Below are 111,982 nucleotides of genomic sequence, written 5' to 3'. Positions count from 1 at the left end.
GCAAACACCTGCTCCAGGGCCTGAGGTGGAATACCCGGGCCACGGTCCAACACCCGCACCCGCACCTGATCCGCGCTCTGCTCCAGCACGATGCTTGGCTGCGCTCCATATTTGAAGGCGTTATCCAGCAGGTTGGTCATCACCCGCTTGAGCCCCAGGGGCCGGCCGCAATACACCAGGCGCGGCGGGCCGGTGAACAGGATTTCCATGGACTGGTCGCGATAGTCGTCCACCAGGGTCTGCAACAGCTCGGCCAGGTCGAAGTGGGTTGCCTGCTCCAGCCTGGCATCGTCGCGAAAGAACTCCAGGGCGGAATTGATCATCGCCTGCATTTCATCCACATCGCGAAACAGGCGCTGCTGCTGATCGGCATCTTCGATGAACTCACCGCGCAGGCGCATGCGAGTCAGCGGTGTACGCAGGTCATGGGAAATGGCCGCGAGCATCTGCGTCCGGTCCTTGATGAAGTGCTGCAACTGCGCCTGCATGGCGTTGAAGGCGAGGATTGCCTGACGGATCTCATGCGGCCCCACCGGGTCGATGGGCGGTGCGCGAAAGTCCACGGCAAAGCGCCGCGCGCCCTGGGCGAACTGCTGCAGCGGCTTGGCCAGCCGGCGCGTGGCGATCAAGGCCACCAGACCGGTGGAGATCAGCACCAGCGCGATCACGATCAGGTTGCGCGTGCCCTCCTCCAGCCCCCAACTGCGCGACGCCGAGGAAAACATCAGCCAGGACTGGTCGGTCAACTGCACCAGCAGCGCGTAGCGCCCGTTGCCGTTCCTCCAGTCGCTGGGCTGGTAGGCCTCTATATGCCACTGCGGCGGCCCCAGCAAAGCGCGAAACGCCTCAGAGCCGTCGCGGTATTCAGAGTCTTCCAGCAGGGGCAGATCCAATCCCTGCCGCGTCGCCTGCCAGATAATGCTCAGATGCTCGTTGCTGACCGACGCTGCCAACCGCGAGCGCTGGTCCGGCTCCGAAGCTTCGATCATGCGCACGATGGCCGCGGATTTTTCCAGCAAGCCGGTTTCCGCCAGGGGTGGATAGGCCCAGACCCCGGCCAATTGCACGAACAGTGCATTGAAGGCCAGGGCCGTCAGCATCGCCATGATGATGGTCAGGGCGATCCAGCGCGCTACGGTATCGCGCAGGCGATAGCGCCACAGGGGTTTGACCAGCTTCACTGGCGGGTCACGCTGGGGGTGAACAAGTAACCGCCATTGCGCACGGTACGAATCATCGCCGGGCGCTTGGTGTCGAACTCCAGCTTGCGCCGCAGGCGGCTGACCTGCACATCGATGCTGCGATCGAAAGCGTCATGGGCCTGACCCCGGGCCAGGTCCAGCAGCTGCTCGCGGGTGAGGATGCGCTGCGGGTGCTCGACAAACACCAGCAGCAGGTCGAACTCCCCCGCCGACAACGGAATCATCACCTGGTCCGGCGAGCGCAGTTCGCGGCGGGTCAGGTCCAGTTGCCAGTCGGCGAACTTGATCAGGGGCCGCGGCACATCCCCGGTCACCGGCCGGTTCTCCCCGGCCCGGCGCAACACCGCACGCACCCTGGCCAGCAGCTCACGGGCATCGAAGGGCTTGCTCAGGTAATCGTCGGCGCCCATCTCCAGGCCCACCACCCGATCGCTCAACTCGCCCATGGCGGTGAGCATGATCACCGGCGTGGCATGCAACTGGCGCAGGCGCTGGCACAGGGTCAGACCGTTATCGCCGGGGAGCATCAGGTCGAGAATGATCAGGTCCGGCACCTCACGCTCCAGCGCCGCCCACAACGAAGCACCATCGGTGGCCACGGCCACCTGATAGCCCTGTTGGACAAAAAATTTCTTCAGCAGCGCGAGGACTTCAATGTCATCGTCCACGATCAACAGACGGCTCACCAGCGGGCATCACTTCAAGTCGGAAAGAGCCTTTATCTAAAACCATTCGCCGTCCTGCGTCATATATTTCAACGCAGTAACAAACCTTCACCCGCGCAATAAAGCAGACATCTTTGCGCAAGGTTCGCCTGCCAGCATCGGCTTCCCCTTGCTGGAGAACCCTGACCATGCACCTGATCAAGCCCGCCTCGGCCCCAGCCCCTCTCGTCGCGCAGGAGCTGCCCATGTCCACCTCCGAACAACACGCCCTGATGCTCCTGCAACGCGTGACCAAACTCGACGACGCCAGCCTGCATTGCCGCGAGGTCAGCCTGCGCATGTCTGAAGACCAGAATCATTTGATTCTTACCCGCTACAGCGAGCACTACAGCCCCGAAGGCATGGAGTGGGTGGAGCGCAAGCACCGGGTGTCGGTGACGGAGCTGCTGCGCTGGGTGATCGAACAAGGCCAGCCGCAGAGCATTGAACGCGGTGAAGAACACAAGGCCTCCGCCTGAGGCCTGTAGGAGCGAGCAAGCTCGCTCCTACAAAATCTCAGGTGGGGAGCGACTCACCTCCGGACTCCCCTGCGCCTGCACAGCCCTTTAAAGCCGCGAACCATAGCGCTGGCAGACACGGACTGTTCAGCCATGTCCAGCGGTGTACTCATGGGCGTGATCCTTCGTTTTGAAAGTCAGATGAACGGCACCTTCCACGCTCATTGCTGCAACCAAGATTCAGGAGACATGTCACCAGCCTTCAATACAGGCCTCTGAGAGTGTTTGCGATGCGGGCCAGCGCTAATAAATAATTGGATACAAAAGCCGTGCTCCAGCCTCCACAACCGACGTTTCTTCGACATCGGCTGCGCTAGTATTCCGCCCCCGTTGAAACCGACAGAGCCCCCGTTGCACATGCCCTCCACCACGCCCGCCACTGCCCTGCCCCCTGTTCTCGCCGGCCCGCTGCTGCGCCGCCTGGAGCCAACGCGGCTGGTGCTCTGGCTGGTGGGCTCTCGGGCGTTGCCGCTGACATTGCGCCTGCAACCGGCTGGCAGCACGTCCCTGGAGTTGACCCTCGACCCGCAGCAATGCCAGGTCATTCCCGTCGGGCGCCATGCCTTTATCCATCTGATCGATGTGCCCCTGGACACCGCCCTGCCCCAGGAAGTGACGATTGCCTATGACCTGCTGATCAACGACGCCGAGGACGATGCCAGGGCCATTGCCGACTGGGCGCCACACCTGCTGTATGGCGACGCCAGGACTCCGGAGTTCGTGCTCCACAGCCGCATCGACAACCTGCTCCACGGTTCCTGCCGCAAGCCCCATCATCCGTCCGATGACGGCTTGCTGTGTGTCGACCGCCTGCTGGCGCAACAGCCCGAGCCCGCACAGCGCCCGGCCTTGCTGATGATGAGCGGCGATCAGGTGTACGCCGACGATGTGGCCGGGCCCATGTTGCGGGCCATCCACGCCCTGATCGAGCGCCTCGGGCTGTTCGATGAACAACTGGACGGCGCCGTGGTGACCGACAGTCAGGCGCTGTACCGCCATGGCGCCAGCTACTACCGACGGGCCGAATTGCTCCCGGCGCTGAAAAACAATGAAACCCTGCGCGAGCGGTTTTTCGGCGGGGTGAAAAAGCCGATTTTCACCAGCAGCAACGCCGACAACCACCTCGTGACCTTCGCCGAGGTGCTGGCCATGTACCTGCTGGTGTGGTCGCCGCTGCCCTGGACCCTGATCGCGCCGCAGCCACCGCAATTGACGCCGGAACAGCAAACGCGCTACACCCGGGAACAGCTGCGCATTGATGATTTTGTCCAGGGACTGGAGGGTGCCGCGCGGGTCTTCGCCCACCTGTCGTGCCTGATGATCTTCGACGACCACGACATCACCGATGACTGGAACCTCAGCGCCCTGTGGGAAGAAACCGCCTACGGTCATCCCTTTTCCAAGCGCATCATCGGCAACGCGTTGCTGGCTTACCTGCTGTGCCAGGGCTGGGGCAACAACCCGGATGCCTTTGTGCCACTGCTGGAACAGACCCGCGCCTGGAGCGCCACGCCACAAGCGCCAGCACTCATGCTGGAGTGCCAGGCCCAGGACGATCTGATCGACCAGCTACTGCGCTTTGCGCAGTGGCAATACGTATTGCCCAGCACCCCGGCCCTGGTGGTACTGGACACCCGACGCTGGCGCAGCGAGTCCAACCTGGGGCAACCCTCGGGCCTGCTGGACTGGGAAGCCCTGAGTGAGTTGCAACACGAACTGCTGGATCACCCCTCGGCGATCATCGTCTCGCCGGCACCGGTGTTCGGCGTCAAGCTGATCGAGACGGTGCAGAAAATCTTCAGCTGGTGCGGCTACCCGTTGCTGGTGGACGCGGAAAACTGGATGGCCCATCGCGGTTCGGCGCAAGTGATCCTGAACATCTTCCGCCACTCGCGCACCCCGGGCAGCTACGTGATTCTCTCGGGTGATGTGCATTATTCCTTCGTCTACGAAGTGCTGATCCGCCACCGCCAGGGCGGCCCGCGGATCTGGCAGGTCACCAGCAGCGGCATCAAGAACGAATTCCCCGCCGCCCTGCTGGAATGGTTCGACCGCCTCAACCGCTGGCTCTACTCGCCGCGCTCACCATTGAACTGGTTCACCAAGCGCCGGCGGATGAAGGTGATACCCCATGTGCCCGAGCACGCCGAAGCCGGGGAGCGGCTGTGGAACTCGTCGGGGATCGGCCAGGTGTTTTTCAATGAGCAAGGGCAGCCCGTGGCGATCTATCAGCACAATGCCAATGGCACGGCGCCAACCCGGATGATTGCGCCGAGATAGGGTCCGATATTGCAACAGACTCATCCTCTATAGCCCAAGGAAGGAGCACCGCGTGTCATCAGGCATCACCCCGGAACAGCGGGACGATATTCGCTACGTGTTATCGGACGCCTTTGTCGATAACGAGGTGGACTACGCCTACATCGCCCGTGAGACCCAGGCTTATGACCGGGTCGAGGTGGAGCGCATTCTCTACGAAGAGGTGGCGCCGGTGTGCTACGTCAACCTGATGGCGGTGATCCCGGAAATCTGGATGGGCTTCGCTCGCGAGCCCTTGCTGGAGGAGATCGAGGAAAGCCTGGCGCTACGGCGCAGCAGCCGCTGGCAGGCGTTTCGCGGGCGCTTGTTCATCCGTTGGATCCGCTTTCGCGGCGCCTATATCTGGGAAGAGATCTGCAAGCACTACGCCCCATAGGCGCACGCCCTATTGCGCGTCGGCGCGGCAAAAACCGGTAGGGCGCAGAACCACCAGGTCTGGCAACGCCTCGCCACGCTCATCGATCTTGCGCAGCCTAGCGGTGCACGTCTGGTCCTGGAGAAATTCCATCTGATAGGTCGCGCCGGCCTCGGGAACAAAGGTGACGCTTTGTTCGCAGACGGCGCGGTAGTCCTTATCCATCCCCGGTTCAGTGTTGTAGAACATGAAGGCGAACGGGCGATTGGCCGGGATCTTCAGCTCGTTGGCGCCAAAGCCCTCCTGGCGCCGCATGCGGTCGGTGGCGGCGGTCATGGGAATGCCCAGGTTGCGGAAGTTGGGGTGGGCAATGCCGCGATGGGGCCGAACCATCAGCCCCGACGCGGGCTTGCTCCAGTCGATGCAATCGCTGTAGGGCACGCCACGCACCAGCCCTTGGGCTACGATGCGGATCAGTGCGGTTTCACCGGCATCGGCCGGCACCCGGTAGCTGACAGTGGTCGCTTTGAGCGCGGAAACAAAGGCACAACCACCGAGCCCCAGGGACAGGGTCAGCAACAGGATCGAGCGAAGCCGCATGATTCATCCTTGACGGAGCGACAGCGAAGGCTGGCGGGAAAGGATGGCAATCTTACATCAGCAAAACCGGGCTACTGGAGAAATTTCTTCGGCCCTTTCGTACACACCACAGGGAAGAATGATGAACACCGACTGGCAACAGATTCGCGACATGATGAACACCGTGATCGACAGCTGCGAGCAGATCGAAGCGGCCGGTTACCGCGAGGAACATCGCTCGGCCAAGGTGCAGATCGACGGGCGGGATTATTCGGTGCATGAGTTTCTGATCAGTGCCTGGACCCTGCCGGAAAACCTGCGTTATCGGATCATTCAGGAGCGTCACGCCCAGGGTACGTCGCTGCCCTACGTACCCGAATCCGCTCGGGCGCTGGTGGCCATGGCCCAGGCCTGCGCCGAGTTGATCGGCGCCAGGGACACGGCACCGGCCAAGCAAGCCATCAGCGGCATGCAGCACTGGTACACCCAGTACGCGGTGCCGCATATCAGGACCGCGCTCGAACAGGCCGGGCAAGACGAGGCCTGATCCCTGGATCGGCAGCCACAGGTTGCGACGGGCCTCGAAGAGGGGGGGCTCTTGAGGGCCCCGGAAGGCCCTGCGGGCCTTGTCGCAACCTGCGCCAGCGGCGACAGGGTTCAGTAGCGGGCGTCGGCCGGACGGCCGCCGTTCGGCCAGTCCTTGACCTTGTCCGGGAAATCCGGACGCGGTTGGTGGGAGAAGTACTCGGCCACGTCCAGCGCTTCCTGGTCCGACAAGCCGCCCTGGCCCAGAGGGAATTTCTCGTGGAAGCCAATCGGCATGTTGCGTTTGACGAAGGCCGCGGCGGTGTAGGTGCGGGCCATGCCGGCGCCGATGTTGAAGGATTGATCGCCCCACAGCGGCGGGAAGATCAGGCTGCCGTCGGCACGTTTCAGGCCTTCGCCATCCGCCCCGTGGCACACCGCACATTGCTTGGCGTACACCTGCTTGCCGTTGTCGGCGTTGGGCTTGAGGGCCGGGTCGATCTTGCCCACGCCGCGCCCGGCCACCTTGTCTTCAGGACGGGTGTTCATTTTCATCCACTCGAAGTAGGCCACCATGGCTTGCATGTCGGCGCCGTTCACCGGCAGCGGCTTGCCGTGCATGGAACGCCGGAAGCAGCCGTTGATGCGCTCCTCCAGGGTGATGGTCTTGCCCGCCCGCGGCGCGTAGCCGGGGAAGAACGCCGAGACGCCGACAAAGGGTGAACCGTCGGCCACGGTGCCGGCGTTGAGGTGGCAACTGGTGCAGTTCAGCGAGTTGCCGACGTTGTCCGGCAGCAGGGCCTTGGTTTCCAGGTGCAGGCGCATGCCGCGCACCACTTGCTCGGCATTCGGCGCCGCCAGCAGGTTGGCCAGGCGCGGGGTTTCGAACAGGGTGCTTTCCACCTGCGGGCTCAGTTGCGCACGCATCTTTTTCACTTGGTCGGCGCTGATGGCCGAGCCGTTGTTGCCCCAGCTGCTGCGGACAAAACTGAGGATCTCGGCAATCTCGCCGTCCGCCAGCTGGGCGAACCCGGGCATGGTGTAGACCCGTGGGTGAGCCGCGGTCTGCGCGGTCTGCCAACCGGTCAGGGTGATGTGCAGCAAGGAGGTCGGATTGGCCGAGGCGACGCTGGGGTTGCCCGCCAGGGACGGGAACATCTGCGGCACGCCGGCACCATCCTGGCGGTGGCAGTCGGAACAGAACTGCGCGTAGCCCAGGCCGCCACGGGAGGTGAACAGGTTGCTCGGCGGTGCCGCCGGAGTCAGGGCCACCGAAGGCATGGGCAGGTCATCTTTACCGGCCGGCAGGGACTTGAGGTAGGCGGCGATGGCCGTCAGGTCGGCGTCGGTGAAGTGCTGGGTGCTGTGGTGGATCACGTCGGCCATGTTGCCGGAGACCGTGGCGAAGCGGTTTTGCCCGGTTTTCAGCAGTTGCACCGTGTCTTCCACGGTCCACAGGTTGCGCAGGCTCAGGGCCCGCCACTCTTCCACCGTTTCGCCGGCCAGGTAGTGCTGGCCGCCGGACTCGGTGTCGCTCATGGCCTTCTCTTGGAAGGCAATGCCCCGTGGCGTATGGCAGGAACCGCAGTGGCCCAGGCCCTGGACCAGGTAGGCGCCGCGATTGAGTTGCTCGTCCTTGGCCGGATCGGGCTTGAACGGCTGCTTGTCGACGAAGGCCAGGTTCCAGAACCACAGGCCCCAGCGCTGGTTGAAGGGGAAGCCCATGTCGGCTTCCAGGTTGCCCTGGGCCACCGGCTCCACGCCGTGCATCAGGTAGGCGTAAAGGGCACGCATGTCCTCTTCGGTCATCTTGGCGTAGGACGGGTACGGCATGGCCGGGTACAAATGGCTGCCGTCAGGGGTTACGCCTTCGCGCATCGCGCGGTCGAATGCTTCGAAGCTGTAGCGGCCGATACCGGTGTTTTTATCCGGGGTGATGTTGCTGGAGTAGATGGTGCCCATGGGCGTCTTCAGCTCCAGGCCACCGGCCATGGTGGCCCCGCCCTTGGCGGTGTGGCAGGCGATGCAGTCGCCGAGCTGGGCCACATATTGGCCACGCTGGATCAGTTCGGAATCAGGGCTGGAGGGGGCCGCTGCCGGAGTCGGCTCGCTGCCTTGGACAGAGTGTACGCAGAGCAACGCAGCGCCTAGCAGGCACAGGCGTGACAGAGAAAAAGCCATCAGGTTATTCCTTTAAAATCCGCCTGGGGTGGTCCCCTCGGCCGATATCCACAAAGGTTTTTATTGGTGATCCCGGCCTTCACGGTGCAGGCCTGGGGGCTCGATACCTTGTGGGTTCGAGCCTGATTCCCTTTTAACGGATTTTTCTGAGAACCCTGTTGATATGGATCACGGCGCTGTAGGCAATGTCCTGTATGACCGATTCTGCGACGCTTTTACCGGGTGGTTTCCACCCCCAGCCCAGCGGCCTGCCAGTCGATGAAACCGTCGTCCAGACGCCGTACCCTGAAACCCTTGGCCCGCAACAGAGCCGCTGCGTTCTGTGACAGCACGCAGTATGGACCGCGGCAGTAGGCCACCACTTCCTGGCCAGCAGGCAACTCGGCCAGACGCTGTTCCAGGTCTTCCGCCGGAATGTTGATCGCCCCCGGCAAATGCCCTTGGTCGAACTCCAGCGACGGGCGCACGTCCAGCAGGGTCATGCCGCCTTCTTCCAGGCGCTGGCGCAGTTCCTCCCGGGAAATGCCTTCCAAGCGCGCCGGCTGCTGCTGGCTGTCGGCGAGCAATTCACGGATCTGCCCGTGGTTGTAGTCGACGTACTCGCGCAACGCCCCTAGCAAGCTGAGCAACGGCCCTTGGCTCAGGCTGTAGAGCACACGCTTGCCATCGCGCCGGGTCTGCACGAACCCACCACGGCGCAGTTGCTGCAAATGTTGCGAGGTGTTGGCCACCGAGAGCCCGGAGGCCTCCACCAGGCGTTCCACCGGCTGCTCGCCGCGAGCAATGTGCTCCAGCAGGATCAGACGATGATGGTGGCCCAGAACTCGCGCCAGCTCAGCCATATCGGCCAGAGGCTGCTGAAGGGTAATCGAATCAGTCATTGACAGTTCCTGCTGCTTTATTGATCATTCAATCACTTAATTGAATGAAATATTATCACACCCATGGGACAGGCTGAAGCACTGCCCACCCTCTCAAGGAGTCTCTATGCATGAATTCATGGCGTTGATCTTACAGGCGCTGTTGATCGGTGTCGGCGCGACCTTGATCCTCGATCTGTGGGCACTGTTTCTAGCGCGGGCATTGAACATTTCCGGCGCCAACTGGGCCATGGTCGGACGCTGGATCGGGCATTTCCCTCATGGGAAGTTTGTGCACCAGAGCATTGCCCAGGCCGATGCAGTGCCTGGGGAGCGGGCACTGGGCTGGCTGGCCCATTACCTGATCGGCGTAGTCTTTGCCGCCTTGCTGTTGCTGATCTGCGGCCCCGAATGGGCACGCCAGCCAACCCTGGCACCGGCCTTAATCATCGGTGTACTGACGGTGGCTGCGCCGTTCTTGCTGATGCAACCGGGCATGGGCGCCGGGTTCGCGGCGAGCAGGATGCCAAAGCCGAATGTGGCCCGGCTACGTAGCCTGATCACGCATTCGGTGTTCGGGCTGGGCTTGTATGGGGCGGGGATGTTCTGGGCGTGGCTGCTAGGGTAGACGGTGTGATCGGCAATTCGACCTGGGCCCGCTAGACCCAATCCTCAACTCGCAAGCCGGGAACCCGTTCAAACTCCCGCAAATTGTTGGTGATCAATGTCAGCCCCAGAGCGCGAGCATGCCCCGCTATCAGTTGATCGTATGGGCCTATCTGCTGGCCCTTTCGCGCCAGCTCGGCATGCAATTGACCGCTATGGACGGCGGCGGCATCGTCATAATCAAGCACCTGCAACCGCGCCACAAAACTCTCGACGCGGTTGAGGTTCTTCTCCGGAATGGCAGATTTTTCCGCACCATAAATCAGCTCCATCAAGGTGATGGAGCTGATGCACAAACGCCCCTGATGACGACTGAATGCCTCACGAACCTGCTCAGGTTTGTTCTTTATGGTGAAGATGCAGATATTGGTATCCAACATGTACTTGAGCATCAGAACTCCTCACGTACCTGCTCGGCGGGCTGGTCCCGCTCATTCATGAAGTCAGCGCTTACACGGTCGTCCTCATCGAACCAACTGTCCCAGGACTCCCCTGCCGGGGTAATGATTCGGGTGCGGCCAATCGCGACGATGTCTACCCGTGTGACATCATCCGGCAGCGCCACAGCCTTAGGCATGCGAATGGCCTGGCTGCGATTACTTTTGAACACAGAACCGGTTTCCATGGAGTCACCTCTTGAATAGGCCAAAGGTGCAACCAGTCTAGCGAGAGCAAGGGATATGTCAAAGGTATATCCCCTTCAGGGCTGGCGCGCTCAGCCATGCAAGAAAAATGGCACTCAAGCCAAGATGACCACTCGAAGTCATGGCGGACTTCATCGACAGAACAGGGATCACCATGCTCGAACACCTCGACCTCAACGCCCTGATCGCCGCCTACGGCTACTGGGTGATCTTCATCGGTTGCCTGCTGGAAGGCGAAACCGTGTTGATCCTCGGCGGCATGGCCGCGCACCAGGGCAGCCTGCAATGGCCGCAAGTGATCGGCTGGGCCACCCTCGGCGGAATCCTCGGCGATCAGTTGCTGTTCTGGACCGGCCGTTACTCCGGGGCGCGCCTGCTGCCCAGGCTCAGGCATCATCAGGCGGCCATCGAACGGGTCCAGGGGCTGATCCAGCGCTACCCCTCGACTGCGGTGTTCGCCGTGCGCTTTCTCTATGGCATGCGCCTGGTCGGCCCGATGGTGATCGGTGCCAGCGGCCTGGCACCCTGGCGCTTCGCCCTGCTCAACGTGCTGGGCGCGGCGGTCTGGGCCATCTTGTTCGTCAGCGCCGGCTACTGGGCCGGCGAAGCCCTGGAGCACTTCCTCGGTGACCTGAAGCCCTATCGCCTGCCGATCCTCCTCGGGGTCCTGGCGCTGATGGCCTTGGCGGCGCTGGTGCGGCACCTGCGCAACCGCCGCAAGGCGCAGCAGAAATGAGCTAAAGGCCGCAACACATCGGGAATTTTCATACTGACCCGGCGACTTTATTTCGTTTGTCCCAAGCCCCCGGCCCCGGCTTAGATAACGGCTCGTTTCCGGCATCCAGAGCCCGCATCCATGAGCCACGAGAACATCAGCCGTTCGATTTCCACCGTCCACCCGATCTGCCTCAGCCACGGGCGCAACGCCGAAGTCTGGGACACCGAGGGCAAACGCTACATCGACTTCGTCGGCGGTATCGGCGTGCTCAACCTTGGGCACTGCCATCCCCGTATCGTCGCGGCCATCCAACAGCAGGCCACCCAACTCACCCACTACGCCTTCAACGCCGCGCAGCACGAACCCTACATCGAGTTCATGCAGCGCCTGGCGGACTTTATCCCGGTGCGTTACCCGGTCAGCGGCATGCTCACCAACAGCGGCGCCGAGGCTGCGGAAAATGCCCTGAAGATCGTGCGCGGGGCCACTGGACGCAGCGCGGTCATCGCCTTCGACGGCGGCTTTCACGGGCGCACCCTGGCCACTCTCAACCTCAATGGCAAGGTGGCGCCCTACAAGCAGAAAGTCGGGGTGCTGCCGGGGCCTGTGTATCACCTGCCCTACCCCAGCGCCGACAACGGTGTCACCGGCGACGAAGCCCTGAAGGCCATGCAGCGTCTGTTCAGTGTGGAAATCGATGTCAGCGAAGTGGCCTGCTTCATCCTTGAACCGGTGCAGGGCGAAGGCGGCTTCCTGGCCCTGGACGCCAGCTTCGCCCGGGCGTTGCGCAGCTTCTGTGACGAACATGGCATTTTGCTGATCGCCGATGAAATCCAGTCCGGCTTCGGCCGCACCGGGCAGCGCTTTGCCTTCTCTGCCCTGGGCATCGAGCCGGACCTGATTCTGCTGGGCAAGAGCATTGGCGGCGGGGTTCCGCTGGGGGCCGTGGTGGGGCGCAAGGAGTTGCTCGACGTATTGCCCAAGGGCGGCCTGGGCGGCACCTATTCGGGCAACCCGATTGCCTGTGCGGCGGCGCTCGCGACCCTGGAGGAAATGACCGACGAACATCTGCAAACCTGGGGCGAGCGCCAGGAGCAGGCGATTGTGCAACGTTATGCAGACTGGCGAGCCCAAGGCTTGAGCCCGTATCTGGGACGCTTGACCGGTGTCGGCGCGATGCGTGGTATCGAGCTGGTCAACACCCATGGCGAACCGGCGCCGGAGCACCTGAGCACCCTGCTCGGCAGCGCCCGGGAGGCCGGCTTGCTGCTGATGCCCAGCGGCAAATCGCGGCACATCATTCGCCTGCTGGCGCCCTTGACCACCGAGCCTGAAATCTTCGAGGAGGGCCTGGATATTCTCCAGGAGTGCCTGGCGCGCCTGTGACTCCCGGCGCGCCTCAGGGCGAGGCTAGAACAGGTAGCCCATGTAGGTGGCAATGCCGCCACCGGCCTGTGGTCCGACGTTCATGCCCGCCATGACCACGGCGCCCTTGGCCGAACGCAGCAGCTGCTCGTTGACCTTGATCGAAGCCATCATGGTCGCCGGGTTGCTTCCCAAAACGACGGCCAGGGCCAGTAGCTTGGGGTCCAGGCCGAACAGCAGGGCCGTGGCCGAACCGCCCACCACCAGTCCGCCACCGACTTCGGTATAGAAGCAAGGCCCGGTGATGTCGTCCTCGGTCAAGTCCCGGCTGCGAAGGGCATCGCTGACAAAGACCTTGCCGGTGCTGGGAAAAGCCTCCGCCGCACCGGCACCACTGACGCTCTTGCCCTTGACCTGGATATTGACCTTGCCAAAACGCGGCAGGCGCCCACCAAAGCCGGCGCCCACCCCCAGACCGCCGTAGCGATAGCTGACGTCCTTGCCCTGGGGCGAACGCAGGGTGATCGATCCACCACCACCGGCCACGAGGGCGATGGTCAGGCCGCCGCCGCTGGCGGTCTGGTACAGCCATTTACTTTCGTTGACCGGAATCGGAATGCTGAGGTTCATGGGGTCAAAGTCCTTTTGCTCTTTGTGTGGCTCGTCCGCGCTGGCTGATGACACCCACCAGGCCGGCCAGGGTAAATACCAAACCGATCAGGCCCAGCACACCGGGAGTGCCCCAGAGTGCCGCGGGGTCATCGATGACCGCGCTATTGGCCGGCCGCTCGGGTTGGTAGTACACCCGCACCGGCTGATCCTTCTGGTAACCGAAGATAAAGCCGCCTTGGGGGTAGGAAATTTTCTCACCGCTGCCGGTGGTAAAAGCAATCTCGGGGTGCGAACCACCGGCATTCAAATCGCTGACGACACCGTCGGCGGTCTGGGCACTGGCGATGAATTCGCGACGTTCAAGGGTGAGGTTACCGGCGATGACCAACAGGCCGATGCCGATCAGAACAAACAGCAGCCCCTGCAGGATCTTGCCGAGGCGTGACGGGGTGGAGTTAGCCATGGGCTGTCTCGATATTCGTCCGTGAAAGAGGGAGGCCACGATAGCAAGAAACCTCCGACCAAAAAAACCGCTACCGCGCGGCAAGCGCAATCTGGCAGCGGCGTTCAGGCGCCCGGGCCAGGCGGGTGAGCGCCTATTGCCGACGCTTACAAACCGAATACCCGACGGGCATTGCCCTGGAGGAATTTGTCCGCAATGGCTGACGGAAGTTCCAGGGCATGTACCTGTTCCAGGCATTTTTTCAGTGATAGCTGGGGGAAGTTGCTGCCGAACAGCACCTTGTCCTGGCCGTAAGTGCGCATGAAATGCAGCAACTGCGGGGGGTAATAGGCCGGCAGGTAGGCGGAGGTATCGATGTGGATGTTGTCGTGCTTCCAGGCCAGGCCAATCATCTCGTCGGTCCAGGGATGCCCGATGTGCCCGCCAACGATCACCAGTTCGGGAAAATCCAGGGCCACCTCGTCCAGGTAAGGCACGGGCCGCCCGGTTTCCGACGGCATCAGCGGCCCGGTATGACCAACCTGGGTACAAAAGGGAATACCCAACTCGATGCACTTCACATACAGCGGGTAATAAAGGCGGTGATTGGGTGGCAGCTTCCACAACCAGGGCACGATGCGCAGAGCCTTGCAGCCCAGTTCCTTGACGGCCCGCTCCAACTCGGCCACCGCCGCCATGGGCCGGCTCAGGTCCACCGTGGCCACGCCGACGAAACGTTCGGGAAAGGCCCGGGTATAAGCCGCAATCTCATCGTTGCTGAACACCCAGCCCTCGGGCCGGCACCAGGCCGACAGCATGAGTTTCTCCACACCTGCCTGGTCCATCAGTTCCACGGTGTGTTCAATGCTCAGGGCCTGGTCCAGCCAATGCGCGGACCCGGACTTCTCGAACAACCGCGCGACTTCCGGTAACAGCGCCCGGGCACGGCCGTTGGCCGGTTGTGCCCAGGCATCGATGGCTCCCGATTTCAAGGTCATTGGGTGGTCCTCCCTTATGTCTTCAAGATCGAAAGCACAGGCTAGATCCGGACCTTGCCGCCAACAATGTCCGCAGCGCTCATCAGGCTTGACCCATGTGTTCAAGCCATGGATAAAGCTTTCCCCTTCCCGCCCCCTCGCAAGGACGCTCCATGACCGATCAAACCATCCCCGAACAATGGCCCCCCGTCGGCTGCCCGCCCCTGGCCTGGCCGGAGCTGCCCGATCAGGCCGCGCGGCTGAGCTGGTACCTGGTGGTCATCGGCGCCTACGGCGCGCTCTGGGAAGGCCACGTCAACGAGCCGCAACTGACGCCGGTTGGCGAGGACACCTTGCTGGCCCTGGAACAGCGCCTGGGCTGCCGCCTGCCCCCTTCACTGCGTGACTATCACCAGCAACTGGGGGTGCTGTCCCTGGCGGAAATCCTCTGCAGCGTAGAGCCCGGAAACATCTGCATTCAGCCACTGCTGGAGGCCTACCCCGGCATCATCGATATCCCCGAGAGCGATCTGGACCTGGCGCTGGCACACCAGTTGATCGCTTTCGGCGACTACCTGGGCAACGGCAACCTGTTCTGCTTCCACCGGGAAAGCGGCGCGGTCTACTACTTCGACCACGACACAGGCACAGCGCTGACGCGCTTCTTCGACTCGCCCGAGGAGTACCTGGATGCGCTGATGCTGCTGTGCCTGGCGGAAGTGCATGACGACGATGACGGCGCCGAAGCACTGATCAGCCAGCGCTACGGCGAGGACCTGGTGCGCAAGTGGCGCTATTGACCCCGGTGCTTCATTTGCCTGCCCCGGCGCGTTGGCGCGCGCAGTAGCCGTCGCCATCCGGTTGCGACTGAAAATCGGTGCAGCCGCCCCCCATGAACGCCGCCAGCGCGGCAAAGGGCAGCAGGAGCATCACCTGCGCGATGCCCCGGGCCTGGGCATGCGGGTCCTCGACCTTGCGCAGAAAGTCGTGCTCATGGGCCGCCGTTTCGGTTTGCAGGGTGGCCCAGAGGGTGTAGCGAAAGGCTTGTGCTCCAGGCCCCTGGCCACCGACACGCCGACAGGCGTCCAGCGCCTGGATGGCATAGACCTCCCCCACCTGACGCAACGCTCCCGCCGGGCGGGCCTGACGGGCATTGAAGTCATCGATCAGAGTGGTGAGCTGCATCTGGTCCGCCTGCTGGGCCGCCTGGCAATCGCCCTCGGCAGGGAACTCTCGGCTGGTGCGGGCCAGCGTATCCAGCCAGTTCCGGTAGTCGGTGTAGAAACCGAACTGGCTGCCGTCCGGCAATTCCTGCTGATACAGCTTGATGGCCCCGACAAAGTGCTTGCCGGTGTCGGTCAGCCGCTGCACCTGTTCGCGGCTCAAGGGCTGATTGAGGGTGTAGCCATACACCTGCGGGCCCTCGACCGCCGGCCTGACCGGCGCCGTAGTACAAGCTCCCAACGATGAGAGGATGATCGTCAGGCTTAAAACACTGCACAGCATCCGTTGCATGACAGGCCCCAGGGCAGGTGGACGGCTCGTTGGCCAGGCGCGAGATTACGCCATTTCCCAGCCGCTGTTTCGGCCTGGCTTGCCGAAGCCTTAACCCAATCAGCAACAGGCATGCTGCCGCGACGCTGACGAGTGCCTGGTGCAGTCTCGACGGCCCCTCTGCCCGACTTGACGCGCCCGAAGCAGCGCTCCATTGTCCCCGGCCCTGCCCCTCGAACAAGGATGCTCCATGCTTCAGCGCGCCATGCTCTGCACCCTTCTGAGCGTTTTCGCCCTGCCCGCGTTCGCGGCGCCGGCCAAGGTCGAACGCCGTTGCGGCTGGTTCGAGAACCCGACACCGGCCAACGCCACCCTGACCGACCGCGACGGCGTCTGGGTAATTGCCAGCCAGGGCGGTTATCAGGCCGAAGGCGACTGGCCCACCTTCAACGACCAGCAATGGGTGCGCACCAACAACCACTACGGCTACGGCTGTGCCTGCGTCAGCGCCAGTGCTGATCCACAGACCCATCGCCTCGACCAGTTGCACAAGGCCAAGGCCCGCCCGCTGTCCGCCTGTCGCAGCGATCCCAGCCTGTATGAACCCTTGCGGGAGGAAGGCGAGATTCCGGTATTGCCCAAGGATTCGCCACGCTTCAAGGGCCAGGGATTCAGCCTGCAGTACCCCAAAGGCTGGAAGCTCAGCCAGGCGCAGAACTGCCTCACCCTGGACCACCCGAAAAAACGCCCCCAGGAGGAATACACCCTGCACCTGTGCCTGCGGCAGGGCAGCCTGGAACAGGCCGCCGAAGAGCTGTTTTTCTATCAGGAAAAGGGTGCCTGGATGCGCAGTGCCGGAAGGGATGCACCCAGCCCGGTGCAGGACATTTCAGGCCCCGGCTGGAAAGGATTACGGGCCTATCAGACCTGCGGCATCAGCGATGAGGAAACCGGCTTTCACGCCTATGGTGGCACCTGCCTGATGGCGTTGCTCGACAGTGGTCGGCGTCAGGTGGTGGCTGACAGCGTGGGGTTCTTCCAGGACTTCGCGACCCTGGACGCGATCCTGCACTCGGTCCGCTTCGACCCGGTGCCAACAGCGCAATAGAACCCGCGCTAAGGCACCGCCCGATACAGGGTTTGCAGGTGGGACAGGCGCAAGCCGCAATGCTCCAGGTTGCGCCGGCTTTGCGAGTTCACCAGGGCGGTGGCCGCCACGCTCCGGGCGCCGAGGGCGGCGGCCTGCTGTAAGCGATGGGCAATCAGGGCCCGGTGATAGCCCTGGCCCCGGGCGGCCCGGGTGGTAAAGGCGGTGCCCAGGTAGGCCACGCCGTTGTCGGCGATGAACAGTGCCGCCCCGGCCACTGCAACGCCCTGCTCGCGCAACAGGTACAAATGCCCACGCCCCTCATTGAGCAGGCCGCCGAAGGCCGCCTGATTGACCGGTCGGGCCGCCGCAGGTGTTTTGAAACTTTCACCGTGCAGCGCGCAGAACCCTTCCAGGGTCGAGGCCGTCACCGGCTCGATGTCCAGCGTCGAAGGCGGCGGCGCCAACTCGCCCACCGCAGCGAACAGCTGCCCGTGGGTCCAGCCCTTGAGGCGCTGCAACGGCTGCCCCTCAAGTTCCAGGGTGCTCGCCACCTTGGCCGATTCAGCGATCAAGGCGATCGCCGGGGCGTAGGTCGCGCAGGTCTGCAGCAGCTCGACAAGGCAGCGGGCCTGCTGCGCCCAGTCACCATGTACCCGGTTCATCATCGGGCTGGGATTGCCACCGACGACGAAGGCGCCACACCCCGGCTCGCCCTGCAGGCTGGCCCGATAGGGATTGCCCGGCAAGCTCGCCAGGCCCTGAACCCGGGCACGCAGGTATTGGGTTTCCGCATATTCAAGCGCCAGCGCACGGCTGCGATCCATGTCAGCGGCCCCCCACCGGGGTTTCACTGACCCAGGGCACCCGCACCTGCTCGGCGATGCTCGCCGCCTGCTGCTGCAATACCGGCAGTTTCGTCCGCCGTCCGAACACCCCGGTGAAATGCAGCAGCAGGCGCCCGGCAAACCCAAGGGTATCGCCACGCTTGCGCGGGATCAGGTGCAGGTGGGCATGGGGAATGTGCTGGTTGCTGGCGCGGCCGTCGTTGACCAACAGGTGGCTGCCTTCAACGCCGTAGCCGGCACGCCGTTGCGCGGCCAGCAGGCCATCGAAGACCAGATACAAGTGATGGCGGACAAACCCGGGCAATTGTTCGAGCTTCTCTACGTGCTGCTGCGGAATCAGCAGCACATGGCCTTCACCCAGCGGGTGCACGTCCATGAAGGCCATGCAGTGTTCATCGCGGTACACCAAGGCGGCGGGCAAGGTGCCCGCGGCAATCTGGCAGAAAATGCAATTCATCCCTGAATCCTCAAGTGGCAAGGTGCGCCCTTGCGGGCGCCGCCAATGTAACCCACCTGGATCCTCAAAAGCGCGTCCTGGCGCAGGCTCAGGCTCGGTCCAGCGCCAGATAGGCGCCGGCATCGACCTCGATCATCAGTGGCTGGCGGGTGTCCTTCAGGGTCTGCAACAGGTCTTGCAACTGCGCCGGGGAGTCGGCGCGGTAGTGCGGCACATGGAAGCTCTGGGCCATGGCCTGGAAGTCCGGGGTGAGGATGTCCACTCCCAGCGGCTCAATGTCCCGGGCCTGCATGTAGTCGCGGATCTCGCCATAGCACTGGTTGTTCCACACCAGCAGGATCACGCCGATCTGCGCTTCCTTGGCCGCGATCAACTCGCCGCTGGTGAACTGCAAGCCACCGTCGCCCACCAGCGCCACCACCGGACGCTCCGGCCGCGCCAGCTTGGCGCCCATGGCCGCCGGCAAACCGTAACCCAGGGTGCCGTAGCCACTGCCGGCGTTGAACCAGCTGGCCGGCGCCGGGGCCTGATAGCCACTGGCGCCCTGATACACCGGCTGGGTCGAGTCGCCCACCAGAATCGGCGCATCAAGGTTGTCCCGCAGCAAGTCGAGCAAGCCTTGCAGGCCTTGTTGCTTGGGCGACCAGCCGGCGCGTTCGGCCTGGTTCACCCGTTGCACGCTGTCCAGTGCCCAGCGCCCGCGGGAGTTGCCTGGGGTGACCTTGCCCAGCAAGGCCTGCAAACCTTCCAAAGCATCGCCAACCAGACCGACATGGGCCCGTTGCACGCCCATGACCTGCATCGGGTCGATGTCCAGGCGAATCAGCGAACCCTTGAAACGCAGGGGCCCGAGGCCAAAGAAGTCGTAGTCGGTTTCCCCCAGCTCGGTGCCCACGGCGAGCACCACATCCGCCTCGTCGATCAGGGCCCGGCCATGGGTCGACGATTGCACGCCGTCGAGCAGCAACGGGTGACCACAAGGCAGCAAGCCACGGGCATTGGTGGTCAGGGCCACCGGCGCTTGCAGACGCTCGGCCAGTTGACGCAGCACCTCGGCGCACCCCCGGGCTCCACCGCCGGCAAGAATCAGCGGGCGGTGAGCGCTATTGAGCAAGGCCACCGCCGCTTCGATCGAAGCCCCGGCAGGCGCCGGCGCACCGGGCAGGCTGCGAGGCATGAGGTTGAGATCGGTGGCGGGCATGTCCAGCACATCCAGGGGAATCTCGATATGCACCGGTCGCGGCCGCGCGCACTTGAACACGGCAAAGGCCCGGGCCAGCAGCTCCGGCAGTTCCGCTGGCGATTGCAGGGTGTGGCTGAAGGCACAGACTCCGGCGACCATCGCGCGCTGATCCGGCAACTCATGCAGGTGGCCATGACCCAGGCGCAGGTGCTCGCGACGGTTGACCGTGGAAATCACCAGCATCGGCACCGAATCGGCGTAGGCCTGGCCCATGGCAGTGAGGATGTTGGTCATCCCCGGGCCGGTGATGATGAAGCACACCCCGGGCTTGCCGCTGGCCCGGGCATAACCGTCGGCCATGAACCCGGCGCCCTGTTCGTGCCGCGGGCTGACGTGGCGCAAGCGGCTGCCGTGCAGGCCGCGATAGAGCTCGACGGTGTGCACGCCGGGAATCCCGAACACCGTGTCCACGCCATAACCTTCCAGCAAACGAACCAGGGACTGCGCACAGGTGGTCATCGACTACTTCCTCTTGTTCTTATGTGCGGGCGACACCCTGCGCCCGGCTGATGTCGAGGGACATTAGTCGCTGTACCCAAGGGCCAACAATCGAAAAAAATCGCCGCGATTGCTCAATAAAATTCACGCTTTGCCATTGCGCCGGGGCTCCGGATGCAAGCGGGTGATGCCCTGCAACTGCGACTTGACCCACTCACTGAAGGCCAGCACCACCGGGCGCTCGGCCTTGAGCAGATCGGCCACCAGGTAGTAGCCGCGGTTGGACTCGATCTCGGTGCCGAAGGGCTGCACCAGTTGCCCCCTGGCCAGCGCCTCGCCGCTGATCAGGTTGTCGCCCATGGCAATACCCTGGCCGGCGATGCAGGCCGACTGCACGAAGTGCGCGTCGGCGAACACGATGCCCCGGCGCACATCGACATTCGGCGCGCCGGCCGCCGCCAACCAGACCCGCCAGTCGGAGTAGTCGATCATGTGCAGCAGCAGGGCGTGGTCCAGGCCATCCAGGGTCTTCAGGCCCCCCATGGCATTCACCAGGCTCGGGCTGCACACCGGGAAATAGCGCAGGGAGACGATCTTCTGCACATGCTGGTTGGGCCAGTCGCCCATGCCGTAGGCGACGAACAGGTCAACGCTGCTGTCGCTGGTATCGCCCGGGGTACGCGGTGATACCAGCTGCAATTCGACCTGGGGATACAGCGCCTGGAACTCGGCGATATGGGTGCACAGCCAATAGGTGGCGAACCCCGGCGGGCTGCTGATGCACAGCCGTCCGCTGACCTGCTGGCCGTCTGAGCGCTGGCCGGCCTCGAGGATATTGGCCAGCAGCAGGTGGATGTCACGGGCATAACGCTCGCCCTGGTAGGTGATGCGGATGCTGCGCCCCTGGCGTTCGGTCAGGGCAAAACCCAGGGTCTGTTCCAGGCTCTTGATCTGGTGACTGATGGCGCTGGGGGTCAGGTTCAGCTCATTGGCGGCTTCGGCGACGCTGCCCAGGCGGGCCACCGCGTCCAGCGCGCGCAGGGCGGTCATGGAGGGATAACGCATACCGATCAGGCCTCGACTGCAAGAAAACGAGTGCCAGCACCATAGCTGCAATCGCGGTCCGGCAATAGCCTTGTTCGTCGCTGAAAAAATCCCCGACTGCTGAAAAAAATTACCGCATCCGGCTAAAAATGCTCGATTGACCCCAGGCCATCGATGGCTAATTCTCCAGCCCTACCCTGTGCCGGGCACTGCCCGGCCATCGCACAATAACAAGAGGGTCGACCCTTGCAATCGCAGCCCAACTCCGTCAATCCCGTGGTGGCGATCGATGACCTGCACAAGAGCTACGCCGATCACCACGTGCTCAAGGGCATTGCCCTGCGCGCCAATGAAGGTGAAGTGGTGTCGCTGATCGGCTCCAGCGGCTCGGGCAAAAGCACCCTGCTGCGCTGCATCAACCTGCTGGAGATTCCCTGCAGCGGCAGCCTGCGCATCAACGGCGAAGAAGTGCGTATCAGGACCGACCGCGCCGGCAACCCGCAGGTCGCCGACCCGGCTCAGGTGGCACGCTTGCGCACGCAATTGAGCATGGTGTTCCAGAGCTTCAACCTGTGGCCCCATCGCAGCGTGCTGGAAAACGTCATCGAGGCACCGGTGTATGTCCTCGGTGAAGACCGCAAGGACGCCATCGCCCACGCCGAACACCTGCTGGAAAAGGTCGGCCTGGCCAACAAGCGCGACGCCTTCCCGTCCTTTCTCTCCGGCGGCCAGCAACAACGCGTGGCCATCGCCCGGGCCCTGGCCATGCGCCCCCAGGTACTGCTGATGGACGAACCGACCTCGGCCCTGGACCCGGAACTGGTGGGCGAAGTGCTCAAGGTCATCCAGGGCATCGCCGAGGAAGGCCGCACCATGATCCTGGTGACCCATGAAATGGCCTTCGCCCGGGATGTGTCGAGCAAGGTGATGTTCCTTCACCAGGGGCTGGTGGAAGAGGAAGGCCCGCCGCAGCAAGTGTTCCTCAACCCGGTCAGCGAACGCTGCCGGCAATTCGTCATGGCTCAGGAAAACCGCGTCTGACGTCCCGCTTCAATCCTTGAAAACAACAACTTCGATAAAGGGTAAAGCCATGAAAAACCTGCTCAAGGTGCTCGCCACCGGTTGCCTGTTCAGCGCAATGGCCAGCCACGCCGTGGCCGCCGACAAGATCGTCTTCGGCATCGCCCTGGAACCTTACCCGCCGTTCTCGATGAAAAGCGGCAACGGCGACTGGAGCGGCTTCGAACCGGAGCTGATCAAGGCCCTGTGCGAACGCATGCAGGCCCAGTGCCCGCTCAAGGAAGTGGCCTGGGACGGCTTGATTCCGGCCCTGCAATCGAGCCAGATCGACGCCATCCTCAACTCCCTGAGCATCACCGATGAACGCGAGAAGGTCATCGACTTCTCCGCGCCCTACTACCAGACCCCGGCCATGTGGGTCGCCGACCAGAGCCTGGAGCTGGTCACCACGCCCGAGGGCCTCAAGGGCAAGCTGATCGGTGTGCAGGGGTCGACCTCCAACGCCACCTTCGCCAAGACCTACTACGGCAAGACCTCGACCCTGCGCTACTACACCACCCAGGACGACATGATCGCCGACCTGCAGAGCGGGCGGATCGACGTGATGCTGGCCGACGCGCTGACCATCGAGCCGATCCTCAAGACCGCCGCCGGGGCCGGCCTGGCGGACAAGGGCCTGGCGCCGAAAGACCCGCTGTTCGGTTCCGGCATCGGCGTCGGCCTGCGCAAGGGTGACAGCGCCCTGCAACAGCGGATCAACGTCGCCCTGGCCTCGCTCAAGGCCGACGGCACCTACGACAAGATCCGCAGCCGCTACTTCAGCGTCGACATCTCTGCCAACTAAGCCGTCCGGCGCGCCCGTTCGCGCGGGCCGCCGGCGTTGACTGGATACGTCATGATTTCTCTGTCCGACCTTTCCCAACTGTTCGTCGCCGACGGCTGGCTCGGTGCCCTGGCCCAGGGCGCGCTGGTGTCCCTGCAGATTTCCGCCGGGGCCTTCGTCCTCGGCCTGGGCATCGGCCTGCTGGTGGCGATGATCAAGCTCAAGGGCCCGCGCTGGCTGGTAAAGCTGGCCAACGTCTACACCACCCTGTACCGGGCCATGCCCGAGCTGCTGCTGATCCTGCTGCTGTACTACGCCGGCACCGACCTGTTGAACATGGCCATGGCCGCCATGGACCGGCCGAGTGTCACGGTCAACGGCTTCATCGCCGCGGTACTGGTGCTGGGGATTGTCCAGGGCGCCTATTCGGCGGAGATCATCCGCGGCGCGATCCAGGCCATTCCCCACGGCCAGATCGAAGCGGCGCGGGCCTACGGCATCGAGCGCTGGCTGCTGGTGCGGCGCATCCTGCTGCCGAGCATGCTGCCCTACGCCATGGCCGGGCTGTCGAACCTGTGGCTGGTGCTGGTCAAGGACAGCGCGCTGATCAGCATCGTCGGCTACAGCGAACTGCTTTCAGTCGGCAAGCAGGCGGCCGGTTCCACCAAGCATTACCTGGTGTTCTACCTCGCGGTCGCGGCCTTCTACTTCGTCATCACCCTGGTGTCCGGCAGCCTGTTCCGCGTGCTCGAACGTCGCACCAACCGCTGGCTGCCCCAGCACTAGGAGGCTTGCATGGACTTTTCCTGGATCAACAGTTTTTCCGCCGAACTGCTGCGCGGCCTGGGCATTACCCTCAAGCTCCTGCTGCTGAGCGGGGTCTGCGGCTTTGCCCTGGCAGTGGTGGTGGGCCTGGGCCGGGTGTCGCGCAATCCGTTGCTGCGTGCGCCCATGCAGTTCTACATCAGCGTGTTCCGCGGTACGCCGCTGCTGGTGCAGATCTACATCCTCTATTACGGGGTCGGCAGCCTGTTCGCCGCCTACCCGCCGATCCGCGGCAGCTTTCTCTGGCCCTACCTGCGCGAAGGCTTCTGGTACGTGGCCCTGGCCCTGACCCTGAGTGTCGGCGCCTATGTCGGCGAAGTGCTGCGCGGTGGCCTGCGGGCCGTGCCCCGGGGCGAACTGGAAGCCGCCCGCGCCTATGGCATGGGCTACTGGCTGACCCTGCGCCGGGTCTGGCTGCCCCGGGCCCTGGAACTGGTGCGCCCGACCCTGGTGGGGGAATGCGTGCTGCTGCTCAAGGCCACCGCATTGGCCTCCACCGTGGCGGTCACTGATCTGCTCGGCGCGGCCAACCTGGTACGCGCCCAGACCCTGAAGGTCTACGAACCGCTGCTGGCGGTGGCGCTGATCTACATCGTCCTGGCCTTTGTCATCGAACACCTGTGCGCACGCCTGGGCACCGCCTCTTACAGTCAGCGGCCACAGCGTCAGGCCTGAACCCATTCATTGCGCGGGCAGCGAGGCCCGCGAGGAGCACAACATGCGTTATTCACCTTTCGTTCAGCGCATCAGCGGCGAATCCGTCAGCGCCTGGGACATCCACTACGCGGCCATCGAGGCCCGCGGGCGCGGCGAGGATGTCATCGTCCTCAGCGTCGGTGATCCGGACTTCGCCACCGATGCACGTATCAGCGCCGCCGCCAGCGCCGCCCTGGAACAAGGCGACACCCATTACACCCACGTCCTGGGTCGCCCGGCCCTGCGCGAGGCAATCGCCGCCAAGCAGCGGCGCCTGCTGGGGATCGAGGTCAGCGCCGACAACGTGGCCCTGGTGGCCGGGGCGCAGAACGGCCTGTTTGCCACCTCGCTGTGCCTGTTCAGCAGTGGCGACGAAGTGCTGGTGCCGGAACCCATGTACCTGACCTACGAGGCCTGCATCCACGCCTCGGGGGCCAAGATCGCCTGTGTCCAGCAGCCGGCGGCCAACGGTTTCCGCCTGACCGCCGCGGCCCTGGAAGCGGCGCTGACCGACAAGACCCGGGGCATCGCCCTGGCCACCCCGTGCAACCCCACCGGCAACGTCTACAGCCGCGAAGAACTGGAAGCCGTGGCCGAAGTGGCGCGCAAGCACGACCTGTGGGTGATCTCCGACGAGGTCTACGGGCAACTGACCTACGACCGCGACCACCTGAGCATCGCCTCGATGCCGGGCATGGCCGAGCGCACGGTGATCCTCAACAGCCTGTCGAAAACCCACGCCATGACCGGCTGGCGCGTGGGCTGGGTGATCGCCCCGCCCGCCCTGGTCGGGCACCTGGACAACCTGCTGCTGTGCATGCTCTACGGCCTGCCCGGGTTTATCCAGGAAGCGGCGCTCAAGGCCCTGGAGCTGGATGAAGAAGTGATCGGCAGTGCCCGCGAGGTCTATCGCCGGCGCCGCGACCTGGTGGTGGCCGGCCTCAAGCCGGTGCACCTGCTCGATTGCCGCGAGCCCGAGGCCGGCATGTTCATGCTGGTGGATGTGCGCCGCACCTGCTTGTCGAGCATGGATTTCGCCTGGCAGCTGTTCCGCGCCACCGGGGTTTCGGTGCTCGACGCCCAGGCCTTCGGGGCCAGCGCCGAGGGGTTCGTGCGGATCTCCTTCACCGTCGCCGACGAGGTGCTCAAGGACGCCTGCCAGCGCATCGCCGGCTTTGTCGAAACCCTGGGCGCACACCGCTGAACAACAGTCCGATAGTGGTGAGGGAGCTGGCTCCCGTTCGGCTGCGAAGCAGTCGTAAAGGCCTGGCCATCGCGGTCGCGGCCATTGGGGTGGCTACGCCACCCAGCGGGAGCAAGCTTCCTCGCCACAGTAGCCCGCACAACAAGAATGCATTTGAGCTTGTCGCCCATTTTTCCGCCCACCTTTGAAGGGCCCCCTGCTTGAGAGGTTGACCCCGTGACCGCTTCCGACCAATTCAACTCCACCCATAGCGCCATCGATCAATACGCCGAACTGGTGCTGCACAACGGCCGGATGTACACCCTCGACCCGGCCCAGCCCTGGGCCGATGCCGTGGCCATCCGCCAGGGCAAGCTGATCGCGGTGGGCTGCCTCGCCTCCCTGGCTTCGCTGATCGGGCCCAACACCCGTCAACACGACCTGGACGGGGCCTTCTGCATGCCCGGCCTGCACGACATGCACACCCACCCAGACCTGGCCCTGGCACCGCGCTACGCCGACGACCTGGACGTGGGCATCGAAGATCCGACCCCGGAGCAACTGGCGGCGGCGATCCACGCCTACGCCGACAGCCACCCCGGCGACGGCTGGATCTACGGCCAATACTGGGTGCGCTACACCTTCCGCGAAGCCGGTCTGACCCCGGGCCGCGAATGGCTCGACAGCGTCATGCCGGACCGCCCGGTGGCCTTGCTGGACCGCATGTGGGGCACCATGATGGTCAACTCCAAGGCCCTGGAACTGGCCGGCATCGACCGCCACACCAGCGACCCGCGCAACGGCTACCTGGAGCGTGACGAGCTGACCGGCGAACCCAACGGCCTGCTGATCGACGGCGCCTACGCCCTGATCCATGCGGCCATGCCGCCGACTCCTGTCTCGGTACTGCGCCGCGCCTACCGCGATGGCGTGCACTTCCAGACCTCTCGCGGGGTCACTGCCACCAAGTACGTGCACGTCTGCGAAAACCGCCTGCAAGCCCTCAAGGAACTGGACGACGCCGGCGAACTGACCCTGCGGGTGGAAGCCGCCATCAGTTGGCAGGACGATATCTTCCCGGTGCGCCGGCGCTGGGAGCTGCTCAGCGGCGAGCGGCATTTCTATCGCAGCGCGCGCCTGAGCGCCAACGCGGTGAAGTTCCACTTCGACGGCACCGTGGAGCCCAAGTCGTCCTACCTGCTGACCCCCTGGCCGGAAGAGTCGAGCTGGCGTGGCAAGCTCAACCTGACCCCGGAACACATCACCGACATGGTGGTGGACATGGACAAGCGCGGCCTGCGGGTGATCGCCCACTGCACCGGCGACGGCGCCTCCGACGTGTTCCTCGACGCCGTGGCCGAAGCTCGCCGGCGCAACGGCAACAGCGGCATCCGCCACCAATGCGCCCACAGCACCCTGCTGCACCCGGGCAACCTCAAGCGCTTCCAGAGCCTGGACGTGATTGCCGAGTTCTCCCCGGCGGCCTGGTACCCGACGCCCTTCGCCAGCGGTGCCCGCTCCGGTTACGGCCAGGAGCGCCTGAAGCGCATCTATGACTTCAAGGGCGTGCTGGCGGCCGGTGGCATCGCGGTGTTCGGCACCGACTGGCCGGTGGCGTCCATCGACCCGTGGCTGGCCCTGGAAACCATGGTCACCCGGCAGAACCCGTGGAACCAGGAACCCGACACCTTCGGCGACCCCATCAGCCTGGAACAGGCGCTGCAAGTAGCGACCCTCAACGGCGCCCACGCCATGGGCCTGGAACACCTGACCGGCAGCCTGGAGGCCGGCAAGTCGGCGGACCTGATCGTCCTCGACCGCAACCTGTTCGCCCAGGGCGCGCGCAACTACATCCACCACACCCAGGTGCAACTGACCTTCGTCGAGGGGCAACTGGTCTACGACCGCCAGGGCACCTTCAGCGATACCCCACTGCAGGCGGTGTGGGAAGGCCTGCCGCCGGTGATCGAGGGCAAGGAACAATGAACAGCACCCCGAGCATTCCGGTGACCGTGGTTGCAGGCTTTCTCGGCGCCGGCAAGACCACCCTGCTCAACCGCATGGTGCAGCGCGCCGACAGCGGCCGATTGGCGGTGATCGTCAACGACTTCGGTGAACTGAACATCGATGCGGCGATCATTGCCGAGGTCACCGACGCGGTGTACAGCCTGCAGAACGGCTGCATCTGCTGCACCGTGCAGGAGGATCTGCTGGCGCAACTGGTGAGCCTGTCCAAGCTGCGCCCGGCCCTGGAGCGGATCGTCATCGAGTGCAGCGGCGTCTCCGACCCGCAACGCATCGTGCAGACCATCGGCTACCCGCAACTGCGCAACCGCCTGCACCTGGACGCGGTGATCACCCTGGTGGACGCCAGCGGCTACCAGAGCCTGAAAGGGGAAATGGCCCGGCTGTCCCGGGCCCAGGTGGCCTGCGCCGACTGGGTGCTGCTGAACAAGGCCGACCTGGTGAGCCCCGAACAGGTGCAGAGCATCCGCGCCAGCCTCGGCGGCCGCGCCCCGGTATTCGAAACCGTGCAAGCCGAACTGCCGGCGGAACTGCTGCTGGAGCCTCCGGTGCGCTCCACCGAGGTGCTGTTCAAGGCCCTGCCCCAGCGCCATGACGAGCTGTTCGAAAGCTGGGTGTGGAAAAGCTCGCGGCCGCTGCAACCCAAGGCCCTGCGTGAGTGGCTGGCACAATTGCCCGCCGATCTGCTACGCCTCAAGGGCCTGGTGCGCCTGGAAGGCAATGAACAACCCTATTGGTTGCAGCATGTGGGCAACCGCAGCCAGTTCACCCTGGCCGCCGACCAGCCCACCGAGCATGCCGCGCAACTGGTGTTCATCGCCCGCCGGGGCAGCGATCTGCGCCAGGAACTGGAGGCAGGGGTCAGCGATACCCAAGTGCTCTAGCTTCACGCGGCAAGTTTTCAGCCACTCGCGGTAGCGGTGAGCCTGCGGCTTCACGTCGGCGGGTAGAAAGCGCACTATGAAACGCGCTTTTTCTGACCAGCAAGGATGCTACCGATGCTCGATATCCTCCAAGGCACGCCCCCGTGGGTGTACGCGGTCTTCGCCCTGATCTGCTACTACGGTCTGCGCGCCCTCGCCACCACTCGCGAAAGCCGTCGCTCGCTGCTGCTGACGCCAGTGATCCTGCTGGTCTGGTCACTGTGGTCGGTGAATCTCGGCGAGCATCCGTTGCTGGCGCTGGGCGCCTGGGCCGGTGGTGCCGCATTGGGCAGCCTGCTGGCCATGCTGCTATTTTCCAGCGTCGGGGTCTTGCTGGAGGCGGACGGCGAGGCCCTGCTGATTCCCGGCACCCTGAAGATCCTTGGCATCTCGCTGCTGTTTTTCGCCGTGAAATACTGGATCGGCTACCAAGGCGCCGTGCATCCCGAGCACGCCGCCAGCGTGCAGATGCTGGGCATCAGTGGCGCCGCTGCGGGCTTTACCGTTGGTCTGTTCTGCGGCCGGGCGCTCAAGCTGTATCGCCACTTGCTGCACCTTCAGCTCAACGCCTGAAAGCCCCATGGCCGCGCCCTTTGGGCAGCGGGGAATCTTCCTCGGGAATACCGCTCGGCGGCGGCGGCCCTCCCGTGCAGTCGCTTGGTCCGTGACAATAGCGTCCGGGTCCAATAGATTAGGCGCCCCCGAAAATCCCCCTGGGCCTTTCGCGCCTCAAACCTGTTAAACCAAGTAGTGGATGTTCAATGCCTGATTCCAACACCGAAGAATCCGTAATCGCCCTGTCCAACAAGGCCGAGTACGAAAACGCCATTCATCTTTCACAACACGTGTCCCAGGCCAAGACCATCAGCGAGATGGTGCTCGACGCCTTCCACACCTCGAAAGAAAGTGACCAGATTCGCGAACTGCGTGCTGCGATTCGCCAGGCCCACGACCGCTTTGACGACGACACCGCCTATGAACTCATGGGCCAGCTCAAGCAACTCAAAGACGCCGAGGCCGCCGACCTGGCTGCCCTGGAAGACCTGAGCAAGAAATTCCCCATCAGCCGGATTCTCTCCAGCTACAAGGACGACCCGGACTTCCAGGAGCTGGTCTACGGCCTGGCCCTGAAAGTGCTGAACCAGACGCACCAGGCCATCAGCAATCCCAGCGGCGGCAAGAGCAAGGCGCGGCCGAAGAAGGAAATGGAAGTGTTCGCCATCAGCAAGGACGGCATCAGCGTCACCCTGCCGATGCGCCCGCGCTCCAAGGCCAACGTCGACCGCGAAGCCTTCGAGTTCCTCGGCTTCAGCTTTATAGGCGAAGGCGATGAAGCCGAACTGGAAAGCGAGATGTTCCTCGACAAGGACGGCAACGAGCAGCAAGCGACCCGCAAGAACATCGTCACCGCGATCCAGCAACAGACCGCATTCGAAGGCTACAGCGCACAACAACAGCTGTAACCCGGCCCTGTAGGAGCGAGCTTGCTCGCGAAGGCACCAGCCCAACCTGAGCGCCAAAGAAAAAGCCCCGGACTTGCGCGTGAAGCCGGGGCTTTCTCTTTTTAGCGATCCCCATACTCACGGATCGGGTACATCGCGCACAACGCTTCGGTCTGTTGCCGGAACTGCTCCTGCAATGCGGGCTCCAGGGTGTATTTCTGCTCGCCATGGGGCTGCACCTGATCGAGTATCCGGCACACCAGATCGACAATCTGGCGACACCCTTGGGCGTCCACGTGGCGCTGGGCGATGGAGCCTGTGCCAATACACAAGCCATTGGCGGCAAATGACGATCGCGTTTCCCCCGGACCGCGCTTTTTGCTGACGATGATTCCACACTTCTCCAGCGCCGATTCGGCGATGGAGCCGCTGATGCCGCCACGCAGACGCAGCAGGATCGTGTGATTCTCCGTTGCGCCCCCCACAACCTCGTAGTCGCGCTCCATGAACGCGCCGGCCAGTTCATCTGCCGTGGCGCGAATCCTCCCCATGTAGGCATCGAACGGCGGGGACATGGCATAGCCCAGCGCGGCCGCCTTCGCAGCAATCATGTTGACGGCAGGCGCGCCTTGCATCCCGGGGGATACCGCTTGGTCGAGAACCCGACGGAAGCTCGACCTCAGACCGGGCACCTTGGTATCGGCGTCGCGCCCGGAAAGAATCAGGCCCCCACGCGGCCCGGCGAGCTGTTTGTGGGTGCAGGTGGTCGTGACATGCGCCACATCGATCGGGCTCGGATGGCGCCCCGTGGCCACCAGCCCGGCGATATGTGAAATATCGGCGAGGAGAATCGCCCCGGCTTCATCGGCTATGGCGCGAAAGCGTTGGAAGTCCACGACCCGCGAATAGGCCGTAGCGCCACACATGATGATGCGCGGACGGTGAGCCAGCGCCAGTTGGCGGACTTCCTGGTAATCGATAACCCCCTGGGAGGTGGTGCCGTAGCGAACCGCCTTGTAGTTGGCCTCGGTGAAGGCCAGTGCGCCGCCGTGAGTAAGCTGCCCACCATGATCAAGGGCCATGCCCAGGATCGTATCCCCCGGTTCGGCCAGGGCTGCCAGCACCTGATAATTGGCGTTCGAAGCCGAGTGCGATTGCACGCAGGCATATTGCGCAGCGAACAGCTCCCGGGCCCGGCGGATGGCCAGCGACTCGACCCGATCGACGTTCTCGCACCCGCTGTAGTGACGCCGGCCAGGCATGCCCTCGACCGTGACGTTGACCAGCGCCGAGGCCGACGCCGCCAAACTCCGCGGGCCAGCCGCGCAGGACGCTGCCACCAAGGACAATGTGCGGTGTTGACGCGTGACTTCCGCGTCCAGGATGCTTGCCAGCTCGGCGTCTTCGCTTCGCAGATCGGCCAACCCCCGCCGCAGCAGGTCGGCCTGGGTCCTGAGTGGTTCAGTGTCAGCTGCCATGCTTCCGTGCCCCTTCCTTGTGTATTGCGTGCCACGAACGACAGCACGCTTCCTGGTTTTTACGTTCGCTTGTGCAAATCGGGCCAAACCAACCCTGGCGCCGACTGTACGAGGTGCAACAAAATTAATCAAAAAATTAAACATCAACCAAATTAAATGATTCTTTTTTATCAAGGAAGGGAGAAGTCAGCCTAGCATCGCTGTGCAGGTTTGCCGGCAAGGGCCATGACGCCGAGCCTCCGGGGCTGTATTGTCACGGCCGGAGCATGCACCACGTTTGATCCTCAGGGCCTTTGAATCGGATCCCCCCAAGGGCTCGATTGCCCAAGATAGCAACCACGAAATATCCCGGGATGGATGCAGTCAGGCTAAAGGAGCACCAGCACGTGGGTACGGGTCACAAGAATGCCGACACACGCTTGCCGCTTGAGCCGGCCGAGCTCGCCTCGACGTCGGGCAACTGAATGCCGGGCATGGCGCGATCGTTATAAAAGACGCAATGGATTACGAGCAAAAGGAAGTGGTGAGCATCTGATGCACAAAAGAGAAAGAACAGAGCATTTAAAGAGCAACATCAAGTACCTGATAAAAAGTCGCGGTGAGACACAGCTGTCCTTATGCAACGCCAGTGGCCTGACCAGAACGACGATATACAACATCCTGGAAGGCAAGGTCAGCAACGTACAACAGTCCACCATTCGAAAAATCTCTGACTTCTTCGGTGTCTCCTACGAAGAAATAGAGACTGTCGACTTTGAAGAAAAGGAGATCATCGAGAGCAGCATCTCCCCTCAAGGAAACATGAACCCAGCAGCCGTTCCGATCATCAAGGAAAGCCTGCTGCTAGCCAACTTGGACAAACGAATTGGCGAGTTGGCCACGCTGTATCCATTGACTTACTACTTCGGCACCTCCCACAACTTGATAGCCGTGCTGTTGGAGAATGAAATCGATGGCATGAATGAGCCCGGTGATCTGTTGATCGTGCAAAAAGGTTCATCGACTGACGACAGGGAAAAACTGGCTTACGACAAACTGTCAGGAAAGCTGCTTATCTTGAACGATGTCTGTTGCGACTCAAATCACATGATTGTAGTGGGCGACATCATTGAGGAGCGGTTCAATGTCGACCCATGAAGCTGAAATCGAAAACAGCAAATACAAGCTACTGGGCTTCGACAACAACAAGAAACTTGCCGTCATCATGATCATCGCCACAGGCAAGGTGATCAGAGTCAAGTTAAGGGAGGTCCTGAACAGTGAAATAATGGACAACCTGAACAAAACAGAAATCAAGAACCTGTATCGAAAGCTCTACTCTCAGGGAGATACCACTACCGCATACGACCTGAATGACCGCCATGAAAACTCATGGATGATTTATATAATCCTGAACCTGCTACTCGTTACATTTTATATTTTCACCAGTATTGCCGCGACAAAGCCCATCTACCTGGAATCCTTGGGCATCGTTATCACTCCAGGGACCTTTCTTTACTCACTGACCTTTCTGATCGTTGACTTGCTAAACGAAAACTTCGGACTCCGGCTGGCACGAAAGGCCATTTTCTTCGCGTTCGCAAGCACCTCCACAGTGTTCATCCTACTTTATGGCTCGACCTTCCTCCCCGGAATGCCCGGCTGGAAACTCGACACGCCTTACAATGAAGTGGTGACTCAGGTTTCGTCTGTGCTGGTAGCCTCATCTATCTCATTCCTTGTTTCTGAAAACATAAACTCTTACTTGCTGTGCAAGATCAAGGAACTGACGAACTCCAGATTTCTGTTCCTGCGAATATTCCTGAGCACTTTCTTCGCGGTGATTATCGACAGTTTTCTGTTTTGCTACATCGCCTTTTATGGATTGATGAAAAACAGCGACATCCTGAACATGGTGCTCTTTCAGATCGCGATCAAAGTATTTTTTGCGCTCTTCAACATCCTGCCGGCCTATGGCGCCAGGTCATTATTCAAGAGATACATGAGCAGTCATCCGGAAAAATAATACGCCACAGGGGATCGCTCCCGCGGCCCTCTGAGGAGTGTTCAATAAAAAACCCCGCTCTTCTCTAGAAGGCGGGGTTTTCTTTAGCGGACGAGAAACTCAAGCCGAGGTCGTGCGACCCGCCATGCGCCGCAGAACATGCCCCTGACCTTTGACACAGTGCAGGATCAACGCCGCCACATGGCCGGCAATCAGCACCAGCAGGGTCCAGCCCAGAAGACTGTGGAAGCTGTTGCCCAACTCGGTCATCCACTGGACCTTCGGCCCCTCGAAGCCGCTCATCAGCGGCAGGCCAAAGGCGGAAAACGCCCGCCCCGAGCCGTACTGGCGCAACAGCCCGAGAAACGGAATGGCGAACATGGCGGCATACAACATCCCATGCCCCAGCGTTGCCGCAAGGTTCAGGCTGGGTGGCCGACGATGACGATTCAACAGGCTCCAGAGCACCCGCACCAGCAGCAGGACCATCAACAGCACCCCCACTTGCTTGTGGGTCGGCCAGAGGAACTTGTCCAGGGCCGAGTCGGCCAGCAGGTAGTGCGCACCGGTGCTGCTGTAGATCCAGGCAAAGGCCAGCGCCATGGCCCAGTGCAATAGACGACTGATGGCGCCGTAGCGCGCCTTCGAGTCAAGTAGTTCAATACGGCTTTCCATTACATCCACTCAAGTTCATCCACGAACGGCGCATTTTACCCGGCCAGGTGGAGCCTTCGGACCGAAAAGCTTTAAATGATGTGACCGTAACCGCAGCCGCATGAAAAAAGCCCCGCGCTTCTCTCGAAGGCGGGGCTTTTCTGTGGCCTGGACAGCTTAGTGTGCGTAGGTCAGCAACAGCTCGGTCGGGGCCTTGAAATCCACCGACATCATCACGCTCAGCGCGGTGATGGTGAAGATCGAGAACACGAACAGCTTGCGCGCCCACACGGTGTCATCCACTGCCTTGTAGCCGGTCCAGGCCATGTACAACCAGTACATGCCCATCGCCGCCGCTACCGCCAGGTAGCTCATGCCGGCGTAACCGCTGAAGGTCAGCATCAGCGTCGCCACCAGGAATGCCAGGATGTAGAGCAGGATGTGCTTCTTGGCCACGCGAATGCCACGCTTGACTGGCAGCACCGGAATCGATGCGGCCAGGTAATCGTTGAAGCGGAAGATCGCGATGGCGTAGGAATGCGGCATCTGCCACAGGCTGAACATCACCAGCAGGGTCAGCGCGGCCATGTCGAAGCTGTTGCTCACAGCCACATAGCCGATCACCGGTGGCATGGCCCCGGACAGACTGCCCACCAGCGTGCCGTGAACCGACTTGCGCTTGAGGTACAGGCTGTAGAGGCCGACGTAGATGACAAAGCCGATTACCGCGAACAACGCGGCCAACGGGTTGGCCACGTAGTACAGCAGGGCGACGCCGGCGACGCCGAGGATGGAAGCGTAGACCAGTGCCGCTTCCAGGGAGATCAGGCCCTGGACCAGCACGCGGTTCTTGGTGCGTTCCATCTTCAGGTCGATGTCACGGTCGATGCAGTTGTTGAACACGCAACCGGACGCTACCACCAGCGAGGTGCCGATCATGGCGGCCAGGAAAATGGCCAGATCGACATGCCCTTTCGAGGCCAGGAAGAACCCGCCTGCCACAGAAAGCACGTTACCGAAAATGATCCCCGGTTTGGTGATTTGGATAAAGTGCTTGAGCGACATCGGGTTTACCTCACTTCGCCATCATGACGGTGTGGATGCTGAACATGATCCACAACGACAGACCAACCAGCAGAACAATGACCAACGCGGCGAAGATGAACGCGACGACGTTGTTACGCTGCGCTTCGGAGCGGTCCAGATGGAGGAAGTACACCAGGTGAACGATCACCTGGATGACCGCGAACGCCAGGACGATCCACAGGGTCACGTCTTTGGGCAGCGATGGGTACATCACCAGGCCGAACGGGATCAGTGTCAGGATGACCGACAGGATGAAGCCGATGGCGTAGGACTTGACGCTGCCGTGACCGGCTTCGTCGTGGGAGTGTGTGTTGGCCATTTACATAGTCCCCATCAGGTAAACAACGGTGAATACGCAGATCCACACCACGTCCAGGAAGTGCCAGAACAGGCTCAGGCAGCTCAGACGGGTCTTGTTGGTCGCCGTCAGGCCGTTTTTCTGCACCTGGTACATCATGATCGCCATCCAGATCAGACCGCTGGTCACGTGCAGACCGTGGGTGCCGACCAGGGTGAAGAACCCGGACAGGAAGCCGGAACGGCTAGGGCCGTAGCCTTCGGAGATCAGCAGGTGGAACTCGTTGATCTCCATGCCGATGAAGCCCAGGCCGAACAGGAAGGTCATGGCCAGCCAGCCCAGTACCTGCTTCTTGTTGCCCCGGAAGAACGCCAGCATGGCGAAGCCGTAGGTGATCGAACTGAACAGCAGCAGAGCGGTTTCGCCCAGTACGTATGGCAGTTCGAAGATGTCGTGGCCCGACGGGCCACCCGCTACGTTGTTAACCAGTACCGCGTACACCGCGAAGATCGACGCAAACAGAATGCAGTCGGTCATCAGGTAGAGCCAGAAACCGAATACGGTCATCTCGCCCGAGTCGTGGTGATGGTCATCGTGCCCATGGTCATCGACATGGGCGTGTCCAGCATTGGTCACTAAGTTCGACATGGATTAAGCCTGTTCCAACGAGGTTTCAACACGGGTAGCCGGGATCTTGTTCTCCGATACCAGACGCTTGTGCTGTTCGGCTTCGATGCGCTCGATCGTCTCGACCGGCACCATGTAGCCTTGATCATCACGGGCAGCGTGGATCGCGAAATAGATCACGGTGCCGGCCAGGCTTGCGATGGCCAGCCACCAGATGTGCCAGATCATGGCGAAACCGAACACGGTCAGCAGGGCCCCCATGACCACACCGGTAGCGGTGTTGTTAGGCATGTGGATCGGCTGGTAGCGGCCAGGCTGCGCGTAGGCAGTGCCGTTTTCCTTGGCTTCGGTGAACGGGTCGATACCTTCGGCTTTCGGCAGCACCGCGAAGTTGTAGAACGGAGGTGGCGACGAGGTCGACCATTCCAGGGTGTGGGCGTTCCAAGGGTCGCCAGACACGCACATGTTCTGCTTGCGGTCACGCACGCTGACGTACAGCTGGATCAGCTGGCAGGCGATACCCACAGCGATCATCACCGCACCCACCATGGCGACGTACAGGTACGGCACCCACTCAGGGTTGGTGGTGGCGTTCAGACGACGGGTCATGCCCATGAAGCCCAGTGCATAGAGCGGCATGAACGCGACGAAGAAGCCGGAGATCCAGAACCAGAATGCAGCCTTGCCCCAACCTTCGTGCAGCTTGAAGCCGAACGCTTTCGGGAAGTAGAAGCTGAAGCCGGCGATGTAGCCGAATACCGCGCCACCGATGATCACGTTGTGGAAGTGCGCGATCACGAACAGGCTGTTGTGCAGGACGAAGTCAGCACCCGGGATGGCCAGCAGTACGCCGGTCATGCCGCCGATGGCGAAGGTCACCATGAAGCCCAGGGTCCACAGCACCTGGCTGGTGATGCGCAGACGGCCGTGGTAGATGGTGAACAGCCAGTTGAACAGCTTCACCCCGGTCGGAATCGAGATCAGCATCGTCGCCAGGCCGAAGAAGGCGTTGACGCTGGCCCCCGAACCCATGGTGAAGAAGTGGTGCAGCCAAACCATGAAGCCCAGTACCGAGATCGCGCCGGAAGCGTAGATCATCGAGTGGTGGCCGAACAGGCGCTTGCCGGAGAAGGTCGAGATCACTTCGGAGAAGATACCGAACGCCGGCAGGATCAGGATGTACACCTCGGGGTGACCCCAGGCCCAGAACAGGTTCACGTACATCATTGGATTGCCACCAAGTTCATTGGTGAAAATGTGGAAATCCATGTAACGGTCAAGCGTCAGCAGTGCCAGGGTAGCGGTGAGGATCGGGAACGAAGCCACGATCAGCACGTTGGCCCAGGTGCAGGTCCAGGTGAAGATCGGCATGTCCATCATCTTCATGCCCGGGGTACGCATTTTCAGCACGGTGGCCAGGAAGTTGACCCCCGTCAGCGTCGTCCCCAGCCCGGATAACTGTAGCGCCCAGATGTAGTAGTCCACACCCACGCCCGGACTGTATTGCAGGCCCGACAGCGGCGGATAGGCAACCCAGCCGGTCTTGGCGAATTCGCCAACGCCCAGGGACAGGTTGATCAGCACCACGCCCGATACCAGCAGCCAGAAGCTCAGGGAGTTGAGGAATGGATAGGCCACGTCACGCGCGCCGATCTGCAGCGGCACGACAAGGTTCATCAGGCCGGTGAAGAATGGCATCGCCATGAAGATGATCATGATCACACCGTGGGCGGTGAAGATCTGGTCATAGTGTTCAGGTGGCAGGTAGCCAGGCGAACCCTCGGTGGCCATGGCCAGCTGGGTACGCATCATGATGGCGTCGGCGAAGCCACGCAGCAGCATGACCATGGCGACGATGATGTACATCACACCGATTTTCTTGTGGTCGACGGACGTCAGCCACTCGGTCCACAGGTAGGTCCACTTCTTGAAGTAGGTGATTGCCGCGAACAGCGCCACACCACCGAGCAGAATCATGGCAACGGTCACCATGACGATCGGCTCGTGGAACGGTATCGCTTCCAGACTTAATTTACCAAACATCGTTTACTCCTCTGCCCCGGCAGCTGAATGCGAACTCACGTCCATCCCTTCCGTTGCGGCCACTTCCTTTTCTTTCTTCTCGTGCTTGAGCGGCTTGCCCGGTTTCATGCCTTCATACTTGTCGATGACGGTCTGGAACAGGTTGGGCGCGTAGGCGGAGTAGAGCTCGACAGGATTGTTCTGGCTCGGCTTGGAAAGGGCTTCGTATTCAGCGGTGTCCAGCTGTTTAGGTGCCTTTTTGACTTCGTTTACCCAGGCGTCGAAATCTTCCTGACTGGTAGCGATCGCTTTGAACTTCATGCCGGTGAAACCCGCGCCGCTGTAGTTGGCGGAGATACCTTCAAGTTCGGTGTTCTGGTTGGCGATCAGGTGCAGCTTGGTGGTCATGCCCGCCATTGCGTAGATCTGGCCGCCCAGGCCCGGGATGAAGAACGAGTTCATCACGGTGTCGGAGGTGACGCGGAAGTTCACCGGGGTATGCGCCGGGAACACGATCTTGTTGACGGTGGCGATCCCTTGGTCGGGATAGATGAACAGCCACTTCCAGTCCATGGCGACCACTTCGATGGTCACCGGCTTGACGTCGGATTCCAGCGGACGGTACGGGTCCAGGGCGTGGGTCGACTTGTAGGTGACATAACCCAGGGCAATGATGATCAGCACCGGAACCAGCCACACGGCGATTTCGATCTTGGTGGAGTGGGACCACTTCGGTGCGTAGGTCGCTTCCTTGTTGGAGGCGCGGTATTTCCAGGCGAAGGCGAAGGTCATGATGATGACCGGCACAACCACCAGCAGCATCAGGATGGTGGCCGTGATGATCAGGTTTCGTTCATCCAGACCAACCTGACCCTTGGGATCAAGCAAGGTCCATTTGCAGCCTCCCAGCATTAACATGCCGAGCAGCGGCAATAAGCCTAGTAATCTGGGGTACCTGTTTTTACTCATCTCACGACCTCTAAAGCAGCTTGCGCAATGCAGTTGGGTTTTGATCGCCAACACTTCACCCTGCCAAGGGTTGGCATTTTTCTTCAATTGAATAAGGGCCTGCCCGTTGCGTTAAACGCTCAACGACACATCCCGGGCTAGCAGTGGTTCTTATTCGATCTCGTGGTCAAAGGCCTTGTTACAGACCAATTCCATTTGGTGCGGAAGTTTGGAAGGCGCCGACACCCGCAGTCGCATGGAGCGCTCTATCCGCCCCTCGACCGTCCTCGTGTGCTCAGGGTTGAGCAGCGTCGGAAATTCAGTGCGGGCGATTGTAGATATGTCGCGTTTTATAAACCATGTCTTATCCCGAAATAATTTTTATCCCACGGCGCAACAATCTCTCACGATTGTTGCGAAGGATCGCAATCATATCGATTTTCATTTGCAACAAAAAGCCCCAAAAAAGACCTGGAATCCCCCCTTTCAGGAGCGCTTGATGGCCCCTGAAAGCCGCCTTTCACCCCGCCTCATCCCTTGTAAAACGGGGTCTGTGAAGATTTGTATAGATAGCAGGCTATGGTTTCCTACCCGCGAGCCTGCTTACACAAACTGACAGACTTGCAGTGAACCAGTACGCCCGAATGCAGTCTGTTACAGCCGCTCCACCGCCCTTCTGCGACGGCGACAGTGTGACAACATGTCGCACTTTTACCGCACCTGCGCTTGCTGCAAATCACGGACTTTTCAGACGCTGAATGAACGGCATGAAAAAGCCCCGGCCGCTGTTGGGCGGCCGGGGCTTTTCCGGGTAAATCAGTACGCTTTCTTGCGATTGCGCAGCACGCCCAAAGGCACCAGGATCACCGTCAGCACGAACGCCACCAGTGCCCACTGGGCCAGGGACAACCCGAGGATCGGCGGGTACGGCGTGGAGCAGAAGCCGTCGACCTGAAAGCCCAGGGGAAAGATTTTCGCCAACGGCAAGCTGTCGACAATCGGCTGCAGCACATCGATGCCGCAGCTCACCGACGGGTAGAACTGGGTGTACACATGATGCCCGGCGACCCCTGCACCGGCGATGGCGCAAATGACCACCAGGGTTTCCATGACGGTGATCCCGCGCCGCGAACTCATGGCCGCGCCGATGAAGGCAAACAGCGCAATCAGCAGCAAGGCATATCGCTGCAGAATGCACAGCGGGCAAGGCGCCTCGCCCAGCACCACCTGCATGTAGAGGGCTCCGCCAATCAGCGCCAGGCAGATAATCCCCAGCAGCACCAGGAAGCGCCGTTCACGTCCCAAACGCAGTCTGTCGTCACTCATCCCTATTCCTTTTTTCTGTTGTCTGTACAACCGCACAGCCGGCGCGGGTCATGCCTGAGCGCGGTTGCATCGCGAAGTTGATCTGATTGCCATCGGGTGCCCGGAAGTCTACACGCTGATCATGACCTTTGAATGCACTGCATCGCAGGCAATACCCAAGGTTCACGGGCCCGGGGACGCCGCTTGAAAGGACCGCGATGGCAGCGCCATCTCGGCATCGTGGGGAATTAACGCCAGACAGGTTAAGCAGGGATTAACAGCCCGGCCCCGTTGCGGGGCGGGCGGATGCAGGAGCTGGCTCGCCAGCGAAGGCATCGGTGCGGTATGGCACCTGGATTGCGGGTTGCTTCGCCGCCAAGCCGGCCCCTGCCGGCGGGAGCCGGGCGGGTTATTCCAAGGCGGCCGCCGGGCCGAAGAACTCATAGCGGCTCTGCTGCTCGGGAATGCCCAGGGCATGCAGGTGACGCTTGATGGCGGCCATGAACCCCTTGGGCCCGAGGAAGTAGGCGTCCAGGTCGCGCTGTTCCGGCAACCACTCGGCCAACTGCTCCCGGGTCAGCATGCCCAGCTTGTCCGCTGCCGGGCTGACGCCGTCATCCTCGGCGTAGCAGTAGAAGCGCTTGAGCTGTGGATAACGCTGGGCCAGCTCGTCGACCCAGTTGCGGAACGCATGCACCTGGCCGTTGCGCGCGCAGTGGATAAAGTGCACCGGGCGCTCGGTGGCCAGCGCGGCTTCCAGCATCGGCAGGGTCGGTGTGATGCCTACCCCGCCGCTGATCAGCACCAACGGCTTGTCGCTGGCGGCCAGGGTGAACTCGCCAGCGGGTGGAAACAGCATGACGCTGGCGCCTACCGGGCATTGGTCATGCAGGTAGTTGGACGCCACGCCGCCGGTTTCGCGCTTGACGCTGATGCGGTACTGGCCCTGGTTGGAAAGCGCCGAAAGCGAGTAGTTACGGCGGATTTCCTCACCGTTGATAAAGAGCTGCAAACCGATGTACTGCCCCGGCTCGGCGGCAAGGATCGGCCCCTGGTCCAGCGGCTCGAAATACAGGGAGGTGATTTCCGCGCTCTCTTCCACCTTCTGTACCAGGCGGAACTCTCGGGCACCCCGCCAACCACCGGGCGCCTGGGCCTTCTCGTCATAGATCGCCGCCTCGGCGCCAATCAGGATATCCGCCAGCTGGTTGTAGGCCGCGGCCCAGGCGTCGATCACTTCCTGGGTGGCAATCTCGCTGCCCAGTACTTCGGAAATGGCGCGCAGCAGGCAGCTACCAACGATCGGGTAATGCTCTGGAAGAATCTGCAACGCAACGTGCTTGTTGATGATCTTGGCCACCAGATCGCCCAACTGATCCAGTTGGTCGATGTGCCGGGCATACATGAGCACGCCATTGGCCAGGGCCCGGGGCTGATCGCCGCTGGCCTGGTGCGCCTGGTTGAACAGCGGACGCACTTCGGGGTACTCGGACAGCATCATCCGGTAGAAGTGGGTAATCAGGGCTTCGCCGCCGCTTTCCAGCAGGGGCACAGTGGCTTTGATAATTGCACGGTCTTGAACGCTTAGCATAAGGACAACTCCTGGACTTTATGACTGCTTGCAGGTTTCCTATGCCTAATCAGTTTTCATGCCAAAAATAAAAACCTTTAAAATCATATAGTTAAAATAAACATAGTCATAAAGACACCCTGTCTTTTATAGTCATTTAGACATCACGGAGTCATTATGACTGCAAAATCCCTGCTCACGACCCTGCTGCCACTGGTCACCGACCTGTCCCGCGAACTGCCCGAAAGCGAGCGCTATCGTCGCCTGCTGGAAGCCTTGCGCGCCCTGTTGCCCTGCGACGCCGCGGCGCTGTTGCGCCTGGAGGGCGAGTGGCTGGTGCCGCTGGCGGTCAATGGCCTGAGCACCGACACCCTGGGCCGGCGCTTCAAGGTCAGCGAGCATCCACGCTTTGCCGCCCTGCTCAGTGGCCCGGGCCCGACCCGCTTTGCCAGTGACAGCGACCTGCCCGATCCCTATGACGGGCTGGTGGAAGGCCTCGACGACCACCTTGAAGTGCATGACTGCATGGGCTGCCCGTTGTTCATCGACGAACGCCCCTGGGGCCTGCTGACCCTCGACGCCCTGGACCCGCAGCGCTTCGAACCCATTGAACTGGACGCCCTGCAAGCCTTCGCCAGCCTCGCCGCCGCCACCGTCAGCGCCGCCCAGCGCATCGAGCGCCTGGCCCAACGCGCCGAAAACGAGCATCAACGCGCCGAAGTCTACCGCCAGGCCAGCGGCCAGCACCGCGAGATGATCGGCCAGAGCAAGGCCCACAAACGCCTGCTGGAAGAGATCCACCTGGTGGGCGGCAGCGACCTGACGGTGCTGATCACCGGTGAAACCGGGGTCGGCAAGGAACTGGTGGCCCAGGCCATTCACGCCGCCTCGCCCCGGGCCGAGCAGCCGATCATCAGCCTCAATTGCGCGGCCCTACCCGAGACCCTAGTGGAGAGCGAGCTGTTCGGCCACGTACGTGGCGCCTTCACCGGGGCGACCCAGGATCGCCGCGGCAAATTCGAACTGGCCAACGGCGGCACGCTGTTTCTCGACGAAGTCGGCGAGCTGTCGCTGACCGTGCAGGCCAAGCTGTTGCGGGTATTGCAAAGCGGCCAGTTGCAACGCCTGGGTTCGGACCAGGAGCATCAGGTCGACGTGCGCCTGATCGCCGCCACCAACCGCGACCTGGCGGAAGAAGTGCGCAATGGCCGTTATCGTGCCGACTTCTACCACCGCCTCAGCGTCTACCCGCTGCGGGTGCCGGCCCTGCGTGAACGCGGCCGCGACGTGCTGCTGCTCAGCGGCTATTTCCTCGAGCAGAACCGCTCGCGCATGGGCCTGGGCAGCCTGCGCCTGAGCGCCGAGGCGCAACAGGCGCTGCTGGCCTACAACTGGCCAGGCAATGTGCGCGAACTGGAGCACTTGATTGGCCGCAGCGCCCTCAAGGCCCTGGGCAACTGTCACGAGCGTCCGAAGATCCTCAGCCTGGACGCGCACGACCTGGACCTGCCCCGGGTTACCGAAAGCGCCAGCGCTGCCGCCGAGCCCGCGGCGCCCGCCGAAACCATGCCCCCCCTGGAAGGCGACCTGCGCCAGGCCACCGAGCTCTACCAGCGCCAATTGATCAGCGCCTGCCTGGAACGCCACCAGCACAACTGGGCCGGTGCCGCCCGTGAACTAGGCTTGGACAGGGCCAACCTGAGTCGCCTGGCAAAACGCCTGGGCCTGCGCTAGGAACCGGCGACCGGTGCACGACGGGTAACCGCTTCAGCGGCTTCGCAAAGTCTGCCGCTGCGGGCTGCGGCCAACCCCGGCGCGCCGGCCCGGGCAGCGCCCCTGACGGAAAGCAGAGGCGCCGCTAAAGCCTGCCCTGAACACGTCGATAACCCGTTATCAATGGTTGTCCGTGGCCCGAGCCACGAGCCAATTTTTTCCAGAGAAGGTTTTTATGTCCTCCAACAAAGCCCGCGCAGATTCGCTTTCGCTTCTGCTGTTTACCTTGCGCAGCGGCAAGCTGATGGCAATCAACCTGCTTAAAGTCAGTGAAATCATTCCTTGCCCGCCGCTGACCAAGCTGCCGGAATCCCACCCTCATGTGAAAGGCATCGCCACCCTGCGCGGCAACTCGCTGTCGGTGATCGACCTCAGCCGGGCCATCGGCGAACGGCCGCTGGCGGACCCGGACAGCGGCTGCCTGATCGTCACCGATGTCAGCCGCTCCAAGCAGGGCCTGCATGTGCAGGCCGTGAGCAAGATCGTGCATTGCCTGACCACCGACATCCGCCCGCCGCCCTTTGGTTCCGGTGGCATCAAGTCCTACATCACCGGCGTGACCCAGGTCGATGGCACCCTGGTGCAGGTCCTGGATATCGAGAAGGTGATTCACGGTATCGCCCCGGCCCAGATCGAAATGGCCCCCACCGAGCTGAGCATGGAAGACGCCGAGGCCCTGGGCAACGCGCGGATCCTGGTGGTGGACGACAGCCAGGTGGCGCTGCAGCAATCGGTGCACACCTTGCGCAACCTCGGCCTGCAATGCCACACCGCCCGCAGCGCCAAGGAAGCCATCGACTGCCTGCTGGAACTGCAAGGTACGGCCCACGAGATCAACCTGATTGTCTCGGACATCGAGATGTCGGAAATGGACGGCTACGCCCTGACCCGTACCCTGCGCGAAACCCCGGACTTCGCCCACCTCTATGTGCTGCTGCACACCTCGCTGGACAGCGCCATGAACAGTGAAAAGGCCAGGCAAGCCGGAGCCAACGCGGTGCTCACCAAATTCTCCTCACCGGAACTGACCCGCTGCCTGATCGACGCGGCCAAGACCATTGCCAGCCAGGAGGCCGCAAGGTGAGCGAACTGCACTGCCTGCTGCTGCGTCGCGACCTCACTGCCGGGCTGAGCGCTCCACTGTGGCCGGCCGGTATCACATTGCAACACTACCAGCCGGAACTGGCCGAAGCCGTGCATCAGCTGATGCACCTGGGTTACCAGGATGGCGGCGGCCGCGTGCCGGCCCTCGACACCTGGCGCCAGGCATTTGAAACCGATGCCGAGTACGACCCCGAGCTGTGCCTGGTGGCGCTGGATGCCGAGGGCGTGGTGGGCGTCGCGCAATGCTGGACCAGCGCCTATATCAAGGACCTGGTCGTGCACCCTCGCGCCCGGGGCCAGGGCTTGGGCCGGGCCCTGTTGCAACAGGCGTTCCTGATGTTCGCCGAACGCCATGAAGCGTGCGTCGACCTGCGGGTACTGGAAGGCAATCTGCGCGCCAGAGGCCTGTACGAAAGTGCCGGCATGCAGTTGGTGCGCCGCGAGCTGGTGCCTTAGCCCACGACCGGCGCACACCAGGCGAGCTTCGGCCAATGGCGTGCAACTTGCTTGCAGGCCTGGTCTGACCGCGTCGATAAGCGTTTTTCCGACGCTACCCCTGTCGACCCAGAACGGTTCCTCGCGCCATGAACACTCATTTTTCCTGCGTAGGCTGCGGCAAGTGCTGCAATGACCACCATGTGCCCCTGACCCTCCCGGAGGCCCGGGCCTGGGCCGCTGACGGCGGCCAGGTGATAGTCCTGGTGGAGGCCTTCCTCGGCAACGGTCTGGGGCTGCCACAATTACAGCGCGAGCACGCCCTGCGCCGTTCCTGCCGGGTGTTGAGCGGCAGCGCCGAAGCCTATGTGGCAATCACCTTCGCCGCCTATAACGCCGGCCCCTGCCGGAATCTTGACGAAGACCTGCGGTGCCGCATCTACGAACGGCGGCCGCTGGTGTGCCGCATCTATCCCATGGAAATCAATCCGCATATCCCGCTCAATCCGCTGGCCAAGGACTGCCCGCCGGAATCCTGGGAACAGGGGCCGCAGTTGATTGCCGCGAACGAGCTGGTGGATGGCGAGCTGGCGGCGCTGATCCAGCGCTCGCGCCAGGCTGACCGCGACGATATTCAAGCCAAGGAAGCCATTTGCGGCCTGCTGGGGATTCGCACCGCGGCGCTCAAGGGTGACGGTTTCACCGCCTATCTACCGGACATGAGCGCCCTGGCGAAGGCCATCGATCAGGTGCAGAGCGCCGTATCGGCAGCCCCGCAGCAAGCCTGGCGCTTCCATCTGTCCGCCGAGGAGATTGCCGGGCAGGTCCTGGCCGCCGGGGCCCAGGTGGTCAGCGACACGCCCCTGGACTACGCCTTTATCCCCCTGCGCGCGGCCTGACCGGCTGGCTCTGCGACCCTAGCCGCGCTTGTGCCAGAACTCCTGGGCCAGTTGACGCAAGTCCCCCGCCAGCCCGGCCACGTCCCCTGAGTTGACATGGCTGAGCTGGCCGGCGCTGACCGTCACCTCGCAGGCATTGCGAATACCGATGATGTTGCGGTTGATGTCCTCACTGACCACGCTCTGCTCTTCCACCGCCGCGGCTATCTGCAGGCTCATCTCGGTGATCTGGTTGACCCGCTGGCTGATGCCGTCCAAGGCCACTGCCGCGCGCTGGGCCTGGTCGACGCTGCTCTCCACATGCTGGCTGCTGTGCTGCATGGCCTCCACGGCATTGCGCGCGGCATTTTGCAGGGTGCTGATCATGCGCTGGATCTCGTTGGTGGAATCCTGGGTGCGCTGGGCCAGCCCGCGCACTTCATCGGCCACCACGGCAAAGCCGCGCCCCTGCTCACCGGCCCGCGCCGCCTCGATGGCCGCATTCAGGGCCAGCAGGTTGGTCTGCTCGGCAATGCTGCGGATCACTTCCAGCACCCCGGAAATATCCGTGCTGTGGCTTTCCAGCTGATGAATCACTTCGGTGGCCCGCTCCAGCTCGCTGGCCAGGCGCAACACCGCGCTACGGCTCTCGCCCACCAGTTGATGCCCCTCGCGGGTTTCGCTTTCCGCCTGATCGGCCGCCACCGAGGCCTGCTGAGCATGGGTGGCGACCTCGGCCACGCTGGCGGCCATCTGATGAATGGCCGCCGCCACCTGATCGGTTTCCGCCTGCTGTTCCAGGGTGCTGTTATGGCTGCTGTGCAGGTGCTCCACCAACTCCGCGGCGTGCCCGGCCAGACGCTGGGAGGCATCGCCAATGCGCCCCACCACCGCACCGACCTGGGCTTCAAGCATCTGCAAGGCGAACTCGATACGCCCGAACTCGTCCGCACGCCCGGTGTAGATGCCCTGGCTCAAGGGGTTGTCGCCGATCTGCCGGGCGCGCTCGGCCAGGCGGTCCAACGGCCGCATTTGCGTACCGACCGCCACCAGGCTCAGGCACCAGCCCATGGCCATCACCGTGCCCTGAACCATCCAGGACTCGGGCAGCAGCCACACGGAAACGCCGTAGCTGCCAATGAAACCGGCGCTGATGGAGGCCCAGAGACGCAGCCGCAGGCTCATCACCGGCAACAGGCTCCACCAGGACGGGCCGGGGCCATTGAGTTGCGCGTAAGCCCGTTCCGCGGCCTCGATCTGCCGGGCGCTGGGCTTGGTGCGCACCGATTGGTATTCCACCGCCTGACCGTCCCGCGTCACCGGGGTGACGTAGGCACTGACCCAATAGTGATCGCCGTTCTTGCAACGGTTTTTCACCATGCCCATCCACGAGCGGCCGCGCTTGAGGGTGCGCCACATATGGCCGAAAGCCGCGGAAGGCATGTCCGGGTGACGCAGCAGGTTATGCGGCGAACCCAGCAACTCCTCACGGGTGTAGCCGCTGATCTTGATGAAATCAGGGTTGGCGTAGGTGATCGCGCTGGTCAGATCGGTGGTCGAAAGGATGTTCGCATCAGGGGCAAAGTCCACGTTTCGCCCAGTAACCGGAAGGTTGATCTTCATGGGAAGCGCGCTCGTATTTGTTAGGAGGAGTCGGCAGGGCTGCTGACTCTAAGCGCACTGATGCCACAAATACTGATCCAGCTCAGGTTTAAAGCAATTAGCCATCATTGCGATTAAAAAGCGCAAATCAAGGCAATGTCTGCGATTGTCGGCGATCTCAGCGTTTACCCATGGAGCGACGGGTGCCGGGAGGCGCTGCGCCGGGGGTCTTGGTGTGGCCGTTGCTGGCGCCGTTCTTGTACCAGGGCTGCTGGGCATTCTTGGCCGGGGCAAACTCGGAAGGCTTGAAGGGAAACTTGAACGCAGGGATCGCCGCCTTGGCCTCGGTTTCAAGGGGGGTCGGATCGACCGCCGGATCGGCGTTCAGGGCGTCATCCGCAGCAGGTTGTGCAGGGGAAGTCATGGAAGCTCCAGGGGAGAAAGATAATCCGCGCCAGGGGACCGGCCGCAGTGGCCGGCAGTATACCTGTGCGCCAGCCATCTTTGACCTGGGACGCACGGGCCTGGCAGGACTTTTCTGACAGCGCTGACAGCTGGCGGTCACGCTGCTGACCGGGTTGCCGGACTATAACTGTCAACAGATCATGGCCATCTTTCCGACACTATTGCCCCCGGCGCTCTCCACCTATGCCCATTGCCAAGAAAACCGTCGTGACCGCAGCACTGCTGGTGGGCCTCATCGCTGGCGCGGCCTGGTTCCTGAACAGACCGGCGACCACCAGACTGGCCGCGCCCACGGCGATTCCGGTGCGGGTGGCGCAGGTTGTGCAGCAGGACGTGGCGCGCTACGCCAGCGGCATCGGCTCGGTGCTGTCGCTGCACAGCGTGGTCATTCGCCCGCAGGTGGACGGCATCCTGACCCGGCTGCTGGTCAAGGAAGGGCAACAGGTCAAGGCGGGCGACCTGCTGGCGACCCTCGACGATCGCTCGATCCGTGCCAACCTCGACCAGGCCCGGGCCCAACTGGCGCAGAATCAGGCCCAGTTGCAGGTGGCGCAGATCAACCTCAAGCGCTACAAGCTGCTGACGGTGGATGACGGCATCTCGAAACAGACCTACGACCAGCAAGTGGCCCTGGTCAATCAGCTCAACGCCACCGCCCAGGGCAACCAGGCCGCCATCGATGCGGCCCAGGTGCAACTTTCCTATACCCAGATCCGCTCGCCCGTCACCGGCCGGGTGGGGATTCGTACCGTCGATGAAGGCAACTTCCTGCGCACGAGCGATACCCAGGGCCTGTTCTCGGTGACCCAGATCGACCCGATTGCCGTGGAGTTCTCCCTGCCCCAGCAAATGCTGCCGACCTTGCAGCAATTGATTCGCGCCCAGGATCCGGCAGCGGTCATGGCCTTCCTCGGTGCTGACAGCAACAGCACCGCCGCCCTGCTGGGCAACGGCCACCTGACCCTGATCGACAATCAGATCAACGCCAGCACCGGCACTATCCGCGCCAAGGCGGAGTTCACCAACGCCCAGCAGAAGCTCTGGCCCGGGCAACTGGTGACGGTGAAGATCCAGACCGCATTGGACCGGGGCGCGCTCACCGTACCGCCCACCGTGGTCCAGCGCGGCCTCGACCAGCACTTCGTCTACCGGGTCAAAGCTGGGCAGGTCGAAGCCGTGCCGGTGCAGGTGGTGTATCAGGACAGCGAGCTGAACATCATTTCCGGGGTTCAGGCCGGTGATGTGCTGGTCAGCGATGGGCAGTCGCGGCTCAAGCCCGGCTCCCTGGTCCAGGTGCTCAGCGATCCGCCGCAGGTGGTGCAGGCGACGGAGCCGCAACCATGAAGGGCCGCGGTTCGATTTCCGCCTGGTGCATCGACCACCCGGTCGCCACGGTCCTGCTGACCTTCGCCCTGGTGCTGCTGGGCGCCATCGCCTTCCCGCGCCTGCCGGTGGCGCCCCTGCCGGAAGCCGAGTTCCCGACCATTCAGGTTTCCGCTGCCCTGCCCGGGGCCAGCCCGGACACCATGGCTTCTTCGGTGGCCACGCCCCTTGAGGTGCAGTTCAGCGCCATCCCCGGCATGACCCAGATGACCTCCAGCAGCGCCCTGGGTTCATCCTTGCTGACCCTGCAATTCACCCTGAACAAGAGCATCGATACCGCCGCCCAGGAGGTCCAGGCGGCGATCAACACCGCGGCCGGCAAGCTGCCCAAGGACATGCCCACGCTGCCCACCTGGAAGAAGGTCAACCCGGCAGACAGCCCGGTGCTGATCCTCAGCATCAGCTCGACCCAGATGCCCGGCACCGAACTCAGCGATTACGCGGAAACCCTGCTGGCCCGGCAGATCAGCCAGATCGACGGCGTCGGCCAGATCAACATCACCGGTCAGCAGCGCCCGGCGATCCGGGTCCAGGCGTCGGCGGACAAACTGGCGGCGATCGGCCTGACCCTGGCGGACATTCGCCAGGCGATCCAGCAGACCAGCCTCAACCTGGCCAAGGGGGCACTGTATGGCCCGTCGAGCATCTCCACCCTGTCCACCAACGACCAGCTGTTCCACCCCGAGGAATACGGCCAGTTGATCGTTTCCTACAAGGACGGCGCCCCCGTGCACCTGCAGGATGTGGCGCGGGTGGTCAACGGTTCGGAAGATGCCTACGTCCAGGCCTGGTCGGGCGACCAGCCGGGGGTCAACCTGGTGATTTCGCGTCAGCCCGGGGCCAACATCGTCGACACAGTGGACCGCATCCAGGCTGCCCTGCCGGGCCTTGAGGCCATGCTGCCGGCGTCGGTGCAGGTCAAGGTGCTGGTGGATCGGACCCAGACCATCCGCGCCTCGCTGCATGAAGTGGAGGTCACCCTGCTGATTGCCGTGCTGCTGGTGGTGGCGGTGATGGCGCTGTTCCTGCGCCAGTGGTCGGCGACCCTGATTGTTTCCGCGGTGCTCGGCGTATCGCTGACCGCCAGCTTCGCGCTGATGTACCTGATGGGCTTCAGCCTGAACAACCTGACCCTGGTGGCTATCGTGATTGCCGTGGGGTTTGTGGTCGACGACGCCATCGTCGTGGTGGAGAACATCCACCGCCATCTGGAAGCCGGCGATGGCATGCGCGAGGCCGCGATCAAGGGCGCCGGAGAAATCGGCTTCACCGTGGTCTCCATCAGCTTCTCCCTGGTGGCGGCGTTCATTCCCCTGCTGTTCATGGGCGGTGTGGTGGGCCGGCTGTTCAAGGAATTCGCCCTGACCGCCACGTCCACCATCATGATTTCGGTGCTGGTGTCGCTGACCCTGGCGCCTACCCTGGCCGCACTCTTCATGCGCGCCCCGGTGCACCCGGCCCACGCCAAACCGGGCTTCGGCGAGCGCCTGCTGGCGATCTACGAACGCGGCCTGCGCCGGGCCCTGGCCCACCAGAAACTGATGCTGGGGGTTTTCGGCCTGACCCTGAGCCTGGCCATTGCCGGCTACATCCTGATTCCGAAGGGCTTCTTCCCGGTGCAGGACACCGGCTTCGTGCTCGGTACTACCGAGGCTGCGGCGGACATTTCCTACCCGGACATGGTGAAGAAGCATCAGGCCCTGGCCGAGATCGTCGCCGCCGACCCGGCGGTGCAGGCCTTCTCCCATTCGGTGGGGGTTTCCGGCAGCAACCAGACCATTGCCAACGGCCGGTTCTGGATTTCCCTCAAAGGCCGTGGCGAACGGGATGTCTCCGCCAGCGCCTTTATCGACCGCATCCGCCCGCAACTGATGCAGGTACCCGGCATCGTCCTCTATCTGCGGGCGGGCCAGGACATCAACCTCAGCTCCGGCCCCAGCCGCGCCCAGTATCAATACGTGCTGAAAAGCAACGACGGCCCGACCCTGAGTACCTGGACCCAGCGCCTGACCGAAAAACTGCGCAGCAACCCGGCATTCCGTGACATCTCCAACGACCTGCAACTGGGCGGCAGCATCACCCACATCAATATCGACAGGACCGCCGCCGCACGCTTTGGCCTCACCGCCAGTGATGTCGACGAGGCGCTGTACGATGCCTTCGGCCAGCGCCAGATCAACGAGTTCCAGACCGAGATCAACCAGTACAACGTGATCCTCGAACTCGATACCCAGCAACGAGGCAAGGCCGAAAGCCTCAACTACTTCTACCTGCGCTCGCCGCTGACCGGGGAGATGGTCCCGCTCTCGGCCCTGGCACGTTTCGATGCCCCCACCATCGGCCCGCTGTCGATTGCCCACGACGGCATGTTCCCGGCGGCCAACCTGTCGTTCAACCTGGCCCCCGGCGTGGCCCTGGGCGATGCGGTGATACGGCTCAACCAGGCCAAGAGCGAGATCGGCATGCCGGCGGCCATCAGCGGCAACTTCCAGGGCGCGGCGCAGGCCTTCCAGAGCTCCCTGGCCAGCCAGCCGTACCTGATCCTCGCCGCGCTGGTGGCCGTGTACATCATTCTCGGGGTGCTGTACGAAAGTTTCGTGCACCCACTGACGATCATTTCCACCCTGCCCTCTGCGGGCCTGGGCGCCTTGCTGATGCTCTGGCTGTGTGGCCAGGACTTTTCCATCATGGCGCTGATCGGCCTGGTGCTGCTGATCGGCATCGTCAAGAAGAACGGCATCCTGATGATCGACTTCGCCCTGGAAGCCCAGCGCAACGGCGGCCTGCCTCCCGAGGAGGCGATCTACCAGGCCTGTATCACCCGGTTCCGCCCGATCATCATGACCACCCTCGCCGCCCTGCTCGGTGCATTGCCGCTGATGCTCGGCTACGGCGCCGGCGCCGAACTGCGCCAGCCCCTGGGCATCGCCGTGGTCGGCGGTTTGCTGGTCAGCCAGGCACTGACGCTGTTCACCACGCCGGTCATATACTTGTGGCTTGAGCGGCTGTTCCACCGGCCCCGGCCGGCGCTGTTGCCGGCCACCCATACCTGAGGCGGGTCATGCGCGTTCTGATTATCGAAGACGAAGAAAAAACAGCCGACTACCTGCACCGCGGGTTGACCGAACAAGGCTACAACGTGGACCTGGCCCGAGACGGCGTCGAAGGCCTGCACCTGGCCCTGGAAGGCGATTACGCGGTGATCGTGCTGGATGTGATGCTGCCCGGCCTGGATGGTTTTGGCGTATTGCGCGCCCTGCGCGCGCGCAAGCAGACCCCGGTGATCATGCTCACCGCCCGTGAACGCGTGGAAGACCGCATCAAGGGCCTGCGCGATGGCGCCGACGACTACCTGGGCAAACCCTTTTCCTTTCTCGAACTGGTGGCCCGCCTGCAGGCCCTGACCCGTCGTAGCGGCGGGCATGAGCCGGTGCAGATCAGCATCGCCGACCTGTGGATCGACCTGATCAGCCGCAAGGCCAGCCGTGCCGGCAGCCGCCTGGACCTGACCGCCAAGGAGTTTTCCCTGCTCAGCGTGCTGGCCCGGCGCCAGGGCGAAATCCTCTCCAAGACCGCCATCGCGGAAATGGTCTGGGACATCAATTTCGACAGCGACGCGAATGTCGTCGAAGTGGCGATCAAGCGCCTGCGGGCCAAGCTCGACGGGCCCTTCGAACAGAAACTGCTGCACACCATCCGTGGCATGGGTTATGTGCTGGAGAACCGCGGTGCCGAGTAACTCCATCGCCCTGCGCCTGAGCGGGCTGTTCACCCTGGTGGCGTTGCTGATTTTCCTGCTGATTGGCGGGGCGCTCTACCAACAGGTCGACAAAGGCCTGGGGCTGCTGCCGGAAGCCGAACTGGACGCGCGCTACAGCGTCCTCGAATCAGCCCTGACCCGGTACGGCAACCCCGAGCACTGGGCCAAGATCAACGCCAAGCTCAAGCTGCTCAGCGAAGAGGACAAGCGCATCCGCTTCTGGGCGATCAGCGCCGATCCGCACTATGAATACGGTGCGCCCAACGCGCAGATCCGCGAGTTCGCCCAGGGCCCACTGGGCATGCGCGACCTGAACCTGAGCGACCACCCTTATCCGCTGAAAGTCCTGGTCAGCCAGTTGCCGGCCAAGGAACAACGCCCGGCCCTGCGCTTTCTGATCGCCATCGACACCGATACCTTCCACCAGACCCAGCATCAGTTGCTGATGGCCCTGATCGGCCTGGCCATCGTCGGTGTGCTGCTGGCCTCGGCCCTGGGGTACTGGGTGGCGCGGATCGGCCTCAAGCCGCTGATCAAACTCTCGCAGGAAGCCCAGCGCCTGGCACCGCCACGGCTGTCCGGGCGCCTGCAACTGTCGCCGCTGCCGCCTGAACTGAAGCAGTTCGTCAACGCCTTCAACTCCACCCTGGAGCGCGTCGAGCACGCCTATTCGCGCCTGGAGTCGTTCAATGCCGACGTCGCCCACGAACTGCGCTCGCCGCTGACCAACCTGATCGGCCAGACCCAGGTGGCCCTGACCCGGGGCCGCTCGGCGGAGCACTACTTCGAGGTGCTGCAATCGAACCTTGAAGAGCTGGAGCGGCTGCGCTCGATCATCAACGACATGCTGTTCCTGGCCAGCGCCGACCAGGGCAGCAAGGCCACCCAACTCACCACCAGCTCCCTGGCCGCAGAAGTGGCGACCACCCTGGACTACCTGGATTTCATCCTTGAAGACGCCCAGGTCAGGGTCGAGGTCCAGGGCGATGCCCAAGTACGGATCGAAGTGGCCCACCTGCGCCGGGCCCTGATCAACCTGCTGAGCAATGCCGTGCAGTACACCACGGCGGGAGGAGTGATCCAGGTGCGCATTGAAGTGCAAGAGCAGCAGGTGGCGATCGCCGTCAGCAACCCCGGACAAGACATCGCCAGCGAGCACCTGCCGCGCCTGTTCGAGCGCTTCTACCGGGTTGACGCCTCGCGCAGCAACAGTGGCGCCAATCACGGCCTGGGGCTGGCCATCGTCAAGGCCATTGCACTGATGCACGGCGGCGACGTGTTCGTGCGCAGCGACCATGGCATCAACACCTTTGGCCTCTACCTGCCCCTCTGATTCCGCAAGAGCCGGCAAGTCAGCTCCAACTGTTGTTTTTTTTGCAATAGTCCTTATCCTGTTCGGCTCTTTTTCCAACCGCCCCGTGGTTATATTTTTGTCGCACCGAATTGAACTTGCTCTGCAAGAAGGTCTTCAGAAATGTCCAACAGTATGGGTATCGCCAGCGCGTTTGTTTTGTCTTCCCTGTTTGTGGCGCCAATCGCCATGGCCGAAGAATCCCAGGGATTCGTGGCACGAAATGCCGCACGCGCCGCCGCATTCGAACAGGCACAAATCGCTCAGGCCGCCCAGCAGCAAAACGCTCAGCACGCCCAGAAGATCAGCGCCGAGCAGAGCAAGCCCGACGCACAGAAAGACAGTTGATCCGCAATACCGACTCGTTTCCCTCGACAACTTCTCTGCTTTCAACCCCGGAGTAAGTTGTCTTAAAGCCGCTGAATTCAGCGGCTTTTTTTTGCCGTGCAAACACCCTCGGCACATTCGTCAGATCCAGAACAAGAAACACCCGAATTCACAATAAGAACCCATTGTCGTTCACCAAAGGAGCTAAACGTTGTTCAAGACATCACTGAAGATCAGTCCGCTGTTCATTGCAATCGCTGCAACTATCCCGTCTCTCGGGCAAGCCGCAGAAGCAACCAAGGCCGAGGGCTTCGTCGAAGGCTCGAGCCTCAAGCTCAACGCCCGCAACTACTACATGAACCGCAACCGCCAGCAGCAGGCCAATGACAACATCGAATGGGGCCAGGGCTTTCTCGGTATCTTCGAGTCCGGCTACACCCAAGGCACCGTAGGCTTTGGCGTCGACGCCAACGCGATGCTCGGCCTCAAGCTCGACGGCGGCGGCGGTACCGGCAACTCGAGCATTCTGCCCGTCAGCGACGGTGGCGAGCACAAGGCACCCGGGGCGTTTTCCACTGCCGGCGCGACCCTGAAGATGCGGGCCTTCGACACCGAGCTCAAGGCCGGCGACCTGTTCCTCAACAACCCGGTGATTGCCGGTGGCATGAGCCGCATGCTGCCGCAGACCTTCCGCGGCGTCAGTCTGACCAACCGCAGCTTCGACGGTTGGCTGATCGAGGGTGGCCAGGCCAGCTTCACCAAACCCTACAACCAGAGCGGACACAAACGCATCGGCAGCTCCTATGGCAGCTTGCGCGACGGTGACGAGAGCCGGCACCTGAACTGGGCGGGCGTGGCCTGGAGTGGCATGCCGGGGCTGACCAGCAGCCTTTACGCCTCGGAACTCAAGGACATCTGGAACCAGTACTACTACGACCTGGACTACACCTACGCGGTCAACGACCTGGTCAGCCTCAACCCCGGCCTGCACTTCTATCACACCCAGGACACCGGCCAGGCCCTGCTGGGTAACATCGACAACAACACCTACAGCCTGCACTTCACCGTCGGCGTGGGCAGCCACAGCGTCACCGCCGCCTACCAGCGGGTCAACGGCAACACACCGTTCGACTACATCGCCCAGGGTGACAGCATCTTCCTGGACAACTCCCAGCAGTATTCGGACTTCAACGGCCCCAACGAGCGTTCGTGGAAGCTCAAGTATGCGTACGACTTTGCCGGCCTCGGCCTGCCAGGCCTGACTTCGTCGCTGTCCTACTCGCGCGGCGAACTGGACCTGACCAAAGTCGATCCGGACAGCCGTGGCTACGCCTCCTGGTACAGCGCCGACGGCAAGAACGCCAAGCACTGGGAACGCGATCTGGACCTCAAGTACGTGGTTCAGGGCGGCACTGCCAAGGACCTCGCGGTACGTCTGCAATGGGCGACCAACCGCGGCGGCAATGGCTACGGTGCACTGGACAACGACACCGATGAATACCGCGTGATCGTCGACTACCCGATCAACGTCTTCTAAGCCACTCGAACAAAAGGCCAGCATGTTTTGCTGGTCTTTTTTTTATCGGAGATTTATACAGGCGCGCAGGCGTGACCGATTTCTGTAGCCCACGTCCACACTAGACTCAAAACTGTCGACGTAGCAGAAATCAAAATCATGAACGTGAGTAGTGCGACACCCCGCACAGGGAAGATCGCGTCAAATACCGAGCGCCTGCTGGTCCTCTCCAGCTCGCTGATCGTTGTGGCCATTCTCAGCATCGTCACCTACCTGTTGATCCGCGAACACGCCGCTGCCGAACAGGCTGCCACGCGTGCCGCGAACAACATCGTGCAACTGATCGATGCCGATGTATTGCGCAACGTCGAACTCTACGACCTGTCTCTCAAGGGCCTGATCGGGGCCGCGCAACGCAACGACCTGAAGGATATTTCGGCGTCCATCCGTCATCTGGCGCTGTTTGACCGGGCCACCGCCGCCCCCTACAAGGGCGACATCCTGCTGCTGGACAGGCACGGCAACGTACTGGCCGACTCGGCCTCGGTCGTGCCGCGCACAGGCAACTACGCTGATCGCGAGTATTTTCGATCGCACATCGACAATCCGGACCCGGGGATGATGATCAGTCCGCCGTTCCGCGCGCGCACCGCCGATCACGACTGGCGGATCAGCTTCAGCCGGCGGCTCAGCGACGAGCATGGCCAGTTCATCGGGGTGGCCGAAGCGGCCATGCGCCTGAGCTACTTCAATGAGCTGTTCAAGAATCTGGATATCGGTCGCAACGGTACGATCAATCTGGTGAGCCGCGACGGAGTCCTGCTGGCCCAGCAACCACCGCTGGCAGACGACCTGATTGGCAAGAACTTCGCTAATCGCCCCAACTTCGTACGCATCCTGCGCGAAGGCAACGGCAGCTTCAGCAGTGTCTCCAGCGTTGATCAGAAGCATCGGCTGTACACCTTTTCCCAGGTCGGTGATCTGCCGCTGATCGTGATTGTCGCGCTGTCCATCGACGAGGTCTTCGGGGCCTGGCAACGCACCGCGCTGCTGATCAGCGGCGCCACCGGCGCGCTGTGCATTACGCTGTTCTGGCTGACCTGGCAGCTGTGCCGCGAACTACGGCGCCGGCAGAGTGCCGAGCAGGAACTGGCGCGCCTGGCAGCCGTCGACGCGCTCACCGGCCTGGCCAATCGCCGTACCCTGGACCAGGTGCTGAGCAACGAATGGTCCCGGGCCCGGCGCGCCAACCTGCCGCTGTCGCTATTGATGATCGACGTCGACCACTTCAAATCCTTCAACGACCGCTTCGGCCATCCGCTGGGGGACCAGGCCTTGCGGGCGGTGGCACAGAGCATTGGGGCGTGCGCCGGGCGCCCGTCGGACCTGGCGGCGCGCTACGGCGGCGAGGAGTTTGCGGTGATCCTGCCAGGAACCGACAGTGCCGGCGCCGCCGTACTCGCCGAGAAGATCCGCGCCAGCATCGCCGCCTTGCCAGCCATCAGCGAACAGGCCACGCCGCTGACCGTGAGCATTGGCATCAACACCTGGTCGGGTAACCCCGATATCGGTCTTGAGCAATGGGTGAGCGACGCCGACAAGGCCCTGTATCAGGCCAAGTACAGCGGTCGCAACCGGGTGGTGTCCAACATGTCCCAGGGCGGCTACCCGCGCAGCGCCTGAAACTTGCGGCATAAAAAAAGGCCATCCGGGGGGATGGCCTTCAAAAACAAAAGGAAAGAGAGAGTAACTTACACGGCCGCGACCGGACGCATGTAAGAGATCGGTGCAGTGCTGGCATCTTCGAAGGTCACGACTTCCCAGGCATCTTTCTGCTCAATCAACTTGCGCAGTAGCTGGTTGTTCAGTGCGTGGCCCGACTTGAAGCCTTTGAACTCACCTATCAGGCTGTTGCCCAGCAGGTAGAGGTCGCCAATTGCATCCAGGATCTTGTGCTTGACGAATTCGTCTTCATAACGAAGACCGTCTTCATTCAGTACGCCATCCGAATCGACCACAATAGCGTTTTCCACGCTGCCGCCGAGTGCGAGGTTGTGCTTGCGCAGGTACTCGATGTCACTCATGAAACCAAAGGTACGGGCGCGGCTGACTTCTTTTACAAACGAAGTACTGGAGAAGTCCACGCTTGCACTCTGGGTGCGGTCACGGAAAACCGGGTGATCGAAATCGATCTCGAAGCTCACTTTAAAACCATCGAAAGGCACGAAAGTGGCGCGCTTGTCGCCGTCTTCCACGGTCACTTCACGAAGGATGCGGATGAACTTTTTAGCTGCGTCCTGTTCTTCGAGGCCAGCAGATTGAATCAGGAATACGAAGGGTCCGGCACTGCCATCCATGATCGGGACTTCGGACGCGGAGAGCTCGACGTAGGCGTTATCGATGCCCAGGCCAGCCATGGCCGAGAGCAAGTGCTCCACCGTGTCCACTTTGACGTCACCGTTGACCAGAGTGGTCGACATCGTGGTTTCGCCAACATTTTCCGCGCGAGCAGGAATCTGCACCACAGGGTCCAGGTCGGCACGACAAAACACAATGCCGGTGTCGACAGGCGCAGGCTTGAGGGTCAGGTATACCTTCTCCCCGGAATGCAGGCCTACACCTGTGGCACGGATAATATTCTTCAGGGTGCGTTGTTTAATCATGGCTTGGGCCGCTTCAGCGCAAATTGCGAACTGGTATCAACAAAGGCTGGCGATAATAGCAGACCATGCCTTTGCTGAACACCAATCACCCTAATACCCCTGATACATTCCATCAATCGGCCTGACGACGCAGGAATGCCGGGATGTCCAGGTAATCCAGATCATCTTGCGGATTCAGCTTCGCCGCGGTCGCCGCGTTCGACTGCGCCTGATTGCGCATGACGGTCGGACGATCCAGGTCACGGTAGTTCACCGACGGCAGTTCCTGACGAGCAGGAGCCGGCGCTTGCGACTGCGCGGACATGGAAGTCTGAACGGTGTTGTCGATGACCTTCACAGGCTTCTCGATTTTCGCGCCCAGGCCGGTGGCCACTACGGTTACATGCAGCTCGTCACGCATGTCCGGATCGATAACGGTACCGACCTTGACCATGGCGTGTTCGGAAGCGAAGGCTTCGATGATGCTACCCACGTCGGAGTACTCACCCAGGGACAGGTCGGGACCGGCGGTGATGTTCACCAGGATGCCGCGTGCACCTTCCAGGTTCACGTCTTCCAGCAGCGGGTTGCGGATCGCCGCTTCAGTGGCTTCACGTGCACGGTTCGGACCGCTGGCGCAGCCAGTGCCCATCATCGCCATGCCCATTTCGCTCATCACGGTGCGTACGTCGGCGAAGTCGACGTTGATCATGCCCGGACGCTTGATGATGTCGGAGATACCGCGAACGGCACCGGCCAGCACGTCGTCAGCCTTGGCGAAAGCCGACAGCAGGCTGGCGTCCTTGCCGAGGATGGTCAGCAACTTCTCGTTGGGAATGGTGATCAACGAGTCAACGCTTTCGCTCAGCGCGCGGATGCCCTCATCGGCGATCTGCATGCGCTTGCGGCCTTCGAACGGGAACGGACGGGTCACCACCGCAACGGTGAGGATGCCCATTTCCTTGGCCACTTCAGCGATGATCGGCGCAGCACCGGTACCGGTACCGCCGCCCATGCCGGTGGTGATGAACACCATGTTGGTGCCCGCCAGTACTTCGGCGATGCGCTCACGGTCTTCCAGCGCGGCTTGACGGCCGACTTCCGGATTGGCACCCGCGCCCAGGCCCTTGGTCACACCGGTACCCAGTTGCAGGATGGTCCGCGCGCCGATGTTTTTCAGCGCTTGAGCATCCGTGTTGGCGCAGATGAACTCGACGCCTTCGATGTTGCTCTTGACCATGTGATTGACCGCGTTGCCGCCGCCACCGCCAACACCGATAACCTTGATTACCGGACTCTGCGGGATGTTGTCTACGAGTTCGAACATTTTCCCTCTCCTTTCATTTCTCTAGTTTTTCGCCTACTGCCTACTGCATTTACTGCTTGTCGCTTGAAACTGCTTCTCAGAAGTTGCCCTGCACCCAGCTCTTGATGCGATCGAGCAAGGCAGCCTTGGGTTCGTCACTGCTGTAGCTGTCACGGCTGCCGATGCCGGAGAACGAGATGCCGTCGGACTGTTTCTGCAGCCCGTACAGCAGCAAGCCGACACCGGTGGAATAGATCGGGTTGCGCACCACGTCGGACAGGCCCTTGACACTGTGGGGCACGCCCAGGCGAACCGGCATGTGGAAAATTTCCTCGGCCAGTTCCACCGCGCCTTCCATCTTCGAGGTGCCACCGGTGAGCACGATGCCCGCCGGGATCAGGTCTTCGTAGCCGCTGCGACGCAGCTCAGCCTGGATCAGGGTGAACAACTCGTCGTAACGCGGCTCGACCACCTCGGCCAGGGCTTGGCGCGACAGCTCCCGCGGTGGGCGGTCGCCGACGCTCGGCACCTTGATGGTCTCGCCGGCACCCGCCAGCTTGGCCAGGGCGCAGGCGTAACGGATCTTGATCTCTTCGGCGTACTGGGTCGGCGTGCGCAGGGCCATGGCGATGTCGTTGGTCACCTGGTCGCCGGCAATCGGGATCACCGCGGTGTGACGGATCGCGCCTTCGGTGAAGATCGCCATGTCGGTAGTGCCGCCGCCGATGTCCACCAGGCACACGCCCAGTTCCTTCTCGTCGTCGGTGAGTACCGAATAGGCCGAGGCCAGTTGCTCGAGGATGATGTCGTCGATTTCCAGGCCGCAGCGACGCACGCACTTCTCGATGTTCTGCGCCGCGTTCACCGCGCAGGTCACCACGTGCACCTTGGCTTCCAGGCGCACGCCGGACATGCCCAGGGGCTCACGCACGCCTTCCTGGTTATCGATCACGTAGTCCTGCGGCAGGGTGTGCAGGACCCGCTGGTCGGCCGGAATCGCCACGGCCTGGGCAGCATCCAGTACCCGCTCCAGGTCCGCCGAACTGACTTCACGGTCGCGGATCGCCACGATGCCGTGGGAGTTCAGGCTGCGGATGTGATTGCCCGCCACGCCGACGAACGCCGAGTGGATACGGCAGCCCGCCATCAGTTGCGCCTCTTCCACCGCACGCTGGATCGACTGCACGGTGGATTCGATATTCACCACCACGCCCTTCTTCAGGCCGCGGGAAGGATGGGTGCCGATGCCGACGATTTCCAGCGAGCCATCGGCCGCGACTTCGCCCACCAGCGCCACCACCTTGGAGGTACCGATATCCAGGCCGACGATCATTTTGCCGCTTTGCACATTTGCCATGGTCCTGCCTCTTCTTAATTCTTCGCGACGGCGGGTTGCGCCGTCGTGGGTGCCGCCGGATCGCGCCAGCCGACGGCCAGGCCGTTGGCGTAGCGCAGATCGATGCGCGCGATGTTCGTGATCTGTTCTTTCAGCGTTTTTTCATAAATGGCAATGAAGCGGCGCATCTTCTCCACCAGATGATCGCGACCCAGGAGCAACTCGATACCCGGGCCGGCACTGCCGGCGCCGGTGGTCAGGAACCAGCTGCCGCGCTCGCGCAGCTCCAGACGGGCGATCGAAAAGCCCAGCGGCCGCAGCATCTGGCTCAACACCTGATACTGCTGCATCACTTGCTGCTGGGCCCGCTGCGGCCCGAACAACTGCGGCAAGTGTTCGTAGTTCGCCAGTTCACGCGGGGTGAAGGCCTGGCCCTGGTTGTTCAACAGCGCCTCGTCGCCCCAACGGGCCACCGGCAGTTGTTCTTCCAGGCGAATCACAACCTGGTCCGGCCACACCCGACGTACTTCGGCGTGGGCGATCCAGGGCATCTGTTCCAGCTCGGTGCGCATGCTCGCCAGGTCGATGGTGAAGAAGCTCGCCGCGACATAAGGCGCGATCCGCTGCTGCACCGCCTGCTGGCTGATGTAGCTCAAGTCCCCCTGCACCGCGATCTTGGTGATCGGCCGGTCGGCGTATGGCAGCAGGCGCTGGGCACCTTCATAGGTGCCAAAGCCCAGCGCCACCAGCAGCACCGGCCAGAACAGGCTTTTCAGAAAGCCGAAGTTGGCTTTCGGCAGGCGCACCGACATCGGCTCTTTGGCCACCATTCGGCTGGCACCCCGCGGTACCGGCTTGCGGCCGGGTGCGGGTTGCTGCTGATGACGAAGCGACGCGCCTTGCATGGACTTAACCTCTCGCCTCAAGACTGGCTGCCAGGATGGCCAATACCAACTGCTGGAAATCCAGACCGGCCGCACGGGCGGCCATTGGCACCAGACTGTGATCGGTCATGCCCGGAGCGGTATTCACTTCCAGGAACCAGAACTGCCCCTGGGCGTCCTGCATCACATCGGCACGCGCCCAACCGGCGATACCGAGCGCCTCACAGGCTTTCGCCGTGAGTTCCATCAGTTCCTGTTCCTTGGCGCTGTCGAGCCCGCACGGGATCCGGTACTGAGTATCGGAAGCCAGGTACTTGGCGTCGTAGTCGTAAAACGTGTGGGGAGTGCCCAGGGCGATCGGTGGCAACACCTGGTCACGCAGGGTCGCGATGGTGAACTCCGGACCCTGGATCCATTGCTCGACCAACACTTGCGAATCGTAGGTACTGGCCGCCTTCCATGCGTCGATCAATTCGGGCGCGGAAGTCACCTTGGCCATACCGATACTGGAGCCTTCATGAGCCGGTTTGACGATCAAAGGCAAGCCCAGTTCCGCCACCGCGGAAATACAGTCGGCCTCGGAGCTCAATACCGCGTGGCGCGGAGTCGGAATGCCCAGGCTGTGCCACACCTGCTTGGTGCGCAGCTTGTCCATGGCCAGGGCCGACGCCAGGATACCGCTGCCGGTATAAGGAATGCCCAGGCACTCCAGCAGGCCTTGCATGCTGCCGTCTTCACCGCCGCGTCCGTGGAGAATGATGAAGGCGCGGTCGATCTTCTCGCTCAACAGACGCTGCAGCAGATCGTCGCCGACGTCGATACCGAAAGCGTTCACGCCGCCGCTCTGCAGGGCTTCGAGTACGGCCTCGCCGGACTTCAGCGACACTTCGCGCTCGGCGCTCTTGCCACCATAGAGCACCGCTACCCGACCGAAGTCGCCCGGTGCCACGGTGGAGAACAGCTTGGCGTAGGCAGCAGTCATTTCGACACTCCCTTGCCAGCGGCCACAGCACCGGCGAACAGCGGGCTGTTGAGCAGTTTCGGCGCCAGGCCACCGATATCACCGGCCCCCTGACACAGCAGGATGTCGCCAGCGCGCAGCAACGGTTTGACCAATGGCGCCAGGTCGACACCACGCTCGATGTAGATCGGATCCAGTTGCCCACGCTGACGAATGCTGTGGCACAGCTGACGGCTGTCGGCCCCCGGGATCGGCTCTTCACCGGCCGGGTAGACCTCCATCAACAGCAGCACGTTGGCATCGGCCAGCACCTGTACGAAATCGTCGTACAGATCGCGGGTACGGCTGAAACGATGCGGCTGGTAGACCATCACCAGACGGCGCTCCGGCCAACCGCCACGCACGGCCTTGATCACCGCGGCGACTTCGGTCGGGTGATGCCCATAGTCGTCCACCAGCATGACGTGACCGCCTTCCACCGGCAGTTCGCCGTAGACCTGGAAGCGCCGGCCCACGCCCTGGAAGCCCGACAGGCCCTGGACAATGGCTTCGTCGCTGATGCCTTCGTCGGTGGCGATGCAGATGGTCGCCAGGGAATTGAGCACGTTGTGGTTGCCCGGCATGTTCACCGACACGTCCAGCGGCTCGCGGTCGCGACGCAGCACGGTGAAGAAGGTCTGCATGCCTTGCTGACGTACATTGATGGCGCGCACGTCGGCTTCTTCGCTGAAGCCGTAGGTCACGGTCGGACGCTTGACCTGCGGCAGGATCTCACGCACCACCGGATCGTCCAGGCACATCACCGCCAGCCCGTAGAACGGCAGGTTGTGCAGGAAATCAACGAAGGTTTTCTTCAGCTTGTTGAAGTCGCCGTCGTAGGTCGCCATATGGTCAGCGTCGATGTTGGTAACCACGGCCACCAGCGGTTGCAGGTGCAGGAAGCTGGCATCGCTTTCGTCGGCTTCGGCAATCAGGTAACGGCTGGTGCCCAACTGTGCATTGGTGCCCGCTGCATTCAGTCGGCCACCGATGACGAACGTCGGGTCCAGGCCGCCGGCGGCAAAGACCGAAGCCAACAGACTGGTGGTAGTGGTCTTGCCGTGAGTACCGGCCACGGCGACGCCGTGACGGTAGCGCATCAGCTCGGCGAGCATTTCCGCCCGCGGTACCACCGGAATACGCCGTTCCAGAGCGGAAGCGACTTCCGGGTTGGAGGTGTTCACGGCGCTGGAAACCACCAGCACATCGGCGATCGCAGCGTTCTCGGCACGGTGGCCAATGAAAATCTGCGCACCAAAGGATTCCAGGCGCTCGGTGACCGGCGACGCCTTGAGGTCGGAGCCGGATACCTGGTAGCCCAGGTTCAGCAATACCTCGGCAATCCCGCACATGCCCACGCCGCCGATACCGACGAAGTGGATACGACGGATGCGGCGCATCTCCGGCTGCGGCATGGCTTTCTGATTCTCAACCATGGGCCACCTCCAGGCAGATATTCACTACGTCGTGGGTGGCGCCGGGCTTGGCCAGGCGGCGAGCGGCCTGGGCCATGTTGTCGAGTCGTTCTGGTTGCATCAAAACCTCTGTCAGGCGAGCGGCAAGGTCCGCAGCACCAGTCGTTCTTTGCGGCATCAGGAAGGCAGCGCCTTCACGAGCCAAATATTCGGCATTGCGGGTCTGGTGATCGTCGATCGCATGGGGCAAGGGCACCAGCATCGAGGGCAGACCGGCGGCAGCCAGTTCGCTGACGGTCAGCGCGCCTGCGCGACAGACCACCAGGTCGGCCCAGCCATAGGCTTGGGCCATGTCTTTGATAAAGGGCTGCACCTGCGCATCGACGCCAGCGGCGCGATAGCGCTCTGCAGTCACTTCATCGTGGTTTTTACCAGCCTGATGAAACACTTCCGGGCGCAGTTCGGGGGCGACCTGGGCCAGGGCTTCCGGCAGTAACTTGTTCAACGGCTCTGCCCCCAGGCTTCCGCCCAGGATCAGCAAACGCGCCTTGCGTCCGGCCAGGGCCTCGCGCGGTGTTTCGAGGAACAGTTCGGGGCGTACCGGGTTGCCCGTGGTGCGGCGGCTGTCCGAGGCTCCGAAGGTGTCCGGGAAAGCTTCGCAGACTCGGGCCGCCAACGGCACCAGCAGCCGATTGGCGGTACCGGCCACAGCGTTCTGTTCATGAACGATGACTGGAACTCCAGACAACTTGGCGGCAACACCGCCAGGGCCGGTCACATAACCACCAAAACCCAGGACACAGACCGGTTTCAACTGGCGAATGACCCGCCGCGCCTGGAGCACCGCCTTGATCAGTACAAACGGCGCCTTGAGCAGCGACAGCTTGCCCTTGCCCCGCAGCCCGCTGACGTTGATCAGGTGCAATGGCAACCCGGCGCCTGGAACCAGATCGTTTTCGATGCCGCGAGGGGTACCCAGCCAATGCACGCTGTAGCCTCGGGCCTGGAACTCGCGGGCACAGGCCAGCGCCGGGAACACGTGGCCACCGGTGCCGCCCGCCATGATCAGCACGTTAGCGCCCATGGAGAGGCTCCTCGGCAAAGTCACTTTCACTGAACTCCATCTCCTCACTGCCCAAGTGGGTTCTGCTCTCCCACTCGATGCGCAGCAACAAGCCGAGACAGGCGCAGCAGATCACCAACGAACTGCCGCCGTAACTGAGAAATGGCAGGGTCAGACCTTTGGTCGGCAGCAGGCCGACGTTCACGCCGATATTGATCAGGAACTGGCCGATCCACAGGAACGACAGACCGTACGCCACGTAGGCGGCAAAGAACTGCTTGGCCTTCTCGGCCCACAGGCCGATGTACATGCCGCGAATACAGACGAACACGAACAGCGCCACCGTGCACAGCGACCCTACCGCGCCCAGTTCCTCGGCCAGTACCGAGAACACGAAGTCGGTGTGCGCTTCCGGCAGGTAGAACTGCTTCTGCACGCTGTTGCCCAGGCCCACGCCCAGCCACTCGCCGCGACCGAAAGCGATCAATGCCTGGGACAACTGGTAGCCGGCGCCGAACTGGTCGGCCCAAGGGTCGGCAAAGTTGGTCAGACGCGCCATGCGATAGGGCTGCATCTGGATCAACAGGACCACGGCAGCAACCGCCAGGACCACCATCAGGGAGAAACGGAACAGCCCGACCCCGCCGAGGAACAGCATGGCCGCAGCGGCCCCCATCATCACCACGGTGGCGCCGAAGTCCGGCTCCATCAGCAACAGCCCGGCCATCGGCAGCAGAACGATGAACGGTTTGAAAAAGCCCATCCAGCTCTCGCGCACTTCTTTCTGGCGGCGTACCAGATAGCCGGCGAGGTAAATCACCACGAACACCTTGGCGATTTCGGAAGGCTGGACGTTGAAGAAGCTGAAGCCGATCCAGCGCATCGAGCCGTTCACTTCACGACCGATCCCCGGAATGATCACCATCACCAGCAAGCCAAAGGCACCAATCAGCATCAGCCAGCCCAGGCGTTGCCAGGTGGCGATCGGGATCATCATGGTGACGATGCAGGCACCCAGGCCGAGCAGGATGTAGATAAGGTGGCGAATCATGTAGTACAGGGCGCTGCCCGACTGCGCCGCAGCCACTTCGGTGGACGCCGAGGCAATCATCACCAGGCCAAGGCCGAGCAGGGTCAGGCAACCGGCGAGCATCGGGAAGTCGAGGTCGATACCGCGCCCCGTGATGATCGGCGATGGATAAGGCTTGATGATGTTTCTCAGGTTCATGCCAGCTCCTCCACAACGCGGACGAACTGGTGACCACGGTCTTCGTAATTCTTGAACATGTCGAAACTGGCGCAGGCCGGCGACAACAGCACCACGTCGCCGGGCTGTGCGGCGGCGCGGCATTGCGCGACCGCTTCGACCAGCGAACTGGCACGAATCAGCGGCACGGCATCGCCGATAGCGGCACCAATCTTGTCGGAGTCGCGCCCCATCAGGATCACCGCGCGGCAGTTGGCTGCCACCGGGTCATGCAGGTCCTTGAACTCGGCGCCCTTGCCGTCGCCACCGGCGATCAGCACGATCTTGCCTTCGATGTCGGCGCCAAGGCCTTCGATGGCCGCCAGCGCGGCACCGACGTTGGTGGCTTTGGAATCGTTGTAGTAGCCCACGCCGTCAAGCTCGCGAACCCACTGGCAACGGTGCTCGAGACCGGTAAAGGAGCGCAGGGCCGCGAGCATGGCATCGAACGGCAACCCCACGGCATGGCCCAGGGCCAATGCCGCCAGGGCGTTGGACTGGTTATGGGCACCGCGGATCTTCAACTCGCGCACCGGCATCAGGTCCTGGAATTCGAAGGCCAGGTATTTCTCGCCGTTCTCTTCCCGCAGGCCGAACGCCTTGAAATCAGGCTGGCTCAAGCCGAAGGTCCAGCACGGCAGGCCTTCACTCATCAGCGGACGACTCAAGGCGTCCTGACGGTTGACCACCACCTGGCGGGCACCACGGAAAATCCGGTGCTTGGCCAGGTGGTACGCCGGCAGGCCGCTGTAGCGATCCATGTGGTCTTCGCTGATGTTCAGCACGGTGGCCACTTCAGCGCCCAGTTGATCAGTGGTCTCCAGCTGGAAGCTGGACAGTTCCATCACGTACAGCTCGACGTCGTCGCTGAGCAGATCCAGGGCCGGGGTGCCGAGGTTGCCTCCCACCGCCACACGCTTGCCCGCCGCGGCGGCCATTTCCCCCACCAGGGTGGTCACCGTGCTCTTGGCATTGGAGCCGCTGATTGCAACGATCGGCGCCTTCGCGTTACGCGCGAACAGCTCGATATCACCGGACAGTTTCACCCCACGGGCAGCAGCGGCCTGCAGGGCCGGGGTCGCCAGGGCCAGGCCAGGGCTCACGTAGAGCTCATCGGCACGGCACAGAAATTCGACATCCAGCTCGCCACAACGCACTTCCACCTGCGGATAGTCACGCCGCAGCGTGGCCAGTTCAGGTGGATTTTCCCGCGTATCGGCCACCGCAAAGGCAACGCCCCGGTTCGCCAGGAAGCGAACCAGGGACATGCCGCTCTTGCCGAGGCCGACAACGATGCGGAAGTGGTCAGAAGCGATCAGAGACACTCGTTCTACCTCAGCTTCAGGGTGGCAAGGCCGATCAGCACCAGAATCACGGTGATGATCCAGAAACGGACGATCACACGCGGCTCGGGCCAGCCCTTGAGTTCAAAGTGGTGGTGAATCGGCGCCATGCGAAACACCCGGCGACCGGTCAATTTGAAGGAAGCCACCTGGATCACCACCGACAGGGTTTCCATCACGAACACGCCGCCCATGATGAACAGGACGATTTCCTGACGGACGATCACCGCGATAGTGCCCAGGGCCGCGCCCAGCGCCAGCGCGCCGACGTCGCCCATGAAGACTTGCGCCGGGTAGGTGTTGAACCACAAGAAGCCCAGGCCGGCGCCAATCAGCGCGCCGCAGAAGACAATCAGCTCACCGGCTCCCGGTACATAAGGAATCAGCAGGTATTCGGCGAACTTCACGTTACCCGACAGGTAGCAGAAGATCCCCAGCGCGCCGCCGACCATCACCGTCGGCATGATCGCCAGGCCATCGAGGCCGTCGGTCAGGTTGACCGCGTTGCTCGAACCGACGATGACGAAATAGGTCAGGACCACAAAACCGACACCCAGCGGAATGCTCACGTCTTTGAGCATCGGGATCAGCAGCGTGGTTTCCACCGGGCTCTGGGCAGTCATATAAAGGAAGATCGCGGCGCCGAGGCCAAACACCGATTGCCAGAAATACTTCCAGCGGCTGGGCAGGCCACGGGAGTTCTTCTCGATCACCTTGCGATAGTCGTCAACCCAGCCGATGGCACCGAAGGCCAGGGTGACCACCAGCACGACCCACACATAGTGGTTGCGCAGGTCCGCCCACAGCAGGGTGCTGATACCAATGGCCGAAAGAATCAGTGCGCCGCCCATGGTTGGCGTGCCCGATTTGGAGAGATGGGATTGCGGACCGTCATTACGCACAGCCTGGCCGATCTGGCGGTTCTGCAGAGTACGGATCATCCACGGACCCAGGCACAGCGCCAAAGACAGCGCAGTCAGTACCCCGAGAATCCCGCGCAGGGTCAGGTACTGAAAGACCGCGAAGCCTTTGTAGAACTGTTGCAGGTACTCCGCTAGCAGCAGCAGCATTAATGTTTCTCTCCGTCTTTTTCTTGAAGATGGGAGCCGCACAAAGCCGCGACGATGTTTTCCATCACCGCGCTGCGCGATCCTTTGATCAAAAGGGTGGTATTTGGGTCTTGCTCGACGCCCAAGGCGGCAATCAGGTCAGCCTGGCTGGCGAAGTGGCGCGCATGCTCGCCGAAAGCGGCAACGGCGTGAGCCATCATCGGGCCAACGGCATACAGGGCCGAAACCTTGCCAGCGGCATATGCACCTACTTCGCGGTGCCCCTGCTCCGCCCACTCGCCCAACTCGCCGATGTCTCCGAGCACCAGGACGGTGCGGCCGGAAAAGCCGGCGAGTATATCAACGGCGGCGCACATTGAGGTGGGGTTTGCATTGTAAGTGTCATCGATGACCCGCATGCCGTTCCTGGCCAATTGGGCGACGGTACGCCCCTTGACCGGCTGCACCGCATTCAGGCCAGTGACGGTACCGAACAGCGAAACGCCCATGGCGTAGGCAGCGGCCGCCGCGGCCAGGGCATTGGCCACGTTGTGGGTGCCCAGCAAGTTCAGTTGTACCGCTTCCACCCCCTTGGGGCTGTGCAGTTTGAAGGACGGGCAACCACGGGCATCACGACCGATATCGGAGGCGTAGAAATCGGCCGCCTTGTTGTCCAGGGCGAAGCTCAGCACCTGACGACCTGCAGCGCGGGCCTTCCAGATCGGGAAGGCTTTGTCATCCAGGTTGAGCACCGCAATACCAGTGCCATCAAGGCCTTCAAGGATTTCACCCTTGGCCTCGACGATCTTCTCCGGCCCGCCAAACTCACCAACGTGAGCGGTACCGGCGTTGTTGATGATCGCCACATGCGGGCGAGTCATGGCCACGGTGTAGGCAATCTCGCCAATGCGCGATGCGCCCAGCTCGATGACCGCAGCCGTGTGCTCCGGGGCCAGCTCCAGCAAAGTCAGCGGCGCACCCAGATCATTGTTCAGGTTGCCCCGGGTGGCGAGCACCGGACCACGGGTACGCAGGATGCTGGCAAGCATTTCCTTGACCGTGGTCTTGCCGCTGGAGCCAGTAACTGCAGCGACCGGACGGCTGAAGGCGGCGCGATTCAAAGCGCCCAACTGCCCGAGCGCCAGCCGTGTGTCCTTGACCAGCAATTGCGGCAGCGTACTGTCGGGCACTTCACGCTCAACCAAAGCCGCCACGGCGCCCTTGGCCGCCACTTCATTCAGGTAGTCATGGCCGTCAAAACGCGGGCCCGTCAAGGCAACAAACAGCTGGCCGGCCTGGATCGCCCGGCTATCGATACTGACTCCGCTAAAACGAGCGTCGCCCGCGATCAGGCGGGCGTCCAATGGAGCGCAAACTTCACTGAGTTGCATGGCTTTAAGCATGGGCCGCCTCCCACGCGATCAAGGCCTTGTCCGCCTCGGCGAGATCGGAGAAGTCATGTCGCTGGCCATTGATTTCCTGGTAATCCTCATGCCCCTTGCCCGCCAGCACCACGACGTCATCGGCCGACGCAGAGGCGATCAAGCGCGCAATCGCCGGCCCGCGACCGGCGATGAACTCAACCTTTTGCGCAGCACTGAAGCCAGCACGAATATCATCAAAAATCTGCGCGGGCTCTTCAGTACGCGGGTTGTCGTCGGTCACCAGCACACCATCGGCCAGGCGCTCGACCACTTCAGCCATCAAGGGACGCTTGCCGCGATCGCGATCACCGCCACAGCCGAACAGGCACAGCAGGCGCCCCTTGGCGTGTGGGCGCAGGGCCAGCAAGACTTTTTCCAGCGCGTCCGGCGTGTGGGCGTAGTCCACCACCACCAGCGGCTGAGTACCGCCACCCAGGCGCTGCATGCGTCCGGCGGGGCCTTCCAGCTTGGGCAGGACCGCGAGGATTTCATCCAGCGCATATTCAAGGCCCAGCAACGCCCCCACTGCAGCCAGCACGTTGCTCAAGTTGAAGCGCCCGAGCAGGCAGCTACGCAGATGGTGCTCACCTTGCGGGGTCACCAGGGTCGCGCGCACGCCATCGTCATCAAAGCGCGCTTCGCGGCAGTACAGATAAGCCGCGGAGTCTTCGAGGCTGTAAGTGATCAGTCGCGACTCGTGCTTGTCGGCAGCCAATTGCCGGCCGAAATCATCGTCGAGGTTGATCACCCGGCAACGCAGGTCGGTCCAGCCAAAGAGTTTGGCCTTGGCCGCACCATAGGCTTCCATGGTCCCGTGATAATCCAGGTGATCACGGGACAGGTTGGTCAGCACTGCGACATCGAAGGCCAGTGCTGCCACGCGCCCTTGATCCAGGCCATGGGACGAAACTTCCATAGCCACGGCCTTGGCCCCGGCATTTTTCAGGTCAGCCAAGGTGGCCTGCACGGCAATCGGATTCGGTGTGGTGTGCAGACCGCTTTGCAGCGCGCCATGGAAACCGGTACCCAGCGTGCCCACCAGGCCACAACGCTGCCCCAGCAGATCCAGGGCCTGGGCCACCAATTGAGTCACACTGGTCTTGCCGTTGGTGCCGGTCACGCCCACCAGGTTCAGCTGACGGCTCGGATCGCCATAGAAGCGCCCTGCAATGTCCGAAAGCTGCGCAGCCAGGCCCTTGACCGGAATCAACGGCGCGTCGGTCAGCGGCAGCACAGTTGCCCCTTCCACTTCATAGGCCACGGCCGCCGCCCCGCGCTGCAGTGCATCGGCAATGTGTGCACGACCATCGAACTTGGCGCCGGGCACCGCCAGAAACAGGTCCCCGGCACGCACATTGCGACTGTCCAGGGTCAGCTCGCGAATCAGCAGGTCGCGACCGGCATGGGCGAAAATCTTGTTCAGGCTAAGAGACATCAGCCGCGCCCTCCATTGGCTCGTACTGGGGTACCGGATGCGGCATTGGCCTGCTGCGTGGTCGGCAGGTTGTCCGGAGTAATGTTCATCAGGCGCAGGGTGCCGGACATCACTTTGCTGAACACCGGCGCCGATACCAGGCCACCGAAGTAACCGGCTTTGCTCGGTTCATCGATCACCACCACGATGGCGTAGCGTGGATCGCTCATCGGACCGAAGCCGGCGAACAGCGAGCGGTAAGAGTTCTCGGCATAGCCCTTGGTGCCCACCGAAGTCTTGCGCGCGGTACCACTCTTGCCTGCCACGTGATAGGCCGGGACTTGAGCCCGGAATACGCCACGAGGGGCTTCGATCACCTGCTGCAACATGCCCTGCATGGTCTTGGCGACATTTTCCGGAATCACCTGAGTGGTTTGCGGAGTCTTGTCGGACTTGATCAGCGTCAGCGGAGCGATACGGCCGTTGTTAGCCAGCGCGGAGAACGCATGCACCAGCTGGATCGCCGTTACCGACAGGCCATAGCCATAAGACAGGGTTGCGGTTTCCGCCTTGCGCCATTCACGGTAGTTCGGCAGGTTGCCGACCCGCTCGCCAGGGAAACCGAGCCCCGTGTCCTGGCCCAGACCGATTTTCTGTGCCAGACGGAAAATTGTTTCGCCGCCGATATCGAAGGCGACCTTACTCATGCCGACGTTACTGGAGTTGATCAGAATGCCGGTCAGGTCGAGTACCGGACCTTCCGTCTTGGAAACGTCGCGAATGGTGTATTTGCCCAACTGCAAGGTGCCCGGGTAGACCTCAACGGTATCGCTGGGCTTCCAGCGCCCGGTTTCCAGCGCAGCACTCATGGAGATCGCCTTCATGGTCGAGCCGGGCTCGAACACGTCGATCATCGCGCGGTTGCGCATCATCGCCGGCTGCAGGTTGCGGCGGTTGTTCGGGTTGTAGGTCGGCTGGTTGACCATGGCCAGGATCTCGCCGGTCTTCACATCCATGATCACCAGACTGCCGGCCTTGGCACCGTTCTCGACGATGGCATTGCGCAGCTCGCGATTGGCCAGGTATTGCAGGCGCAGGTCAATCGACAACGCCAAGGGCTTGCCAGCCTTGGCGTTCTTGGTGACCTGAACGTCCTTGATCAGCCTGCCGCGCCGGTCCTTGATGACCTGGCGCTTGCCCGGAACCCCAGCGAGCCATTCGTCATAGGCCAGCTCCACGCCTTCGCGACCGCGGTCGTCGATATCAGTGAAACCCACCATGTGCGCAGTGACTTCGCCAGCGGGGTAGAAACGCCGGAACTCCTCGATGCCATAGACACCGGGAACCTTCAGATCGAGTACCGACTGGCCCTGCTCCGGAGTCAGCCCGCGAACCAGATAGATGAACTCTTTATTGGCCTGGGCCTCAAGACGCTCGGCCAGGGCCTTGGGGTCTTGGCCGAGAGCCATGGCCAGTGCCGGCCAGCGATCCTTGGCCAGCTGCATTTCCTTGGCATTGGCCCACAGGGTGGTGACCGGCGTACTGACGGCCAGAGGCTCGCCATTGCGGTCCGTGATCAAGCCACGGTGCGCGGGAATGGGAATATGCCGAACACTTCGCGCATCACCCTGCCCCTTGAGGAAGTCACGGTCGACCACCTGCAGGTCAATGATGCGCCAGGCAATCGCCGACACCATGACCGCCAGCAATCCCAGCACAACACGAAAACGCCAAGGATAGAGCGCGCCTTCAAGCTTCATGGCGCCACCATGCGGACTTCGGCCGCGCCGGGAATGTGCATCTTCAGTTGCTCAGTGGCCAGCACCTCGATGCGGCTGTGGGCAGTCCAGGTACTTTGCTCGAGGATCAGCCGACCCCATTCGGCCTGAGCCTTGTCACGCACGCTCAGCTCGCCATACAGCGTGTTGAGCAATTGACGATTCCAGTGAGCGCTGTAGGACACCGCAATCGCGGAGACCAGCACGCCGACAAATAGCAGGAACATGAAAAAGCTTCCGCCTGGAAGTGGCTTGGCGAAAAGCTTGCTCACCGAAGCTTCTCCGCAACACGCATGACGGCACTACGGGCACGAGGGTTGGCCTTGAGTTCTGCCTCGGAGGCGAACTGCGCTTTGCCGTGGACCTTGATTTTCGGCACGAAGGCTTCGAAACGTACCGGCAGATTGCGCGGCAGGTTATCGGACTCGCCCTTCACCAGGCGGCGCATGAACAGTTTGACGATGCGATCTTCCAGCGAGTGGAAACTGATCACCACCAGACGACCGCCCACTTCCAGGGACTCCAGTGCCGCTTCAAGGCCGGCTTCGAGGTCGCCCAGTTCGTTATTGACGTGAATTCGCAGGCCCTGGAAAGCACGGGTGGCAGGGTTCTTGCCCTTTTCCCACGCGGGGTTGGCGACTTTCAGCACTTCAGCCAGGTCGGCGGTGCGTTCGAATGGCTGGATCTCGCGGCGTTCGACCACGGCTCGCGCCATGCGGCCGGAGAAACGCTCTTCGCCGTACTCCTTGAATACCCGGGCAATCTCCTCTACCGGAGCCGTGGCGATGAACTGCGCAGCACTGATGCCACGGGTTGGGTCCATGCGCATGTCCAGCGGGCCATCATTGAGAAAACTGAAGCCGCGCTCCGGGTCGTCCAACTGCGGTGAAGACACACCCAGGTCCAGCAGGACACCACTGACCTTGCCCGCCAGGCCGCGCTCCGCGACTTCCGAACCGAGCTCGGCAAAACTGCGCTGTACAACGACAAAGCGGCCGTCTTCGGCCGCTAGCGCTTGCCCGGTGGCAATCGCCTGGGGATCCTTGTCGAATCCGAGGAGCCGGCCCTCGGGTCCGAGCTTGCTGAGAATCAGCCGGCTATGCCCCCCGCGCCCAAAGGTGCCATCCAGATAGCAGCCATCAGGGCGCACGGCGAGAGCCTCGACGGCTTCGTCAAGCAGCACGGTGATGTGGTTAAAGCCGCTATCAATAGTCACAGGATCAGATCACGCAGTTCATCAGGCATGGCGCCCGGTTGTTGAATAGCCGCCAGGTCAGCTGCGGAAACAGCATTCCAGGCATCCTCGTCCCACAATTGGAACTTGTTCAGTTGGCCCACCAGCATTGCGCGCTTATCCAACTTGGCATATTCACGCAGGCGCGGCGGCACCAGAAAACGACCACTGCCATCGAGTTCAAGGTCGACGGCATTACCAATCAGCAAACGCTGCAAACGACGGTTCTCTTCACGAAGAGAAGGCAGTGCGCGCAGTTTGGTTTCAATCAGCTCCCACTCATCGAGGGGGTAAACACACAAACATGGATCAACAGCATCGATCGTGACGATTAACTGCCCGGAACTTCGCGAAACGAGCTCGTCACGATACCGGCTCGGCATGGCGAGACGGCCTTTTGCATCGAGACTGATAGCGTTAGCTCCGCGAAACACGTCAGCGTTTCTCCAAATTTTAGCGTTTTGCGCTCAAAAAACCCACTTCATGCCACTTTCCGCCACTTGCGCACACTATAGGAATGCGCCCACACCACCGTCAAGGCGCGCAGCGACGGAAAAGCCTTATAGAACGGAGATTTAGGAGACTTTAAGGAGAGGTCACGAGAATTCGGATGGTGTTCCAGAGCATCAACTTCTGACAGCTCAATAAGCTGCAGCGCGAAGTTAAAGTAATTTATTAAGAGTAAGATTTTTTCGGTATTACAAAAACGCTTCTGCTATTGATTCAAGCAGGGAGGGAAAAGGTGGAGAGTCGATCTGTAAGCCGGGTTCTGTCGAGGACAGTCATTCCTCTACGATGGCCATCACTGGACATCTTTAGCAACCTACCCGGTTCCAGCGCGGGCCACGCCTTGGAACCCTATTTGGTCTTGCTCCGAGTGGGGTTTACCTAGCCACGAACTGTTACCAGACGTGCGGTGCGCTCTTACCGCACCTTTTCACCCTTACCGGCACCGAAGTGCTTAGGCGGTTATTTTCTGTGGCACTTTCCGTAGGCTCACGCCCCCCAGGCATTACCTGGCACTCCGCCCTATGGAGCCCGGACTTTCCTCCCCCCTCTAATTTTCATAGAGGGCAGCGACTGTCCAATCGACTCTCCGCCGCGCAGGTTAACGGCAGAGCGAACGAAGAACAAGCGCTAAAAGCCTTTGGCCACCCTGCTACGCAATTTATTGTTCTTTCTGTTTATTCAAGGCCACCTGATACAGCACATTCTTGCGCTCACCCGTGATTTCAGCCGCCAAAGCAGCAGCCCGTTTCAGCGGCATTTCCTTGAGCAACAGGTCAAGGATACGCATCGACTCACTACTGATCGCCTCATCACTTTCCGGCGCGGTCCACCCCGCGACCAGCACCACACACTCGCCACGCTGCTGATTGCTGTCGGACTCGACGAACTGACGCAACTCGGAAAGCGGCAACCCCTTGAGGGTTTCAAAGGTCTTGGTCAGCTCCCGAGCCAACAATGCCGGCCGCTCACCACCGAATACCGACTCCATGTCCTGCAGACATTCAAGAATACGATGCGGCGCCTCATAGAAAATCAGCGTACGCGGCTCTTCCTTGACCGCTTCCAGCCGAGCCCGACGCCCAACCGCCTTGGCAGGCAGAAAGCCCTCGAAGATAAATCGATCCGAAGGCAATCCCGCTGCCGACAAGGCGGCGATCAGTGCACAGGCTCCAGGCACGGGAACTACATTGATACCTGCCGCCCGAGCCTGGCGCACCAGGTGATAACCCGGATCGGAAATCAATGGAGTACCCGCATCGGAGATCAAGGCAACGTTATCCCCTGCCAACAGGCGAGTAATGAAGCGACTGCCCTCATCACGCTCATTGTGCTCATGACAGGCCGCCAAAGGCGTGGAAATACCAAAGTGCTGCATCAGTCGCTGGGAGTGCCGAGTGTCTTCGGCAGCGATCAATGACACCTCACGCAACAACTTCAAGGCCCGGGCGCTGATATCGTCCAGGTTGCCGATGGGCGTCGCCACCACATAAAGCGAGCCAGCAGCGGAATTCAAAGGACCTGGAGCAGTCAAAGCGCACACCTCTTGATCGACAAAAGCGCCATTGTAGCGCGTTGAAGCATTCTCAATACGCCTGGCGACCAGCTACTACCGCACTCCTTTGCGACCTTTTAGACCCCAAAGCAACATTTGCTTGAGCTAAATCGACGGTTTATCGCCAGTAACATCGCACCCCAGCCAGCGCTTGGGTACAATTCCACGCTCATTTGATCGAGTATCAGGAACACTTACATGATCGCTTGCCTGCGGCTGTTTCTTGCCCTCTGCCTGGCTACCCTTTTGGTGGCTTGCGCCAGCTCGCCCTCTTCCAGCCTTGGCGAACTTCCACGGACACCGGATGCCAGTATCGAGCAACTGCTCGAACAGGCCGCCACCAGCAAAACCCCGGAAAAAGCAGCGTTGCTGCGCCTGAGCGCTGCCGACATGGCGTATCGCCAAGGCAATGCCGGACGCGCCGGACAGATCCTGCAGCAAGTGCAGCTGGATCAACTCAAACCTGCCCAGCAGATCTTTGCCAGCACCCTCTCTGCCGAGCTGGCCATGGTCCGCAACCAGCCGAAAGCTGCGCTCAGCGCATTGAGCCACCCAAGCCTGCAGCACCTGGGCGAACTACCGGCAGCACAACAGATTCGCACCGGCAGCGTTCATGCTCGCGCGCTGGAAGCCGACGGCCAGACCCTGGCTGCCGCTAAAGAGCGAATCACCCTTGCCCCACTATTGAAAGATGATGCAGCCGCCAAAAACCACGAAGCTATCTGGGCTCTAATTGCCGCCCTGCCTACCGACCAACTGCAGCCCGCCGGCAACGACGATCTCGCGGGCTGGATGAACCTGGCCCTGGCAGTCAAGACTGCTGGCACCCTGGAACAGCAGCAAGCAGCCATCGATAACTGGCGCGCACAGAATCCAAAACACCCTGCCGCCATCCAACTGCCGCAGCCCCTGGTCAAGCTCAAGGAACTGGCCAGCCAGCCAGTCTCGAAGATCGCTTTGCTGCTGCCACAGGACGGCCCTCTGGCCTCGGTTTCCAAAGCCCTGCGCGAAGGCTTCATGGCTGCTCACTATCAGGCCCAGCAAGCCGGGCAGAAGCCGCCCAGCATCGAGTTCTATGACAGCTCGCGCCTAAGCTCCCTGGATGACTTCTATCGCAAAGCCCAGGCTGCCGGTGTGCAACTGGTGGTTGGCCCACTGGAAAAGCCCCTGGTCAAGCAACTTGCCGCACGCCCGCAACTGCCGATCACCACCCTGGCGCTGAACTACAGCGAAGGCGAACAAGGCCCTGCGCAACTGTTCCAATTTGGCCTGGCAGCCGAGGACGAAGCTCGCGAGGTTTCTCGTCGCGCCCGCGCCGATGGCCTGCACCGCGCCGCCGCCCTGGTTCCAAAAGGCGAGTGGGGTGATCGCGTACTCAAGGCCTTCCGCCAGGACTGGGAAGCCAACGGTGGCAGCGTGATTGGTATCGAGCGCGTTGATCAGCCAGTTGCCCTGGCCCAGCAGATTGCCGACCTGTTCAAGCTGCGCCAGAGCGAAGGTCGCGCCAAGAGCCTGCAGAGCACGGTAGGCACCCAGGTTGCCGCACAGCCATCGCGCCGCCAGGACATCGAATTCATTTTCCTCGCCTCCACCCCGCAACAGGCACAGCAGATCAAGCCGACACTGAACTTCCAGTACGCTGGCGACGTTCCGGTCTATGCCACTTCCAACGTGTTCAGCGCCAGTGGCGACCAGAATCAGTACAACGACATGAACGGCGTGATGTTCTGCGAAACCCCTTGGCTGCTGGATGCCAACAGCCCACTGCGCCGCCAGGTCACCGCACAATGGCCGCAAGCCGGCGGCAGCCTCGGGCGCCTGTACGCAATGGGCGTTGACGCCTACCGCCTGGCGCCACGCCTGGGCCAACTCAAGGCTCTGCCAGACAGCCGAATCGAAGGCGAATCCGGCAGCCTGGGCATGGCTCCAGGGCAGCGCATCGAGCGCCAACTACCATGGGCCAAGTTCGTCGGCGGTCAGGTGACCCGACTGCCAGATACGCCACGCTAATGCCACAAGGATCAAGCCAGCACAGTGGACGAGATGCCGAAAGCCAAGCGCTCCGGCATCTCCAGCAGCAAGGACTGCGCCTTCTGGCGCAGAACTGGCTGTGCAAACGCGGCGAGCTTGATCTGGTCATGCTTGACGGCGATACAGTAGTATTCGTCGAAGTCCGCTACAGAAAACACACGCAATGGGGTGGCGCACTGGACAGTATTGATGGGCGCAAGCGTCAAAAACTGATCCTTGCCGCACAGTTTTTCCTGCAAAGCGAATCACGCTGGTCCAATCACCCCTGCCGTTTCGACGTGGTCGCCATTGACGGCGCCTCGGGTGCAGAAGCCCGCTTGAACTGGCTACGCAATGCCTTTGATAGCTGAAAGAAGCCCTCAGGCCGCACCCTTTTTCACTCAACTTTTTTGCTCTTTGCTTTGCGGGCTGCACATTTACGTGCCACCAAGCCGCGCCACTTAAGGTCACACAGATGGACATGCAATCCCGAATTCGCCAGCTTTTTCAGGCCAGTATCGACACCAAGCAACAGGCGATGGACGTACTTGCACCGCACATCGAGCAAGCCAGCCAGGTCATGGTCAACGCCCTGCTCAATGAGGGCAAAATGCTCTCCTGCGGCAATGGCGGCTCTGCCGGCGACGCCCAGCATTTTTCCTCCGAACTGCTGAACCGTTTCGAACGCGAGCGCCCGAGCCTGCCGGCCATTGCCCTGACCACCGACAGCTCAACCATCACCTCGATCGCCAATGACTACAGCTACAACGAAGTCTTCTCCAAACAGATCCGCGCCCTGGGCCAGCCCGGCGATGTGTTGCTGGCCATTTCCACCAGCGGCAACTCTGCAAACATTATTCAAGCGATCCAGGCCGCACATGATCGCGAAATGATTGTCGTAGCATTGACCGGCCGTGACGGTGGGGGCATGGCCTCCTTGCTACTACCTGAAGATGTCGAGATTCGCGTACCGGCCACCGTCACTGCACGCATTCAAGAAGTCCACCTGCTGGCGATCCATTGCCTCTGCGATCTGATCGACAGCCAATTGTTCGGGAGTGAAGAATGACCCCTAATCGCCTTGGCCTCCTGGCCTTGACCTTGTGCCTGAGCATCACTGGTTGCAGCTCAGTGATTACCGCCACCCGCGACAAGCCCATTGATGATGACCGCGGCACCCGCACCTTTGGCAGCAAGATCGACGACTCACTGATCGAGACCAAAGTCGCCGTCAACGTAGCCAAAGCCAGCCCGGACCTGGAAAACAACTCGCACATCGTCGTCACCAGCTTCAACGGCATCGTCCTGCTGGCTGGCCAGACACCCCGCCCGGACCTCAAGGCCATGGCCGAACAGGCCGCCAGTGAAGTGCAGCGCGTCAAGAAGGTGCACAACGAACTGCAGGTACTGCCACCGTCCGGCTTCCTGGCTCGCCAGAACGATGGCTGGCTGACCACCAAGATCAAGACCCAGATGCTCGCCGACGCCAACGTGCCTGCTTCGCGGATCAAGGTAGTGACTGAAAATGGCATCGTTTACTTGCTGGGCCTGCTGACCCAACAGGAAGCCGCCCAAGCCACCAACGTGGTACAGAGCGTTTCCGGGGTACAGAAAATCGTCAAATTGTTCGAGTACATCGACTGACGATCAGCTGCCAGAGACAAAAAAGGCGATCCGTTGGATCGCCTTTTTTATTACTTGACCACTTTCAAGCTGGGCCGGCCACTGGGGCGCGGCGGCTCACTATCCGGTGGCGGCAGGTCGTCATCCGGCTCGATGTCGTCCTCTTCATCCAGAGGCGACTCCAGATCGAAAACCATGCCCTGGCCATTCTCACGCGCATAGATCCCCAGGATCGCCGCAACCGGCACATGCAGGCTATGAGGCACACCACCGAAGCGCCCTTCAAAGGTCACCACGTCGTTATCCATATGCAAATGACGCACAGCACTGGGAGAAATATTCAGGACGATCTGCCCATCACTGGCAAACCCCTGGGGCACCTGCACCGCTGGGTAGTCGGAATTGACCAGCATGTGCGGGGTGCAATCGTTGTCCACAATCCACTCGTAGAGCGCGCGGACCAGATAAGGTCGACTGGAGTTCATAGCGGCTCCTTAAGCCTCAGCGCATATCGCGTTCGACGCCAGACAAACTCGCCTGGAAAGCCTCACGCGCAAATTGGCGTTCCATATAATCAAGCAGCGGCTTGGCCTGCCGCGGCAGTTCGATACCCAGGATCGGCAATCTCCAGAGTATGGGCAGTAGGCAGCAGTCCACCAGACTTTGTTCCTCACTGAGGAAGAATGGCTTGTCGGCAAACAACGGAGAAACCCCCGTCAAGCTTTCGCGCAGTTCCTTACGCGCCTGCACTCGTGCAGCTTCCTTGGTCCGCGAATCAAGAATCAGATCCACTTGCCCACACCAGTCACGCTGGATTCGATGCATCAGCAAACGACTGTTGGCTCGCGCGACAGGATAGACCGGCAGCAATGGCGGATGTGGATAACGCTCATCCAGGTACTCCATCACCACTGTCGACTCCCACAACGCCAAGTCGCGATCGACCAGCGTAGGCAAGCTCCCATAAGGATTCACTTCGATCAGCTTCGGCGGCTGACGCCCCGCCTCCACACTGATGATCTCGGCGCTGACACCCTTTTCCGCAAGCACAATGCGCACCCGGTGGGAATAGTGGTCGGCGGGGTCGGAGTAACAGGCCAACCGATTGGTCACGCCCATGGCGATCCTCCTCGCTTGTTGAAATTATCGGAAGCAGAAAAAACAAGCGCGCCCTCAGGGCGCCTCTGGTAACCCCCGAATGATACAGGGTTGTTACAGTTTCAGAGACGCCCTTGGGCGCGCACGCTCAACAACTGACGCTTAAAAAGCTATCAGTGCACATCCTTCCAGTATTCGCGCTTGAGCAGATAGGCGAACACGAAGAAGAAGGCCAGGTACAGCAGTACGTAAGTACCGATGCGCTGGTGCTGCAGTTTCACCGGGTTGGCCGAGTAAGCCAGGAAGGTCACCAGATTCTTGACCTTCTCGTCGAACTGCGCCTCGTTGAGGCTACCGGTGTTTTCCTTGACGGTCAGTTGATCGCATGCCTCATGAGTCAGCGGCGTACCGGTCAACGGATCATATTGCTTCTTGCCGTCTTCGACGATCTGCACCTGCTTACAGCCGACCACCTGGCGCCCCTGCAGGCCGACCAGAACGTTAGGCATGCCCACATTCGGGAACACCTTGTTGTTCACACCCCAAGGGCGCGCCGGATCCTCGTAGAAGGACTTGAGGTAGCCATAGAGCCAGTCAGTACCACGAACACGAGCCACCAGAGTCAGGTCAGGTGGCGCTGCACCGAACCAGGTCTTGGCATCCGCAGGCTGCATACCGATGCTCATGTGGTCACCGATCTTGGCACCGGTGAATACCAGCTTGCTCAACATCAGGTCGTGAGGAATGCCCAAGTCATCGGCAACCCGCTCATAACGCTGGAACTTGGCGCTGTGGCAGCCCATGCAGTAGTTGGCAAAAGTACGCGCGCCGTCTTGCAGGGCAGCCTTGTCGGACAGGTCGATATCAACCTTCTCCAATTCAGGACCAGCGGTATTCGCGAAAGACAACACAGGCATAGCAGCAAGAATCAGTACAGCAAATAGCTTTTTCATCAGCCAGTCACCCTTTCCGGAACCGGTTTGGTCTTCTCGAGCCTGGTATAGAACGGCATCAGAATGAAGTAGGCGAAGTACAGGAAGGTACATACCTGCGACAACAGCGTACGGCCTGGAGTTGGCGCCAACACACCCAGCACACCCAGGATCACGAACGAGATGCAGAACACTAGCAACCAGATCTTGCTCAGCAAGCCTTTGTAGCGCATGGACTTGACCGGACTACGGTCGAGCCAAGGCAGTACGAACAGGACCGCAATTGCAGCGCCCATGGCGATAACACCCAAGAGCTTGTCTGGCACCGCACGCAGGATCGCGTAGAACGGTGTGAAGTACCAAACTGGAGCAATGTGCTCGGGGGTCTTGAACGGGTTGGCTTGCTCGAAGTTCGGCTTCTCAAGGAAGTAACCGCCCATTTCCGGGAAGAAGAACACGATCGAGCAGAAGATGAACAGGAACACCACTACGCCGACGATATCCTTCACGGTGTAGTAAGGGTGGAAAGGAATACCATCCAGCGGGATGCCGTTCTCGTCCTTGTTCTTCTTGATATCGACGCCATCCGGGTTGTTCGAACCCACTTCGTGCAACGCCAGGATGTGCAGCACCACCAGACCGAGAATCACGATCGGCAGGGCTACCACGTGCAGGGCGAAGAAGCGGTTCAGGGTAATCCCGGAAATCAGGTAGTCGCCACGGATCCACTGAGTCAGGTCGTCACCAATAACGGGGATCGCACCGAACAGCGAAATGATCACCTGGGCACCCCAGTAGGACATCTGGCCCCAAGGCAGCAGGTAGCCCATGAAGGCCTCAGCCATCAGCGCCAAGTAGATCAGCATGCCGAACAGCCACACCAGCTCACGCGGCTTCTGATACGAACCGTAGAGCAAACCACGGAACATGTGCAGATAGACCACGATGAAGAACGCCGAAGCGCCGGTGGAGTGCAGCAGACGCAAGATCGCGCCGTACTCGACGTCGCGCATGATGTATTCAACGGAAGCAAAGGCCTCTTCCGCCGAAGGGGTGTAGCTCATGGTCAGCCAGACACCGGTAACGATCTGGTTAACCAGAACCAGCAGTGCCAGGGAGCCAAAGAAATAGAAGAAGTTGAAGTTCTTCGGAGCGTAATACTTGCTGAGATGGTCTTCCCACATCTTGGTCGCGGGGAAGCGCGCATCAACCCAATCCATGAACTTGCTCATCACGCTTTCTCCGTGTCGACGCCAATGACGATGATGTCATCCGACTCATAGGAATGCGGGGGTACTGGCAGGTTCAGGGGCGCAGGCTGCGCCTTGTAGACGCGACCAGCCAGATCGTAGTGGGAGCCGTGGCAAGGGCAGAAATAGCCACCTACCCAGTCCTTGCCCAGATCCGCAGGCGCCACCTCAGGACGGAAGGTCGGAGAACAGCCCAGGTGGGTGCAGATACCGATCAGCAGCAGGATCTCTGGCTTGATCGAACGCACTTCCGGGTCGACGTAGGTTGGTTGTACTGAGTTCTTGGAGTCAGGGTCAGACAGCTGGCCCTCGATCTTTTTAAGATTCCCCAGGATTTCCTCGGTACGGCGGACGATGAATACCGGTTGACCACGCCACTCAGCAATCATCTGCTGACCTGGATCGATCTTGCTGATATTCACCTTCACCGGTGCACCTGCGGCTTTCGCCTTGGCACTGGGAAACCATGACCCCACGAACGGGACCGCAGCCCCCACCGCTCCAGCAGCACCCACCACGGATGTGGCTGCTACTAGGAAGCGACGCCGGCCTGCATTCACGCCGTCATTGCTCATTCAGTCCTCTCCCATCAGCTTTGTGGCCTGTTAAATCAGGCATCTACTAAGTAAAAATCTGAACTTATAAAAATTTTGCCGAATGGTAATGAAAAGCCCCTATTCTGACAAGGTAATTACCAAGCCGACCTGGCCCGAAGCCTTGTAGTATAGGGCCTCCGTGGATGTGGCAAGTTGTCACAGAGCAAATTTTAGACAATAAAAAACGCCCAGCTCCAAAAGGAGGCTGGGCGTTTTTTTGAACGCAGTAGCGAATTAACGCTTGGAGTATTGCGGACGCTTACGCGCTTTACGCAGACCCACTTTCTTACGTTCAACTTCACGTGCGTCACGGGTTACGAAACCAGCTTTACGCAGAGCGCTGCGCAGAGTTTCGTCGTAATCCATCAGAGCGCGAGTGATACCGTGGCGGATTGCGCCAGCTTGACCACTTACACCGCCGCCGATAACGGTGACGTAGATATCGAACTTCTCAACGGTCTCGGTCAGCTCCAGCGGCTGACGAACTACCATGCGGGCAGTTTCGCGGCCGAAGAAGTTATCCAGGGAGCGGTTGTTGATCGAGATGTTGCCAGTGCCCGGACGCAGGAAAACGCGTGCGGTTGCAGTCTTGCGACGGCCAGTGCCGTAATTTTGAGTCGCCGACATAATGAACTATTCCGTTAAATCTTCAGTTCTTGGGGCTGCTGAGCAGTATGAGGGTGTGCAGCGCCCGCATAGACTTTCAGCTTACGGTACATGTCGCGACCCAGCGGGTTCTTAGGCAGCATGCCTTTTACCGCGGTCTCGATCACGCGCTCAGGGGCTTTTGCGATCAGCTTTTCGAAGTTGATCGACTTGATGCCGCCCGGGAAACCGGAGTGGGAGTAGTACATTTTGTCAGTGGTTTTAGCGCCAGTAACACGTACCTGCTCGGCATTGATCACGACGATGTAGTCGCCGGTGTCAACGTGAGGAGTGTACTCAGGCTTGTGCTTGCCACGCAGACGGCTCGCGATTTCGGTGGCCAGACGACCCAGGGTCTGACCAGCAGCGTCGACGACGAACCAGTCGCGCTTTACTGTTTCCGGTTTAGCAGTAAAAGTTTTCATTCTTTATAGCCTCAGGGGCCGCCCAGCAAAATAGACGGCGGATCTTACTGAATAGTGCTTACTTTGACAAGGTCAAAGGCAGCCGGACACAGACGCTATCGGGGGCTCGGGTCAGCGCGTCTGATATACGGCAAGATTCTTCGGCAGGCGGCGCATCACTTCCACTGCAGAAAGAGCTGCCGAATTATGCAGATTGCGAAAAAAAATTCAACCTGCTTTTATGATTGTTTTGCCAAGGGAGTACCCGATGGACTACCGCCAGCTAGGCCGAACCGATCTGAATGTGAGTGCGATTTGCCTGGGTACCATGACTTGGGGCGAGCAGAATACCGAGGCAGAGGCCTTCGCTCAGATCGAGCGAGCCAAGAGCGCCGGAATCAACTTCATCGACACCGCCGAAATGTACCCGGTGCCGCCCAAGGCCGAAACCTACGCCACCACCGAGCGCTATATAGGCAACTGGTTCAAGCAACGCGGCGACCGCGCCGACTGGATCCTGGCCAGCAAGATCGCCGGCCCAGGCAACACCATCGACTACATCCGCGACAAACACCTCAAGCACAACCGCAAACACATAGTCGAAGCCGTGGATGCCAGCCTCAAGCGCCTGCAGACCGACTGGATCGACCTTTATCAGTTGCACTGGCCCGAGCGCAGCACCAACTTCTTCGGTCAACTGGGCTACAAGCACCAGGCCGACGAAGACTTCACCCCTCTGGAAGAAACCCTCGAAGCCCTGGACGAGCAAGTCAAGGCCGGCAAGATCCGCCATATCGGCCTGTCCAATGAAACGCCATGGGGCACCATGAAGTTCCTCGCACTGGCGCAAAGCCGTGGCTGGCCTCGCGCGGTGTCGATCCAGAACCCCTACAACCTGCTCAACCGCAGTTTTGAAGTGGGCCTGGCGGAAATTGCCATTCGCGAACAATGTGGCCTGCTGGCCTACTCCCCACTGGCCTTTGGCTACCTGTCTGGCAAATACGAAGGTGGCGCCCGGCCAGCCAAGGCTCGACTAAGCCTCTATAGCCGCTTCAGCCGCTACTTCAACCCCCAATCGGAAGCGGCCTGCAGCCGTTACGTAGCCCTGGCACGCGAACATGGCCTGGACCCGGCGCAGATGGCCCTGGCCTTCGTCAACCAGCAACCGTTCGTGACCAGCAACATCATCGGTGCAACCACCCTGGAACAGCTGGATAGCAACATCGCCAGCGCCGAATTGAAATTGTCGGAAGAGCTCCTGGCCGGGATCGAGGCGATTCATAAGGACCACCCCAACCCCGCCCCTTGAACACGTCAGGAGCGGGCTCGCCGGCGAATGCGCGCTGTTCATTCGCCGGCAGCCGACTTCTAGAGTGAACGAGCGATGATTTCCTTCATGATCTCGTTGGTCCCGGCGTAGATGCGCTGCACTCGGGCATCCGCCCAGGCACGGGCTATCGGATACTCCCACATGAAGCCGTAGCCACCGTGCAACTGCACACACTCATCGAGAACCTTGCACTGCAGATCGGTCCCCCAGTACTTGGCCATTGCCGCCGTTGGCACATCGAGCTTGCCTTGCAGGTGCAGCTCCAGGCAGCGATCGACAAACACCCGGCCAATCTGGATTTGCGTGGCCATCTCCGCCAGCTTGAAACGGGTGTTCTGGAAATCGGCAATCGCCTTGCCGAAAGCCTTGCGCTCACGCGTGTACTCCAGGGTCCATTGCAACGCTGCCTCAGCACTGGCCAAGCCGCCGATGGCGACGGTGAGGCGCTCCTGGGGCAACTCCTGCATCAAATAGGCGAAGCCCATGCCAGCCTGCCCCAGCAGGTTTTCCTTGGGCACCCGCACATCCTGGAAGAACAGCTCCGAAGTGTCCTGGGCCTTCATCCCGACTTTCTCCAGGCGCTTGCCCTTGGAGAACCCAGGCGTGTCGGCCTCCACGAGGAACAAGCTGGTGCCCTTGGCGCCGGCCTTGGGATCGGTCTTGGCCACCACAATCACCAGGTCCGCCAGATAGCCGTTGGTAATAAAGGTCTTGGAGCCGTTGATCACATATTCGTCGCCATCGAGCACCGCCGTGGTCTTCACCCCTTGCAGGTCGGAGCCGGCACCCGGCTCGGTCATGGCGATGGCTGTCACCCTCTCCCCCGACACCAGACGGGGTAGGTATTTGTGCTTCAGCGCCTCACTGCCGTAATGCAGGATGTAGGGCGCAACAATGTCCGAATGCAGAGAAAAACCTATGCCCGTCAGCCCCAGCCGGCCGATCTCCTCGATCACCACCGCACTGTAGAGAAAATCCGCACCCAGGCCGCCGTACTCCTCGGGAATGTGTGAACACAGCATCCCCGCCTCCCCGGCCTTGTTCCACAACTGGCGGTCGATATAGCCCTGTTTTTCCCACTCACCATGGAAAGGCACAGCCTCTTTTTCAAGGAACGTACGCACGCTGTCACGGAAGAGTTCGTGCTCGGAACTGAACAAGGTTCTAGGGATCATGCAGGCACCTGTGATGTTTATTGATCATGGGTTGGCTGCCAGAGCCTAAGGCCAGCCACCTGCACAGGACACTGGACACATCCGACAAAAAATAAGACGATCCAGCCGTCTGGTGACCACTTTCCCCTATAAGAACAATTGAATTATGTCTAACCAAACCTCCACGCCCTTGCGGCGCGTCAGCATCCTGGCTATCGACCGGGTTTTCGCCTCCACCCTCATGCAAGCCAAGGATTTCTTCCATCTGGCCAGCCTGCGCTATGGCAAACAACTGGGCCAAGGCCTGACCCCGGCCTTCGAAACCCGCCTGGTCAGTCCCGATGGCCAGCCGGTTTGCAGCTTCAGCAACGTGATCATGCCGGTGGACGGCCCGCTGGAAGACACAGACGTGATCATCCTCCCGGCGTTCTGGGACGACTTCGACACCCTGTGCCAGCGTTATCCACAGATACTGCCCTGGCTGCGTGCCCAGCACGCCCGCGGTGCCGTGCTCTGCGGCGAGGCCACCGGCGTGTTCTGGCTGGCCGAAGCCGGGCTGCTCAACGGCAAGGAAGCCACCACCTACTGGCGCTTCTTCAGCGCCTTCAGCGAACGCTTCCCCCAGGTCCAGCTCAATCAGGACAAACACCTGACCGACGCCGACAACCTCTATTGCGCCGGCGGCACTACCTCGGCCTGCGACCTGTACATTTACCTGATCGAACGCTTCTGTGGGGCCAACGTGGCCCAGGCCGTGGCCCGGGACATCCTCTATGAAGTGCAGCGCAGCTACGCTCCCGGACGCATCGGCTTCGGCGGCCAGAAACTGCACCAGGACGTCATCATCCTGCAGATCCAGCATTGGCTTGAAGAGCACTTCGCCGACAAGTTCCGCTTCGAAGACGTGGCCCGCGAGCATGGCATGAGCATTCGCAACTTCATGCGCCGGTTCCAGACCGCCACCGGCGACAAGCCCTTGCATTACCTGCAACGCCTGCGCATCGAAACCGCCAAGGGCCTGCTCTCGGGAACACGCAAGAGCATCAAGACCATCAGCTACGAAGTCGGCTACGACGACGCCAGCTTCTTCGCCCGACTTTTCCGCCAGCACACCGAGCTTTCTCCCAACCAGTACCGCCAACAGTTCCAGCAACAGGCGGCATAAAAAAAGGGCCTGCAATGCAGGCCCTTTTTTATTGGGTGACGATTACGGCTTGTGCGCCCGCGCCAGGAACTCGTGGGACTGCATCTCCAGCAGACGGCTGAGGGTACGCTGGAACTCGAACGTCAGACGACCACCGGTATAGAGGTCCTTGAGCTCAACCTCGGCGGAAATGATCAGTTTGACGTTACGGTCGTAGAACTCGTCGACCATGTTGATGAAGCGCCGGGCGATGTCGTCGGTGGCGACGCTCATCTGCTCCACGCCACTGAGCAACACGGCATGAAAGATCTTGCCCAGTTCGATGTAGTCGTTCTGGCTGCGAGGACCGTCGCACAGCTCACGGAAATCGAACCAGGCCACATCATCACACGTACGCAGCGCGCGGATCTCACGGTTTTCGATGATCAACACATCGTTTTCCACCGACTGAGTGCACTCTGGCGTCAGCGCGCGGAAGCTCTTGCGCAAACTTTCATGAGCCGCCTCGTCCAGCGGATAGTGAAACAGTTCGGCCTGTTCCAGATGCCGCAGACGATAGTCGACACCGCTGTCGACGTTGACGATCTCGGTGTTCTGCTTGATCAGGGCAATCGCCGGCAGGAACCGCGCACGCTGCAAGCCGTCCTTGTACAAGCCGTCCGGAACGATGTTCGAGGTGGCGACCAGGGTCACGCCATTCTTGAACAGTTCCTCCATCAGAGTGCCGAGAATCATCGCGTCGGTAATGTCAGACACGAAGAATTCATCGAAGCAGATCACCCGCGCCTCTTGCGAGAAGCGCTTGGCGATGATGGTCAGCGGATTCTTCTCGCCGCCCAGGGTTTTCATTTCTTCGTGTACGCGCTTCATGAAACGGTGAAAGTGCGTGCGTACCTTTTCCTTGAATGGCAAGGCTTCGAAGAAGGTATCCACCAGATAAGTCTTGCCGCGCCCCACTCCGCCCCAGAAGTACAGGCCCTTGACCGGCACCTGATCCTTCTTGCCAAAGAGCTTGCCGAGCAGGCCCGGCTTGTTTTGCTCGGCCGCGATCAGATCGTCATACAGGCGCTGCAAATGACGCACAGCCGTTTCCTGTGCCGCGTCATGAAAGAAATCCGGGCGTTTCAGATCTGCTTGGTATCGTTCTAGGGGCGTCATAATTCGTTAGCAAGGCAACAAAAACGGGCCGTCACTTTAGCGACGGCCCTGGGGAATGGCAATCAGCCCTTGGTCGGGAAGATTCCGATTAGTCCTGCGCTGGGGTCAGGGCAATCCGCAATGCATCGACAGCAGCGTCACGCGCAGCAGCATCGGCAAAGTCCGGACTATCGGCCACACAAGCACCGTCCAGCCAGACGCTGAAGGCATTGGCCTCAGTACGCAGGTCCAGCGCCTGGCCCGACTGCAACTGCTTGGTTACAGCACCCGCGGCCTTGCCGTCAGCGAAGTTGCGCGACAGCAGCAATTGCTCCCCATCGGCGGACAGCAAACGGAAGCGGAAGCTGCCATCGTCCTCGCGGAAGCTGATGAAGCGGGCAGCCTTGGCGGCTTTCTTCTTGGTCGCGGCCGCCACCTGTACCTGAGCGGCAAACGAACGCAGGCCCACCGCCTCACGCAGTTCGCCGAGGAACGGCGTGGCCACGGCCCGGGCCTTGACGGCGCCGGCACGCAGAATGTCTTCCAGGTCCGACGGGCGCGCGATCAGTTGGTGATAACGCTCGCGCGCTTCGCCCAACTCGGCATCCAGCAATTGGAACAGGCGGTTCTTGGCCTCGCCCCAACCCAGGCCCTGGAGCAGTTCGCCGCGGAACTCGGCAGCTTGCGCCGGAGTCGAGAACGCCTGGAACAAGGTGAACAAATGAGAGTTGTCCGGATCCTTGGCCTCGCCTGGCGCCTTGGAGTCGGTGACGATCCGCGAGATCGCGTCCTTCATATCCTTGGCACTGGTGAACAGCGGGATGGTGTTGTCGTAGCTCTTGGACATCTTGCGACCGTCCAGGCCAGGCAGAGTGGCGACACTTTCCTCGATCAGCGCCTCGGGCATGGTGAAGAACTCCTTGCCCTGGCCGAACAGGTGGTTGAAGCGCTGACCGATGTCCCGGGCCATTTCCACGTGCTGGATCTGATCTCGCCCCACCGGCACCTTGTGCGCGTTGAACATCAGAATGTCTGCCGCCATCAGCACCGGGTAGCTATACAGGCCCATGGTAATGCCGGCATCCGGGTCTTCACCGGCTTCGACGTTCTTGTCGACCGAGGCTTTATAGGCATGGGCACGGTTGAGCAGGCCCTTGGCCGCCACGCAGGTCAGCAACCAGGTCAGCTCGGGGATTTCCGGAATGTCCGACTGGCGATAGAAGGTCACGCGCTCCACATCCAGGCCACCGGCCAGCCAGGTGGCGGCGATTTCCTGGCGCGAACGCTGGATACGCAGCGGGTCATCGCACTTGATCAGCGCGTGGTAGTCGGCCAGAAAGTAGAAGGAATCGGCATTGCTGTCGCGGCTGGCGACGATCGCCGGACGAATCGCACCGGCATAGTTGCCCAGGTGCGGGGTGCCGGTGGTGGTGATGCCGGTGAGGATACGCGTACGAGTAGTCATGGGTAATCGCTTATCAGACTGCTATCAATTCGAGAGTCGCGGCAGTACCAGATCTTTCAGATCGGTGAGCTTGCCATGAAAAAAGTGCCCGCATTCTGCCACTTTCAGCAGCTCATGGGGGCGAACAAGCGCAGCGGACCAGTCGTAGACCGCCTGGGGGTCAATGACCTCATCGGTTTCCGGCTGGATCAGGGTCAGCGGGCAGCTCTGCGGCAGCAGGTCGCTTTCACGCAGGCGAGTGACCGCCGCAGCCACCATGAACAGGTGCTTGAGCGATACGCCCTGGGCTTCCAGGCGTCCGCCCAGGCTGGCCGCGACAAAGCCGCCGAAGGAGAACCCCAGCAGGGTCAGAGGCAGGTCCGGGTGCTGGGCCTGCAACCACTGCGCAGCCGCCTGGGCATCATCGACTTCGCCGCTGCCCATGTCGTGGCTGCCTTCACTGGCCCCCACGCCGCGATAGTTGAAGCGCAGGGTGATCAGCCCGGCATCCCGCGCAGTACGCTGCAGGGTGGATACCACTTTATTGAGCATGGTGCCGCCCTGCACCGGATTGGGGTGACAGATCAACGCCACGCCACGCGCATCTGGCACCGGCAGATACAGGGCTTCCAGTTGGCCCACCGGGCCGGCAATCACTACAGGGGTTTCACGCATAAGCAAGGAAGGAACTCCGTGACCTCGAAGGGGGTCGACTCGTCTAGCAAATGGTCTGTGCCAATCTATTGCGAGTGAATCGCGGTATACAGCGCAGGTTCGAGCCGTTAACGTAAAGCAAAGCCGTTTATAGAGGAAGGACTCGTGGAACACTCGCTCTTAGTTTGGTTGTTGCCGACTCTTGCCCTGGTCGCGGGTGTCGCCATTGGATTCCTGGTTGCTCGCCTGCTGCCCAATGCCGCGCCTAACCGCACGCAGCGTCAGTTGGATGATATTCAGGAACGTTTCGACAATTATCAGAATGAAGTGGTGACGCACTTCAACAGCACCGCAACCCTGGTCAAGAAGCTTACCCAGAGCTATCAGGAAGTGCAGGATCATCTCGCCGAGGGTGCCAACCGCCTGGCCCTGGACGAACTGACCCGCCAGCGCCTGCTGGCCGCCCTGCACTCGGAGTCGGTACAGGCTCCACGCGAACGCCTGACACCGCCACGGGATCAGGAACCGCCGCGGGACTACGCGCCGAAGACACCGAACGCCCCCGGCATGCTCGACGAACACTATGGCCTGAAGAAGTAATTCGCCTCAGCCATTAAAAAGCCCGCCCGATCTGCATCGGGCGGGCTTTTTTTGTGCCTGGGGTTGAGCCAGGCCGATCAGGGGTACTGTCAGTACTGCTGACCTTGCTGCTGGTAGGGCTGCTGATACTGCTGGTTCGGTTGCTGATACTGCTGGCCCGGAATCGCCTTGAGGTTGACCTCCACCCGACGGTTCTGCGCACGGCCATTGACGTCGGCGTTGCTGGCGATCGGATTATCCGGACCGGCACCACGAGCGGACAGGTTGGCGCCGCTGACACCCTGGGAGGTCAGGTAGGTCGCCACGCTCTGGGCACGACGCTGGGACAGATCCATGTTGTGCTGGCGACTGCCGGTACTGTCGGTGTAGCCGACGATCTCGATCTGGTTCTGGTTGAACTCACGCAGCGAGTTGGCCAGGTTGTTCAGTGGTTGGTAGAAGCTTGGCGCGATATTCGCCGAGTCGGTGGCGAAGGTGATGTTACCCGGCATGATCAGTTTGATCTGATCACCCTGGCGCTGCACCTCAACCCCGGTGTTGGCCATGCTGGCGCGCAGCTTCTTCTCCTGCTGGTCAGCGTAGTAGCCATAACCTGCGGCGGAAGCACCGACCACGGCGGCCCCGATCAAGGCGCCTTTGCCACGGTTGTTATGGTCGATGGCAGCACCGGCCAGCGCACCGGCCAGGGCTCCCAGGCCACCGTATTTAGCGGTTTTACTCATGCCCGACGAGCCGCCGTCGGCCTGCCCCTGATTGTCATAGGGATTAGGCGAAGCGCAGCCGGACAACAAGGCCACAGCAGTAGCGACAACAATCAAACGACGCGAGGTGAACATGGAAAGCTCCTACATTTTGCATTCTGTGGTGCAGCGGACGTTGGCAACAGACCTTTGCTGGCGTTGGAACACGCAGAACGGCAAAAATTCCGTGAGCCGCCGAGCAAATAGTCAGGCTCTCACAAACGGGTTCTGACGCATCTCATCACCCAACCGGGTGTCTGGACCGTGCCCGGCAACCACTGTGGCGTCTTCGTCCAGGGTATAAAGACGCTGCTTGATCGAGCGCACCAGAGTGGCCTGGTCGCCACCCCACAAATCCGTGCGCCCCACTCCGCGCTTGAACAGCGTGTCGCCGGCAATCAGAAGCTTAGCTTCAGAAAACCAAAAGCTCATGGAACCTGGAGTATGCCCAGGCGTGTGCAAGGCCACGCCGCAACCGCAGGCCAGTTCCTCATCGTCCCCCAGCCAGCGATCCGGTGACGGTACCGGGGTGTAGGGCACGCCGAACATGCTGCACTGCATCTCCAGGTTGTCCCATAGAAACTGGTCGTCCTTGTGCAGGTGCAGGGTGGCGCCGGTTTTCTCCTTCATCTGCCCGGAGGCCAGGAAATGATCCAGGTGTGCATGAGTGTGAATGATGCTGACCACCTTCAGCCCCAGGGCATCGAGCCGAGCCATGATCAGGTCGGGATTGCCCCCCGGATCGACGACTATGGCCTTTTTGGTCAGCGGGTCGCCGATGATCGTGCAGTTGCACTGCAAGGGGCCGACGGGGAAGGTTTCGCGGATGATTGCGGGTTTTGCGCTATTCATGAAGGGTCCTGAAAGGCTGATGCCAGGTCGATGGCGTCAAGGGTGACCGCAATCGCCTGCGACTTTCAACACCCCACGCAACAGGCGCCCCTAGGCCAGGGTTCCCCAGACCTGCACCAGGCCCAGCAGGTGCACCAGCCCATACGCCAGGCAGATCGCCGAGCTGACCACGATGAAGCGCCTGCTACGCCCGGTGCCCGCCAGCGCCAGCGGCCCCAGCAGGCCACGCAGCAGATAGACCAGGGTGATCGCGCACAGCGCCGGGCGCAGCAGAGGCAAGGGTTCTATCACCCCGGCCGCGGACAGCGCATAGGCCGCCCATGCCGTGAGTACCAGGGCGATGCCTGCCGTGACCAGTGCCGGAAACCAGCGGCCGGCCTGGGCCGCCCGCACGAATCGGTCGCCCGCGCCGAACAGTCGATACCAGGAAGGCCCGACCATGATCACCCCGACGTGCATCAGCGCCGCCAGCAGGCTGAGCCCGGCCCCAACCAGCAGTGCCATGTTGTATTGATCTGTCATTTCTTCGCTCCTTGAAGACCGCCTCGGGTCAGTCCAGTGCTCCCAGCGCAGGAGCATAGCCCCCATGGCGCCCCAACGGCGAGCGCCATGGGGACTGCGTCAGCGGGTAGCCGCTTCGGCGCGGGTGCCGATGTCCATGACCTGATAACGCACATGACGCCCACTGACCGCCGCGGCCGCTTCCACCCCGCCAGTCATGGCGCCGAAGATGCCGTGCCCGGTACGGGTGGACGCTCCGCACAGATACAGGTTGCGGATTTCCGTCTTGGCCCCCGGCCGCTTGTTCAAGAAATACTCCGGGGTGAAGGCCAGGCCATAGGACGTCCCGCCTTCGGAGCCGATAAACCGCGTCACCGAAAACGGCGTCGAGACTTCCTGGTAGACAATGTGCTCCGAAATTCCCGGAATCACCCGCTCCGCCAGGGCTATCAACTGGCGGGCATACCACTCTTTTTTCTCCAGGTAGACAGGGTTGTTCCTGTAGCTGCCATCGTCCAGCTCGGCCTGGGTCACCCCCCAGCTCTGCGGCGTCGAGGGCACCGCCGACATCAGTTGCAGGTTATAGATGCCCGGCGGGGCGATGGCCGGGTTGTCCGGATCCTTCATGGTGGCGTTGCCGATGAACAGATGGGGCTCCTCGGGAAATACTCCGGCGAACACATCACGATAGGCCTTCTCGTAGTCACACCCCGGGTAGATGCGATAGTTGGTGTTTTTCAGGCCCATGGCCTTGAGGTCCATGTCGATGCCCAGATACACCACGCCCATGGCCGGGGACATCTCGAACTGTTCGGCGCGGCGCACGGTCTTGGGCTTGAGGTGCTGGCGACCGATCAAACCGAGCAGGGCCTGCTTGATATCGGCGTTGCAGATCACCGCGTCGGCCTTGACCACGCGCTTGCCCAAGTGCTTGTTGCTGAACTCGACCCCCACCGCGCGACCGTTCTCGATCAGGATGCGTTCGACCTTGGAGCGCAGGAGTATCTTGCCGCCCTTGCGCTCGACCACCGCGCCCAGCTTGTCGGAAAACAGCTGGCCACCGCCCGACGGGTAATAGGAACCCTGCAGGAAGTGATTGACCACCGCCGCATGGCCGGCCATGGTCGCGCGGCTCGGCGGCTGGTGATAGACCCCCAACTGCCCTGTCAGGATGGCCCGCAGGCGCTGGTTCTGCGTGCAGGTGTCAAGGAATTGCGCCACGGTCGAGTTGGCATGGCGCATCAGCATCCACGAGCGCGGCAGCACCCACAACGCCGTCAGCGGACGCGAATGGATGCCCATGAAATCCCAGACCTGCTGCAGCATCTTGAAGTAGCGATTGATGCCCGCCCGCTCTTCGGGAAAGGCCTCCAGCAGCTTCTCGCGAAAGCGCTCGTAGCCACGCGGCACCGCGAACTGGAAATCGGGAAAGCACAGGGTCTCGAAACCTTCCGGGTCCTGCTCGATGAACTTGATTTCACCGTCGTCGATGCCCGCGCCCCGCAGAATCCGCGGAATCAGGCCGTGCTTGCCGCAATCGCCGATGTAGTGCAGGCCGACGTCGAACTCATAGTCCTTGCCCTTGCGGTGAAACACCGTGGCGCAGCCGCCCATTTCATAGTGCATGTCCAGCACCAGCACCTGCTTGCCACGGTTGGCCAGGGTCGCGGCGGCTGTCAGGCCACCAATGCCGGCGCCCACCACTATCACGTCGAAGGTGTCGCTCTCGAGGGTCTTGAATCGGTCGAAGCTTTGCATGGGGTACTGTTCCAGTCGCGTATCAGGCATGAGCCAGGTGGTGGTCACGTGTCGGGTCGACCGCGTCGGCTTCGCGAACAAGGTGCGGCAGCTTGTTCGGCTTGCCGCTCCATTGCTCATGGTGCTCCAGGGGCGGAATCCGCTGCAGGATCACCGGCCAGTGCTGGACCAGCTCGGCATTGAGCTGGATGAAATGACGGTTACTGTCATCGAGCTGGTTCTCCGGCTGAATCGCCGCCTCCGGACACTCCGGCAGGCACAGGCCGCAGTCGACACACTCCTGGGGGTTGATCGCGATGAAGTTGGGGCCCAGGTGGAAGGCATCCGCGGGGCAGATATCGACGCAGCTGGTATGGCGACACTGAATGCAGTTGTCAGTCACTACGTAGGTCATGGTGAGTCTCGTGAAGGTCTGGTTTGACTGGGAAGCCGCCGCTCAGAAATAGCGGTCGACCAGCAAGCGCGCCGACAACATCGTTCCGATGAAGCCTGCGCCGGGGAATGTCCAGGCCCCTACCTGGTACAGCCCCTTGAGCGGGTATTTCTGCGGAAAGCGATTGAACAGGCCGGACTGCCGCGTGCTCTGCTCGAAGCCGTAGATCGCGCCTTGCGGGTTATGGGTGAACTTGGCCATGGTGCGTGGCGAACCCGCCTCGCACACCTCGATATGCCGGCGCAGGCCGGGAATCACCTGCTCGGCGTTGCCGATCAGCAGCTCGGTCAGTTCATGCTTCTTGCGCCGGTAGTCGAGCTTGTCCAGGGAATGCCACTCGTTGGGCCCCGTCAGGGTGAACAGGCCCAGGCTGGATTTGCCGGGCGGGACCATCGAGGCATCGACGTTGGAGAAGTAGTTGATCGACCAACTGGTGTTGTCAGCGTGCAGCTCGCCGGCCTGGATGTGCTCGAACTGTTCGCACTGGGTCTTGCGCGGGGCGAAGAAGTGGATGTACTCCTCGGGGCCCACGCCCAGTTCGCTCAGCGGGCAATCTAGCCCCAGGTAGACCTGGAAACCCGACACCGACAGCTTGAGCCGGCGCAATCGCGCGCGGTACTTGTCGCTGAAGTGCTCTTTGCCCGCCAGGGCCATGACCGCATGGGGCGAGATATTGGCCACGACATTGCGCGCCCGGACCTGGCCCGACTTGCGCGTCACCACCCCGCCGACCCGGCCGCGCTCGACCAGGATCTGGTTGACCGACGACTCCAGCTCGACCCGGCCGCCATGCTGCTCGATGACCTCGACCAGCGCGTTGGACAAGGCCTGCGATCCACCCTTGATCGAGTAGCCGCCGTTCTCCAGGTAGTCGATGAACGGGTAGGAGAAATAGCCGAACGCCAAGTCCTTGGCCGGCAGGCCGTAGTAACTCCATTGCGCTGACAGCACTTCCTTGAGGCGCTCGTTGGCAGTGAAGCGCGAGAAGTAGTGGTCCACTGTTTCGTGGCCATACTTGAGCACCCGCGGATACGCCATCGGCGTGGCCATCAGCCGCATCCAGAAAGGCTTGCGCGAATACAGGAAGCCGCACAGATCCTTGTAGTTGCGCTGCGACTCGGCGAACAGCCGGTTGATGTTGTCGACTTCCCCGGGAAAGAAGCGGAACAACTCGCGCTTGTAGCCTTCCAGGTCGCGGTGCCCGACCGTGAGGTCGATGTCCTCCGAGCGATAGCGGTACAGGGTCGGGTGATGCAGGAACTCGACCTTGTCGGCCACGCCGCAGGCCTCGATCACCTTGAACGACTCGGCGCCGCGGACCACCCCGTCGAACGAATGCAGCGACACATCGAAATTGAAATCCTTGCGGCGGAAGTTGCTGGCATAACCACCGGGGACATTGTGCTTTTCCACCACCAGGACCTTCTGGCCCCGTTGCGCCATGAGACTGGCGCTCGCAAGCGCGCCAAGGCCCGCACCGATGAAAACGGTATCGTATTCTTGCTTCATGACTTCTCCTGGCTCTGCGGCCAGATCGGGACAATCCATCAGGCCGTCAGGCCGCCATCGATGACGAAGGTCTGGCCAGTGATGTAGTCGGCCTGGGGCGACAGCAGGAAGCTGGCCAGGGCCGCCACTTCCCGCACGTCACCGAAGCGCTTGAGGGGAATGGTGTCGGTGATCGACTTGCGCACCGGCTCGGCGATCTGCTCGACCATCTCGGTGGCAATGAAGCCCGGGGCGATGGCATTGACGGTGATCTTGAAGCGCGCCAGCTCGAGCGCCATGGTCTTGGTGATGCCGATCATCGCCGCCTTGGTCGCCGAATAACCCAACTGGCCCTTGTTGCCCTTGAGCCCGCTGACCGAGGACATGTGCAAAATCTTGCCGCGCCGCTCACCCGCCATCGCCGGGGCCAGGCACTTGCTGAAGTACACCGCCGAGTCGAGGTTGGTCGCGACCACGTCGCGGTAACGCTCGATGTCGAAGTTGAACAGCAGTTGGTCGCCGGTCACGCCCATGTTGTTGATCAAACCGTAGGGCTCGCCCAGGGTCTCCACCAACTGCCCGCACACGGCCTCGACCGAAGCCGGGGCCCGCCCATCGCAGACATGCCCGAAGGCCTGGCCACCGCGGGCGGCCACCTCACGCTCCAGCTGCTGGGCCGCCTCGGCCGAGGACTGATAGGTGAACGCGACCTGATAGCCCTCCTGAGCCAGGGCCAGCACCAGCGCGCGCCCGATGCCACGACTGCCGCCACTGACCAGTACCCATTTCCCGTTTGAAGACTGCTGAACATCCATGATCTACATCCTTTAGCCTGATGATCCCTGCCGCCGTTAGGCCGGCACGGCGTTTTTCCGGGCTTCCGCTCGGGCGAAGAATTCAAAGATTTCCTCGAAATAGCGGTCCCGGTGTTTCTTGTGGTTTTCCAGGTGGCGGCAATCATCGAAACCGACCACATGCAACGCTTCGCAATCCAGGCTGAGCCCCGCCACGCTGGCATCCGGAATGAAGCGGTCGTTGCGCCCGTAGAAATAGGCGATCGGCAAATGACGCACGTCGCGCAGCGAGTGATCGATGGCGCAGGTACCCGTGGGGACCGCCAGCCGGCTGCCACTGATCCAGCGCATCGCCAGCCGCAGCGGCCCGCGCGTGAAGTAGCTGCGTACGGAAATCGGCACGCTGTCCAGTACCGCCGAGGTAAAGGGCGTGGCATCCCGCGCCAGGGCGTGGGACAGGTGATAGCCACCGAACGAACAGCCCACCAGGTGGATGGGCAGGCCGGGGTTGTCCCGCGTGACACGCCGGGCAATCGCCAGCACATCGTCGGCAAACGCGTGGCCGCCGATGGTGCTGCGGCCGAAACCTTTGAAGTTGAAGGCCACCACGTGATAGCCCTGGTCGAGAAAAGCCTGGTCCAGGTTGTTCTCGAAAAAGTAGTGCATGCCGTACTTGAGGAACGGATGACACAACAGCACCACGCCGCGAGGGCGCATGGCCGTGGTGCGCAGCGAAGCGCCCTCCAGCCGGCTGCCATCGCGCGCCGTCTCGACAAAGCCCGCCGCGTGGCTGGGCACCGCGCGCGTCCAGCCCTGCACCTGGCGGAACATCACCCGGATGAACAGCTTGGAAATGGCGATCCCCAGCCAGCCGGTCGCTTGCTCGTGCTTGCTCATGCCCGCCTCCATTGCCTGGCTTTCATCTCCGCATAGCCGAATGCGGCTTCATAACTGGGGCCCGCCACCCAGGCGCTGAGAAACTGCACGCCCTGTACCGGGAACCCGTGATGGAACACATGCCCCTTGAGGTCAGTCCCCACCATCGCGCCATACCCCGAGCCATCGGTGTTGTTGGTAAAGCGCACATAGGTGTGGGGCGTGGCGACCTCGGTGTGCAGCACATGCCCGCGCAACTGCGGCACCTGGCTCAGCAGGCGCTCCACCAGGACCTCGCCGGCCCGCTGCTTCTTGGCCCGGTACTGCGCGGTGCGGCGCTGGGGCCAATGGGCGATCGAGTCGAGCACGTTGATGCACACCACCAGCCCCGCCTTCGGGTCCAGGGCGTGATAGTTGGTGACTTCGATCGGCGACATTTCCCAGAAGGCCCGTTCACTGAGGGCGGCGTCATAACCACTGGCTTGCGCCGCCATGCGCAGTTCGGCGCCGGCCGCCGGGTCGCTGGCGAACAGCATCGACTCGCTGTGTTCCAGGCCCAGTTGCTCCGGCGGCAGGTCAGTCACCAGGTACACCGTGGTGGTCGAGCGGGCCGGCTTCAGCGCGCTGAGCTTCTCCCGGGTGGCATCCAGCTCCACGTCCGCCGCGAACAGGTGCTGCACCGCGTAGTGCGGCGAAGCGTTGATGTACACCTGCGACGAATGAAACACCCCACGGTTGGTGCTCACGCCCGTGGCATTACCCTGGCCGTCGGTGAGCACGCCATCGACCCGGGTGCTCAGCAGCACCTGCCCACCGGCCTGTTCGATACGCTGCGCCAGCAGGTTCGACAGCAGCTGTGAGGACCCCGCGACATAGGCGTTGCCGCGGTTCAGCGTGGCGTACACCACATGCAGGTAGTACAGGTAGCCCAGGTCCTCCGAGTAGCCCCCGACATAGATGCCCGGCGCCGCCAGGATCTCGATCAGGTAGGGATCGTCGAACAGCTCGTGCAGCGCCTGGCGCACGGTCTTGTGCTTCAGGTTGCGATGGGCGAAGCGCAATTGGGCCATGTCCGGCTCAAAGGTGCCGTCCAGCATCTGGAACTGGTAGTAACCGTTGCGCCCGTAGGTGCGCACATGCTCGAAAAAAGTCGCGATGGCCTCGACCTGATGGGGAAAGCGCTCGGCCAGCTGGCGCTGCGCCTCGTCCGCATCGTTGGCCAGTGGCAGCACGCTGCCGTCCCGGTAGGCGCAGAAGTAGTCTTGGGGATAGACCAGGTCCAATGCCTGCGTCAGCTCCAGGTCGCGCAGGATGCGGATCAGGTTGCCCCCCTCGGCCATGCCGCTGAGCTTGTGCAGGCTGCAGTCGAACACGGCGTCCTGCTTCGGCCGGCTGAAGGTGGAAGCGTAACCGCCGACGACAATATGCTTGTCGATCACCAGCAGGCGCACCCCGGGGTTGCGCTTCACCAGCATCGCCGCGCAGGCCAGGCTGGTGATCCCGGCACCGACGAAAATGGCGTCCCAGGACGGCTGGCTCATTGGCGCAGCCCCAGCTTGTCGACCCAGGCGTAGATCTCGACAAAGCGCTGGTCATTGAGCCGGGCATTGTGTTCCGAGCGCCAGACTTCCTCGATCTTCGCCTTGTCGTCCATCGCGATCGGAAACTCGAACGAGGTGTGCCGGGCGATTTCCGGGTTGTAGGTGAACATGTCGATCAACGCCGGAATGATCCGGCGGCTCATGGCCTTCACCTGGGCGATGGACTCCGGGCTGGCCGTTTCAAAGAACGACTCGCTGATCCAGCGGCCGAAGGCGATGTGCCGGGCCTCGTCATGGTGATGCTCGCGGAACATGGTCCGGGTCATGGGTTCGATGCCGGGGCCCTGGGACGTGTGCATTGCGCCCATCTCCGCGACCCACTCGATCAGCAGGGTGAACAGCACGCCCACCGCCGGCTCCATCTTCGGCAGCGTCTGGGTGAGCAACTCGTAGAGCCCCACCGGCGGGTTCCACAGTTGCAGGCCGGCCTTGGCCATGAAGCGCTTGAACGTCAGGGTATGCACGATCTCCTCCTTGGAGAAGATCATCAGGTACTCCTGCAGGTCCTGGGAGATGCGGTCATGGAACTGGGTGACGTAACCCATGTACAGCGGCGGAATGGTTTGCTCCAGCCAGATGAACATGGAGATGTCACGGCCGGTCTCAAGCCAGGCCAGCTCCAGCTTCTGCGCCTCGCTCAGGCCTTCGCAGAAACGCGTGCCGTTGATCCACAGATGGTCGGGGTCCTTCGGGTACAGGCTGCGATCGACATCCTGGTCCCAGGGCAGCACGGTCGCGTGGTCCATGGTCTTGTGATGCGAGACTTCGCTCAGCTTGCGGACCTTGGATTCTCTTGCTTCTGAAATGGCGAGCACACTATTGGTCAGCGTGGACATTCCCTTGCTCCTATGCGTAACAGTGGGCCTGCCCGGTCAGGCAGGTACGGCGGCCGATTCCTTGAGCTCGACCACGAACTCGCACAGCTGGCGCAGCGTGGCGATCTTGCGGCGGGCGAACGAATCGGGGTCCAGCGCCACGCCGATCTTCTTCTGCACCACGACCTGCATCTCGACGAAGTCCAGGCTGTCGAACTCCATCGACTCGATGTGGGTATCGAGGGTCACGGCATCTTCGTCGACATCCTTGAGCTCCAGGATGAGGTCGCGAACAACGGCGAATACATGCTCTACAGTGGTCATTGCATAACTCCTTGGGAGGTTGGGAGGGCCTTTATCATCAGCCCCAGGGTGATGGTCATTACGTGGCGATCGCTGACGAACACCCCGAGATCGAGGGTGCCCACGGCCTTGCCCGGGCTTTCGATCAGGTGAATGTTGTCGATCTCGCAGCGGATATCGGCCTGCAGTTCGCCCAGGGAACGCAGCGACGTGCAGAAGGTGATCTGGTGGCTGGTCTGCACGACCAGTAGATGCTCGGACAGGTCTTCGAGCCGATCCGGCCCTGGGCCGAATTGCGGCGACAGGCAATCGAAGATCACCCCCAGCCGATGGCGAAGGAAATGGGAAAAGATCAGGGCATCGAGCGCGACCCAGTCATCGAAGCCCCGGCCCAGGTCGCCCCGGAACCGGGCGAGCCAGGCCGTCACCTCCTCGCGCGCCAGCAGGAAGCCCGGGGTCGTGGAAGACCAGACCGGGGCCTCGACGGCGCGGACATGACCAATGACGTGCTCACTGCCGCCGTCGCTGGAATGCAGCTTGAACCCGGTACTGTCGCTGCGCTCGCGGGTCGACAGGGCGACGGTGCTGTCGCGCAGCACTGGCGCCTTGAGCAGCGCCTTGAACTGCATCCAGTCCTGGGGCAGCCCCTGCACCACCTGGCCCATGCGGTGCTTGACCGGCAGCAGCGCCAGCATGCCGTGCACCACCACATCGGCGGCGTCCATGCGGCGAGCGGCCTCAAGATCGAAATGAATCGGGTTGCGATCGCCGGAGAGACCGGCCCAAGTCTCGATCTGCTCGGCTCCGAATTGCAGCTGCATGATCAGACCACCTTGCGCAGCATGATGCCGGCGTTGGCACCGCCGAAGCCGAAGCTCAGGTTCAGTACGTTCGTCAGGGACTGCCCATGCAGATGCTGGTTGGGCACGTAGTTGAGGTCGCATTCAGGGTCGGCCTCATCCATGTGGAGGGTCGCCGGGACCGTGCCGCGATCCATGGCCTTGAGGCAGAAGATCGCCTCCATGGACCCGGCGGCGCCGATGAGGTGACCGGTGTAGGACTTGGTGCTGGACATCGGGATGCCATAGGCGGCGTCCCCCAGAGCCAGCTTGATCGAGCGGGTTTCGTTGACATCGTTGAGCGGAGTCGAAGTGCCGTGCAGGTTGACGTAGTCGATCTGCGCCGCTTCCACGCAGGCCTGGCGGCAGACATCGTTGATCACCCGTACCCGGGCCTGCATGTCTTCGGCGGGGGCCGTCATGTCGTAGGCGTCCGAATAGTTGGCGTAGCCGGTGATCTCGCCAAGAATCTTCGCGCCCCGCGCCCGGGCCAGCTCATAGTCTTCCAGGCACAGCACCGCCGCGCCCTCGGAGAGTACAAAGCCGCTGCGGCCCTTGCTGAACGGGCAGCACGCCAGGCGCGGGTTTTCCTGTTCCTTGGTCAGGGCCTGGATGACATCCACCGACCAGACGTTGAACTGCTCCTTCAGCGATTCACTGCCTCCGGCGATCATCACCCTGGCGCGGCCGCTGCGGATGGCTTCATAAGCCTCGCCAATGGCGATGGTGCCAGTGGCGCAAGCCGCCACCGGGCTGTTCTGGATACCGCGCATGTTCCAGTTCATGGTGATGCCGGCAGTGGCGGCATTGCACATCGACATGACGGTGGCGAACGACGTGGAAATGCCCTGCTCGCGGTATTCGTTGTTGTTGCAGTTGGCGGTGTCGAGCCCACCCCAGCCGGTACCCAGGATCACCCCGCGCTCGAAGGGCGAGACGATGTCGTCCAGGGGCGTGTCGCCGAACGCCATGTGAATCGCCTCGTGGGTGGCCACCAGGCTGTACTTGGCGAACAACGGCAACATCTTGGAGATCTTTTTCGAAAACGGCCGCATCGCTTCACGACCGAAGTCGTCAATGAAGCCGAAGTAACGTGCATGGATGCTCGGATCATCGAAGCGGTGCTGACGGTAGCCGACCTGATAATCCATCATTGCGTCCCAGATGGCATTGACATTCTGGCCGAGCGAGCAAATGGCGCCATAACCGGTTACAACCACCCGGCGCGATTCTGAAGAAGCGGGCTTTTCCATGATCTTCCCTGTTTCGATGTCTTGGCTGGAGATGCCACGCAGCCTGAAGAAGCCTGTTCCAGAGGCCCGCACTGTCAGTGGCATGTTCGGCGATAGCGCAAGTGGAGGTACTCGCAAGTACTGGCCATGACGTCTATTTGAAACTCATTCAACATTGAAGAGTGCATCGCGACGACGTCGGATAGGCCTTAACCACCGGCGGGGATAAGTTGTCGTAATTGCCCGGGGCCGACAACTGTATCTAGGTACAGATCAACGCAGACTTAAAAAACTCAAACAATCACAATGGCAACTACACCTAAGTACAGGTCGCCGCAGAGCACAGATTGATAAACTAACAAAAGTCATTCGATTGACTTTTTTCGCGCGCGGATTCTCATCCAGCGCAGCCCACTACTTAGTACTTAAGTACCACTTCTCACGGAAGAGTCTTAGCCATATGAAATCTATCGAATTTCACGCACTGGCCTATAGTGCGACACCCCATGCCTGGGTTTCGGACTTGTATGGCTTGCGCAAAGAAGTATTCGCCGATCGTTTAAATTGGAAAGTTAATATAAACAACGGCATTGAATTCGATGAATATGACAACGAACGGACCACCTACCTGATCGGCACCTGGGACAATATCCCGCTGGCCGGCCTGCGCCTGATCAATACCCTGGACCCCTATATGGTCGAAGGCCCCTTCCGGGACTTCTTCCGCTGCCAACCGCCCAAGCAGGCGCTGATGGCCGAATCCAGCCGCTTCTTCGTCGACAAGACCCGCTCGCGCCAACTTGGCCTGGCCTGCGCGCCGCTGACCGAAATGCTGCTGTTGTGCATGCACAACCATGCCGCCAGCAGCGGCCTGGAATCGATCATCACGGTGGTCAGCGCCGCCATGGGGCGGATCGTGCGCAATGCCGGCTGGCACTACGAGGTGCTGGATAGCGGCGAAGCCTCGCCCGGGGAACGGGTGCTCTTGCTGAACATGCCGGTAAACGAGCTCAACCGTCAGCAACTGCTGGCCGGCATCGCTCGCAAACACCCGCTCTCACCCCGCCAGGCCAGCCAGTGGCCGCACCGCCTGCAGCCACTCGACGAACCCCGGCGGGTCAGCGCCTGATCAGAGAATGCCCTGGCGCTGCGCCTCGTAGACCGCCTGCTTGGCATTGCAGACCTGCAGCTTCTCGGAAATGTTGGACATGTGAAATTTCACGGTACGCTCGGAAATCGCGCACATCAGCGCGATTTCCCGGTAGACCTTGCCCATCATCACCAGCTTGAGCACCCCCAGCTCCCTGGCCGAAAGCGGGCCGTTCTGCGACTCGGGAAACAGCTCATCCACCGTCCGCAGGCTCAACAGCCGCCCATGAAAGCTGATCAACGCCATCTGGATCTGCCCCTGCTGGTCAGCCATGCGACGCTCGAAATCGGCTTGCTGGCCACCATCGCAAAGGCTCAGGGCACTGAACATGCCCCCGGCGTCATGCAGGGTAAAGGTTGCGCCGAAACAGATCCGGTACTGGCTGGAACGGCGAAACAGCTCCTGTGCCTTGTTGTTGCCACACGCCTGGAGCGCATCGTTCCAGGAAAAGGGCGCACAACTTTTAAGGCCGTGATGAATGATCGGATCGATCAAATGATAGTTGGCATTCTTATAGGCCTTGAGCCAGCGCGAGGGATAGTTCGAAATAATAAGCGGGGTTACTTCCCTGTTTTTAGGTGCGGCAAAGTAGGCATAACTTAATCCCTGCACGTCACCAAGCAGCTTTTCAATTTCCAATTGTAAACAGACGTTTGATTGACTTTCGTCGGAGGCGACAAAGCCTGAGTATTTGAGTCGACTATCCATGTCATAGGCTCGTTGTCTTTTAGAATTACTTTGCCATCACAACGACGGCGAAGATAATGCAAGATTTTTATTATATCCAATCAGGTAATAATGGCGCGCACGCCCCCATTAGTTAACGAGATATTCCGGCAAAATATCTTCAAGCATGATCGAAAGGAAATCAAGTGAACGCTTCGTGCGGCTTTAGTTGTACTTGCGAAGAAGTATACAGAGCTGTTTGTGATGTTTTTTTGACGACTGAAATAAAGCCGCTCGTTATTTATTCGCGGCAACGTCGCACAAATATCCAGGCAACCGCTCTGCCACAGTCGTTACAGGCAATGAACCTGGCCTTGGCCGGAACCTTGCCGGTCACGTTTTGCGAAGCCGCTCCTGGCGGCAGGAGGCCTGCACCCGGCTAGAACGCCAACTGGAACGTCTGCTCGCCTTCGAGCGCCAGCAGGTACTGCTTGGCCTGCAACCCACCGGCAAAGCCGGTAAGGCTGCCAGAAGCACCGATCACCCGATGACAGGGAGCAATGATCGAGATCGGATTGCGGCCGTTGGCCGCCCCGACCGCGCGCACGGCCTTGGGGCTGCCGACCTGCACGGCAATCTCGCTGTAGCTGCGGGTTTCGCCGAAGGGAATGGTCAACAGCGCCTGCCAGACCTTGCACTGGAACTCGGTGCCGACAAAATCCAGCTCGATCTCGAAACGCTCGCGCGTACCGGCAAAGTACTCGCGTAGCTGCCGCTCGGTCTCCAGCAGCACGGGATGATCCGCCGCTTCCTGCAGCGGGCCGAGACGTACCCGGTTCTGCCGTTCGTGCTCCCAGAGAATTGCCGCCAGCTTGGCTCCCCGGGCAACCAGGGTCAGTTGGCCCACCGGGGATGGCATTGTCTTGAATACGCAGGACATCTCAGCTCTCCTTGATTGCATCAAAGGCATCCGGCTGAAACCCCGGGAGGGCGCCGCCTTCATCTCAGTACGCCCGTACTGTAGAACGAAATTCCAGCGCTAAAACCTCGTTTCTTGCGCTGGAACTCCACGGCGGATCATTCTGCGGGCTACCTGATCGCCAGGCTAGTCATCCTCATCCACCAGGTAGCAATTGTCACTGCTGCTACGCCGGCCATGGGGATCGACGATAAAGGCCCCACGTCCTTGCCCGCACTCCAGCAGGAGCACGGGCGACAGCTCACGCTGCCGGTCGATCTGCGCATTGAAACGTACGATGTAGGCACCCAGGGAGATCGATACACACAGAATCAGCATCAGACACAGCACCAACTGATCGGTGTAGTTGGCATTGCTATCGTCAGGCTGTACTCGCGACATGGTCGGCCTCCACCCGTTCCAGGTTGTGTCCCATCAGGAACCAGCTCAAGGGGCCGCCATCGCCGAAACGCGCCATGGGAGCCCTGGACGGCAGGACGCAGGCCATCAGGCCAAGGAGAATCACCAACAGCAGGATGCCTTTGACCACTGAAGACAGGTTCATGGCTGTGCCGCGCTCTGCAGTTAAGAAGAGCACAAGCTTAGACAGAACTGGGTTAACAGCAGGTAAACATCGACGGAACAGCAGCGGCTTCCGCTATCCTTCGGCCCATCAAGTGCCAAGGGTCCAAGGGGACGTTTCCGTGCATATTCACCTGCTGCTGGTCGAGGACAACCTTGATCTGGCCAACACCGTCATTGAGTACCTGGAAATCGGCGGCATCGTCTGCGACCACGCCAGCAATGGCCAGACCGGCCTCAACCTGGCTCTGAACCAGCACTACGACGTGATACTCCTGGACATCATGCTGCCGCGGCTGGACGGCCAGCAGTTGTGCGAACAGTTGCGCCAGCACGGCAGCCAGACGCCGATTCTCATGCTCACCTCTCTGGACGCCCTGTCGGACAAACTCGCCAGCTTTGCCGCCGGTGCCGACGACTACCTGGTCAAACCCTTCGAACTGGCCGAACTGGTCGCCCGGATCCGCGCCCTGAGCATGCGCCGCAGCGGCCAGACCAGCCGCCTGCAGGTGGCCGACCTGGTGATGGAGCTGTCCACCCACAAGGTCAGCCGCGCCGGCCAGGAGCTGCACCTGTCGCCCATTTGCTGGACCTTGCTGGAATGCCTGATGCGCGCCAGCCCCGAGCCAGTCCCCCGGGAGCGGCTAGAGGCGTCGATCTGGGGCGATGAACCACCGGACAGCGACACCCTCAAAGTGCATATGCACCGGCTGCGCAAGACCGTGGACAAATCCTTCGGCCAGCCGCTGATCCACACCCTTCCTGGTATCGGCATACAGCTGAGGTCACATGCGTAATGTCCTGAGCCTGAAATGGGTGATCAGCGGCAGCTTCCTGCTGCTGATCGGCGTGGTGCTGCTGATCTACAGCCTGCTGCTGCCGGAATACAGCGTCCGCGGCCTGCTCTATACGGCCAGCGCGATGATGGAGGAAGAGGCTCAGTACTTCGCCAGGCACTACAACAAGGACCCCACGACCCCGCCTCCGCACAACTACTTCTATACCAGCGTGATTGGCAAGGAAGCGTTGCCCGACAAGGTCCGCCAATTGCTGGACACGCCACCGAGCCTGTCCTTCGGCGCGGTCCAGGTCTTCGGCGACCTGGATTCCGATGACGACGATGAAGGCCGGGCGATCCTTGCCCAGCCGTTGGCGGACGGCAAGACCCTGTACATGTACGACGTCGACCATGACCAGGAGGAAGGTGGTGAAGTCGAGACACCACTGTCTGACGCCTACCTCGACCGAGAGCTGCACGGGGTCATGTTCATCAGCCTGGCGGTATTCATACCGGCGCTGATCATCATTGCCCTGCTGGTCTGGTGGCTGGTCCGCCCCCTGGGGCGCCTGGCCCAATGGTCCAGCACCCTCAAGGACCCGGACGCAGTGTCCGGCGAACGGCCCAATTTCAGTTTCAAGGAGTTCAACATGCTGGCCGACGCCCTGGCCCGGAGCATGCAACAGGTGCAGGCTGCCAGCCTGCGCGAAGGTCGGCTGCTGCGCTACACCAGTCATGAACTGCGCACCCCGCTGGCGGTGCTCAAGGCCAATATCGAACTGCTGACCCTGCAATCCGGCGGTGCCCTGCCGCCGCCCCTGCAGCGTATCGAGCGCTCGGTATTGAACATGCAGTGCATTGCCGAAACCCTGCTCTGGATGAGCCGGGAACTGCCCGAAGCCTTGCCTGAAGAAGCCATCGACATGAGCGGGCTGGTCAACGAACTGATCCAGGAACACCGCTACCTGATCGGCAAGCGCGATATCGAACTGATACTGGATATCAGCAATACCCCCTGCCGCCTGCCCCTGACCGCCTGCCGGATCGTGGTCGGCAACTTCCTGCGCAATGCCCTGCAATATGCTGAAGAAGGCAGCGTCGAGATCCACTTCGAGCACCCGCGCCTGCGCATCCTCAACCGCATTCGCAACACCGAGCAGGTCGAGCCCTCCAGCGACTTCGGCTATGGCCTGGGCCTGGAACTGATGCGTCAGTTGTGCGCCCGGCTGGGCTGGCGTATCGACGTCCTGATGGAAGAACAACGCTACAGCGTAACCCTGGACTTTGAAGCCGCCCCCGATAGCCCGGCCTCGGCGGACGCCGAAGCGCACACCTGAGCCCCGCAAACACGCAACGCCAAGCGAGGAAATATGTACTCGCAAGCGATGAAAAAGCTGCCTAGGCCTCGTCCTCCAACACCACAGTTGTGCGTATTGTGGCGGGACAAAAAAACGCGCCAGGGGAGCCTTGCCGGTGCGTAACTTGCTTGCATCAAGCCCACGGCATACGCCGTGATGCGAGCAAGCCCCGGGTCGCCATGACCCGGCCTTCCCCTGTGCCCGGGCAAAGAACGAGGTTAGTTGTGGCCGCCTACAATCTGCGTCAACTCAAGTACTTC

The 111,982-nt window shown here is 61.7% G+C and carries 113 protein-coding genes, 1 other RNA gene and 1 pseudogene (2 of these 115 cut by a window edge); 42 read left to right on the top strand and 73 right to left on the bottom strand.

The window, feature by feature from the left end; all coding sequences use genetic code 11:
• Window positions 1–1,181, bottom strand: the 5' portion of a protein-coding gene (locus tag LXM55_RS27065) for an ATP-binding protein (RefSeq protein ID WP_233323198.1). The gene continues 160 nt to the left of window position 1, outside the view; only the first 1,181 of its 1,341 coding nucleotides appear in the window; it begins with the start codon at window positions 1,179–1,181; the stop codon falls past the left edge of the window.
• Window positions 1,178–1,888 (bottom strand): response regulator, encoded by a 711-nt coding sequence (locus tag LXM55_RS27060; RefSeq protein ID WP_233323197.1) that lies wholly within the window; start codon window positions 1,886–1,888, stop codon window positions 1,178–1,180. Before LXM55_RS27060 ends, LXM55_RS27065 begins: the two co-directional genes overlap by 4 nt.
• Before the next feature lie 224 nt (window positions 1,889–2,112).
• Here LXM55_RS27060 and LXM55_RS27055 point away from each other — a divergent pair, with 224 nt between their 5' ends.
• The 3 genes from LXM55_RS27055 to LXM55_RS27045 all read left to right on the top strand — a co-directional run bounded on the left by LXM55_RS27055 (window position 2,113) and on the right by LXM55_RS27045 (window position 5,119).
• A complete protein-coding gene (locus LXM55_RS27055) occupies window positions 2,113–2,385 on the top strand; it encodes a hypothetical protein (RefSeq protein ID WP_233323196.1) in 273 nt (90 codons plus the stop codon).
• Between the two features lie 396 nt (window positions 2,386–2,781).
• Complete coding sequence (locus tag LXM55_RS27050; RefSeq protein WP_233323195.1) at window positions 2,782–4,704, top strand: alkaline phosphatase D family protein; 1,923 nt, start codon at window positions 2,782–2,784, stop codon at window positions 4,702–4,704.
• 52 nt (window positions 4,705–4,756) lie between these two features.
• Complete coding sequence (locus LXM55_RS27045; RefSeq protein ID WP_233323194.1) at window positions 4,757–5,119, top strand: DUF7079 family protein; 363 nt, start codon at window positions 4,757–4,759, stop codon at window positions 5,117–5,119.
• A 9-nt stretch (window positions 5,120–5,128) separates the two neighbouring features.
• Here the strand turns inward: LXM55_RS27045 and LXM55_RS27040 are convergent, their stop codons facing one another.
• Window positions 5,129–5,698, bottom strand: coding sequence for a hypothetical protein (locus tag LXM55_RS27040; protein ID WP_233323193.1), 570 nt, complete (start codon window positions 5,696–5,698; stop codon window positions 5,129–5,131).
• Between the two features lie 121 nt (window positions 5,699–5,819).
• On the opposite strand from LXM55_RS27040, the gene LXM55_RS27035 reads away from it, so the two are divergent.
• On the top strand, window positions 5,820–6,224 hold the full coding sequence (locus tag LXM55_RS27035; RefSeq protein WP_233323192.1) for a hypothetical protein: 405 nt from the start codon (window positions 5,820–5,822) through the stop codon (window positions 6,222–6,224).
• Between the two features lie 110 nt (window positions 6,225–6,334).
• Here LXM55_RS27035 and LXM55_RS27030 read toward each other — a convergent pair whose 3' ends face one another.
• Together LXM55_RS27030 and LXM55_RS27025 are read right to left on the bottom strand one after the other, a co-directional pair.
• Window positions 6,335–8,383, bottom strand: coding sequence for a c-type cytochrome (locus LXM55_RS27030; RefSeq protein ID WP_233323191.1), 2,049 nt, complete (start codon window positions 8,381–8,383; stop codon window positions 6,335–6,337).
• A 215-nt stretch (window positions 8,384–8,598) separates the two neighbouring features.
• On the bottom strand, window positions 8,599–9,264 hold the full coding sequence (locus LXM55_RS27025) for an ArsR/SmtB family transcription factor (RefSeq protein ID WP_233323190.1): 666 nt from the start codon (window positions 9,262–9,264) through the stop codon (window positions 8,599–8,601).
• A gap of 106 nt (window positions 9,265–9,370) precedes the next feature.
• Here LXM55_RS27025 and LXM55_RS27020 point away from each other — a divergent pair, with 106 nt between their 5' ends.
• The gene (locus LXM55_RS27020) at window positions 9,371–9,871 is read left to right on the top strand and encodes a DUF2938 domain-containing protein (protein ID WP_233323189.1); all 501 of its coding nucleotides are present in this window, start codon (window positions 9,371–9,373) and stop codon (window positions 9,869–9,871) included.
• Between the two features lie 31 nt (window positions 9,872–9,902).
• Here the strand turns inward: LXM55_RS27020 and vapC are convergent, their stop codons facing one another.
• Together vapC and vapB are read right to left on the bottom strand one after the other, a co-directional pair.
• Entirely contained in the window at window positions 9,903–10,301 is a 399-nt protein-coding gene (gene vapC, locus LXM55_RS27015; RefSeq protein ID WP_233323188.1) for a type II toxin-antitoxin system tRNA(fMet)-specific endonuclease VapC, read from the bottom strand.
• On the bottom strand, window positions 10,301–10,534 hold the full coding sequence (vapB, locus tag LXM55_RS27010; RefSeq protein ID WP_102860368.1) for a type II toxin-antitoxin system VapB family antitoxin: 234 nt from the start codon (window positions 10,532–10,534) through the stop codon (window positions 10,301–10,303). Before vapB ends, vapC begins: the two co-directional genes overlap by 1 nt.
• 173 nt (window positions 10,535–10,707) lie before the next feature.
• On the opposite strand from vapB, the gene LXM55_RS27005 reads away from it, so the two are divergent.
• Both LXM55_RS27005 and LXM55_RS27000 read left to right on the top strand, forming a co-directional pair.
• Window positions 10,708–11,289, top strand: coding sequence for a DedA family protein (locus tag LXM55_RS27005; protein WP_233323187.1), 582 nt, complete (start codon window positions 10,708–10,710; stop codon window positions 11,287–11,289).
• 120 nt (window positions 11,290–11,409) lie between these two features.
• Entirely contained in the window at window positions 11,410–12,657 is a 1,248-nt protein-coding gene (locus LXM55_RS27000) for a 2-aminoadipate transaminase (RefSeq protein ID WP_233323186.1), read from the top strand.
• 24 nt (window positions 12,658–12,681) lie between these two features.
• Here LXM55_RS27000 and LXM55_RS26995 read toward each other — a convergent pair whose 3' ends face one another.
• The 3 genes from LXM55_RS26995 to LXM55_RS26985 form a co-directional block, all read right to left on the bottom strand.
• Complete coding sequence (locus LXM55_RS26995; protein WP_102860366.1) at window positions 12,682–13,266, bottom strand: hypothetical protein; 585 nt, start codon at window positions 13,264–13,266, stop codon at window positions 12,682–12,684.
• 4 nt (window positions 13,267–13,270) lie between these two features.
• Window positions 13,271–13,711, bottom strand: a complete 441-nt coding sequence (locus LXM55_RS26990) for a DUF3592 domain-containing protein (RefSeq protein WP_233323185.1) — start codon at window positions 13,709–13,711, stop codon at window positions 13,271–13,273.
• 146 nt (window positions 13,712–13,857) lie between these two features.
• Complete coding sequence (locus LXM55_RS26985; RefSeq protein WP_233323184.1) at window positions 13,858–14,688, bottom strand: amidohydrolase family protein; 831 nt, start codon at window positions 14,686–14,688, stop codon at window positions 13,858–13,860.
• 152 nt (window positions 14,689–14,840) lie between these two features.
• Between LXM55_RS26985 and LXM55_RS26980 the strand changes: the two genes are divergently transcribed.
• Window positions 14,841–15,467, top strand: coding sequence for an SMI1/KNR4 family protein (locus tag LXM55_RS26980; protein WP_233323183.1), 627 nt, complete (start codon window positions 14,841–14,843; stop codon window positions 15,465–15,467).
• Between the two features lie 10 nt (window positions 15,468–15,477).
• Here LXM55_RS26980 and LXM55_RS26975 read toward each other — a convergent pair whose 3' ends face one another.
• Complete coding sequence (locus LXM55_RS26975) at window positions 15,478–16,182, bottom strand: hypothetical protein (RefSeq protein ID WP_233323182.1); 705 nt, start codon at window positions 16,180–16,182, stop codon at window positions 15,478–15,480.
• Window positions 16,183–16,411: 229 nt separating this feature from the next.
• Between LXM55_RS26975 and LXM55_RS26970 the strand changes: the two genes are divergently transcribed.
• Window positions 16,412–17,269, top strand: a complete 858-nt coding sequence (locus LXM55_RS26970) for a DUF4087 domain-containing protein (RefSeq protein ID WP_233323181.1) — start codon at window positions 16,412–16,414, stop codon at window positions 17,267–17,269.
• An 8-nt stretch (window positions 17,270–17,277) separates the two neighbouring features.
• Here the strand turns inward: LXM55_RS26970 and LXM55_RS26965 are convergent, their stop codons facing one another.
• The 4 genes from LXM55_RS26965 to LXM55_RS26950 form a co-directional block, all read right to left on the bottom strand.
• Window positions 17,278–18,075, bottom strand: coding sequence for a GNAT family N-acetyltransferase (locus tag LXM55_RS26965; RefSeq protein WP_233323180.1), 798 nt, complete (start codon window positions 18,073–18,075; stop codon window positions 17,278–17,280).
• 1 nt (window position 18,076) lies between these two features.
• Window positions 18,077–18,553, bottom strand: a complete 477-nt coding sequence (locus LXM55_RS26960) for an HIT family protein (RefSeq protein ID WP_233323179.1) — start codon at window positions 18,551–18,553, stop codon at window positions 18,077–18,079.
• An 88-nt stretch (window positions 18,554–18,641) separates the two neighbouring features.
• Window positions 18,642–20,255 carry a 5-guanidino-2-oxopentanoate decarboxylase gene (locus LXM55_RS26955; RefSeq protein ID WP_233323178.1) on the bottom strand — a complete coding sequence of 538 codons (1,614 nt, stop codon included), beginning with the start codon at window positions 20,253–20,255 and terminating at the stop codon, window positions 18,642–18,644.
• 123 nt (window positions 20,256–20,378) lie between these two features.
• On the bottom strand, window positions 20,379–21,299 hold the full coding sequence (locus LXM55_RS26950) for a LysR substrate-binding domain-containing protein (RefSeq protein ID WP_053159989.1): 921 nt from the start codon (window positions 21,297–21,299) through the stop codon (window positions 20,379–20,381).
• Window positions 21,300–21,524: 225 nt separating this feature from the next.
• On the opposite strand from LXM55_RS26950, the gene LXM55_RS26945 reads away from it, so the two are divergent.
• The 9 genes from LXM55_RS26945 to LXM55_RS26905 all read left to right on the top strand — a co-directional run bounded on the left by LXM55_RS26945 (window position 21,525) and on the right by LXM55_RS26905 (window position 30,236).
• Window positions 21,525–22,319: an ABC transporter ATP-binding protein gene (locus tag LXM55_RS26945; RefSeq protein WP_267924590.1), complete on the top strand. Its 795-nt coding sequence runs from the start codon at window positions 21,525–21,527 to the stop codon at window positions 22,317–22,319.
• 49 nt (window positions 22,320–22,368) lie between these two features.
• Window positions 22,369–23,142 carry a transporter substrate-binding domain-containing protein gene (locus LXM55_RS26940; RefSeq protein WP_233323177.1) on the top strand — a complete coding sequence of 258 codons (774 nt, stop codon included), beginning with the start codon at window positions 22,369–22,371 and terminating at the stop codon, window positions 23,140–23,142.
• A 51-nt stretch (window positions 23,143–23,193) separates the two neighbouring features.
• A complete protein-coding gene (locus LXM55_RS26935) occupies window positions 23,194–23,907 on the top strand; it encodes an ABC transporter permease (protein ID WP_047305985.1) in 714 nt (237 codons plus the stop codon).
• A 9-nt stretch (window positions 23,908–23,916) separates the two neighbouring features.
• On the top strand, window positions 23,917–24,621 hold the full coding sequence (locus LXM55_RS26930) for an ABC transporter permease (protein WP_233323176.1): 705 nt from the start codon (window positions 23,917–23,919) through the stop codon (window positions 24,619–24,621).
• A gap of 43 nt (window positions 24,622–24,664) precedes the next feature.
• Window positions 24,665–25,846, top strand: coding sequence for a pyridoxal phosphate-dependent aminotransferase (locus LXM55_RS26925; RefSeq protein ID WP_233323175.1), 1,182 nt, complete (start codon window positions 24,665–24,667; stop codon window positions 25,844–25,846).
• A gap of 216 nt (window positions 25,847–26,062) precedes the next feature.
• A complete protein-coding gene (locus LXM55_RS26920; protein WP_233323174.1) occupies window positions 26,063–27,811 on the top strand; it encodes an amidohydrolase in 1,749 nt (582 codons plus the stop codon).
• The gene (locus tag LXM55_RS26915) at window positions 27,808–28,734 is read left to right on the top strand and encodes a CobW family GTP-binding protein (RefSeq protein ID WP_233323173.1); all 927 of its coding nucleotides are present in this window, start codon (window positions 27,808–27,810) and stop codon (window positions 28,732–28,734) included. Before LXM55_RS26920 ends, LXM55_RS26915 begins: the two co-directional genes overlap by 4 nt.
• 114 nt (window positions 28,735–28,848) lie before the next feature.
• Window positions 28,849–29,346 (top strand): DUF6622 family protein, encoded by a 498-nt coding sequence (locus tag LXM55_RS26910; protein ID WP_233323172.1) that lies wholly within the window; start codon window positions 28,849–28,851, stop codon window positions 29,344–29,346.
• Between the two features lie 188 nt (window positions 29,347–29,534).
• Entirely contained in the window at window positions 29,535–30,236 is a 702-nt protein-coding gene (locus LXM55_RS26905; protein ID WP_233323171.1) for a hypothetical protein, read from the top strand.
• Window positions 30,237–30,337: 101 nt separating this feature from the next.
• Here the strand turns inward: LXM55_RS26905 and glyA are convergent, their stop codons facing one another.
• Window positions 30,338–31,693: a serine hydroxymethyltransferase gene (gene glyA, locus LXM55_RS26900; RefSeq protein WP_233323170.1), complete on the bottom strand. Its 1,356-nt coding sequence runs from the start codon at window positions 31,691–31,693 to the stop codon at window positions 30,338–30,340.
• Between the two features lie 534 nt (window positions 31,694–32,227).
• Here glyA and LXM55_RS26895 point away from each other — a divergent pair.
• Window positions 32,228–32,830, top strand: a complete 603-nt coding sequence (locus LXM55_RS26895; RefSeq protein ID WP_233323169.1) for a helix-turn-helix transcriptional regulator — start codon at window positions 32,228–32,230, stop codon at window positions 32,828–32,830.
• Window positions 32,817–33,698, top strand: a complete 882-nt coding sequence (locus LXM55_RS26890) for a queuosine precursor transporter (RefSeq protein ID WP_233323168.1) — start codon at window positions 32,817–32,819, stop codon at window positions 33,696–33,698. The genes LXM55_RS26895 and LXM55_RS26890 overlap by 14 nt, the downstream gene beginning before the upstream one ends.
• Window positions 33,699–33,797: 99 nt before the next feature.
• On the opposite strand, the gene LXM55_RS26885 is transcribed toward LXM55_RS26890, so the two are convergent.
• From LXM55_RS26885 to hmpA, 8 genes are all read right to left on the bottom strand, one after another.
• Window positions 33,798–34,352, bottom strand: coding sequence for a cytochrome b (locus LXM55_RS26885; protein ID WP_233323167.1), 555 nt, complete (start codon window positions 34,350–34,352; stop codon window positions 33,798–33,800).
• A gap of 156 nt (window positions 34,353–34,508) precedes the next feature.
• Complete coding sequence (gene cyoE / locus LXM55_RS26880) at window positions 34,509–35,396, bottom strand: heme o synthase (RefSeq protein WP_123724747.1); 888 nt, start codon at window positions 35,394–35,396, stop codon at window positions 34,509–34,511.
• A gap of 10 nt (window positions 35,397–35,406) precedes the next feature.
• Complete coding sequence (gene cyoD, locus LXM55_RS26875) at window positions 35,407–35,736, bottom strand: cytochrome o ubiquinol oxidase subunit IV (protein ID WP_025129488.1); 330 nt, start codon at window positions 35,734–35,736, stop codon at window positions 35,407–35,409.
• Window positions 35,737–36,363: a cytochrome o ubiquinol oxidase subunit III gene (locus tag LXM55_RS26870; RefSeq protein WP_011063285.1), complete on the bottom strand. Its 627-nt coding sequence runs from the start codon at window positions 36,361–36,363 to the stop codon at window positions 35,737–35,739. It abuts the gene before it with no gap.
• 3 nt (window positions 36,364–36,366) lie between these two features.
• Complete coding sequence (cyoB, locus tag LXM55_RS26865) at window positions 36,367–38,385, bottom strand: cytochrome o ubiquinol oxidase subunit I (protein WP_233323166.1); 2,019 nt, start codon at window positions 38,383–38,385, stop codon at window positions 36,367–36,369.
• A 3-nt stretch (window positions 38,386–38,388) separates the two neighbouring features.
• A complete protein-coding gene (gene cyoA / locus LXM55_RS26860; protein WP_233323209.1) occupies window positions 38,389–39,333 on the bottom strand; it encodes a ubiquinol oxidase subunit II in 945 nt (314 codons plus the stop codon).
• 795 nt (window positions 39,334–40,128) lie between these two features.
• Window positions 40,129–40,638 carry a disulfide bond formation protein B gene (locus LXM55_RS26855; RefSeq protein ID WP_233323165.1) on the bottom strand — a complete coding sequence of 170 codons (510 nt, stop codon included), beginning with the start codon at window positions 40,636–40,638 and terminating at the stop codon, window positions 40,129–40,131.
• 388 nt (window positions 40,639–41,026) lie between these two features.
• Window positions 41,027–42,208 (bottom strand): NO-inducible flavohemoprotein, encoded by a 1,182-nt coding sequence (gene hmpA / locus LXM55_RS26850; protein ID WP_233323164.1) that lies wholly within the window; start codon window positions 42,206–42,208, stop codon window positions 41,027–41,029.
• Between the two features lie 156 nt (window positions 42,209–42,364).
• Here hmpA and norR point away from each other — a divergent pair, with 156 nt between their 5' ends.
• The 4 genes from norR to LXM55_RS26830 all read left to right on the top strand — a co-directional run bounded on the left by norR (window position 42,365) and on the right by LXM55_RS26830 (window position 46,398).
• A complete protein-coding gene (gene norR, locus LXM55_RS26845; protein ID WP_233323163.1) occupies window positions 42,365–43,921 on the top strand; it encodes a nitric oxide reductase transcriptional regulator NorR in 1,557 nt (518 codons plus the stop codon).
• A 214-nt stretch (window positions 43,922–44,135) separates the two neighbouring features.
• Window positions 44,136–45,044, top strand: coding sequence for a chemotaxis protein CheV (locus LXM55_RS26840; RefSeq protein ID WP_233323162.1), 909 nt, complete (start codon window positions 44,136–44,138; stop codon window positions 45,042–45,044).
• The gene (locus LXM55_RS26835) at window positions 45,041–45,520 is read left to right on the top strand and encodes a GNAT family N-acetyltransferase (RefSeq protein ID WP_233323161.1); all 480 of its coding nucleotides are present in this window, start codon (window positions 45,041–45,043) and stop codon (window positions 45,518–45,520) included. The genes LXM55_RS26840 and LXM55_RS26835 overlap by 4 nt, the downstream gene beginning before the upstream one ends.
• Window positions 45,521–45,648: 128 nt before the next feature.
• Window positions 45,649–46,398, top strand: a complete 750-nt coding sequence (locus tag LXM55_RS26830) for a YkgJ family cysteine cluster protein (RefSeq protein ID WP_233323160.1) — start codon at window positions 45,649–45,651, stop codon at window positions 46,396–46,398.
• 18 nt (window positions 46,399–46,416) lie between these two features.
• Here LXM55_RS26830 and LXM55_RS26825 read toward each other — a convergent pair whose 3' ends face one another.
• The 3 genes and pseudogenes from LXM55_RS26825 to LXM55_RS26820 form a co-directional block, all read right to left on the bottom strand.
• Window positions 46,417–47,472, bottom strand: a complete 1,056-nt coding sequence (locus LXM55_RS26825; protein WP_442799791.1) for a methyl-accepting chemotaxis protein — start codon at window positions 47,470–47,472, stop codon at window positions 46,417–46,419.
• A gap of 246 nt (window positions 47,473–47,718) precedes the next feature.
• A pseudogene (locus LXM55_RS32820) lies at window positions 47,719–48,000 on the bottom strand (PAS domain-containing protein); the annotation flags it as partial.
• Window positions 48,001–48,157: 157 nt separating this feature from the next.
• Window positions 48,158–48,403, bottom strand: coding sequence for a hypothetical protein (locus tag LXM55_RS26820; RefSeq protein ID WP_233323158.1), 246 nt, complete (start codon window positions 48,401–48,403; stop codon window positions 48,158–48,160).
• 224 nt (window positions 48,404–48,627) lie between these two features.
• Here LXM55_RS26820 and LXM55_RS26815 point away from each other — a divergent pair, with 224 nt between their 5' ends.
• The 7 genes from LXM55_RS26815 (at window position 48,628) to LXM55_RS26785 (ending at window position 58,464) form a co-directional block, all read left to right on the top strand.
• Window positions 48,628–49,788, top strand: a complete 1,161-nt coding sequence (locus LXM55_RS26815; RefSeq protein WP_233323157.1) for an efflux RND transporter periplasmic adaptor subunit — start codon at window positions 48,628–48,630, stop codon at window positions 49,786–49,788.
• Window positions 49,785–52,880, top strand: a complete 3,096-nt coding sequence (locus tag LXM55_RS26810; protein ID WP_233323156.1) for a multidrug efflux RND transporter permease subunit — start codon at window positions 49,785–49,787, stop codon at window positions 52,878–52,880. Before LXM55_RS26815 ends, LXM55_RS26810 begins: the two co-directional genes overlap by 4 nt.
• 8 nt (window positions 52,881–52,888) lie before the next feature.
• Window positions 52,889–53,566: a heavy metal response regulator transcription factor gene (locus LXM55_RS26805; protein WP_233323155.1), complete on the top strand. Its 678-nt coding sequence runs from the start codon at window positions 52,889–52,891 to the stop codon at window positions 53,564–53,566.
• Complete coding sequence (locus tag LXM55_RS26800) at window positions 53,556–54,920, top strand: heavy metal sensor histidine kinase (protein WP_233323154.1); 1,365 nt, start codon at window positions 53,556–53,558, stop codon at window positions 54,918–54,920. The genes LXM55_RS26805 and LXM55_RS26800 overlap by 11 nt, the downstream gene beginning before the upstream one ends.
• Window positions 54,921–55,061: 141 nt before the next feature.
• On the top strand, window positions 55,062–55,286 hold the full coding sequence (locus LXM55_RS26795; protein ID WP_233323153.1) for a hypothetical protein: 225 nt from the start codon (window positions 55,062–55,064) through the stop codon (window positions 55,284–55,286).
• Window positions 55,287–55,476: 190 nt separating this feature from the next.
• Window positions 55,477–56,802: an OprD family porin gene (locus LXM55_RS26790; RefSeq protein ID WP_233323152.1), complete on the top strand. Its 1,326-nt coding sequence runs from the start codon at window positions 55,477–55,479 to the stop codon at window positions 56,800–56,802.
• Window positions 56,803–56,940: 138 nt separating this feature from the next.
• Window positions 56,941–58,464, top strand: coding sequence for a sensor domain-containing diguanylate cyclase (locus tag LXM55_RS26785; protein ID WP_233323151.1), 1,524 nt, complete (start codon window positions 56,941–56,943; stop codon window positions 58,462–58,464).
• 68 nt (window positions 58,465–58,532) lie between these two features.
• Here LXM55_RS26785 and lpxC read toward each other — a convergent pair whose 3' ends face one another.
• The 18 genes from lpxC to rsmI form a co-directional block, all read right to left on the bottom strand.
• Window positions 58,533–59,444 carry a UDP-3-O-acyl-N-acetylglucosamine deacetylase gene (gene lpxC / locus LXM55_RS26780; protein WP_011063304.1) on the bottom strand — a complete coding sequence of 304 codons (912 nt, stop codon included), beginning with the start codon at window positions 59,442–59,444 and terminating at the stop codon, window positions 58,533–58,535.
• A gap of 112 nt (window positions 59,445–59,556) precedes the next feature.
• Window positions 59,557–60,750 (bottom strand): cell division protein FtsZ, encoded by a 1,194-nt coding sequence (gene ftsZ, locus LXM55_RS26775; protein ID WP_011063305.1) that lies wholly within the window; start codon window positions 60,748–60,750, stop codon window positions 59,557–59,559.
• 76 nt (window positions 60,751–60,826) lie between these two features.
• Complete coding sequence (gene ftsA / locus LXM55_RS26770) at window positions 60,827–62,086, bottom strand: cell division protein FtsA (RefSeq protein ID WP_011063306.1); 1,260 nt, start codon at window positions 62,084–62,086, stop codon at window positions 60,827–60,829.
• A 14-nt stretch (window positions 62,087–62,100) separates the two neighbouring features.
• On the bottom strand, window positions 62,101–62,970 hold the full coding sequence (locus LXM55_RS26765) for a cell division protein FtsQ/DivIB (protein ID WP_161756726.1): 870 nt from the start codon (window positions 62,968–62,970) through the stop codon (window positions 62,101–62,103).
• 4 nt (window positions 62,971–62,974) lie between these two features.
• Window positions 62,975–63,931, bottom strand: a complete 957-nt coding sequence (locus LXM55_RS26760; RefSeq protein WP_233323150.1) for a D-alanine--D-alanine ligase — start codon at window positions 63,929–63,931, stop codon at window positions 62,975–62,977.
• A complete protein-coding gene (gene murC / locus LXM55_RS26755; RefSeq protein WP_233323149.1) occupies window positions 63,928–65,385 on the bottom strand; it encodes a UDP-N-acetylmuramate--L-alanine ligase in 1,458 nt (485 codons plus the stop codon). The genes LXM55_RS26760 and murC overlap by 4 nt, the downstream gene beginning before the upstream one ends.
• Window positions 65,378–66,448, bottom strand: a complete 1,071-nt coding sequence (gene murG / locus LXM55_RS26750; protein WP_233323148.1) for an undecaprenyldiphospho-muramoylpentapeptide beta-N-acetylglucosaminyltransferase — start codon at window positions 66,446–66,448, stop codon at window positions 65,378–65,380. Before murG ends, murC begins: the two co-directional genes overlap by 8 nt.
• Entirely contained in the window at window positions 66,438–67,655 is a 1,218-nt protein-coding gene (ftsW, locus tag LXM55_RS26745) for a putative lipid II flippase FtsW (protein WP_442799788.1), read from the bottom strand. The genes murG and ftsW overlap by 11 nt, the downstream gene beginning before the upstream one ends.
• Window positions 67,652–68,998: a UDP-N-acetylmuramoyl-L-alanine--D-glutamate ligase gene (gene murD, locus LXM55_RS26740; RefSeq protein WP_233323147.1), complete on the bottom strand. Its 1,347-nt coding sequence runs from the start codon at window positions 68,996–68,998 to the stop codon at window positions 67,652–67,654. Before murD ends, ftsW begins: the two co-directional genes overlap by 4 nt.
• 5 nt (window positions 68,999–69,003) lie before the next feature.
• Window positions 69,004–70,086, bottom strand: coding sequence for a phospho-N-acetylmuramoyl-pentapeptide-transferase (gene mraY / locus LXM55_RS26735; RefSeq protein ID WP_016966661.1), 1,083 nt, complete (start codon window positions 70,084–70,086; stop codon window positions 69,004–69,006).
• The gene (locus tag LXM55_RS26730; RefSeq protein ID WP_233323146.1) at window positions 70,086–71,468 is read right to left on the bottom strand and encodes a UDP-N-acetylmuramoyl-tripeptide--D-alanyl-D-alanine ligase; all 1,383 of its coding nucleotides are present in this window, start codon (window positions 71,466–71,468) and stop codon (window positions 70,086–70,088) included. The genes mraY and LXM55_RS26730 overlap by 1 nt, the downstream gene beginning before the upstream one ends.
• Window positions 71,461–72,924 carry a UDP-N-acetylmuramoyl-L-alanyl-D-glutamate--2,6-diaminopimelate ligase gene (locus LXM55_RS26725; RefSeq protein ID WP_233323145.1) on the bottom strand — a complete coding sequence of 488 codons (1,464 nt, stop codon included), beginning with the start codon at window positions 72,922–72,924 and terminating at the stop codon, window positions 71,461–71,463. The genes LXM55_RS26730 and LXM55_RS26725 overlap by 8 nt, the downstream gene beginning before the upstream one ends.
• Window positions 72,924–74,663, bottom strand: a complete 1,740-nt coding sequence (locus LXM55_RS26720) for a peptidoglycan D,D-transpeptidase FtsI family protein (protein ID WP_011063316.1) — start codon at window positions 74,661–74,663, stop codon at window positions 72,924–72,926. The genes LXM55_RS26725 and LXM55_RS26720 overlap by 1 nt, the downstream gene beginning before the upstream one ends.
• Window positions 74,660–74,953: a cell division protein FtsL gene (ftsL, locus tag LXM55_RS26715; RefSeq protein WP_011063317.1), complete on the bottom strand. Its 294-nt coding sequence runs from the start codon at window positions 74,951–74,953 to the stop codon at window positions 74,660–74,662. The genes LXM55_RS26720 and ftsL overlap by 4 nt, the downstream gene beginning before the upstream one ends.
• On the bottom strand, window positions 74,950–75,897 hold the full coding sequence (gene rsmH / locus LXM55_RS26710; protein ID WP_442799787.1) for a 16S rRNA (cytosine(1402)-N(4))-methyltransferase RsmH: 948 nt from the start codon (window positions 75,895–75,897) through the stop codon (window positions 74,950–74,952). The genes ftsL and rsmH overlap by 4 nt, the downstream gene beginning before the upstream one ends.
• Window positions 75,894–76,349 carry a division/cell wall cluster transcriptional repressor MraZ gene (gene mraZ / locus LXM55_RS26705; protein WP_011063319.1) on the bottom strand — a complete coding sequence of 152 codons (456 nt, stop codon included), beginning with the start codon at window positions 76,347–76,349 and terminating at the stop codon, window positions 75,894–75,896. The genes rsmH and mraZ overlap by 4 nt, the downstream gene beginning before the upstream one ends.
• Before the next feature lie 308 nt (window positions 76,350–76,657).
• Window positions 76,658–77,011, bottom strand: an RNA gene (rnpB, locus tag LXM55_RS26700) — RNase P RNA component class A.
• A gap of 72 nt (window positions 77,012–77,083) precedes the next feature.
• Window positions 77,084–77,956 (bottom strand): 16S rRNA (cytidine(1402)-2'-O)-methyltransferase, encoded by an 873-nt coding sequence (gene rsmI / locus LXM55_RS26695; protein ID WP_233323144.1) that lies wholly within the window; start codon window positions 77,954–77,956, stop codon window positions 77,084–77,086.
• Window positions 77,957–78,175: 219 nt separating this feature from the next.
• Here rsmI and LXM55_RS26690 point away from each other — a divergent pair, with 219 nt between their 5' ends.
• The 4 genes from LXM55_RS26690 (at window position 78,176) to LXM55_RS26675 (ending at window position 81,631) form a co-directional block, all read left to right on the top strand.
• Window positions 78,176–79,987 carry a penicillin-binding protein activator gene (locus tag LXM55_RS26690; RefSeq protein ID WP_233323143.1) on the top strand — a complete coding sequence of 604 codons (1,812 nt, stop codon included), beginning with the start codon at window positions 78,176–78,178 and terminating at the stop codon, window positions 79,985–79,987.
• Window positions 79,987–80,358 (top strand): YraN family protein, encoded by a 372-nt coding sequence (locus LXM55_RS26685; RefSeq protein WP_233323142.1) that lies wholly within the window; start codon window positions 79,987–79,989, stop codon window positions 80,356–80,358. The genes LXM55_RS26690 and LXM55_RS26685 overlap by 1 nt, the downstream gene beginning before the upstream one ends.
• Before the next feature lie 104 nt (window positions 80,359–80,462).
• Window positions 80,463–81,056 (top strand): phosphoheptose isomerase, encoded by a 594-nt coding sequence (locus LXM55_RS26680; protein ID WP_015636934.1) that lies wholly within the window; start codon window positions 80,463–80,465, stop codon window positions 81,054–81,056.
• Window positions 81,053–81,631, top strand: a complete 579-nt coding sequence (locus tag LXM55_RS26675) for a BON domain-containing protein (RefSeq protein ID WP_233323141.1) — start codon at window positions 81,053–81,055, stop codon at window positions 81,629–81,631. Before LXM55_RS26680 ends, LXM55_RS26675 begins: the two co-directional genes overlap by 4 nt.
• A 50-nt stretch (window positions 81,632–81,681) precedes the next feature.
• Here the strand turns inward: LXM55_RS26675 and LXM55_RS26670 are convergent, their stop codons facing one another.
• The 7 genes from LXM55_RS26670 to rplM form a co-directional block, all read right to left on the bottom strand.
• A complete protein-coding gene (locus LXM55_RS26670) occupies window positions 81,682–82,095 on the bottom strand; it encodes a ClpXP protease specificity-enhancing factor (RefSeq protein WP_233323140.1) in 414 nt (137 codons plus the stop codon).
• A 16-nt stretch (window positions 82,096–82,111) separates the two neighbouring features.
• Entirely contained in the window at window positions 82,112–82,729 is a 618-nt protein-coding gene (locus LXM55_RS26665) for a glutathione S-transferase N-terminal domain-containing protein (RefSeq protein WP_233323139.1), read from the bottom strand.
• Window positions 82,730–82,881: 152 nt separating this feature from the next.
• Window positions 82,882–83,661, bottom strand: coding sequence for a cytochrome c1 (locus LXM55_RS26660; protein ID WP_233323138.1), 780 nt, complete (start codon window positions 83,659–83,661; stop codon window positions 82,882–82,884).
• Entirely contained in the window at window positions 83,661–84,872 is a 1,212-nt protein-coding gene (locus LXM55_RS26655) for a cytochrome b (protein WP_233323137.1), read from the bottom strand. Before LXM55_RS26655 ends, LXM55_RS26660 begins: the two co-directional genes overlap by 1 nt.
• Window positions 84,872–85,465, bottom strand: coding sequence for a ubiquinol-cytochrome c reductase iron-sulfur subunit (gene petA, locus LXM55_RS26650; protein ID WP_047306018.1), 594 nt, complete (start codon window positions 85,463–85,465; stop codon window positions 84,872–84,874). The genes LXM55_RS26655 and petA overlap by 1 nt, the downstream gene beginning before the upstream one ends.
• 255 nt (window positions 85,466–85,720) lie before the next feature.
• Window positions 85,721–86,113: a 30S ribosomal protein S9 gene (gene rpsI, locus LXM55_RS26645; RefSeq protein WP_003228056.1), complete on the bottom strand. Its 393-nt coding sequence runs from the start codon at window positions 86,111–86,113 to the stop codon at window positions 85,721–85,723.
• A gap of 14 nt (window positions 86,114–86,127) precedes the next feature.
• The gene (gene rplM / locus LXM55_RS26640; protein WP_007928449.1) at window positions 86,128–86,556 is read right to left on the bottom strand and encodes a 50S ribosomal protein L13; all 429 of its coding nucleotides are present in this window, start codon (window positions 86,554–86,556) and stop codon (window positions 86,128–86,130) included.
• A gap of 247 nt (window positions 86,557–86,803) precedes the next feature.
• Here rplM and LXM55_RS26635 point away from each other — a divergent pair, with 247 nt between their 5' ends.
• On the top strand, window positions 86,804–87,844 hold the full coding sequence (locus LXM55_RS26635; protein WP_233323136.1) for an NADP(H)-dependent aldo-keto reductase: 1,041 nt from the start codon (window positions 86,804–86,806) through the stop codon (window positions 87,842–87,844).
• A gap of 59 nt (window positions 87,845–87,903) precedes the next feature.
• Here the strand turns inward: LXM55_RS26635 and LXM55_RS26630 are convergent, their stop codons facing one another.
• The gene (locus LXM55_RS26630; protein ID WP_233323135.1) at window positions 87,904–89,040 is read right to left on the bottom strand and encodes an acyl-CoA dehydrogenase family protein; all 1,137 of its coding nucleotides are present in this window, start codon (window positions 89,038–89,040) and stop codon (window positions 87,904–87,906) included.
• Between the two features lie 244 nt (window positions 89,041–89,284).
• Between LXM55_RS26630 and LXM55_RS26625 the strand changes: the two genes are divergently transcribed.
• Window positions 89,285–90,184, top strand: a complete 900-nt coding sequence (locus tag LXM55_RS26625) for a GlxA family transcriptional regulator (RefSeq protein ID WP_233323206.1) — start codon at window positions 89,285–89,287, stop codon at window positions 90,182–90,184.
• Window positions 90,185–90,226: 42 nt separating this feature from the next.
• On the opposite strand, the gene zapE is transcribed toward LXM55_RS26625, so the two are convergent.
• The 3 genes from zapE to LXM55_RS26610 form a co-directional block, all read right to left on the bottom strand.
• Window positions 90,227–91,321: a cell division protein ZapE gene (gene zapE / locus LXM55_RS26620; RefSeq protein ID WP_233323134.1), complete on the bottom strand. Its 1,095-nt coding sequence runs from the start codon at window positions 91,319–91,321 to the stop codon at window positions 90,227–90,229.
• 88 nt (window positions 91,322–91,409) lie between these two features.
• A complete protein-coding gene (locus LXM55_RS26615; RefSeq protein WP_233323133.1) occupies window positions 91,410–92,765 on the bottom strand; it encodes a tryptophan--tRNA ligase in 1,356 nt (451 codons plus the stop codon).
• Window positions 92,766–92,789: 24 nt separating this feature from the next.
• A complete protein-coding gene (locus LXM55_RS26610) occupies window positions 92,790–93,419 on the bottom strand; it encodes an alpha/beta hydrolase (RefSeq protein WP_233323205.1) in 630 nt (209 codons plus the stop codon).
• Between the two features lie 144 nt (window positions 93,420–93,563).
• Here LXM55_RS26610 and LXM55_RS26605 point away from each other — a divergent pair, with 144 nt between their 5' ends.
• Window positions 93,564–93,998 carry a YhcB family protein gene (locus LXM55_RS26605; RefSeq protein WP_060840980.1) on the top strand — a complete coding sequence of 145 codons (435 nt, stop codon included), beginning with the start codon at window positions 93,564–93,566 and terminating at the stop codon, window positions 93,996–93,998.
• An 89-nt stretch (window positions 93,999–94,087) separates the two neighbouring features.
• On the opposite strand, the gene LXM55_RS26600 is transcribed toward LXM55_RS26605, so the two are convergent.
• The 13 genes from LXM55_RS26600 to LXM55_RS26540 all read right to left on the bottom strand — a co-directional run bounded on the left by LXM55_RS26600 (window position 94,088) and on the right by LXM55_RS26540 (window position 106,251).
• Window positions 94,088–94,834, bottom strand: a complete 747-nt coding sequence (locus LXM55_RS26600; protein WP_233323132.1) for an OmpA family protein — start codon at window positions 94,832–94,834, stop codon at window positions 94,088–94,090.
• Window positions 94,835–94,945: 111 nt separating this feature from the next.
• Complete coding sequence (locus LXM55_RS26595) at window positions 94,946–95,590, bottom strand: MBL fold metallo-hydrolase (RefSeq protein ID WP_233323131.1); 645 nt, start codon at window positions 95,588–95,590, stop codon at window positions 94,946–94,948.
• A gap of 90 nt (window positions 95,591–95,680) precedes the next feature.
• The gene (locus tag LXM55_RS26590; RefSeq protein WP_233323130.1) at window positions 95,681–96,112 is read right to left on the bottom strand and encodes a hypothetical protein; all 432 of its coding nucleotides are present in this window, start codon (window positions 96,110–96,112) and stop codon (window positions 95,681–95,683) included.
• Window positions 96,113–96,211: 99 nt separating this feature from the next.
• A complete protein-coding gene (locus LXM55_RS26585; protein WP_233323129.1) occupies window positions 96,212–97,849 on the bottom strand; it encodes a phytoene desaturase family protein in 1,638 nt (545 codons plus the stop codon).
• 22 nt (window positions 97,850–97,871) lie between these two features.
• Window positions 97,872–98,243, bottom strand: a complete 372-nt coding sequence (gene fdxA / locus LXM55_RS26580) for a ferredoxin FdxA (RefSeq protein WP_233323128.1) — start codon at window positions 98,241–98,243, stop codon at window positions 97,872–97,874.
• 42 nt (window positions 98,244–98,285) lie between these two features.
• Complete coding sequence (locus LXM55_RS26575; RefSeq protein WP_233323127.1) at window positions 98,286–99,791, bottom strand: phytoene desaturase family protein; 1,506 nt, start codon at window positions 99,789–99,791, stop codon at window positions 98,286–98,288.
• A 38-nt stretch (window positions 99,792–99,829) separates the two neighbouring features.
• Window positions 99,830–100,585, bottom strand: coding sequence for an SDR family NAD(P)-dependent oxidoreductase (locus LXM55_RS26570; RefSeq protein ID WP_233323126.1), 756 nt, complete (start codon window positions 100,583–100,585; stop codon window positions 99,830–99,832).
• Window positions 100,586–100,621: 36 nt separating this feature from the next.
• On the bottom strand, window positions 100,622–101,461 hold the full coding sequence (locus LXM55_RS26565) for an alpha/beta hydrolase (protein ID WP_233323125.1): 840 nt from the start codon (window positions 101,459–101,461) through the stop codon (window positions 100,622–100,624).
• A complete protein-coding gene (locus LXM55_RS26560; RefSeq protein WP_233323124.1) occupies window positions 101,458–102,981 on the bottom strand; it encodes a phytoene desaturase family protein in 1,524 nt (507 codons plus the stop codon). Before LXM55_RS26560 ends, LXM55_RS26565 begins: the two co-directional genes overlap by 4 nt.
• Entirely contained in the window at window positions 102,978–103,877 is a 900-nt protein-coding gene (locus LXM55_RS26555; RefSeq protein ID WP_233323123.1) for a diiron oxygenase, read from the bottom strand. Before LXM55_RS26555 ends, LXM55_RS26560 begins: the two co-directional genes overlap by 4 nt.
• 36 nt (window positions 103,878–103,913) lie before the next feature.
• Window positions 103,914–104,180, bottom strand: coding sequence for an acyl carrier protein (locus LXM55_RS26550; RefSeq protein ID WP_233323122.1), 267 nt, complete (start codon window positions 104,178–104,180; stop codon window positions 103,914–103,916).
• On the bottom strand, window positions 104,177–104,980 hold the full coding sequence (locus LXM55_RS26545) for a MaoC/PaaZ C-terminal domain-containing protein (protein WP_233323121.1): 804 nt from the start codon (window positions 104,978–104,980) through the stop codon (window positions 104,177–104,179). Before LXM55_RS26545 ends, LXM55_RS26550 begins: the two co-directional genes overlap by 4 nt.
• Window positions 104,981–104,982: 2 nt before the next feature.
• A complete protein-coding gene (locus LXM55_RS26540) occupies window positions 104,983–106,251 on the bottom strand; it encodes a beta-ketoacyl-[acyl-carrier-protein] synthase family protein (protein ID WP_233323120.1) in 1,269 nt (422 codons plus the stop codon).
• A 439-nt stretch (window positions 106,252–106,690) separates the two neighbouring features.
• Between LXM55_RS26540 and LXM55_RS26535 the strand changes: the two genes are divergently transcribed.
• Window positions 106,691–107,359 carry an acyl-homoserine-lactone synthase gene (locus tag LXM55_RS26535; protein WP_233323119.1) on the top strand — a complete coding sequence of 223 codons (669 nt, stop codon included), beginning with the start codon at window positions 106,691–106,693 and terminating at the stop codon, window positions 107,357–107,359.
• Here the strand turns inward: LXM55_RS26535 and LXM55_RS26530 are convergent, their stop codons facing one another.
• The 4 genes from LXM55_RS26530 to LXM55_RS26515 all read right to left on the bottom strand — a co-directional run bounded on the left by LXM55_RS26530 (window position 107,360) and on the right by LXM55_RS26515 (window position 109,569).
• Window positions 107,360–108,088 carry a helix-turn-helix transcriptional regulator gene (locus LXM55_RS26530; RefSeq protein WP_233323118.1) on the bottom strand — a complete coding sequence of 243 codons (729 nt, stop codon included), beginning with the start codon at window positions 108,086–108,088 and terminating at the stop codon, window positions 107,360–107,362.
• 397 nt (window positions 108,089–108,485) lie between these two features.
• A complete protein-coding gene (locus tag LXM55_RS26525; RefSeq protein WP_233323117.1) occupies window positions 108,486–108,986 on the bottom strand; it encodes a methylated-DNA--[protein]-cysteine S-methyltransferase in 501 nt (166 codons plus the stop codon).
• A gap of 165 nt (window positions 108,987–109,151) precedes the next feature.
• Window positions 109,152–109,406, bottom strand: a complete 255-nt coding sequence (locus LXM55_RS26520) for a hypothetical protein (RefSeq protein WP_233323116.1) — start codon at window positions 109,404–109,406, stop codon at window positions 109,152–109,154.
• Window positions 109,387–109,569, bottom strand: coding sequence for a hypothetical protein (locus LXM55_RS26515; protein WP_233323115.1), 183 nt, complete (start codon window positions 109,567–109,569; stop codon window positions 109,387–109,389). Before LXM55_RS26515 ends, LXM55_RS26520 begins: the two co-directional genes overlap by 20 nt.
• Window positions 109,570–109,708: 139 nt before the next feature.
• Here LXM55_RS26515 and LXM55_RS26510 point away from each other — a divergent pair, with 139 nt between their 5' ends.
• From LXM55_RS26510 to LXM55_RS26500, 3 genes are all read left to right on the top strand, one after another.
• Window positions 109,709–110,383, top strand: a complete 675-nt coding sequence (locus LXM55_RS26510; RefSeq protein ID WP_233323114.1) for a response regulator transcription factor — start codon at window positions 109,709–109,711, stop codon at window positions 110,381–110,383.
• Window positions 110,376–111,701: a sensor histidine kinase gene (locus tag LXM55_RS26505; RefSeq protein WP_233323113.1), complete on the top strand. Its 1,326-nt coding sequence runs from the start codon at window positions 110,376–110,378 to the stop codon at window positions 111,699–111,701. The genes LXM55_RS26510 and LXM55_RS26505 overlap by 8 nt, the downstream gene beginning before the upstream one ends.
• 245 nt (window positions 111,702–111,946) lie before the next feature.
• Window positions 111,947–111,982: the 5' portion of a LysR family transcriptional regulator gene (locus LXM55_RS26500; protein WP_233323112.1), read on the top strand. The gene runs 897 nt beyond the window's last position; only the first 36 of its 933 coding nucleotides appear in the window; its start codon is at window positions 111,947–111,949; its stop codon lies off the right edge, out of view.

It is taken from the genome of Pseudomonas sp. Au-Pse12, assembly GCF_021341665.1.
Taxonomy (GTDB): domain Bacteria; phylum Pseudomonadota; class Gammaproteobacteria; order Pseudomonadales; family Pseudomonadaceae; genus Aquipseudomonas.
The sequence above is the reverse complement of the archived record's forward strand: the minus strand, read 5'-3'. Positions and strand labels throughout refer to the sequence as shown.

Coding starts and splice junctions, on each gene's coding strand:
- LXM55_RS27055 (WP_233323196.1), top strand. CDS start 2,113: ATGTCCACCTCCGAACAACACGCCCTGATGCTCCTGCAACGCGTGACC.
- LXM55_RS27050 (WP_233323195.1), top strand. CDS start 2,782: ATGCCCTCCACCACGCCCGCCACTGCCCTGCCCCCTGTTCTCGCCGGC.
- LXM55_RS27040 (WP_233323193.1), bottom strand. CDS start 5,698: ATGCGGCTTCGCTCGATCCTGTTGCTGACCCTGTCCCTGGGGCTCGGT.
- LXM55_RS27035 (WP_233323192.1), top strand. CDS start 5,820: ATGAACACCGACTGGCAACAGATTCGCGACATGATGAACACCGTGATC.
- LXM55_RS27030 (WP_233323191.1), bottom strand. CDS start 8,383: ATGGCTTTTTCTCTGTCACGCCTGTGCCTGCTAGGCGCTGCGTTGCTC.
- LXM55_RS27025 (WP_233323190.1), bottom strand. CDS start 9,264: ATGACTGATTCGATTACCCTTCAGCAGCCTCTGGCCGATATGGCTGAG.
- LXM55_RS27020 (WP_233323189.1), top strand. CDS start 9,371: ATGCATGAATTCATGGCGTTGATCTTACAGGCGCTGTTGATCGGTGTC.
- vapC (WP_233323188.1), bottom strand. CDS start 10,301: ATGCTCAAGTACATGTTGGATACCAATATCTGCATCTTCACCATAAAG.
- vapB (WP_102860368.1), bottom strand. CDS start 10,534: ATGGAAACCGGTTCTGTGTTCAAAAGTAATCGCAGCCAGGCCATTCGC.
- LXM55_RS27005 (WP_233323187.1), top strand. CDS start 10,708: ATGCTCGAACACCTCGACCTCAACGCCCTGATCGCCGCCTACGGCTAC.
- LXM55_RS27000 (WP_233323186.1), top strand. CDS start 11,410: ATGAGCCACGAGAACATCAGCCGTTCGATTTCCACCGTCCACCCGATC.
- LXM55_RS26995 (WP_102860366.1), bottom strand. CDS start 13,266: ATGAACCTCAGCATTCCGATTCCGGTCAACGAAAGTAAATGGCTGTAC.
- LXM55_RS26990 (WP_233323185.1), bottom strand. CDS start 13,711: ATGGCTAACTCCACCCCGTCACGCCTCGGCAAGATCCTGCAGGGGCTG.
- LXM55_RS26985 (WP_233323184.1), bottom strand. CDS start 14,688: ATGACCTTGAAATCGGGAGCCATCGATGCCTGGGCACAACCGGCCAAC.
- LXM55_RS26980 (WP_233323183.1), top strand. CDS start 14,841: ATGACCGATCAAACCATCCCCGAACAATGGCCCCCCGTCGGCTGCCCG.
- LXM55_RS26975 (WP_233323182.1), bottom strand. CDS start 16,182: ATGCAACGGATGCTGTGCAGTGTTTTAAGCCTGACGATCATCCTCTCA.
- LXM55_RS26970 (WP_233323181.1), top strand. CDS start 16,412: ATGCTTCAGCGCGCCATGCTCTGCACCCTTCTGAGCGTTTTCGCCCTG.
- LXM55_RS26965 (WP_233323180.1), bottom strand. CDS start 18,075: ATGGATCGCAGCCGTGCGCTGGCGCTTGAATATGCGGAAACCCAATAC.
- LXM55_RS26960 (WP_233323179.1), bottom strand. CDS start 18,553: ATGAATTGCATTTTCTGCCAGATTGCCGCGGGCACCTTGCCCGCCGCC.
- LXM55_RS26955 (WP_233323178.1), bottom strand. CDS start 20,255: ATGACCACCTGTGCGCAGTCCCTGGTTCGTTTGCTGGAAGGTTATGGC.
- LXM55_RS26950 (WP_053159989.1), bottom strand. CDS start 21,299: ATGCGTTATCCCTCCATGACCGCCCTGCGCGCGCTGGACGCGGTGGCC.
- LXM55_RS26940 (WP_233323177.1), top strand. CDS start 22,369: ATGAAAAACCTGCTCAAGGTGCTCGCCACCGGTTGCCTGTTCAGCGCA.
- LXM55_RS26935 (WP_047305985.1), top strand. CDS start 23,194: ATGATTTCTCTGTCCGACCTTTCCCAACTGTTCGTCGCCGACGGCTGG.
- LXM55_RS26930 (WP_233323176.1), top strand. CDS start 23,917: ATGGACTTTTCCTGGATCAACAGTTTTTCCGCCGAACTGCTGCGCGGC.
- LXM55_RS26925 (WP_233323175.1), top strand. CDS start 24,665: ATGCGTTATTCACCTTTCGTTCAGCGCATCAGCGGCGAATCCGTCAGC.
- LXM55_RS26915 (WP_233323173.1), top strand. CDS start 27,808: ATGAACAGCACCCCGAGCATTCCGGTGACCGTGGTTGCAGGCTTTCTC.
- LXM55_RS26910 (WP_233323172.1), top strand. CDS start 28,849: ATGCTCGATATCCTCCAAGGCACGCCCCCGTGGGTGTACGCGGTCTTC.
- LXM55_RS26905 (WP_233323171.1), top strand. CDS start 29,535: ATGCCTGATTCCAACACCGAAGAATCCGTAATCGCCCTGTCCAACAAG.
- glyA (WP_233323170.1), bottom strand. CDS start 31,693: ATGGCAGCTGACACTGAACCACTCAGGACCCAGGCCGACCTGCTGCGG.
- LXM55_RS26895 (WP_233323169.1), top strand. CDS start 32,228: ATGCACAAAAGAGAAAGAACAGAGCATTTAAAGAGCAACATCAAGTAC.
- LXM55_RS26890 (WP_233323168.1), top strand. CDS start 32,817: ATGTCGACCCATGAAGCTGAAATCGAAAACAGCAAATACAAGCTACTG.
- LXM55_RS26885 (WP_233323167.1), bottom strand. CDS start 34,352: ATGGAAAGCCGTATTGAACTACTTGACTCGAAGGCGCGCTACGGCGCC.
- cyoE (WP_123724747.1), bottom strand. CDS start 35,396: ATGTCGCTCAAGCACTTTATCCAAATCACCAAACCGGGGATCATTTTC.
- cyoD (WP_025129488.1), bottom strand. CDS start 35,736: ATGGCCAACACACACTCCCACGACGAAGCCGGTCACGGCAGCGTCAAG.
- LXM55_RS26870 (WP_011063285.1), bottom strand. CDS start 36,363: ATGTCGAACTTAGTGACCAATGCTGGACACGCCCATGTCGATGACCAT.
- cyoB (WP_233323166.1), bottom strand. CDS start 38,385: ATGTTTGGTAAATTAAGTCTGGAAGCGATACCGTTCCACGAGCCGATC.
- cyoA (WP_233323209.1), bottom strand. CDS start 39,333: ATGAGTAAAAACAGGTACCCCAGATTACTAGGCTTATTGCCGCTGCTC.
- LXM55_RS26855 (WP_233323165.1), bottom strand. CDS start 40,638: ATGAGTGACGACAGACTGCGTTTGGGACGTGAACGGCGCTTCCTGGTG.
- hmpA (WP_233323164.1), bottom strand. CDS start 42,208: ATGCTAAGCGTTCAAGACCGTGCAATTATCAAAGCCACTGTGCCCCTG.
- norR (WP_233323163.1), top strand. CDS start 42,365: ATGACTGCAAAATCCCTGCTCACGACCCTGCTGCCACTGGTCACCGAC.
- LXM55_RS26840 (WP_233323162.1), top strand. CDS start 44,136: ATGTCCTCCAACAAAGCCCGCGCAGATTCGCTTTCGCTTCTGCTGTTT.
- LXM55_RS26830 (WP_233323160.1), top strand. CDS start 45,649: ATGAACACTCATTTTTCCTGCGTAGGCTGCGGCAAGTGCTGCAATGAC.
- LXM55_RS26825 (WP_442799791.1), bottom strand. CDS start 47,472: ATGGTTCAGGGCACGGTGATGGCCATGGGCTGGTGCCTGAGCCTGGTG.
- LXM55_RS26820 (WP_233323158.1), bottom strand. CDS start 48,403: ATGACTTCCCCTGCACAACCTGCTGCGGATGACGCCCTGAACGCCGAT.
- LXM55_RS26815 (WP_233323157.1), top strand. CDS start 48,628: ATGCCCATTGCCAAGAAAACCGTCGTGACCGCAGCACTGCTGGTGGGC.
- LXM55_RS26810 (WP_233323156.1), top strand. CDS start 49,785: ATGAAGGGCCGCGGTTCGATTTCCGCCTGGTGCATCGACCACCCGGTC.
- LXM55_RS26805 (WP_233323155.1), top strand. CDS start 52,889: ATGCGCGTTCTGATTATCGAAGACGAAGAAAAAACAGCCGACTACCTG.
- LXM55_RS26795 (WP_233323153.1), top strand. CDS start 55,062: ATGTCCAACAGTATGGGTATCGCCAGCGCGTTTGTTTTGTCTTCCCTG.
- LXM55_RS26785 (WP_233323151.1), top strand. CDS start 56,941: ATGAACGTGAGTAGTGCGACACCCCGCACAGGGAAGATCGCGTCAAAT.
- lpxC (WP_011063304.1), bottom strand. CDS start 59,444: ATGATTAAACAACGCACCCTGAAGAATATTATCCGTGCCACAGGTGTA.
- ftsZ (WP_011063305.1), bottom strand. CDS start 60,750: ATGTTCGAACTCGTAGACAACATCCCGCAGAGTCCGGTAATCAAGGTT.
- ftsA (WP_011063306.1), bottom strand. CDS start 62,086: ATGGCAAATGTGCAAAGCGGCAAAATGATCGTCGGCCTGGATATCGGT.
- LXM55_RS26765 (WP_161756726.1), bottom strand. CDS start 62,970: ATGCAAGGCGCGTCGCTTCGTCATCAGCAGCAACCCGCACCCGGCCGC.
- LXM55_RS26760 (WP_233323150.1), bottom strand. CDS start 63,931: ATGACTGCTGCCTACGCCAAGCTGTTCTCCACCGTGGCACCGGGCGAC.
- murC (WP_233323149.1), bottom strand. CDS start 65,385: ATGGTTGAGAATCAGAAAGCCATGCCGCAGCCGGAGATGCGCCGCATC.
- murG (WP_233323148.1), bottom strand. CDS start 66,448: ATGGGCGCTAACGTGCTGATCATGGCGGGCGGCACCGGTGGCCACGTG.
- ftsW (WP_442799788.1), bottom strand. CDS start 67,655: ATGAACCTGAGAAACATCATCAAGCCTTATCCATCGCCGATCATCACG.
- mraY (WP_016966661.1), bottom strand. CDS start 70,086: ATGCTGCTGCTGCTAGCGGAGTACCTGCAACAGTTCTACAAAGGCTTC.
- LXM55_RS26730 (WP_233323146.1), bottom strand. CDS start 71,468: ATGCTTAAAGCCATGCAACTCAGTGAAGTTTGCGCTCCATTGGACGCC.
- LXM55_RS26725 (WP_233323145.1), bottom strand. CDS start 72,924: ATGTCTCTTAGCCTGAACAAGATTTTCGCCCATGCCGGTCGCGACCTG.
- LXM55_RS26720 (WP_011063316.1), bottom strand. CDS start 74,663: ATGAAGCTTGAAGGCGCGCTCTATCCTTGGCGTTTTCGTGTTGTGCTG.
- LXM55_RS26690 (WP_233323143.1), top strand. CDS start 78,176: ATGATCGCTTGCCTGCGGCTGTTTCTTGCCCTCTGCCTGGCTACCCTT.
- LXM55_RS26685 (WP_233323142.1), top strand. CDS start 79,987: ATGCCACAAGGATCAAGCCAGCACAGTGGACGAGATGCCGAAAGCCAA.
- LXM55_RS26680 (WP_015636934.1), top strand. CDS start 80,463: ATGGACATGCAATCCCGAATTCGCCAGCTTTTTCAGGCCAGTATCGAC.
- LXM55_RS26675 (WP_233323141.1), top strand. CDS start 81,053: ATGACCCCTAATCGCCTTGGCCTCCTGGCCTTGACCTTGTGCCTGAGC.
- LXM55_RS26670 (WP_233323140.1), bottom strand. CDS start 82,095: ATGAACTCCAGTCGACCTTATCTGGTCCGCGCGCTCTACGAGTGGATT.
- LXM55_RS26665 (WP_233323139.1), bottom strand. CDS start 82,729: ATGGGCGTGACCAATCGGTTGGCCTGTTACTCCGACCCCGCCGACCAC.
- LXM55_RS26660 (WP_233323138.1), bottom strand. CDS start 83,661: ATGAAAAAGCTATTTGCTGTACTGATTCTTGCTGCTATGCCTGTGTTG.
- LXM55_RS26655 (WP_233323137.1), bottom strand. CDS start 84,872: ATGAGCAAGTTCATGGATTGGGTTGATGCGCGCTTCCCCGCGACCAAG.
- petA (WP_047306018.1), bottom strand. CDS start 85,465: ATGAGCAATGACGGCGTGAATGCAGGCCGGCGTCGCTTCCTAGTAGCA.
- rpsI (WP_003228056.1), bottom strand. CDS start 86,113: ATGTCGGCGACTCAAAATTACGGCACTGGCCGTCGCAAGACTGCAACC.
- rplM (WP_007928449.1), bottom strand. CDS start 86,556: ATGAAAACTTTTACTGCTAAACCGGAAACAGTAAAGCGCGACTGGTTC.
- LXM55_RS26635 (WP_233323136.1), top strand. CDS start 86,804: ATGGACTACCGCCAGCTAGGCCGAACCGATCTGAATGTGAGTGCGATT.
- LXM55_RS26630 (WP_233323135.1), bottom strand. CDS start 89,040: ATGATCCCTAGAACCTTGTTCAGTTCCGAGCACGAACTCTTCCGTGAC.
- zapE (WP_233323134.1), bottom strand. CDS start 91,321: ATGACGCCCCTAGAACGATACCAAGCAGATCTGAAACGCCCGGATTTC.
- LXM55_RS26615 (WP_233323133.1), bottom strand. CDS start 92,765: ATGACTACTCGTACGCGTATCCTCACCGGCATCACCACCACCGGCACC.
- LXM55_RS26610 (WP_233323205.1), bottom strand. CDS start 93,419: ATGCGTGAAACCCCTGTAGTGATTGCCGGCCCGGTGGGCCAACTGGAA.
- LXM55_RS26600 (WP_233323132.1), bottom strand. CDS start 94,834: ATGTTCACCTCGCGTCGTTTGATTGTTGTCGCTACTGCTGTGGCCTTG.
- LXM55_RS26595 (WP_233323131.1), bottom strand. CDS start 95,590: ATGAATAGCGCAAAACCCGCAATCATCCGCGAAACCTTCCCCGTCGGC.
- LXM55_RS26590 (WP_233323130.1), bottom strand. CDS start 96,112: ATGACAGATCAATACAACATGGCACTGCTGGTTGGGGCCGGGCTCAGC.
- LXM55_RS26585 (WP_233323129.1), bottom strand. CDS start 97,849: ATGCAAAGCTTCGACCGATTCAAGACCCTCGAGAGCGACACCTTCGAC.
- fdxA (WP_233323128.1), bottom strand. CDS start 98,243: ATGACCTACGTAGTGACTGACAACTGCATTCAGTGTCGCCATACCAGC.
- LXM55_RS26575 (WP_233323127.1), bottom strand. CDS start 99,791: ATGAAGCAAGAATACGATACCGTTTTCATCGGTGCGGGCCTTGGCGCG.
- LXM55_RS26570 (WP_233323126.1), bottom strand. CDS start 100,585: ATGGATGTTCAGCAGTCTTCAAACGGGAAATGGGTACTGGTCAGTGGC.
- LXM55_RS26565 (WP_233323125.1), bottom strand. CDS start 101,461: ATGAGCAAGCACGAGCAAGCGACCGGCTGGCTGGGGATCGCCATTTCC.
- LXM55_RS26560 (WP_233323124.1), bottom strand. CDS start 102,981: ATGAGCCAGCCGTCCTGGGACGCCATTTTCGTCGGTGCCGGGATCACC.
- LXM55_RS26555 (WP_233323123.1), bottom strand. CDS start 103,877: ATGTCCACGCTGACCAATAGTGTGCTCGCCATTTCAGAAGCAAGAGAA.
- LXM55_RS26550 (WP_233323122.1), bottom strand. CDS start 104,180: ATGACCACTGTAGAGCATGTATTCGCCGTTGTTCGCGACCTCATCCTG.
- LXM55_RS26545 (WP_233323121.1), bottom strand. CDS start 104,980: ATGCAGCTGCAATTCGGAGCCGAGCAGATCGAGACTTGGGCCGGTCTC.
- LXM55_RS26540 (WP_233323120.1), bottom strand. CDS start 106,251: ATGGAAAAGCCCGCTTCTTCAGAATCGCGCCGGGTGGTTGTAACCGGT.
- LXM55_RS26535 (WP_233323119.1), top strand. CDS start 106,691: ATGAAATCTATCGAATTTCACGCACTGGCCTATAGTGCGACACCCCAT.
- LXM55_RS26530 (WP_233323118.1), bottom strand. CDS start 108,088: ATGGATAGTCGACTCAAATACTCAGGCTTTGTCGCCTCCGACGAAAGT.
- LXM55_RS26525 (WP_233323117.1), bottom strand. CDS start 108,986: ATGTCCTGCGTATTCAAGACAATGCCATCCCCGGTGGGCCAACTGACC.
- LXM55_RS26520 (WP_233323116.1), bottom strand. CDS start 109,406: ATGTCGCGAGTACAGCCTGACGATAGCAATGCCAACTACACCGATCAG.
- LXM55_RS26515 (WP_233323115.1), bottom strand. CDS start 109,569: ATGAACCTGTCTTCAGTGGTCAAAGGCATCCTGCTGTTGGTGATTCTC.
- LXM55_RS26505 (WP_233323113.1), top strand. CDS start 110,376: ATGCGTAATGTCCTGAGCCTGAAATGGGTGATCAGCGGCAGCTTCCTG.